This window comes from Nocardia sp. NPDC050717, assembly GCF_040654275.1.
Taxonomy (GTDB): Bacteria; Actinomycetota; Actinomycetes; order Mycobacteriales; family Mycobacteriaceae; genus Nocardia.
The window spans coordinates 1-113,866 of the sequence record NZ_JBFAHR010000006.1; the positions used below are offsets into that span (position 1 = coordinate 1).

Sequence of the window (113,866 nt, forward strand, 5' to 3'; positions counted from 1 at the left end):
TTCTGCCGCGTCATGCTCACCGACGGTGTCACCGCCCGCCAGGAACAGGGCCAGGGCGAAGGTGTCGAGGTCGTCGACGTCGCCCAGCTGATGCTCGACTCGATCACCCGCGTCGACGCCGCTGAACTGTCGGCGAACCTGCACGTGGTCCAGGAACCCAAGGCCGAACCCGAACCCGAACCCGAGCCGGAACCCGTTGCCGCCGAGGTGGTCGAAGACACCGCCCCGAAGGCCGCACCGACCGGTGGCGGCCTGGGCATGAAGGGCGCCGCGAAGGCGCCCGGTGGCGGCCTGGGGATGAAGGGCGCCGCCAAGGCGCCGGGGGCGAAGGCTCCTGCCGCGGAAGCCGCTCCGGCTGAGGCTGCTCCGGCCAAGGGTCTGGGGATGAAGGGTGGCGCGAAGGCGCCCGGTGGTGGACTCGGGATGAAGGGCGGCGCGAAAGCTCCGGGTGCGAAGGCGCCCGCGGCTGAGGCGACCGCTGCCGAAGCCCCCGCCACTGAGACCTCCGCTCCCCCGGTCAAGGGTCTGGGCATGAAGGGTGGCGCCAAGGCACCCGGAGGCGGACTCGGCATGAAGGGCGGCGCGAAGGCGCCCGGCGCGAAGGCTCCCGCCGCTCCCGCCGCTCCCGCCGCGGAAGCTCCGGCCGCCGAAGCCGCTCCGGCCACCGCCGAGTCCAAGCCGACGGTCGCCGCCAAGGGCCTGGCCATGAAGTCCGGCTTCAAGCGCCCCGGTGCCAAGGCCCCCGGCGCTCCGAAGGCCGCCGAGGCTCCGGCGGCGGAAGCGTCTCCGGCCGCGGAAGCCCCCGCCGCCGAAGCACCCGCCGAGCCGGTTTCGGCCCCCACCGAAACCAAGCCGACCGTCGCCGCCAAGGGCCTGGCCATGAAGTCCGGCTTCAAGCGCCCCGGCCCCAAGGCCCCCGGCACCGCGGCCGCCGCACCCGCCGAGGCCCCGGCTCCCGCTCCGGCCCCGGCCGAAGCACCGGCGCCGGAGTCGGCGACCCCGGCCGAACCCGCCGCCCCGGCGGAACCGGCCACCGAGGCCGAGTCCACCAACGGCAACGGCACCCCCGCCGTCGCCCCGCCGACCGCCAAGCCCGGCGGCCTCGGCTTCAAGTCCGGCGCGAAGGCCCCCGGCCGCAAGAACTGACAACTGAACACCACGAACGAGGCGCGGATCCCAGATCCGCGCCTCGTTCGCGTATACGGCCGACGCATCGTCGGCAGGCCATAGCGCTGATATCATTGATGCCAGATTTTTGATATATGGAGGTGGGCGATGTCCCGTACCCTGATCGACATCGATGACGACGCCCTCGCACTCGCGGCGGAAGAACTTGGCACGAAAACCAAGGTCGCGACGGTCAATGCCGCTCTGCGTGAAGTCGCGAACAGGCGGGCCGTCGCCAAGATGCTGCAGCAGTTCCGCGAAAGCAACACCGATCTGTCGCCCGAAGGGATGAAGGGGGCCTGGCGCTGAGGACGATGTTCATGCTGGCGGACAAGTCGGCGATCGAGTGGGTCCTGCGCGATCCGACCGCGGCCGCTGATTTCCACGCGGTGACCAGTGTCCCCGGAGCCCTTGTCGCCGCATGCCACCTGACCGCGCTCGAAATCGGCTACTCGGCGCGCTCACTCGCGGACTACACCGCGAAGATCGGGCACCAGAAGGCACTCGTCTGGTTGCCTGTCACCGAAGAGGCGATGGACAGGGCGCTCGCGGTGCAAGGCCTGCTCGCCGAGCGCGGAGCCCATAGGCTTCCGATCCCGGACCTGATCATCGCCGCGACAGCCGAAGTGCACGGCGCGACCGTCATGCACGTCGACAGCGACTACGAAACGATCGCGGAGGTCACCGGGCAACCACATCACCGGCTGCCGACCACATGAGGGGTGACCGTCAGCAGTCCTGGAACCAGGCTTTGACGTAGCCCGCCGACTGGTAGGCGTAGTCCCAGGCCCAGCGGGCCGGGGAGAGGTGGGGTTTCGGGTCGACGAAGAGGAGTTCGCCGGGCCAGCATCTGCCGAGGATGTAGCGGGATCGGGAGATGTGCGGGGTGAAGGTGACCACGATGACGCGGGACCAGCCGGCGCCGAGGCGGGCCAGCTCGCGACCCTCACCGAGGGTGGTGCGGGGGCTGGGGTCGAAGCAGATGACCTCGAAGCTGTAGCCGCCGTGGCAGATCCGGTTGACCAGCGGACTGCGCTCGTAGGGGTTCGAGAGCAGCACGCGCGGAGCGAGACCGGCCGCGGCCAGCCGCAATCCGAGTTGTTCGCGGCCGTCGTGGGCGCCGCCGAGGACGAGGATCGCGTCGGCGCGGACCGGCTCGTCGGTGCGTGGCCGCACATACACCGGCCACAGCGCCACCACCACGATCAGGGCCGTGAGCAGCAGCGCACCGAGGACGAGCAGGGACCGGCGCACGCACACCCGCCTCTCTGGCCGGATCGGTGCCGACCAACCTACGCCGCCCGCCGATGACCGGCGTGGCCCGGCCCCGGCGCGTCAGCCCCCTTTCCCCGCCACCGCCCCGACCTGCGCGAACGCTCGACGTCTCCCCCTGTACACCTGATGTTGCGCCCGCTCTTGCCTCGCTGACGCGGCGTAGCCACGCGCGCGCCTTACCAACGGAACCATGCGATGCACAGTCTTCGGAACGGGGTACCTGGGGGCCACGCACGCAGCGTGTATGGCCGAGCTGGGGCATGACGTGGTCGGGGTCGATGTCGATCCCGGCAAGGTGGCCAAACTGGCCGATGGGGTGGTGCCGTTCTACGAACCCGGCCTGGACGAGGTGCTGCAGCGCAACCTCGCCGCGGGCAGACTACGGTTCACCACCGACTACGAGGACGCCGCGGCCCACGCCGACATGCATTTCCTCGGCGTCGGCACCCCGCAGAAGAAGGGCGAGTACGGCGCCGACCTGAAATACGTGCACGCGGTGGTCGACACGCTGGCCCCGATGCTGGAGCGCCCGGCGATGATCATCGGCAAGTCGACGGTGCCGGTGGGCACCGCCGCGGCGCTGGGCGAGCGGGCCCGCGCGGCGGCGAAGGTCGACGTGGAGGTGGCCTGGAATCCGGAGTTCCTGCGCGAGGGCTTCGCCGTGCAGGACACCCTGCGCCCGGACCGCCTGGTCCTCGGCATCGACGCCGCGCGCGAGCGGGCCGGTTGGGTGGAGCAGCAGATCCGCGAGATCTACGCCGATCTGATCGCCGCCGAGATCCCGTTCCTGCTCACCGACCTGGCCACCGCCGAACTGGTGAAGGTCTCGGCCAACGCGTTTCTGGCGACGAAGATCTCGTTCATCAACGCCGTCTCCGAGGTGTGCGAGGCGACCGGCGCCGATGTGACGATGCTGGCCGACGCGCTCGGCTACGACGCCCGCATCGGCCGTCGATTCCTCAACGCCGGACTGGGTTTCGGCGGCGGCTGCCTGCCCAAGGACATCCGCGCGTTCATGGCCCGCTCCGGCGAGCTGGGCGCCGATCACGCGGTGGCGTTCCTGCGCGAGGTCGACAACATCAACATGCGCCGCCGCACCAAGGTGGTCGACATGGCCGCGCGCGCCTGCGGCGGCTCGCTGCTCGGCGCCAACGTGGCCGTCCTCGGCGCCGCGTTCAAGCCGGAATCCGATGACGTGCGCGATTCCCCGGCGCTGAACGTGGCGGGGATGATCCAGCTGCACGGCGCCGTCGTCACCGTGTACGACCCCAAGGCCGTGGAGAATTCGCGCCGGGTGTTCCCCACCCTGAACTACGCGACCTCGGTGGCCGAGGCCTGCGATCGCGCCGACGTGGTCCTCGTCCTCACCGAGTGGAACGAATTCACCGCGCTGACTCCGGCCGATCTCGACCCGGTGGTGCGGTCGCGCTCGATCATCGATGGCCGCAATTGTTTGGACAGCGCAAGCTGGCGCGGGGCCGGGTGGGTGTACGCCGGACTCGGCACCCCGTAGAGTGGCGATCCAAGCGGGGGCTGCCGGACATTTTGTTCCGAGTGTGCAGGCTCCGCATGTCGTGCAGTAGGGATCGGGATGGGTAGCTGATGAGTTCGGTACTGGGAGTATCGGTGGGGGCCGGGACGGTGCGTCTCGCGCGCCCGCTCCACAGTGGCCCGCACGGGTTCGTCCCGCCGTATTCCTTCGACCTGCAGACCATTTCGTTGCCGGAGCACCAGGCCGAGGAGTCGGCGGCCGACGCGATCGCCGTCGCGCTGGCCGCCGCGCCCGACATCACGGCCACCACCGTCACCTTCCGCAGCGACGCGCAGGCCAGGGCGATCCGGGCGGCGATGGCGCGCCGTCAGCTCACCAACTATCAACTGGTTCCCGAAGCCGTCGCCGCGGTGCACTTCGCGCACGCCACCACCGATATGCGCGAGGTCTCGGCGCTGGCCGTCTACGACCTCGGCAGTTCGGGACTCACGGTGAGCGTGGTGAACGCCCGCACCAGCGACGTCTATCAGTGCGAGCGCATCAGCGACATCAGCGGCGACTACCTCGATTCGCTGATCAGGGAACAGCAGATCGCCTCCGGCCGGATCGCGCACCCGGCCGACCCGGTGGGGCTCGCCGAGCTCGACGCGCTGTGCCGCGCCGCGAAGGAGCAGCTGTCCAGCAGCAACGCGGTGGCGCTGCCGAGTGAGCAGGGCCTGGTCCTGCTCACGCAGGAGAACTTCGAAGCGCTGATGATGCTGGCGATCGAGTCGTCGGCGCGGATGACGCGCGATGTCGTCATCCGCGCGCAGCATCCGGTGCAGGCGGTCCTGGTGATCGGCGGCGGCGCCCGGATTCCGCTGATCGCGCGCGTGCTGGAACGCACGATCGGCGTGCCGGTGCTGGTGCCGCCGGAGCCGGAGACGGCGCTGGCCCGTGGCGCCGCGCTGCTGGCCCGCCCGGCGCAGGTCCAGCAGGCGCCTGCCGCGCCCGCCGCGGTCCCGATGGGTGAGGCCGACGACGCCACCCCGGCCTGGTTGACGGCGCCCGCGCGCCGTCGTCCGCTGAGCGCCCTGACCAGCCGGTCCGGGAACAACCGTCGTGAACTGAACGGCGCCGTGCTGACGGTCAGCGCGCTGGTGGTGGTCTCCGCGATCGGCCTCGGCCTCGGCTACGGCCCCGAGGTCCTCGAGCGCGGCAATTCCAGCGACGGTTCGCAGGCGGTCCCCGAGTCGTCGGCGCCGCGGCCGACCCTGGCCGGCCCGTCCACGGCGGCGCCCCCGACCACCGACGCCATCCACGCCACGGTCGCGGCGCCCCCGGCCACCCAGCAGAACGCCGGGCCGACGACCGAGACGCCGGCGCCACCCGGCCCGAACACCTTCACCGTGGTGCCGGGCCTGCCCCCGATCGTGGTCCCGACGTTGCCGCCGGTGGTGTTGCCCGGCTTCCCGCCGCCGGGCGGCTAGCTCAGTTCCTGGCGTGCCTGGCCCGCCGCGGCGCCGCGTCGGGCTTGGCGGCGCCGAACGGCCGGGCCAGGAGCACCGCGATGGCGGTGGTGAGCGGCACCGAGAGGGCCAGCGCGATACCGCCGACGGCGGAACGGGCGATCTCGATGGCGACCGCGTCACCGGTGAGCACGTCGGTGATGGAGCGACCGGCGACGCTGAAGATCAGCAGCAGCGGCAGCGCGCCACCGGCGTAGGCGAGCACCAGCGTGTAGACGGTACTGGCGATGTGGTCGCGGCCGACGCGCATGGTGGCGGTGAAGATCTCACGCCGGGAGGCGCCCTCGTCGAGCGCGGCGAGCTCGAAGGCGGCCGAGGCCTGGGTGATGGTCACGTCGTTGAGCACGCCGAGCGAGCCGATGATGAATCCGGCCAGCAGCAGCCCGGTGATGCTGACGTGCTCGAGATAGGTGGCCACATTGGTGTTCTGTTCCTCCGACAGCCCCGTGAGATTGGTGACCTCGAGCGTCACCCAGGACAGGAACGCCGCGAGCAGCATCGAGGCCAGCGTGCCGAGCAGCGCCGAACTGGTCCGCAGGTTCACCCCGTGCGCGAGATAGAGGACCACGTAGAGGATCAGCGAGCCCGACACCAGCGCGACGGGGATCGCGGGCTTACCGTCGAGCAGCGCGGGCAACAGGAACATGACGACGACGGCGAACGCGAACAGCAACCCGAGCAGCGCCCTGAACCCGCGCCACCGCGCGACCACACAGATCACCACCACGAATGCGAGCACGATCAGCAGCAGCGGCAGCCCGCGCGAGTAGTCCTCGAACGCGTACATGGTGATGCCGCTGGGATCGGCGGCCCGCACGATCCGGATCTCGTCACCGGCGCGCAGGTCCGGCTGACCAGGCCCCGGCGCGATCTCGAACAGCGTCTTCGACCCCTTGTCCGGTCCCGACTCGATCTGGATGACGCTGCGCTGACAGGTGTATGCGGCGTTGCGTGGCGCCGCGGGCTGATCGGTGAAGACCCGGCCGAGCGAGCTGCTTCCGCACGGCCCGACGTCCTGCAGGACGACCGTGCCCGCCTCGGTCTGCACGGCGCCGCCGGTGGCGGTCTGCATCGGCAGGGGGATCTCGACCTGCTGCGCGCCGGGCCAGAGCAGCACCGTCGCGATCAGCACCACCGCCCCGATCACGCTGAGCAGCCCGACGACGACCTTCGCGGCGGTGGCCCCGATGGCAATCGGACCCGAATGGTCGTGGTGGTGGTGATGATGATCGCTCACGGCCAAAACCTTAAGCGATATCGTTTTCAAGAACGACTCGAGGCGATCACGCTCCCGAGGTACAGGCGGCGGAGAGCAGGGGGATGTCTCCGCCGCCTGGTGGCCGGCGCCCAGGGGGGTAGGCGCTCGTACCTAGGGCTCTCGGTTGTCCAGGGGGGGTAGACAACCGGGCCGGGCGCCGAAGCGCCGAGGACTACTGTACACAAAACTCGGACTTTTGCACTAGTACATCTTCAAAAAGTCCGAGATTCCAAACCTGGGGTCTGTTTCAACCCACTACTGACGGTAGCTGGCCAGGAAGTTTCCGAACCGCTCGATCGCCACCGCGAGATCCCGCGCCCACGGCAGGGTCACGATCCGCAGGTGATCGGTGTCGGGCCAGTTGAACCCGGTGCCCTGCACCATCAGGATCTTCTCCTGCAGCAGCAGGTCGAGCACCAGCTTCGCGTCGTCGTGGATCTCGTGCACGTTCGGATCCAGGCGCGGGAACGCGTACAGCGCGCCCCGCGGCTTCACGCACGAGACGCCGGGGATCATGTTGAGCCGCTCCCAGGCCACGTCCCGCTGCTCGAGCAGGCGCCCGCCGGGCAGGATCAGATCCTCGATGCTCTGATGTCCACCGAGCGCCACCTGGATGGCGTGCTGGGCGGGCACGTTCGGGCACAGCCGGGACGAGGCGAGCAGGTCGATCCCCTCGAGGAAACCCGCCGCGTGGTCCTTGGGACCGGTGATCGCGAGCCAGCCCGCGCGGTACCCCGCCACCCGGTACGCCTTGGACAGGCCGTTGAAGGTCAGGCACAGCAGGTCGGGCGCGAGCGAGGCCAGCGAGATGTGCTTGGCGTCGTCGTAGAGGATCTTGTCGTAGATCTCGTCGGCCAGCAGCAGCAGCCGATGCTTGCGCGCCAGGTCGACGATCTGCTGCAGCACCTCCGCCGAGTACACCGCACCCGTCGGATTGTTCGGGTTGATCACCAGCAGGGCTTTGGTCTTGTCGGTGATCTTGGCTTCGATGTCGGCGATGTCGGGCTGCCAGCCGTTCGCCTCGTCGCACAGGTAGTGCACGGGGGTGCCGCCGGCGAGGCTGGTCATGGCCGTCCACAGCGGGTAGTCGGGGGCCGGGATCAGCACCTCGTCGCCGTTGTCGAGCAGCGCCTGCATGGTGACGGTGATCAGCTCGGACACGCCGTTGCCGAGGTAGACGTCGTCCACGTCGAGCTCGGGGAAGCCCGGCACCAGCTCGTACCTGGTGACGATCGCGCGCCGCGCCGACAGGATGCCCTTGGACTCGGAGTACCCCTGCGCGTACGGCAGGGCGGCGATCATGTCGCGCATGATCACATCGGGGGCCTCGAAACCGAACGGGGCCGGGTTGCCGATGTTGAGCTTGAGGATGCGATGCCCCTCGGCCTCCAGCCGTGCCGCGTGTGCGTGTACCGGCCCACGGATCTCGTAGACCACGTTCTGCAGCTTCTTCGACTGCTCGAGAACGCGCGGAGGCACATGCGGCGACTGATTCGGACTCACCCGACCATGGTGCCATCCGACCGCAAACGAATTAGGGATGCCCTAGCTGGGACGGCTGCTGAGCGCGGCGGTCGCGACGCAGAACTCCTCGATGCGCTCGTCGAGACCGCGCGCCTCCACCGCGTCGCGATAGGTCGGCGCGGCGATACGGCGGCGCAGTCCGACGAGGCGTTCGCCGAGCTGGGCGATGCGCAGGTCCTCTGGCAGACCCAGGACGGGGCGCAGCGCGTCGGCGGCGCCGTCGATGCTGCCGTTGATGAGGTGCGCGGCGGCGTTGTCGACCCTGGCCAGCGATTCGGCGCCGTAGGAGCGCTGGCGGGCCGGGCCGCCGCTGTAGAGGGCGATGGCCCGCTCGGTGGCGGCCAGCGCCTGTTCGGCGCGGCCGAGCTGGATGCAGGTGGCGCCCGCGTAGTAGGCCGCCTTCGGTTCGGGGAAACCGAACACCCCGCCGATCTCGTCGTGCAGTTCGTCGCGCGCCTCACCGCTGACGGTCTCGGCGGCGCGCAGGCAGCGATCGGTCTCGGTGTCGCTGCCGAGCCGCGCCCACACCCGCGCCTCGATGTTCAGCAGGCGCACCCGGCCGATGCCCGCCCCGGCGAATTCCTGGCCGCTGCGCGCCAATTGGACCGCGTTGCGCGGCCGGTCCGACCAGTTCTCGATCAGCGCGTGCATGCCCCTGGTCCACGCGCGTAAGCCGTTGTGCCCGCTCAGTTCCGCGTAAGCCCATGCGGCTCTGATCTGTTCGCCCGCGGCGTCGAGATAGCCGAGGTCGGTGCTCGCGTTGGCCATCAGGCCCGACAGCGTTCCGGCCAGCAGGTACAGGTGACTGGTGTCACCCGGCTTCTGCTGCCCGTCGAGTAGTCGGTACACCCGCCGCCGCACTCGCAGCATCTCGACCATCATCGGCGCGGGCGCGGCGTGCACGTACTCGTTCGCGATCCGCCGGACATCCGCGTCGAGCTGGGCCAGCGTGGTCGCGCCGACGTTCGTGCCCTCCGCGGCGGCCGCGTGCTCGCTCGCCTCGTGCGCAGCCGCCATGATCAACTCCCTCTCCGACATCACCTCGGGCACAGCGCCTTTGCTCGCCCCGGCGTCGACGAAAGCGAGCAGGTCGACGTCACCTCCCGCGGGCGCGAGCAGCGTCGTGAAACGTGCGCGGACCACGTCGTCGGAACGCGCGAGCGACGTGTCGAGCGCTGCCTGATTCACCGGCCGCGGGCGCACACGCGCGCCGCCTGCCTCCCATTTGGACACCAGTCGTTCGTGCACGCCGAGATGAGCCGCGAACTCCCGGATGCTCATTCGTTTGGCATCACGAAGTGCTCTGGCTTCTCTTCCCGTCCACTCCCCGACCACGGCGTCACCTCATCCGACGGACAACTTCCTCCAGAGTACGAGGGACACAGTGAGACACACCACAATCTTGACCGAATCGGTTGCCTGAGGCAGTGAAAGGGCGGTGCGGGGCAGTGGCCGCGGACGTGCGAAAAGGGAGATCCTGGACAGGTGGAAGCCAGGACTGTCGATGACTGGGTGTCTTGCTACCAGCGCGAATTCGGGCTACCCGTTCGCGAGCGCGGTGGCTTCGTGATGCTGCCGATCACCGATCGGCTGTGTGTGGTGCATCTGCCGACCACGCGAGCCGAACTGGTGCTCGCGGCCCTACGGGAGCAGCACCGGGAGGGTCCGGTGCTGGCCAGGCAGATCCGCTGGAGTCTGCTCGCCGAACCCGATGCCAGACCGCCGGCCGAGGTGGCCACCGAACTGGCCGGACTCGATATCGATATCCCCGGCGTCGGCAGCGCGGTCATGCTGCCGACCAGCCTGGGCCGCTGGAGCAGGGAGGGTTGTCACTGGGTGCGTCCGCCCCTTGCCAGGGACGTGTTGCCGCCGCTGTCGCTGGTGCTGCACCTGGCGCTGTCGGTGACCCGTCAGCGGGTTTCGACGGCGTTGAGCGAGGCGGGCGGCAGCGGGAAGTTGAGGTACGACCGCGACGGCGTCGGCCCGCGCTGCCCCTGATATTTCGACCCGGCCGCGGCGCTGCCGTACGGGTGCTCGGCCGGGCTGCTCAGCCGGATCAGGCACAGCTGGCCGATCTTCATCCCCGGCCACAGCGTGATCGGCAGATTCGCGACGTTCGACAACTCCAGAGTGATGTGCCCGCTGAACCCCGGGTCGATGAACCCCGCGGTCGAATGCGTGAGCAGGCCCAACCGGCCCAGGCTCGACTTGCCCTCGAGGCGGCCGGCCAGGTCGTCGGGCAGCGAGCACACCTCGAGCGTCGAGCCGAGCACGAATTCGCCGGGGTGCAGCACGAACGGTTCACCCGGCTTGGGTTCGACGAGGCTGGTGAGCTCGTCCTGCTGCAGGGACGGGTCGATGTGGGTGTAGCGGCTGTTGTCGAACACCCGGAACAGCCCGTCGAGGCGTACGTCGATGCTCGACGGCTGCACCATCGACTCCAACATCGGTTCGACACCGAGACGCCCAGCGGCGATCTCGGCCCGGATATCGCGATCGGAGAGCAGCACGCGCCCAGTGTAAGCAGGGCGATGCCGCAGGTAGACCGGCCCCACCCCCGGGAGGGCGGGCGAGGGGGGCGATCGGTGGCGGGGATGCGACCGATCGCCTCCGGGCCTGCGCGTCACCGAGTCGGCCGCTCCGGCGGCGGCGCCGACCACGCCCGGGCGATCTACGGAGACGCCCGGCGCTCCCGGTGGACGACGCCGGCCTCGTCGGTTCCGCCCAGGACGGCCGTGTTCGCGACTACGGCGTCGGCTGCACGATGCCGCCCGGGCCGGTCGGCGGCGCGGGAACGGTCGGGTTCACGATGTCGCCCGGTCCGGGCGGCGGCGCGGGGGTGGTCGGGTTCACGATGTCGCTCGGGCCGGGCAGCGGCGCGTGGGTGGTGGACTCGACCGGTGGCGGCGTCGTCTGGTCGCCGTCCGGGCCCGCGCCGTGGTTCGGGTTGGTGCAGATGGTGCCCTCGCAGGGGACCCAGGTGCCGTCGCCGTTCGGGTTGGGCATCATGTTCGGGCCCGGCGCGGGTGAGGTCTGGTGCTGGTGGCCCTCGTCGCCGTGTCCCGGGTCGTGGTCGGCCACGCTGGTGGTCGGCTTCGCGGTGGTCGTGCTGGTGGTTCCGGTGTCGGACCCGGAGTCGTCGGAGCAGGCGGCCCCGAGCGCCGTCACCGTCGCGATCAGCGAAACGAACAGAATCCGCTTCATTCAGTCAGCCTTTCGTCGTCCCGGCCCGACGGCCCGCGGACACCGAGCCGAGATACCGAGCCGGAGAACCTGTTGCGCCGCGCGAACGCGGCAGGGCCGGGTCCACACGACAACGCTGACCAACCTGTGCGGAACCCGTCGACGAACTGTAGATCGCGCGGCCACCGCGCCGCCCGAATTCCCCGGAAGCGGGCGGGGATCCGCGCTCAGATCAGCAGCGAGGAGGGCGTCCGGCCGACGAGTTCCCGCGCGGTCCTGGTCAGATGCGCCTGATCGGCGAAATCCGCACCGGCTGCCGCGTCGGCGACCGACCCGTCGGGCAGCGCGATGACGGCCTGCCGCAGCCGATCCCATCGCCGTAGCCGTGCCAGCGGAACACCGAGCTGGGCCTGCACGAGGCTGCGCAACCGCGGCGCCGACAGCCCCACCGCACCGGCCAGTTCCGTCACCGACGCCGCGCTGTGCAGCCGAGCGAGCGCGGACGCGACCCGAGGGTCGAGCGCGGCACCCCCGCCGAGCAGCGCGACGGCCTCGGCCCGCAGCGCCGCCAGATCCGGCGCCGCCGCGAGGTCCGCGCCCATGCCGAGCGCGTCGAGCAACCGCCGCCTGCTCTGCGCCGAGAGCCCGACCGGGGCCGCCCGCCTGGCCAGCAGCGGCACATCGAGCGACACCCGGACCACCCCACCGACGACCCGGCACGCGTGCCACCACTGCGGCGGCACCACGACCGCGGGCCACGCCGTCCACCCGTCGGCCCCGCAGACCTCCACGGGCCGGTTTCCCAAGGGCAGCACGAGTTTCCACACCGGATGCCGATGCGCCCCGACCATCCCGTCATCGGTGCGGGCGAACAGCGCGGCCGCCTCGCCGCTGGCGAAAACCACCCGGCGATCGTTTCGTTCAAGCCGCCACAGCCGCTCCGGCGCCATGCTCACCTCATGCACGCTATCGCAGCGACCGCGCTCGGCGGCTTCCTCATCGCGATCGGCGTCTCACACTTCCTCGCCCCCGCGTATCACCGGTCGCTGGTGCCCGCCGCGCTGCCGCGCCCCGATCTGCTGGTGGTGGCGAGCGGCATCGTCGAGATCGCGATCGGCGCGGTCACGATAGTGCCGATGACCAGGACATTCGGCATGTGGATGGCCCTGGCACTGCTGTCGTCCTACCTCGTGCTGTGGCTCGCCCGGCTGTTCCGCACGGACGCCGGTCGTGCCGCGACCGCCGCGGCCGCCGGCGTCAACGCGGCCTACGTCACCTGGGCGGCCCTGCTCGTCTCCACCGGATCCTGATCCCGAAAGGCCTCACCATGCTCGCGCTGTACATCACCCTCACCGCCGTCACCGCCCTGCTGATGGCCGCCGGCTCCTGGATGGGCTACACCCACCACCCCATCCCGGTCGCGGCCGCCGCGAACGTGGGCGTCCCCCGCTCCTGGATGTTCCCCATCGCCACCTGCCTCGGCGCCGCCGCCCTCGGCCTGCTCGCCGGCTTCGCCCTCCCACCCGTCGGCGTAGCCGCCTCAGCGGGCCTGATCCTCTACTTCATCGGCGCCGTCATCGCCCACCTCCGCGTCGGCGACCACGCCCTCTCCCAGCCCCTGGCCTTCCTCGCCCTCTCCGCCGCCACCTTCACCGCGACAGTCCTCTACCGCTACGCCTGACCGCTCCGAGAAAGAATTGACCGGCTCACCGCCCGGTCTGATAGAGTCGCGAACGCGCTCGAAGAGCACACGCCGATGTAGTTCAATGGTAGAACTTCTGCTTCCCAAGCAGACAGCGCGGGTTCGATTCCCGTCATCGGCTCAACCACGAAACCCCCCAGGTCATCCGGGGGGTTTCGTTGTTTCAGTTGATCTTGTCAGAGTTACGAGCACGGCCTCCATGCCCGACAGGTGCCCCGGACCGTCATTCAGGCACTAGACCGGTAGATCGTCGGCGATACGGCGCCCGGCAGACCCCTCACCCCCACGCAGCGACAGGAACGAGGTCAGCAGGATCATCAGCCGATGCCTCCCCGGTACCTGCCCTGGCGAGCGCGAACAGCTGGGCTACCGATGGCACCGTTCGTTCCGGACTGGTCAATCGGTCGAAAAGAAGAGGGTGTCCGCGACAGACCAACTGGGACCTCGTTCCTGCTCGCTCAGCCAGGTCTCGTGCTCGAATTCCAGTTTCTCCACCAGGGTGGTGAGATCGTCGACGAAGTCTTGATCGATCTTGTCGATGACCGCCCGATAGGCCTCGGCGACAGCTTTCGCTCGTGACCGTGCCAGGTGGCCGACTTCGGGGTATCCCTCCAGCGACCCCGGTAACTACTGGATGAACCCTGGCGACGAGCTCACCTTCGACTTTGCAGATGCCGACTACTCGAGACCACAATCGGCAAGGACAACGGGTCCTTCCTTGTGTCCTGGCTGAACGAGGGTTTCGTGTCTGGCCGGTCCCCGGAACGCGCGATAGGCGGCGATTACAGGGCATTGAGTTCGGCTGTCTCACAGGCAAACCGTTCGCTTGACTCCGATCGCTGATCGATACTCTGTTCATGGGAAAGAAGACTGGCCATAGCTGCGACCGCGCCGCTCCGGCCGACCGATCCCTGCTATCAGCGGCGGCCAACGCTGCGCTTCTGCTCGAGGAGACGATGTCGGCCACCAATCACGCCGTCAGCATCGACCTCGACCCAGTCATTGCGTTGGACGGCGAGCTGTTCATTCGCCGTACGCCACCGCGGGATCGCATACTCCGCGTCGTCGCGGACCCGGTTCTCAACACTCTGGTGATAAAACCGGTCTCGCGATGGCCAGAGTACTTGCGTAGCGCCGTGCGTCGGATGCAACCCCCACAAGGTTTGTGTGCCCATGAGGGCGCGCTGCATGCGCTGGTAGACGATTACGCCCGCGACGTCGAGAACTTGCTCGGCACCATCCGATTCGCGGCGCAGGTGAAGATCCGGCCGGACGGGTACTACGCCAATATCTGGGATGATTTCGTGTTGGTCACTCGCACGCACGTGGCTCGCCTGTCCTTGAGTGCCGCCGATTGAGGACTGTCAACGGGGTGGCTCGATTGCCCGGGCAGCAACCGGCACCATGCACGGAATTCGGCATGAGCGGACGTGCGACCGCGGGCAACTCGCCTGAGGATGCTCACCAGGCGTGCCCCATACGTGCCCCAGGCCGCCATCTACGCACTGGACCGACCGTCGCGGTAGTCCTTTGCCATCTGCGATAGACCGTGAGCAATGCGGCGCTCGGCGTCGTCGGTAGCCCGTTGGTAGATCAGCGCAGCCCGCATGTCGTCGTGGCCCATTCGCGCCATCAGATTTTTGGTCGACATCCCCGATTTCGACGCCCGAGCCGTCAGACGAAAGGCATGGCGGATCCGGTCACTCGATGTCGTCGTACTCAGCGCATGGTTGTTCCAGTTCGGGGTGGGCGTGCCAGTACTCGCCCTTGTGTATTCCGAGCATCGCCCAGTGCCAGGCTTCATCGTGGAAGACAAGGCCGCGGCACGGAGTATCCGGCTCCTCGTAGTAGTAGAACTCCACGGCTTCGGCTTCGGCTTCGGCTGGAGTCTTCCCGCCGTACCTTTGCATCACCCACGCGAAGCGGCGTCGCTCGCCCTCCAGCGTCTCAACATACTTGTCTTCATCCCACCCGTCATGATCTCCCACCAACGCAGCATAGGTTCAGCGGTCATCGAATGGGCCGCGCGGTTAGGTCGGTGGGAAAATCGGTGGGTTGAGTCGGCTCCTCATGGCCCGATTGTCTGACCTCACTCGGCCGAGTCCGATTTCCCGCCTATTCGCCCGCTTCCCAAGCAGAACAGCGCGGGTTCTTTTCCCGTCATCGGCTCAACATCGAAAGCCCCCAGGTCATCCGGGGGCTTTCATCGTCAGTGGAGTTCGACTTCCCAATCCTGGAGGTCCGTTTCGCCGGGCGGGAGTTCGCCTGTGCAGTACTTGTAGAGCCACAGTGCGGCGCGGCGTTCGGCGTATTTCTCGTTGACGGGCTCGCCGCGGTCATCGAGCTCGAGGACGTTGGCGAAGATGGCGAAGCAGATCTCCATCTGTGAGGGCGAGTCCTTCAACTCGTCCCAGTAGTTGATCCCGTTCAGCATCGGATGACCGACCGATCCACGGGCCACCCAGCCGGCGAAACGGCGAATCGCCCCCGATGCGCCGTTGCTCAGCCGGTCCGACATCCTCGGAGGGTATCAACGCCATCGGTCGTACCGCTCAGGCGTCCAGCCGGATCCGGATGCCCACCATGCGCTCGGCGCCGCCGCGTAGTGCGCTGCCCGCCAGTCCGATTCGGGCGGCCAGGCCGTACTTTCGCTTCATCAGGTCGATGACGTTGCCGGTCGCGTCGGGCGGTAGCAGTTCGGCGAAGGCCGGGACGGCGGCTCCGCGTGGTCGGCCGCGCCAGTCGCTGGCGGAGATCGTCACGTTGCCGCTCTTGCGGATTCGCTTCACCTTTCCGGCGTCGGCCGCGCTGCACACAACCAACGCAGGGCCGTCTCGCATCACCCAGACCGGGGTGGGGACCGGGGTGCCGTCGCGGCGAAAAGTGGTGAGCAGCAGGTACTTACCGGCCGCCAAGTCGTCGAGTACCGCGTGGGGATGTTCCATGGCAATAAACTAACCAGTTAGTTAATTACGCGAGAAGCGCTGAATCTGATGCGCGCGGCCGGAAGGGATCCGATGGGGCGGTTCGTGTGGACTCTGCTCGCCGGTTTTGCGCTGGGTACCCCCGCGGTTCCCATCGGCCTGACGCTCGACCTGCCCCGCCCTTTCACGTTGTCAGCGGTGCTGCTGGGCGCGGGATGCTGCGTCGCCGTCGCGGTCTTTCTCATGGAACGCGCCCGGCTGCACTGGCAGTCCTGGCGGAACCGGCGGAATCTCGTTGCGGTACAGGCCGATCCGTGGGCCGATTCCGGCTCCACCAATGCGATCTCCGCGGGAGCGGCTGCGGCGGACTCACGGCTGTCCGGCGCGACAGGCCGGCGGGCACAGCGGATCTTCGCTCGATTCGGCGTGGCGGGCTTCGGAATACTCGGTCCCGCACTGCTCGGCACGTGGGGGTCAGCCCTGCTCGGTGGCGCCCTCGGCATCCCCCGGTGGCGGCTGATCCGCTGGTTGATGGCGGGGATCGCACTGTGGTCCACCGTGCTGCTGGTGGTGTCGGATGCGGCCTTAGATGTCTTCGGAATCGGATGACCCAGCGAGCCGACGCGACCCCGAAGCCGCAGTCCCGCCGAAACTACGATGGCCCCATGTCCCGCGCCGACGCCACCAAGGCACGCATTCTCCAAGCCGCCACCGAGGAGTTCGCCGCCTACGGTATCGCCGGAGCAAGGGTCGACCGGATCGCCAAGGCGGCGGCAGCCAACAAGAACCTCATCTACGTCTATTTCTGCAGCAAGGACCAACTGTTCGAAGCGGTGTTCGAAGCTCACGTCATCCACGGGCTCGAGTCGGTCCCGTTCACCCCCGACGATCTCCCGGAGTACGCGGGACGACTCTTCGACTACAGCTGCCGGCACCCCGAGGTCGTCCGCCTGGCCACCTGGCACCGGCTCGAGCGCGGCGATCAGCAGTCAGCCGTTCTCTCCTCCCCCCGCGAGGCCAAGGTGGAGGCGCTGGCCGCCGTGCAGAAGGCCGACAACATCGGCGCGGCCTTCTCCCCCACCGCCCTGCTGACCCTGGTCCTGAGCATCGCCCTCGCCTGGGACCCGAGTAGCGCCGCCGACATGCCCACCACCACCGAGAGCGTCGAGGACCGACGCCGAACCATCGTCGAAGCCGTGCGCCGGCTCCTCTGACCCGCACGGAGAGCCACCACCGCTCAGGTCCGGCGTCGTCACCCGATCGCTTGTCCGAGCGGGTGAATCCCATCGTTCGCCAAACGAAGGGCCGAGCTCTAGGGTCCATGCCATGACACGGGTGGGGAGATCGCGTTCTGCCGGGATGAAATTGCTGCTCGGGATCGCGGCGATCGCGTTCTTGGTCGGCGGGGCGGCGACTGTCGTCGGGATCGGGGGCCTGACTTCTGACCCTGACGCGGTTCCGACGTGCGACGGGAAGATCATGTCCCTCGGCGACCAGTGCGACATCACGCGCAATGGTTCGACGGTCGACTCCTATACCTATCAGGAGAAACTCGAGCGGCAGCGCGCGAACAAGGACAGTGCCGGGACCACGCTCACCATCGGGCTCACGGTGATCGGGGTGAGTCTGCTCGCCGGGGCGCTAATCGAAATCAGGTTCCGGCGCTCGGGTTGCCGGCGCGAACCACACGGGACAGGGACGATCCCGACGCCCTCAGCGCCGACGCCCACAGCCCCAACCGCCTCGGTACAAACGCCTTCCGCCCCAACGCCGTCCGCGCCTGACGCACCCACGCCAACAGGCGATTCCGGTGCGACCCGCAGCAAGCGCGCGGTCGTTGTCACCGCGATCCTCGCGTGGCTGTGCGTCGCCACGGCGGTGGTCGTCGGTGTGGTGGTCCTCCTCGATGACCGGTCCGACTCATCGGAGCCGTCGCCCTCGCAGGCGGCGGCCGCGTCTGCTTCAGCGACTCGCTCCCGTCATATCGAGGCCATGACGGCGGCGATGCCCGGGACTCTACGAGCAGCGATCCAGCGTTGTGAACCGGAGGATGTCAATCAGCACGACATTTACAGCATCGGCACCTGTTACCTGCCGAAGGGCAGCCCATTGGTCGCCGGCTTGTCCGCGCACGATGGGCTGGCAGGCATTTTCAAGGTCGCGAAGGTGAAGGCCACCGCCTATGCCGACAAGATGCGCTACGGGAGCACCACGTTCCTGGATGACAGCACCCGCTTCGCGGTGTTCCGTCCGAGCCCGAGCCCTTCCGACTCGTCCGGCCTCGGAAACCGAATGGAGTACCTCGACCGCCGGACCGGCTTGTGGCTGCAGGTGAGCGGTTTGGTCACCGTGCAGGACGCCGAGACATTCCTCGTACGCGCGGGGTTCTGACCGTTACTAGGGAATGACGATCGGGCAGGACATGGCGCCCACGGCGCAGGCGAAGGCCTCGATGAGGTCCTGGGCGGAACCGGTGCCGAGCGTGCTGCTCCCCGTGCCGGGGGTTTCCGCGGTGGCGGGGCCCGCGGCGAGGAGAAGTCCCGTGGCGACGGCGAGGGCGGCAACTCCGGCGCGGAGTGTCCTGGTCAGGTTGATCATGACCGAATCGTAGAGTTGCGCCGACGATTTCGGCTGCCCCGAATACCTGGGTCAACGAGCCCTCTGTGTCGGTCTGTTGCCATGGGGCCGAGCGCGACCGGTTTCTCGTTAGAATCGCCCATGGCTTCGACGCACCCCTTCTTCCAGCTGGGAGCCGACAGCCGGCGACTGGTTCACCTAGCCCTGTGCGAAGACGCCCTGCGCACCTGGAACACCTACGTCCAGGACGAGCCCGCCGCGCTGCGCTACCGCGACTCGGTCGTCGGAATGCGGCACACCGTCGACATCGAGCTCCCGGCCGACGCCCTGCGCGCGGCACGAGCCGGGGTGAATCTCGCGGATGTCGACCGCCGGTATCTCGAGCCCATCACCGCGCTGCAGGACGACGATCTGACCTTCCCCGATTCGGTCGAACTCGGCTACTACGCGATCTACAACTGTTTCCGCAAATACGTCAGCGGTGCCGACATCGAGGATTGGCTGATCGTCAACCAGGCCCTGTCGGTGCACCACGACAGCGAGGTGGCGGCCCGCCTGACGCGCGCGATCGACGAACTCGACCCGACCCCCTAGCGCGATCAGCCGGTGTGCAACGTGCGGAACTTGCTGGCGTGGAAGACAAGTGGATCGATGTCCTCTCGCGCCGCGATGCGGTGGACGCGAAGCAACACCACCAGGTGATCGCCGGCGGGAACATGCGTCTCGGGAACCCCTTCGATCCATGCCGTGGCGCCGTCGATGAACACGGCCTCACCGGTCCCTCGATGTAGGGCGGTCTCACGAAAACGGTCACCGTTGCGCGCCCCGAGCGCCTTGGCCGCGGCCTGCTGGTCGGTCCCGAGCAGGCTGAGCCCGAGGTGACCAGCGCCGGCCAGCTTCGGCCAGGTCGAGGACGAGTTCTGGACGCAGAACGAGACCAGCGGCGGGTCGAGGGAGACTGGCACGAAGGTGCTCACCGCCAGCCCGTGCGGCGTGCCGTCGATCTCGGCGCAAACCGCGACGACGCCGCTGGGGAAGTTGGCGAAGGCGCGGCGTAGGCCACCGCCGTCGGCGGGAAAGTCCAAGAGCTCATGCATGATTCGTCTCCACGACGTGGTTCGTCAGTGCTGCCACGACCGGCGCCCACCGTTGCGCGTACGCCTCGATGACACCGTCTTCGGCGAAACTTCGATCGGCGAGGTAGAGGCCCGGGAGCGCCGCGGTCCCGCCGATTTCCACCAGGACCGGTTTGAGCAGCAGATCCGGCGCCAGGGCGTGCGTCGGACCTGCCCCGAGCATCACCGGGACGGTGACGACACCGGCCAGGCCCGTGCCGCCGTCGAACTGCTCGAGGAACAGTTTGAGCAGCCCGGTGTAGGTGGCCTTGAAGGTCGGACTTGCGAAAACGACCAACTCCGAGGCGGATACGGTCTGCGCGGCCGCGGCCACTGCGGGATCTCCCCAGCCGAGCAGGCCGGGCCCGAGGGTGACGAGGTCGATCACCTCGGGCTCGGCGTCGGGTCGCAGCGCGCGGGCGACCCGCACGGCCGCGTCCAGGGTGCGCGAGGCCGGTTTCGGATTTCCGACCACAACGGTCACAGTCACTGCCAAGTCCTCACTCTCAGATCACGCCGTGCGACGGCGGCGCCTGGTCCCGCAGCACGGCCCGCCCGATGTGCTGGTACTTCCAGCGCACGGGATCGTGCAGGGTGTGCGTGCGCGCGTTGCGCCAGAAGTGGTCGAGCCGATGCGCGGCCGCGGCACTGCGCGTCCCACCGGTCTCGAAGATCGCCGCCGACACCTCGTTGGCCGCCCGATCCGCCAGGATCTTCGCCGTCGCGACGGCGATCGACGCCCGGCCCACCTCGCTACGGTCGGATCCGATGCCCACGGCCGAACCCGCGTGCACCACGACCGAATCCGATCCATCGGCTGTCAGCGCGCCGGCCACGCCATCGGATGGGTTCACGAGCCCTTTCCCCGCACCGGCCGAGACGGCGGACGCGGGTGCCCCAACCGAGCCCTCGGCATGACTGCCGCGCAGGACCTCCGGCTCCGAGCCGTTGCCCACTGCCGCTCCACCGTTCGATTTCCCCCGCACCACGGCGGGCACGCCGATAGTCGCGTCCACCGCTGCCCCCGCGACAACCAGCGCCGCCTCCGCGGCGCCCACCGACACGGCCAGCTCCCCGAACCGCTGCACGAGCAGCGGATCATCGACCGCCCGGGAAACCTCCGCCTCGAACCACGGCCTGCTGTGGGTCCGCGTGAACTCGGCCGCCGCGTCGAGCGCACCGCGCGCGATACCCGCGTCGATGGCGGCGTGCAGCAACTGCGCGAACGCGCCGTAGCCCGTGGGCGCGTTCACCGCGGCCGCCCGCGCGACCAGATTCTGTGAATCGACCTGGACCCCATCGAATTCAACCGTGCCACTACCGGTAGTGCGCTGACCCAAAGCATCCCAGTCGTCGATGATGCGGACACCGGAAGCCAGCGCCGGCACGAAGGCCACGTACTCCCCGGGCTCCAGACCGGACACCGCGAGTGGATCATCCAGTCTCGTCAGCACGGCGAGAATATCGGCGAACAGCGAGCCCGTGCAGTAGTACTTGGTCCCGTCGACGACGAATCTCCGTGGCCCGTCGACAACCTGATGCCGCACCGGCCGCAGCACCGTCGCGATGTCGGCGACGGTCGCCCCACCCCGCTCCGACTGCGCGTTGGCGATCCGCGCACCTGCCAGCACCCGCCCGAAGTACTCGTGCTGCTGCGCGGGAGTTCCCGCCAGCCGCAACAGGTTCAGGTACACGAAGTGGCTGTGCGGCACCTGCGCGATATTGGGGTCTCCGGTCGCCAGAATCCGGACCACCTCGGCCACGACACTCGGCGGCAGATCCGCCCCGCCGAACGCCGCGGGCACGGTGATCGCGAGCAGCCCACTGGCCGAGAGCTGATCGAGCTCCTCGTGCGGCAGCCGCCGTGCCCGATCGCGCTCTGCGGCGCCGGTGGCGAATTCGGCCGCCAGTTCGGCCGCGACCGCCAAAGCCTGTGCCGCCGTGGTGATCCGCTCGGCGGTCACCACCGTCATCAGCGTCCCGCCGCGACCGGAGTCGAGGCGGCCTCCAGCTCACGCACCAGCGGCAGCACCTTCGCGCCGAAGTACTCGATCTCCTCCTGGAAGTGCAGGAACCCGGCCAGGATCAGGTCGACACCGAGGGCGCGGTAGGCGACGATCCGCTCGGCGATCTGTTCGGGCGTGCCGATGAGCCCGGTGCGGAAACCGTCGTTGTACTGGACCAGATCCTCGAAGGTCGAGTCGGCCCACATCCCCTTGCGGTCGCTGGTGGAGGCGCCCGCCTGCTGCACCGCGTCGCGGAATCCTTGCACGGCAGGCTTGTTCGCCTTCTCGACGATCTCGCGCAGGGTGTCGCGGGCTTCCTTCTCGGTGTCGCGGGCGATGATGAACCCGTTGAGCCCGAACTTCACCTCGCGATCGTTGGCCCTGGCCACTTCGCGCAGGTCGTCGAGCTGCTCGGTGACGCCGTCGAAGTCCTTGCCGTTGGAGAAGTACCAGTCGGCGTAGCGGCCGCCGTTGCGGCGGGCGGCGGTGGAGTTACCGCCCTGGAACAGTTCGGGATTCGGCCGTTCGGGGGTGTTGAGCGGCTTGGGCTTGAGGGTGAAGTCGCGGATGCGGTAGAAGTCGCCGCCGTAGTTCACGGCGTCCTCGGTCCAGATCTTGCGGATCACCTCGAGGAATTCGGCGCTGCGCCGGTAGCGCTCGTCGTGCTCGAGCCACGGCTCACCGAGGGCCTGGAACTCGCCCGCGAACCAGCCCGACACCACATTGATCGCGAACCGGCCACCCGACAGATGGTCGGCGGTGGCGCCGAACTTCGCCAGCACCGCCGGATGCCACAGCCCCGGATGCACCGCCGCGATCACCTTGAGCCGCTCGGTCGCTCCGAGCAGCGCGAGGCTGAACGAGGTCGACTCGTGCTGGTACTCCGCGCCGTAGGACGCGGTGTAGCGCACCTGGGACAGCGCGTAGTCGAACCCATTGCGCTCCGCGGTCTGCGCGAGCTTGCGGTTGTACTCGAAATCCCAGCCGGTGCGCTGCTCGATCTCGCTGGTCACGAGCCCACCGCTGACATTGGGGACCCAGTACGCGAACGAGACCTGATCGGCGATTCTCTCCGTGGTCATGGTGGCTCCTCTCGGCGACGGTGTTCCCAGTGCAACACCGTCGCCGGAGCCCGACGAGAGTTTGAATCGGCGCGATCGATACGCGGGCGCGTCAGCTGCCCAGGCGCACGCAATCCGCGGCGATCTTGGACTGGGCCGCGCTCACCTTGGCGGCGTCGTCCTCGCCGAGCAGTTTCGCCGGATCACCGGACTGGGCGTTTGACACCATCACCCGCAATCCGTCCTGCGACATCCCCGAGTCGAGGAACACCTGCGCCGCGCAGTCGGCGAGCTGGGGGTTCGACAAACCCTTGTCCTGCAGTGACTTCGACAGTTCAGCCTGGGTAACCGCCGGCGCTTCGTCGCCACCGCACGCCGACAACATCGGCGCGGCGATCAGTGCCGCGGCGATCAGACAGATCCGCACTCGCTAGTCCTCTCGATCGCTGCGCATCGGCCGACGCACAGCCGTGCTGGATCATGCCGCACGAACCGTGCATGTGGCCAGACCGAACCACGCGTCCCGCGAACTGACTCGCGAGTAAGATACGGATATGGGAGACAACATCACGGTGCGCTTCGAGAGCGATCGCGCATATGTCACAGTGAATCGGCCGGGCAAACACAACGGGCTGAGCCTGGAAATGCTGCGCGATCTGGTCGCCGCGGCCCGGGAAGTGGCCGCGCACAAGGGCACCCGCGCTGTCATCCTGAGCGGAAACGGGCCGAGTTTCAGCAGCGGTCTCGACATCGCGGCCGCCACCCGCGACCCACTGGCTATCGTGCGCGAATTCCTGCCGCGACCGTGGCGCGGCACAAACACCTTCCAGGAAGCCTGCTGGGCCTGGCGCCGTCTCGACGTCCCCGTGATCGCCGCCGTCCACGGCCGCTGCTACGGCGGTGGACTCCAGCTCGCGCTGGCCGCCGACTTCCGTATCGCCGCGCCGACGGCGGAGTTCTCGGTGATGGAGGCCGCCCACGGCCTGATTCCGGACATGTCGGGCGCAGCGACATTGTCGCAGCTCATCGGCATCGACCAGGCCCTGCTGCTGACGATGACGGCCGACCCCGTCGACGCCGCGTACGCCGAGAAGATCGGCCTCGTCACGAGCGTCGCCGACGATCCGCTTACCGCCGCCGAGGCGCTGGCCGACCGCGTCACCGCCCGCGATCCGCGCGCGGTGGCCGCCGCCAAGCGCCTGTTCGACTCCTCCTGGCACCGCCGCTCCCGCGCCACCTTCGCCGCCGAGCGCGCCGCCCAGATTCCGTTGCTGCTGCGTAAGGCACTGGGCGGGCGCGGCTGACAGCCAACTCCGAGCATCGTGGTGTCGACTCACAAATCGAGGTACCCCATTTCGGATCGATAGCCTGTTAGCATCGCTGGGATTCGCTCACCAGCTGAAATGTGGTACGCGACACAGGCACCCCTGCGGCGCGAACCATTTCGGCGCGACCCGGAGGCTCCCACGACCGTGAAGAAGACCGGTTCCATCCTGCTGGCCGCCCTCGCCGGTGCCACGGCCATGCTGGTGAGCGGAGCGCTGCCCGCCGCGGCGAATCCCAACGCGATCAACCCGATCCCGGTGCTCAACGGCACCCACGGATTGCCCGCCCTGCACGGCCGCACGCAGGCCGTCTTCCAGGTGACGGGCATGGCCAGCCCGAACAACACGCAGAACTACAACGTCCTCGGCACCGACCTCGGCATCATGTGGGACAACGGCCGCGGCGAGATGCTGACGGCGTTCGGCGACACCGCGGGCATCGGCTTCCCCAACCTGCTGGCCGGCAGCACCTGGGCGTGGCGGTCCAACATCCTGGTCCGCAGCCACACCAAGGATCCCGCGGGCGGCATCTTCTTCGACAGCGTGGTGCGCGATGTGATCGGCCAGGCGCGCGATCTCATCCCGAGCCCGAAGATCCCGTTCCTGGAGATCAGCCGCATCCCGACGGCGGGCATCTCCGCCAACGGCGTGCAGTACATGTCGCTGATGTCGGTGAAGACCTGGGACGCGCCGGGCGAGTGGACCACCAGCTACTCGGGCCTGGCCGCGTCCGCCGACAACGGCGAGACCTGGGCCGATCTCGGCCACACCCGCCGCCCCGACGAGGGCGGCAACAGCAACTTCCAGATGAACGCCTTCCTGAAGGACGGCGGCTTCGTCTACGAGTACGGCACCCGCGCCGGCCGCGACAACGCCGCCTTCGTCGCCCGCGTGCCCGAGCACGAGATCGAGAACCTGGGCGCCTACGAGTACTGGGACGGCAGCGGCTGGAAGCTCAACGACGTGAACGCGGCGGCCCCGATCATGGGCGGCGTCGGCGAGCTGTCGGTGATGTACAACGAGTACCTCGGGCAGTTCATCTCGCTGACCACCGACCCGTTCAACTCGGTCGTCATGCGCCGCGCCTCCTCCCCTGAGGGCCCGTGGAGCGCGCCCGAGGTGCTGATCGACGCCCGTGAACTGCCGACCGCCTACGCGCCATCGATCTTCCCGTACCAGACCGGGCGTGATCTCTACTTCATGACCACGATCCACAGCCAGTACAACGTCGTCCTGATGCGCACCCGGCTGTAACCACGCCCCCATAGACTGCATCCCATGGATGCGGCGGAGTGGGATGCCCGATACGCGCAGAGCGAGTTGGTTTGGGGCGCACCGCCCAACAGCACGGTCGTCGAGTACGTGTACGGGCTCGATCGTCGGGTTCCGCTGGTCGCCGACGAGCCGGGCGGCACCCCGCCGCCGCTGCCGCGCGCACTCGACCTGGCCTGCGGCGAGGGCAGGCACGCACTGTGGCTGGCCACGCACGGCTGGCAGGTCGACGCCGTCGACTTCTCCCAGGTGGGCATCGACAAGGGCCGTACGGTCGCCGCGCGCCTCTCTCGCTCGGTCCGTTCCCGCGTCGACTGGCGCTGCGCCGACATCACCGACCTGCCCGCGGCAGGCATCACCGGCCCGTACGAACTGATCCTCATGGTGTTCGTGCACCTGCCCGCCGAGCAGCGCGGCGCCCTGCTGCGCGAACTCGCCGCCATGGTCTCCCCCGGCGGCATGCTGCTCGTGCTCGGCCACGACACCCGCAACATCACCGACGGCTACGGCGGTCCGCAGGATCCGGCCATCCTGTTCACGCCCGAGGACATCCGCGCCGAATTGGGCGAGGCGGGCGCGCATCTCACCGTCCGCGTGGCCGACATGGTGCTGCGCCCGACCGAGGGCGCGGACGCGATCGACGCGCTGGTCGTCGCCGAGCGGGCCGTGGCGGAGTCAGTCGAACCGAGCGCGTAGCTGCTCGGCGAAACCGCGCGCCGAGGCGAGGTCCTCGGCGTTCGGGCGGCCCTTGTTCAGCCCGCCGATCAGCGCGAGCGGGCCCATCGTGTCCAGGCCGCGGCAGGCGAAACCGCCGACCAGCTCGTAGCCCTTGCCGGTGAGCTGGTCGCCGAGATTGCGCAGGTAGGGCCGGAACGACGGCTCCGACATGCCGCTGGTCGCGAACACGAAGGCCTCGCGCCCCTGCCCCTCCGGCACCGCGTCGACGAAGGCGCGCAGCCGCTTGTCAAGCGCCATGAAGTACACGCCCGACCCGAAGCCGACGAGGTCGTATTCGGCGAGCTCGAACGGGCTGATCTCCCCCGGATCGACCACCTTCGCCCCGAGGACGTCACCGATCACGTCGGCGACCTTCCTGGTGTTGCCGTGCGAGCTGGACGTACACACGATGATCGCCTTCACGAAGGCCCCCTGCCTGTCTCGGTGTCCGTCGCAGCCTATCGCCAGCGGGTGAACCAGGGGGCAACAGTCGCGGCGATCACGTCGAAGCCCGTGCGGAACGAGTGCGCCTGCTTCGGGATGACCTTCACCTCGGCAGCGTCGGCGGCATCGGGCACGCCGAACGGGTCGCTGCCGCCGTTGATCACCACCACCTCGATGTCGCCCGGGGCCAGCAGCTCATCGCGCCTGCTCTTCTCCGGTTTCCCCGGCGGATGCAACGGGAACGACAGCGCGATCACCCCGCGCGCGCCGACTGCCACGGCCGTGCGACACGCCACCCTGGCTCCGTTGCTGCGACCCCCCTGGACGATCGGCAGGTCTCCGAAGCGCTCCCGCAGCGCCGCGACGATCTCGATCCAGGCCTCGTCCTGCTTGTCCGCCGACCCCGGCGCGCGCCGCCCGGCGACGCGATAGGGCTGCACGACACGGGCCACCGAACCGCCCGCCTCGACCGCCGAATCACGCACCACCAGAATGTCTTTCGCCTCGACACCACCACCGGCGCCGTGGGTGATCACCAGCAGGAAGGCCGGGTCGGCGGCCTCGTCGAGCTCGATCTCCGCGGGTCCCGCACTCGTCTCGATGCGCATACCCCACCGTAGCCCCGCGTGTTTTTCCGGTCACATTGCTCGCGACCCCCTTTGCCGAGTCGCTTACTCACCGGTAATATGGTCCATAAGTTACCCGCGAGTAGCATGCGGAAAACCGGAAAGGCTACCCGGTGGACGTCACGACGGGCGGGAACGGCGCACAACCGACCGCACCAGAACTCAACGGAGAGTGAGTACTCACATGGGCCACTACAAGGCAAACGTTCGCGACCTCGAGTTCAACCTCTTCGAGGTCCTCGGCATCGGCAGTGTCCTGGATTCCGGCGCCTTCGGCGACCTGGACGCCGACACGGTCAAGGAGATGCTGTCCGAGGTCCGCCGCCTGGCCGAGGGCCCGCTGGCCGAGTCGTTCGCCGACGCGGACCGCAACCCGCCCGTGTTCGACCCGAACACCCACACCGTCACCATCCCCGAGTCCTTCAAGAAGTCCTACAAGGCGCTCGAGGACGGCGAGTGGGTCAAGGTGCCGCTGCGCGAGGAGCTCGGTGGCCTCGGTGCCCCGTCCGTGGTCGGCTGGGCGCTGGCCGAGATGGTGCTCGGCGCCAACCCGCCGATCCAGATGTACGCCGCCGGCGCCGGCTTCGCCCAGGTGTTCTACAACAACGGCACCGACGAGCAGAAGAAGTGGGCGCAGAAGATCGCCGACCGCAACTGGGGCGCCACCATGGTGCTGACCGAGCCCGACGCGGGCTCCGACGTCGGCGCCGGCCGCACCAAGGCGATCAAGCAGGAGGACGGCTCCTGGCACATCGAGGGCGTGAAGCGCTTCATCACCTCGGGTGACTCCGACGACATGTTCGAGAACATCATGCACCTGGTGCTGGCCCGCCCCGAGGGCGCGGGACCGGGCACCAAGGGCCTGTCGCTGTTCTACGTGCCGAAGACCCACTTCGACTTCGAGACCGACACCCTGGGTGACCGCAACGGCGTGTTCGTCACCAACGTCGAGCACAAGATGGGCATCAAGGCCTCGGCCACCTGTGAGGTCACCTTCGGCGGCCACGGTGTGCCCGCCAAGGGCTGGCTGGTCGGCGAGGTGCACAACGGCATCGCGCAGATGTTCGACGTCATCGAGAACGCCCGCATGATGGTCGGCACCAAGGCCATCGCGACCCTGTCGACCGGTTACCTGAACGCGCTGGAGTACGCCAAGACCCGCGTCCAGGGCGCCGACCTGACCCAGATGACCGACAAGACCGCGCCGCGCGTCACCATCACCCACCACCCGGATGTGCGTCGCTCGCTGGCCATGCAGAAGGCCTACGCCGAGGGCCTGCGCGCGATCTACCTCTACACCGCCGCCCACCAGAACGAAGAGATCGCCGCCGCGGTCTCGGGTGCCGACAAGGACGTCGCGTTCCGCGTGAACGACCTGCTGCTCCCGATCGTCAAGGGTGTCGGCTCCGAGCGCGCCTACCAGTACCTGACCGATTCGCTGCAGACCTTCGGTGGCTCCGGCTTCCTGCAGGACTACCCGATCGAGCAGTACATCCGCGACGCGAAGATCGACTCGCTGTACGAAGGCACCACCGCCATCCAGGCGCAGGACTTCTTCTTCCGCAAGATCGCCCGCGATCGCGGTGTGGCCCTGGCCCACGTGGCAGGCCAGATCCAGAAGTTCATCGACGCCGACTCCGCCAACGAGCGCATCAAGGGTGAGCGCAAGCTGCTCGCCACCGCGCTCGAGGACGTCCAGACCATGGCCGCCACCCTGACCGGCCACCTGATGGGCGCCCAGGAGCAGCCGACCGAGCTGTACAAGGTCGGCCTGGGTTCGGTCCGCTTCCTGATGGCCGTCGGTGACCTGTTCATCGGCTGGCAGCTGCTGCAGCAGGCCGAGGTCGCCCTCGCGGCCCTGGACAACGGCGCCACCGGCTCCGACGTCGCCTTCTACACCGGCAAGGTCGCCTCGGCCCAGTTCTTCGCCCGCAACGTCCTGCCCGAGCTGACCGCCACCCGCGCGATCCTCGCCAACCTGGACAACGACATCATGGAACTGGACGAAGCCGCCTTCTGAGGCTTGATCGTCTGATCCACCCGAACGGCCCGGAGTTTCGACTCCGGGCCGTTCGTCGTTCGAATGCCACGTCGTCGCTGGTGACGATTCGGTTTCGCCCGTACGAACGGCTTCTGTATAGTCGCCATCACCTGTAGGGTGATGGAGGGGGAACGGGGTGCGGCTCGTGTTCGCGAAAGACTCACTTCGGTCCCTCTACGAAGACGAGAAGTTCCGGATCAACGGACTCGACCCGGAGGCCGTCAAAGCCTTCCGGAAGAAGGTGCAACTGCTGCAAGCAGCGACGAGTGAGGTTGAACTACGCAACTTCCGCTCGTTGAACCTGGAGAAACTGAAGGGCGATCGACAAGGCGACTACTCGATCCGACTGACACGGCAGTGGCGACTGATTCTCCGATTCACCACCGACGAGACCGGACGCACGGTACTGATCCTCGAACTGTGCGACTACCACTGATCCGCCGTGAGGGGAGGCCTGGAACATGAGTGAGAATGCTGGGCTGCCCGCGCAGGCGTTCCCCGCGGGCGAATACCTGCGTGATGAGATCGAGGCGCGCGGCTGGACCGTCACCGAGTTCGCCGAGATACTCGGGCGACCGCAGCAGGCGGTGTCCGAGATCCTCAACGGGCACAAGGAGATCACACCCGAAACAGCGATCGAGATCGCTGCCGCGACCGGTACCGAGGCCGCGACCTGGCTTCGCCTGCAGAGTACGTATCGGCTGTGGAAGCTGGCGCGAACGGATGCACCGGTGCGGGCGACGGCAGTCGCGAGACGTGCGAGGCTGTCCCAGCTCGTACCGATGCCCGAGCTGCGCAAACGTGGCATCATCCCGACCGGAGCCGATCTCGACGCCGAAGAATCGGCAGTATGCGATCTCTTGGAAATCGCAAACATCGCCGAACAGCCGATGCTCGAGTTCGCCGCACGCCGGTCCGTGGAGGACGCGCCGATCTCACCGCCACAACTCGCGTGGATCGCCTGCGTCCGACATGAGTCGAGGCGCAGATCCAGCGTGATTCGCGAAGTGGGTGATGTGGCGGCGCTCGCGACCGAGACCGTTCGCCGCTTGCGCGATCCCGGAGCACTGGCAACCCTGCCCGGACTGTTCTCGGACAACGGAATCCGACTGGTGTACGTCCAGGCGTTCAACTCGGGCAAGATCGACGGTGGTGCCTACATCGATGATGTCGGCGTGCCGGTGATCGGCCTGTCAGGCCGCATTCAGCGATTGGACAGCATCGTGTTCACCCTCCTGCACGAACTGGCACATCTACACCTCGGCCACTTGGACAATGGCATCACCCTCGACACCGACGTCTGCGCCGCGGCGGAGAACGAAACCGAGCGGTCCGCTGATCGCCAGGCCGTGCGGTGGGCACTGCCGGAACAGATCGGTCTCACCGCCCCGATATCGAAGCGAGCGGTGGTCGCGCGCGCGGAGGCCATGGGCGTACATCCGGCACTGATCGTCGGCCGTCTCCAGCATCAGCGAATTCTGCCGTGGACACACATGCGTGACCTCACCCCCAATGTCCGAGGGTTGCTCGCCGCCTGGTGAGACCTGCATTCATCGCGGGGTGATCGATCGGCCGCGTATTCTGAAGGTCAACCGTCAGTCGGGGTCGAGACACCTCGGGGGTAGGGATGGGTGAGAGTACCGCGCTCAGTGTGTATCTGCGTGAGCGGCGGATGGCGGCCGGGCTTGCGCGGTCCGAGCTCGCTGTGCGCGCGCAGATGGCGCCGTTGCTGATCGGGCAGATCGAATCGGGTGCGCTGATACCGAATCAGCCCATGCTGCAACGACTTTTCGATTCGCTGAACGTGCCGCTCTGGTATCGCAAGCACATCCTGGTACTCGGGCTGCCTGCGGTCGATAGCGGTTCGTCCGCGCCCACACCCTCGGCCGACGATCTCACCGACCTGGCCAGCCTCACCCACCCGGCGTGCTTCCAGCGCTTCCCCACCATGGACATCCTCGCCGCGAACTCCGACTACCAGCGCATGTTTCCCGGTCTCGGCGCCGGCGTGAACATGCTCGAATGGATGTTCCTGGACCCGGCGGCCAAGAAGGTCTTCCTCGATTGGACCACCGAGGCGCAGCTGCTGGTGCACGCCTTCCGCATGCTGTCGCCCCTGGCTCCGTCGAAGCGGGTCACCGAGATCACCGACTCCTGCGGGACATCACCGGACTGGGATCCGGTGTGGACCAGCGAAGTTCGCCCCCAGGATGTCGCGCGCCGGCATCTGCGGGTGCGCGAACGCAGCACCGGCATCGAGCGCCGCATGCTGCTGCGTATCTACGATCCGGCCTTCCCCACCCGCCCCTGGTGGCTGTACCGGCTCATCCCCTCCCGCTGAAACGGGCGCCCGCCGCGTTCACGGCGGGCGCCCGGCGACTCAGGCGGCGGCCGAACCGGTGGCCAGCATGCTCAGCAGGTAAGTCAGGGACTCGAACATTCTCTATCTCCTTGTTGGGGGCCCACAGTTCCTATCACGGAGGAATTACGGAACACACCATTCGGATTAACGTGCGGCAAACACGATGTGACGCCTCTTCGCCCTGGTAGCGCACACCGTTGAGTTCAGCTGATACGGAAGCGCTTCCGGTATTCGTTCGGCGTGGTGTCGAGGGTGCGCCGGAACGCGCGGGTCAGGGTGTCGACGGTATTGAAGCCGCACGCCACGGCGATCCGCTGCAAGGTCTCGTCACCGGCCTCCAGCCGATGCCGCGCGACCTCCACGCGCGCCGACTCGATATAGGCCGCGGGCGTCATCCCCAGCTCGGTGCGGAACACCCGGGTGAGCTGGCGTTCGCTGACATGGGCCCGCTCGGCCAGCTCGGTCACCGTGAGCGGATTGGCGATATTGCGCGTGATGTAGTGCCGCAGCTCGTCGATGCGCCGCGTGGTCGACACCGGTTCCAACGACACACTGAATTGGCTTTGGCCACTGGGTCTTTTGAGATACATCACCAACTGGCGCGCCACCCGCAACGCCAGTTCGTCACCGAAATCGTCCGCGACCAGCGCCAGGGTCAGATCGAGACAGGCGGTGAGACCCGCTCCGGTCCAGACGTTTTCGTCCCGGATGTAGATCGGATCGGCATCCACCTCGACCGCCGGGTGCTCGGCCGCGAGCTGCTTGGCCGTGGACCAGTGCGTGGTCGCCCGCTTGCCGTCGAGCAGTCCGGCGGCGGCGAGGATGTGCGCGCCGACGCAGACCGACGCCACCCTGCGCGCGCCCCGCGCGAGCACCGTCACCGCGTCGACCACCGCGGGATCGACCACCGCGCGCACCCGACGATAGCTATCGGTCGTCACCGATCCGGGGACGACCACCGTATCGATCCGCCGCCCCGCCAGCTCCTCGAAGGTCACATCCGGCAGCACCCGAACCCCCGCCGACGTGGTGATCGGCTCCACCGTTTCCGCGGCCAGCACCACCTGATAACCGGTCGGCTCGTCCATCTCCCGCTGCAACAGCGAGAAGACCTCGGGCGGTCCGGTCACGTCGAGCAGATCGACCTGGTCGAACAGCACGATCACCACGAGCCGATCCGTCATCCCACCTCCATGTCCGAATCTGCAGGTTACATGACATTGCCGACATCCCCGCCGGTCCATAGCGTGAATCCCATGACTTCGACGACCCTCCGCGAGCTCAACGGCTTCGACGAAACCCCCGCCACCCTGTCCGACTCCACCCTCATCCTGGTCGACTACCAGAACACCTACACCCGGGGCGTCATGGAGCTGACCGGCTGGTCCCCCGCCCTCGACGCCGCCGCCGAACTCCTCGGCAAGGCCAGGGCCGCGGGCGCGACGGTCATCCACGTCATCAACGACGGCGGGGAGGGCACCCCCTACGACATCCGCGCCGACATCGGCCAGATCCACCCCAAGGTGGCCCCCACCGCCGACGAGAAGATCGTCGTCAAAACCGTCCCCAACGCTTTCGTCGGCACCGACCTCGGCGACCTCGTCGACGCCGCGGGCAACGACAACGTCATCATCGCCGGCTTCATGACCCACATGTGCGTCACCTTCACCACCGAAGGCGCCTTCCTCCGCGGCAACAAACCCACCGTCGTCGCCGACGCCTGCGCCACTCGCCCCCTCGGCAACGTCCCCGCCGACCAACTCCACGCCGGCGCCTTGGCCACCCTCACCGACCTCTACGCAGTCGTCGTACCGACAACTTCTGACCTGAGCGCCTAACCTTCGGCAGATTCAAGTCCGGCGAGAATCTCGCGGACGGCTGCGGCTTCGGCGGGCAGCCGGTTCGCGAGGAGGTTCCAGAGGATGTTGTGGTCGACGGCATCGTAATTGTGCGCGACCAGGTTCCTTGTGGCCTTGACGCCGCGCCACGAAACCTCGGGGTGCGCGGCGATGAACTCCTCAGGCAGCCGGGCAACCGATTCACCCAACCGGTGCAGCACTGCCTCAGCTGCGAGCCTGGTGATCTCGTCGGAGTCGTAAGCGGACCTGCCGCCGCTGACGATTCTCGCCCCCATCTCGCTGAAGGCGAGAAAGTCTCGCAGACTTCTGGCTGTGCGTTCGCCGGTATCCCGGCCGCTCACAGCGGCTTGGCCTCGTCCCGAATCGGATGCGGCCCCTCGGGAAGACCACCTTCGGACACCAGATCGACATGGAGGCCGGTGAGCTCCTCCAAGTCGAGCATCAATTCGGCCATGTCGAGCAGATCCGCATCGGCGTCGAACCGCACGAGCAGGTCGATGTCACTGCCCGAGACATCGTCACCACGCGACACCGATCCGAAGACACGCACACGGTTCGCCTTGTGCCGCAAGGCCAGTGCGATGATCTGATCCCGGTGTTCGGCGATCACACGAGAGGGGCGTGGCTTGGCCGCGTCCCTCAGCCGGCTCAACATCGTCGGCGAAGGCCGCCGGGTCCCGCTCTCATAAGCGGCAATGTTGGACTGAGCGACACCGGATCGCTGCGCCAGCTCAGCCTGGGTCAGACCGGCGGCGCGGCGCAGGTCACGCACGGTTTCCATGCTCCGATGATATCGGATGATATATCGCTCGGCCAAGATCGGTTACGCATGCTCACGGTTCGACCAGGGCACCACCGACAACTTCGCCGATATCGAGCAGCGCTGATCCGTTCAGCATGCCGTCGTGGTCCCCCGGCAAACTCCAGTTCTCGACACCCGTCGTCTTCATCGGAAGGATCACACTCATCGCGTCGACCTCCGACGATCCGGCGGTGTCGAACGAGTCGATACGCCGAGCCAACCCGCTGACGGAGGCTTCACCGAAGAAGTCGGCGACTGTCAGCGGCATCTGCGTCCTTTCCCGGAGCAGGCTCACCACCTGCGTGGCCAGCAACGAGTTTCCGCCGAGGGTGAGGAAGTCGTCGTCGGCGCCGATCTCGTTCACGCCCAGCGCCTCTTCGAACACGGTCGCAGTACCGGTTCGAGTATGGCGGCACGATCGAGCTTGCCGACGGGGGTCAACGGAACCTCGTCGAGCACGACGATCGCCGCGGGCACCATGCAAGACGGCAAGCACAATTGGCCCGCTCGGTACGTGGTGAACGCAAGAAGAGCCCAACCTTCTTGGGAAGGTTGGGCTCTCTCGCTGACGCAGGTCAGGTGATTCGTACGTAGGTTCCCGCACCACCGGAAACCGTCGCCTGCCAGGTTCCCTGCACGCTGGTGAAGACCTCGAGCGTCACAGTGTCACCGGTGCTCACGGGCGCGGTCCCAGTCACTGTCATCGTGCCGCTGGTCCCTGCCACCACCGCGCTGGTGGCCACCACGGTGCCGGCGACGAGGAGCCTTGCCTGATAGTTGCCGGAGACCGTCCCACCGGCGAAGGCCACCGCGGCGGAGAGGTTGGCCGCGGCATCGCTCGACTGCGGACGCAATCCGTCTCCGGAGACCACCGAACCTGGGTAGTTCGCCGTGTCGGCGAGCCAACCAGGGACGGCTGCCCAGGTGTTCGTGGCGCCCATCGGACTGTTGCCGTTCTTGGTCATGCCCGACGGCAGGACAGCGCCGGCGCCCGCGAAGATGTGTGGCATGGTCTACTCCTCGCCGGTCGGATCGGAGGTTTCCCCCGGCCCGGGCTCGATCGGAGTCTCCGGCTCGGGATCCGACTGGGTCGGCGTCTCCGTAACAGGCTCGGGATCCGTCGGCGGTTCGACGATCGCTCCCGGATAGCCGGATGCCGGGCTCTTCCAGTAGGGGGTCCCATCGGGGCTTTCCGGCTCCGGCTGAGATTCAAGGGGCTCCCACACCAGGATGGGCCCGCCGATGATCATCGTCGGCATTACGCGGTCACCCCGGCGAGGCTCGCCTGCAGGCCACGGCCCGCCGGACTGTCCGCAGTGGTGATCTGCACGACCACCCGGTCGCCGGCTGCGAAACTCCATGAACCGGTGACGCTGGTGTCGACCGCGTGGTTCGCCGCAGGGACCGTGGCCGCGGTGCCCGGGACGGCAACGCCGTTCTTCCTCAGTTCGACGACGAGATTGCCGGTGCCCGCCGTCTCGCCGCGGTAGGTCACCTTCGACACGGTGATCGCACGCTCGATCCGAATACCCTCCGGGACAGTGTTTCCCGCTCCGACAGCGCGAACTCCCATGTGCGACTTGAAGGCGATGTCGTAGGCCTGACCTGCCGCCGTGGGTGTGCGCGCGTTCGTCAGCCGAGGGTCGGTGTCGGCGACCGCGTGGATCGCGGCGCGAACCGCACCGTCATCGGCGGCGGCCAGCAGGGTGCCGACCGTTGCACTGGTCCCGGTCAGCTGGCCGATCGGGTGGGTATGCGAAGTAGGTGTACGGGCGTTGGTCAGGCGCGGATCGTCACCGGCGACGGCGGTCGTCGCCGTGTCACCGATGATCGGGGGGAACGTCACGGGCTTGCCCGAGATGCCGCTCCACAATGTCGTGCCGGCCGGACCCCGCACGACGACGCCCTGACCGTTCGGTGTCCAACCGCCTACGGTCCGGTAGAGGTAGAGCAGGCCATCGGATTTGACGATGTACTGGCTGCCATCCGGCGGCGACGCCGGTAGCTGCGCATACGTTTCAGCCTGGCCGTCGATCTGAATCCCGTGGCCCGGCGGGCCGACGACAACAGCATTGCCCGCCGAGGCAGGCACCGGTGCCGCGAGTGTCAGATCGACCAGGCCGGTGGAGCCCAGGTCGGGGTTTTCCGGATCGGGTCCGGCGAGATACTTGGTCACGTGGAAGCTGAATGGATCCAGCGGGATTCGCTCGCCGTCGTAGGAGAGGTCGAACGAAACCCGCCAGGTCCACTCCGCCGGGTTCGTAGCCGGACCGGGCGCAACCAGACGCACACCGCGCTTGCCGCGCCACGTCAGATAACCGAACTCGTCGAGCTGGCATTCGTAGTGCTGCGGTAGCTGGACATACGTCGCGGGCGCCGGCTGCGCGTTGCGAACCAGGATCTTGGGTGCCTCGGCGATGAACGTGATGGTGCCGCTGAGCGGCGGGAACTCGGGCAAGTCACCGAGGTCGGGGCCGTCGATCACGTTGGCGAGGAATCGCCCGACGACCTTGCCGTACTCGAGCGGGGGCAGATCAGCCATGGCTCAATACCTTTCGAATGGTGGGTGGCGGGGCCGTATCAGGCCGGCAGCGCACGAACCTGCAGATGGGAGTAGTTGCCGTTCACCGTGTAGCTGCCGCTACCCGCCGCGCGAGACGCCACGACGTACAAGGTGACGGTCTGGTTGGCCGGAACGGTGCCGAAAGGCGCCCCAGGCTTGACGGGGTAGTCGAATCCCGGCGAGATCAGGACATGGGCCATCCGCGCCTCCCAATGTCCCCACCCCTGGGCAACCACCTCACCGTCGGGCGCGCCGATACGTACGGTCACGTCGCAGCGTGTCGGAGAACTGGAAGAAACCCCCACAGCGCCTTCGATCCACGGCCGCCAGGTCGTAGGCTGCGCCGGAATCGTGATCGCCGCCAGCACTTTCGGGTCTTCCTTCAGATTCTGCGCGGTCAGAAACTGATTGTTGCCGATCGTCCACGGGCCCCGCAGGCGCGGCGAAGGGATCGGCCGGAACTTCTCGGTGGCGGCGTCGAAACCGAGCACATACCCCTGGCCGAGCGGATTCTCCGCAGTGACCGAGACATCGGAGGCATCCGCGATTCGTCCCGCAGCGCCAGGGTCTCCCTGCTCACCCTGCTCGCCACGGGGAAAGGTGATCTCCAGCTGTTGATTCGGCGCCGAGCCGATAACCCTGGCCGAAGCGGTCGCGCCGGCAAGCCCGATGCCTGTCAGCATATTCACCGGACCCCGGCGCCCCGGGCGACGGAAGGCGTCGGCGAAGGCGATGAATTCGGTGCCGGTCCAGTAGTAGATCGCGTTCTCGGCCACCACACGCCAAGCCTTGCGCGCATCAGCGGTGGTCAACCCGAGGCCGGCCAATGCCGCAGCGTCGGCGATATCGCCCTGCCACGTCCACGGCCATGCCGCCGCGCCCTCAGGCCCAGCGACTCCGGCGGGGCCTTCGCGCAGTTCGATCAGGACCTCACGGTCGACGACCTCGACCGGATTCACCGTGTAGGGCAGCCCGACCGAGTCGGCCACCCCACGCATGGTGATCATGACATCCTGGTCGTACGCGGTGGTCACATCCTCGTTGTTCACAGCACCCCCACGGGTCGGGCCGTGCACACGATCTGCGCGTCGGCCATCTGGTAGTCGTAGTTCGCCGAGCCCGCGCCGCGGCGCACAACGACGAACAAGGTGACCGCCTGACCTGCCGGAATGACGCCCACCGTGCTACCAGGAGTGACGTTCCGGGCAGCCAGATGCGGTTGAAACCGCGCCCTCGTGTGGACGCCCGTGACGAAACCGCTACCGAGAGCAACGATCTGCCCCGATGCGGATCCGATCCGGACCTCGGCGTCGATCCGCGTGGTGAACTCGCTGGAGCCTTCGATCGGCCGAACGACGACACCACCGGTGATCATGGGTCGCCACGCGCAGTCCTGCGCGGGGACCTGCAACTGAGCCACCACGATCGAGGCGGCCGATACCCCCGACTGCGAAGGTGCGAACCCGGGACCGCCGTCCCATGCCCGGTCCCCGACGATGGTCCAGGGCCCACGCAGACCCGGATAGGGTTGCCCCGACCATTTGCCGGTCGTGGCGCTCCACACAGGAACGGCCTTGTCGGGGTGCGCGCCGTCGGCATAGTCCTCGGCCTGACGGATCGGGCCGGGCCCGCCGTCGGGCCCTTTCAGGCCTTTGACCCCGCGTGGCACGACGATATCCAGTACCAGATCGGGCGCCGCGCCGCTGACGGTCACTTGCAGGTCCGAACCAACCGGACCCGTGGTCACGCTTCCGATCGAAACGGAACACGACTCACCATCCGGGCCGAGGGCACCGAACGCCTCGGGGAAGGTGTCCAAACCCGTCCCGTTCCAGTACGCGAGCGCACCCGTCGACACGACCCGCCATGCCTTGCCGGCGTGGGCTCTGCCCAACTTCTCGACCAGCGCTGTCAGCGCCGCCTGGTCGGCGATATCGCCTTCCCAACGAAACGGCCTGGCCGGCTCACCTTCCGGGCCCTGTGGTCCGACGGCGCCGGTCGCCAGTTCGAGACTGCCGTCGCGCGGTGTTCCATGGAGCGCCTGGACGAGGCCGGGCGCACCGATCCCCTCGTCCAGCGCCCGGATCACCGTCGCGTCGAAATAGTTTCCTACCGAAGTCATTTCAACTCATTCCGTGGGCTCGGCGAAGGCGATGAGCGAGGCACGCGTCGGGCTGATTCCGATCTTGTCGGAACTGGGCCCGGTGCCGATCCGCTCGACCGAAACGACCAGGCTTCCTGGCTGACCGGCTGGTACGGTCGCAAAATCGGAGGTCGGCGAGAGCACCCGGGCAGTGGTGCCGTCCCGCAGGCACGGGAAAACCGGCACGTACATCCACGCTCCTGGGGACCCGACCGCGAAGGCCGTCCCGGTTGCGACGATCGGACCCTGTGAACTGCCGAGGCGAACCGTCAGTTCCGCAGCCTGGCTGGTCGTGTTCGAGTGCACATAGATATGCCCGTACACGTGCGGACGCCACCGGAACGGCTGGGCCGGAATGGTGAACGTGCCACCACCGACCCTGCTCGCCGCGACGATCTGTTCCTCGGCGAAATCTTCCTGGTACCAGCCCCACGGACCAGCCCCCAAGGGCGCCGGAACCGACCGAAAGCGCCGGGACGCGCGGTCATAGGCGAAAACACCGCCGTGGCTCGGACCGTTCGCTTCCTCGTAATCCTCTGCCTCGGTGATCGTCCCCGAATCACCAGGCGGGCCGACCGGCCCCCGCAAACCAGCGGGCACCGTGGCACGAATCTCCTGCTCCGCGGAAGTTCCGACGAGCTCCAGTGCGGGCTCTGTCAAGGCCGGTTCGTTTACTGTTTCCAGGACGGTGAGGACGTTGGCAGCCGCGGTGGGGCCGGCCGGTCCTACGGCATCGACCGAGTGCACCCAGCCCTTGCCGATCCACACATCCATCCCGTTGTCATCGAGGCGGTGCCACCATTTACCCCGGTCCTCGGGGCCGAGGCTTGACGGTCGCGCTGCGCTGTCCGCCAACACGCCCATTTTGCGAAACGACGTGCGCGGCCGTCCTGCTGATCCCGCCACACCCGCCGGGCCGCCGGGTAGCGGCAGCTCCGCCATCTCGGGCGCCAGCTCGACCTCCGCGGTCAGCAGCGGCAGCCCGTCGATATCCGGCTGCCGATAGGCACGCAGTCGCGCGGGAAAACTGATGTCTCCCATTGAATACTCCTTTAGTTTTCGGACTGCCTCAGAAGATGAGCAGGTCCAGGTCGGCGCCCACGTCCGTCGACAGGTCCTTGATCGCCGAAGCCACGCGGCCCAAGCGCTGCCACGCCTTCACCACCGAGTCCTCTTCGTCGGAACCGTCGCCGACGGTGATCTGCCAGGACGCCGGGGTCTCGCGGTCGTCCGTGAAGGTGAGTTCGGTGACGAAATCTGTGAAGACCTTCTCCCCCATGGCGAAGCCGATCTGGTCACCGACGCCGAAATCACGGCCGATCAGATAGGGAGCGTTGTCCTGAATCGTCACCTTGTGACTGGTGTAGCCACGGGTCAGGTGCAGGCCCTGCCGCGCGGCGACGAAACCGTCGAGGGTGAAGGCCTTGTCACTGCCGGTGATGTACAGCTCGCGGAAGGCATACGGCCCCGCCTTGCGGACACGCTCCATATCCCGGTAGACCATCCACGCCAGGAACACATCGTCGAGCTGGCCGCGGTACAGCCAGTCCATGCCGATCAAGGACAACAGCGCCTTGATCGCCATCTCGATGCCGGCATTGACCCAGCCCGGCGATCGACCGCCCACGATGATGTCGGTCGCGGTGGGCTTGTGCAGCGCCACCTCGGAGGCTCCGATCCCGGAGTACTCACCTTCGAAGTACCAGACCCACGGCAGATTTCGCATCGTGCCGAACTTGCCCGGTGTCCCGTAGACCGCTTCGTACTCCGTGGTCGAATCGAACTTCGGATACCGCATGGGAGTGGTGCCGTCGTCGGCGAATTCCTCGAACCAGGAGATGATCCCGTCCAGCAACGTACCGGTGGGCCCGGTGACTCCCGATTTGTCCACAGTCTCGAGGACGACGGTCGGTTTGTCGAGGTAGAACCACTCGGGCGCCGGCTGCTCGTCCTCGCCAGGGAGGAAGAACCGGGCCGTCAGCATGACGCCCGAATCCTCGAGCATCGGCTGGAACAGCTTGTCGGCCATGTCGAACCGCGCCGAAGCGGCGCTCCACCGGCTCGTGTCGGTACGGGGATCGACCGGGACGACAGCGATCGGGAAGGTCGTATTCCCCTGCAGCCGCATCAGGTTCATCGTGAGATAGGTCGTCACCAACGTCCGCACCGGGCCGAACAGGATGTGGTGGCGCGGGAACTGGGCCAAGACCGGTGCGAACGGGCTCGCCCAGCAGCAGATGGTGGAGATGTGGTTCCAGGCGTGAATCGCCTCGATGTCCACCGTCTCGACCCCGTTGTCGTCCCGGACGATCGAAGCCTTGGTGATGTAGCCGTCCCACCGGAAACCCCTGGTGTTCACAGTGATCGGCAGGGTCGCGTCGGCATGGCTGCCGAACAGGTGGTCGAAGTGCACCATGTCCCGCGGACAGATCATCTTCAACCCGCCGGCCGAGTTCCGTGGAAAGCTCACCTGCAACGACAGGTAGCTCCGCTCCTCCCCCACCTCCTGCATGTCCTTGTCCCAGTACCGGACCAGAACCTCTTGATCCCGAGCATCTTCCTGCTCGACCCGGAACATCTCATCCATCCGCCGCGATTCCGCATGCGGGTCCCAAACACCCATCCTCCACCACCTTTCTTCGATTTTGGGCATGAAAAAGGCCCAACCCGCTCCGGATTGGGCCCATGTTCCCTGCTCATATTGAAAACACAGATATGAGCGCTATCTATCGTACCTACGAAGAGAATCCCAGTCTCCGAAATTTGGGGTAGGCTCGAAGTTCGTACCCAGGTCGACGTCGAAGTACTCCGTAACCCTGTCGAGCTCCCCACCCCGAGGGGAAACTACTTCCGTCATGGACCCATCGCTGGTGTAGAGATAACTGGTAATAGCGTCAGAGTCTGCAGAGTCAACGTAGCCAGCAATAGAGTACTCATACATCACAACGTCGCCAAGAAAAAGTCGATCCTGCAACGAAAGGTAGAAGGTGTACTTCAAGCATACTCGACCGAACTCGTCCAAGAAGTAGGAACTCAGATTGCCCTGACCCCAATTGACTTGAATAACTTGCGCAAGACCAGAACTGCCATCGAATCCAACACTGTACGCCTGGCCGCTACCATTCAACGAACAGGCTCCATCGCGGGAAATTTCATCAATCGGAATTCCTAACCCGAAGTTCCAAGCTTTTCCATAACGCACTTCCCCGGACTCGTTGACCACCTTCCATCCCGCACTTACAGCACATTGCTGCTTTCGCGACGGAGTAGAATTTCCAATCGACCAGCCTCTGCCTTTACGTTTACCGGCACCGCTCTACCCTGGATTGGAACTTCCAGAATCATGGCCGGAATCAATCAGACAGCCTGCTGATTCGACCAGGTGTCGGGATCGATAAATGCGCACGGATCCCGAGTTGGCAGATCTACACTAATCTGACCGTCAGGCTCGAGCCCAGTACTGCCGTCGCCGAACTGAAATACAACCGACCGACATCTCCAATTCAGTCGGTAGCAAGTCGACATTCACTGTTCAGCTCCGCTCGCAAATGCGCACAACCTTAATATCCTCGCCACTATGACCCAGACCCCGGACCGCATGCACGACAGCTTCAGATTCCACCCTCGTCACCATCGACCTACATTTATCCGAGCCTGTCAAAATACTCAATGCCATGACAGGGGTAATATCGAGCAATTCTCGCAATTCCTTCATCGCCACAATGCGCACACCGGGAGAGGTAACAGCGATAGCTGCACCCCCGAATTTGTCAATAAGAGCATTGCGAAGCGAGTCCGGCCCCGGACCATCGCCGAAATCGTCACTTACGAGGCCGCACGAGGAGCACTGCCATTCGGAGAACCACTGGATTCTATTCGAATCACCATGTAACTGCTGCCCCTGCCATCCCACAACCGCCTGGTCGCAGCCGGGACACGACAACTTGAACTCAACAGCCTGCTCCATTACAACCATCCCCTGAGCTTGAGATACCGCTCGACGGTATCATAAAACAACTTTGAGGTTCCGCTGCCATCACGGGGGTGATGCTTCGTCAGCCCCCGCGCATACCAACGGTGATGCAGCTCTTCGTGGACAATAGTTGTTCTCAGGTCCAATCTCGAGGAGAACCTATCCTTGCCGATTTGAGTTCCTCCCGTTCGATGGGCCATCCCAGAGTATACAGTCGGGCTGTACACCGGGATATGCGTGAATCTAAAGTTCTCGAAATCCGGTGAGCTCAAGATTATTTCAAGCGCTCGTTGTCGGACTCTGGATGTCGATCCCGTGGCTCCTACTATCTGAGCGCGCGTGCCCCAAACGTTTCGAGAAGTATGGCCATGATGCTCCGCATCCAACGTCGACCGGGGCGCCACTCCTCCTGGACGCCCAGGCATCCTCGGAGCCTCCGATATCTCGCCGGTATCGGACTGGCGCGCGTGTTCCTTGGATTTCCCACTGGTCACCAATTTGCGAAGCGGCGCAAGTACGTTTCTACCGTATTTTGCGCCCGTCGATACAATTGCTTCCACAACCGTCGATCCCGCAATTCTGCTCCTGCTAACGAAGCCAGTCGCCGCGCGAATACCTGATCCAAATTCGATCGGCACGGATGCCGTGGAGGACCACCGCGGCCGAATTCCTACACTTCTAAATATGAACAGACTGGCTGCGGTGGCGGAACCAAATTCGAAAACCGAACCGACTGTGTCGTCTTTCCACTGCTTGAGCGGAATTCCGGTCAGGTCTTTGACCAGCTCATTTTCGCGGTTGGGTGGCTGATAGGTTGTGGATCCGCGAACGAAATCTGATCCGCGTAGCGCATCGTAGCCCGTCATGGCCGCATATTTGGGGAGCGCGAGGTAGAGCATGGCAGCGCCCTTGGCCAGGCCGACTACTGCCGTTCCCGCGTTTGCGAACCTGTTCGGGGTGTCGTAAGTGACGTGGAATGTTCCGTATTGGTCGACACGGATCGACGACATACCTCGGACGCCGTCCTGCATCATGTGAAATGGAGCGCCAACGGTATCGGAAACAACAGATGCAAGGCCGGTTAGTCCGCGCTTCGCCCCCTCCCACGCACGTACATCCCAAGGCTGCACGGGAGCGGGAATTTCGTTCTTCCAGGCTTCTTTCCCACTCGCATCGAAGTGAACGGTGGTCCTGCCCGATTGCACTGTCTGTGAACCATCGGGGAAGATCGTGTCCAGACGCGGCCGACCGTCTTTGTCGAGCGAGAAATCGGTGATCACACCGAGGTGGTTCATCCGGTACGTATGACCGTTCTTAACCCGGAACCACGACTGGTTTCCGTCCTTGTCGGGCTCTCCCTCCCAATGGTTGTCGAATTCATCGATCATCCACCCGGAGCGATTCGCGAACATCTGCCCGGTAAATTTGGACTGAAGTTCACCACTGGGACCGAAACTGGTAGACGACATCGTGGAATTGCCGAAATTGTCTACGTGGATGTTGTCGTAAAGGCCCTCCGAGTTCCGGACTCCGATGTCGACACCGACTACGCGGCCGGACGAGTCGAGCGACAGCGTTCGCGACTTCGACGCATCGGGTGAGGTCTCGAACGCGTGGGTGGGGATACCCGAGGTGGATGTGCCGGGCGCGAAGTGCTGGCCGTAGCCCAAGCCGTTCGGTCCACCCGACTCGAAGTAGGACGATCCGCCGCCGACGTCGTCCTGCCACCGGATGTAGTTCGCCGTGCCTTCGATCGAAACGATCCGCGCCGTCGACAGCACGTTTCCGGCAGCGTCCTTGACCACTGCGTCTACTGTGTTCTTGCCGTTGCCCTCTGGGATCGTGTACTCGACGACTTGCCCATTCGGGCGCACTTCCGTCCAGGTCTTTCCCACCTCCCGGCCGTCGGTCGACGGCATCGGCAGCGCGTCCTGGTTCGGACCTTTCGCGTCGAGCAGCGGATCATGCTCCTCGACGGGGACCGCAGGGGCCGGCGACCCCTGGGGTGGGGTCGCAACCGAAGGTGGCGTCTGGTTACCTGGTACTTCGGCGGGAGGCTGGTCGGTTGCGGGCGCCGACGGCTTTTGCTGTTCGCGCTCCTGCGCCTGCTGCCGCTTTTCCTGTTCAGCTGCCAGCTTGGACTGGTGGTCATTCGCAGGCGGCTGACTCGGCAGCGGTCCGTCTATGAAGTCGACCTTCATCGGCCCCGGACCATTGATCGGCTGAGCGGATTGAACATCGTCCGTCGCGCGCTCGGTCATATTGCGCACGCCGAGAAGGCGTGCGAATGTCCGAGCCGCTGAAGCAGCGGTCATACCGTTGACGTCGTGCACCCGAGGCGCCGAGGGGCCGGCAGCACCGGATACAGCACCCGCCGGCGTCAGCGAGTCCGACCATTGCCGATACCCAGAAGGGTTATACGTCCCCTGCCCCTTTGGTACCGCCATCGCGATACCTCCTTCGAATAGGAGAGAGCCCAACCCCCACAAAGGGGTTGGGCTCTCTCGCTCTAGCTGTTCAGTTGGCAGAGCCGGTCAGAGTGGCCGGGACGACCTCGGTGTCACGGCCCCGATGATGCTCGACTCGGTCGTACCTTCGTCCACGCGCACCACGATGTCGGTGCTCGCCCAGGGGTCAAGCGATGCCAACCAGCGACGACCTGCGAGCTGACCCCACACATTCACCACCACGGAACTGCCCTCTGTGTAGAGCCGAGCTGTCCGATGACGTGGATGCGTATCGATGCGCAGCGTCTGGCCCGCAGTCAGGCGCGGGGTCTGCACCATGCGCGGCTGGCCGGTGTCGCTGGGCATCGGGTCGAGGATCGACCAGCGTCCTGGGCCGTTCATGGTGTAGCGCGGCCATGCCGGCTGGTCGGCTGCGTTGCGTAGGCGCAGGACGCCTTCGCCGCTGCCGGCCGCGTTGGTCCAGACCTGCGTCTCGTCGAAGTGACGCGCGAGCGGATCCATGGCGGTCGCCGAAATCTTGTACATGGCGAAACCGTTGCGGGCCGGATCGATGTCGCCCGCGGGTTCGGGGGCGCCGTCGAGCTGGAACTGCTGGAACCGCCAGCCCTGATGCCGGGTGAAGTAGCCGACAGTGACCGGCTTGTCGGTGGACCAGCCACGGAACCACGCGTCGTGCACGGCGAGGAACTCACGGACCGGGTTGGATTCGCGCGCGCCGGTCGCTGTGGAGATGATGGCCAGGAAGTCCCATTCCTTCTTCCAACGGACAGACCGCGCGAAGGTGGCACCGTCCTGCCTGGCACCCTCGGTTGTCAGCAACTGGACCGGCGCGAACATGAAACCTGTTTGGGCCGAGAGCCTTACACCCTCACGACCTGCGTTGGGACCTGCCATGTGCCAGACGCGGCCGTTGATATCCCAGACCACGATCTTGGTGTCCTGGGTAGTGAGCAGTTGGTGGGTCATCGCCCGAGCCCTCCTCCGCGTTGCTGAGCAAACGATTGACGGCGCTGGACACGGGCGATCGACATCGCGACGCTCTTGGGATCCATACCGTTGAAGTTGAAGATGTCGCCGCGGGCGGTGTGCCCACCGACTCCTTCGGCCAGGTCGGTCAGGCCGAAGCCGGTGCCGACGAGTTCCTTGGCCGTGCTCGCCACCCATTCGATGGGCTTGGCCACGAGATCGACCGTCTTGCCCGCCCCGATGGAGCCGACCAGCGAGCCGAGAACACCGCCGACGGCCGCACCCGCCGGGCCGGCGATCGCGGTGCCGATCCCCGCGCCGATAAAGTTGCCGAGCTGACCAGCAGCGGTTTCCGCGACGCCCTTCGCGGCGCCGGTGATACCCTTGACCAACCCGCCGGAGGAAGCACCGGAGAGGAATCCCTGGATACCCGCGGTCAGGTTGTCGGCTTCGCTCATCTGGAATTGCTTTTGCTGCTCACCAGGAACGAGATACGAGCCCTCGGGATCGATACCCAGCTGAGCCAGCAGCGGACTGTCGACGCCGAGCGCGGAGGTGATCTGCGGGATGTTCAGCGCACCCGCCAGCGCACCGAGGTCGGCGCCGAAGTCGCTGACAGCCGGGTTGCCACTGAGGCCGAAGGATTCGGCCAGCTTGTTCGCCAACGAACTGCCGGCGACGGCACCTCGGTCGATACTGTCGGCACCGCTGTAGGTGGTCCAGTATTTCTCGTCGACGAGCGACTTGCCGCTGAGAGCCGGTGTGCGCGGGGTGGTAGCTGGACCGGTCTCGGTCGCGGTCGCGCCCCCTCCCGGATACCAGACCCAGGTGCCGCCGCCAGTGCCTTCATTGCCACCGCTCACGACAACGCTGCTGCCCCCACCCCCGGTAGTGGTGACGCCACCGCCGGTTGTGGTCCCACCACCCACACCGTCCCATGACGTGGCTCCGGCGGGTGCGGCGCCTCCGGGTGCGACGGCTCCGCCTGCGCCACCATCGGTGAACGTCGGCGCACCCGTCGGCCCGATTTCGGTCTTCAGCGACATGGCGGCCGTGAATCCGCCACCGAAACGCGAACCCAGCGCCTCGCCGAGTGACTCACCGATCACCGGTGCCATCGGCCCGGCAGGACCGAGAGCAGGGGCGATGGCGTTCCCCAACGCCAAACCGACGCGGCCGCCCGCCTCGGTGGCCGAGGACATGATCCCTGCGGTCAGAGCATCCGACAGCGCCATCAGCGGCGCGGCGGACCCGTTGGCGGAGGTAGTGGACGGATCGGCGAACGCCGGCGCCACATTCATCACGCCCTGCGGTTCTACCTGCAGCCGCGCAGACATCGCGGGGCCGTTCTCGGCGAACACCGAGCCTTGCTGTCCGAGATCGACTTTCACCGGATCGTTCGTCCGGCGGCTGTAGGCACCACCCGTACCGAAGATCGGCGCGAGTGCTCCGCCGAGTGCCGCACCGGCGGCGCCGGCGGCATCCAGCGCCGCGCCCGCGACGCCGCCGACCACATCGGCAGCCAAGCCAGTGCCGAGCAGCGTCCGCCAACGCTCCGGATCACCCGCCGCGGAGTCGCCGACCAGTCCGCCTGTGGCGAAACCGGGCAGCATGCCGGCCAGATAGCCCGGCGACGGCACCCAGCCCGCGTTGATCGCTTCCAACAACGGCAACGCGTTGGCCGTCGCGGCAGCGTTGACCACGAACTCGCCTCTGGACAACCGCGCCAGGATCGAGTCGCTGGTCCCGGTGCCGGGACCGTGCACGGTTCCACCGTGCGCGTAGGCCGCTACGTCGGAATCCACCACGGCGTGGTCGGCAGCGGGCTTCGCTGGGTTGAGCAGAGTTGTTCTCGAGGAGAACTTGACCAGCCGCGTCTTGCTGTCGGCGGCGTCGCCGTCGGGACGAAGCAGATCCATGGCTTGCCCGGCCACGCGTTCGGCGATCGCGCCTGGCTGTGTGCCGAGTACATCGGCGAGCACACTGTCGAGCAGGCCGAAGACGCCTGACCCGATCAGCGCGTTGGGTGGGATACGGCCATCCTCGCCGAGCGTGATCGGGTCCTCGTCCGCGAGGGTGATGGTCGCGGCACCGGAGCCGCGCTCCCGGATTGCTCCACTGGGCAACCTGACCCGCTTTCCCGGAGTCGGCTGGCCGCTCGTGGTCATCGCGAGAACGTCCGGCAAGGTCATCGCCGTTGGGCGTTTCTTCTTCACAATTGGTATCCACTTTCTGCGTTCGACCGCTCCGGGACCGCAGCCACCTAGCCGGACCAACCGAGGAAGTCGTTCATCTGATCGAGTTCCGTTGCAGTGCCGACTCTTTCGCGATCGGACCGCAGGCCCGGCCGAGCTATCGGCTCAGGTCGGTTACGCCCGCGGCGACCATCGTCGGTGCGCGCCCACATCAACCAGCGGAGGCTGTCGGCCACTTCGGCCAGGAGGTGCTCTGCGACCTGCCAGCGACTGGCTTCCGGGTACATGGCGCGATGCAGCGCCGAATCTGTCGGCAGGTGCTTCACGATCACCCGGAGCTCGGCCCAGCCGAGCTCCGCGGTGCCGAGCATCCGCCTGCGCAGACCCAGAGCGATCAGATCGAATTCGATTGCCTCGCCATGCTCTTCGAGGAGAGCATCGAGGCCTAGGATTCCCCCAGGCTCAGCCCCGAGTGCGCGCGCCATGCCTCGAGGAACGCATGGTAGGCGTCGGGCTCCATCTCGTCGAGCGCGTCGAGCGCGTCGACCGTGAGGCTCAGTTCGAGCAGGGTATACATCGCATCGACATCGCCGAGGCGCCGGATCCGGCGCACCAGGCCGGGCTTGAGGTAGGACAGCGACGGAAGCACGATGTCGGTGCCGTCGACCGTATAGGTGAAGTCGTCTTTCACGGGTGCGGGCTGGGCGTACTTGCCTGCGGTCGCGGGAGAAGTCATGGGTAGCAGACCCTTTCGATGTTGAGATGCGATAGGTACGAAATTGGGGCCCAGCGGCGGCGGGCGGGCCTGCGCATAGGTGTGTAACCCGCCGCCGTTGGGGGTCTAGTGAGGATCAGGCAGTCTTGATGCCGTCGTCGAGGTAGCGGTAGGCCTTGACGCCGGTGTCGTCCTTGAAGGCCTCGACATTGATGGTGAAACCGGCCAGTTCGTTCGACACGAACTTCTTCTCGGTGATCGAGGAGATCTTGGCGTTCGGCAGCACGATGCGCAGCTTCTTGTCCTCGGTCTTCATATCGAAGATCCACGAGCGACGCGGCAGCACCATGCCGGTTTCCTTGACATTGATCAGCTTGCCGGAGGTGGTGGTGGCCGCGGTGGCGGTCACGTTGTTCTCACCGAAGATCTCGCTGAGCACGTCCTGGTCCCACACCGCGTACAGGGTGAGGCCGAAGCGAACCGAGTGCTCGGTCTGCAGCTGGGCGATGATATCGGCGTTCCAGTCCTTGACGGTCTCCACCTTGCGCTCGCCGAGCGACTCGATGCCGTCCTCGGAAACGTAGCCCAGCGCCTTGAAGGCGGGAGCGATGGTGCCGGCCGCGGTGGTCGGCAGGGTGGTGTTGAGCGGGGCCACCAGGACACCGCCGGAAACGGCCAGGTTCGGGGTACCGGCGCCGATGTAGTTGCTGGAAGGCAGAGCCATTGTGTTTACTCCCTTGGGATTGTTGCGCAGGCCCTCGGGATTGGTACTTCAGTTGTTCGACTCCGTAGGGAGTCAGGCGAGGACGGTGCCTCGCACAATCAGGTCGGCGACCAGTGTGTACCGCGGAGCGGCGGTCGCCGGATCGGAGTCGTTCTCCATGCCGGCGTCCTCTACCTGGTCGCACCAGACGGTGCCCAGATAGCCGGGGGCGGCTGCACTCAGGATCGAACGCACAAGGGCGGCAAGGGTTGCCGCTCCGCCGGCGTCGTCGGTGCATTCGAGAACGACGCGAGGACGATCCAGGATCAGGTGGGCGCTTCGGCGCCCTCCCCGTTCCTCGACGTCGACTCGGGCTTTTCGGTCGTTTCTGGTCACTCGGACCAAGCGAGGCGGGCGAGGGTCGGGAATTATCGTGACCACAGTCGCGGAATCGGAAACCGCGGCAAGTTGCGCCGCTAGATAATTGACCAAAGTTTGTGCGATGTCAGGAAATTGTATCTGCTCATTCATCATTAAGCCTTTAGGAGAAATAGCGATTGCGAGGCGCAAACAATACGCGCTCGATTGGTTGGCAACCAATCGAGCGCGTATCCGGAACAGAGCTCACAACTGCAACCTGCGCGATGCATGGTTACACCCAGAAATCAGTTGTCTTCTCTACGCCCCTTCGAGGCCCATCTTCAATGGTAGGTACAACGATTCAGGAACTATCCTATAGCCCTTGTTGAGCGCCATGCATGAAATAGCGGTCAAAGGAAGCGAAGCCCAACCTTGCGGAACGGAGTCCCGCCCATTTTCGGATGTCCAATAGTAATGGTGTCGCACGAGCGCATCCTCAAGCTCGAAATTGAACTCTGCCTCCGTACCTGCGGCGAGCGTGTAGAACAACTTGATTGGCGGATACAGAACATAATGCAGGGAATCATCCGACGCAACTTCAACGCGTGCCGGATCGGAGAGATAGATCGAATCAGCCAACAATTGCACCCACCGCCTATCTTTACGGCGATAGCATTGAAGCGTTTCCATCCATTTGAAGAGAAATTCGTCCACTTCTACACCCGCAGTCACAAACACGTCACGAGGAGCCTCCGCCAGCAACCTCAGCCGCCTTGAGTCACCCAATACCACAGCAGTCCAGAAGGCTGCGAAAAAGTCGGAAACAGTCATGGAGGCGCGGCGGGGGCGACCAAGCTCAATTCGATCGACAAAACCAGCTACGCCGGTTCCTTTTCCGCCGTCCTCGAAACCGCGGCGCGACTGAACAAGGTGCATAAGCACCTCATACGCATCCAAAATCTCAACTGCCGCATTTTCGACATAATGCCAGTTGGGTGGAACGCACGCAAGTAAGTGATACAGGCGGGACAGTGCTAGATCAGGCAACAGTTTCGCTGCTCGTACATTACTCACCGATTCCGCGCGACACTCACGAACCTCTACATCAAGGACGGCGAGGCGATCAGCTAGGTACTCTTGGTTAACGACTGGGCGTTCAATAATCACGGCACCTCATTCTCTGATATCAAACCGGCGCATCTTGTACCCATCGTGAACACCACCAATGCCCGGCCTACCGTACACGACACCATACCAAACCCGCTCTTCTTTCAGCGCCTTGCGCAGTTCACCTGCCAGCCATGCTTCGCTCTTCCAAGTACTTCCGCGAGAATCCATCATTCTGAGAATGTCAAGAAAGTAGCCCAACGTACCTTGAGATACCTTCTCTCCTGTCGGGAGCGTCCGGCTCCCCAAACCAGTAGAGACCTGAGACTTGGCCTCGCCAACAATATAGAAATCCGAGCTCAGGTCATACCACAGCCGGTCAAATCTATCCTTTCCGTTACTTGGACCATGCAGTTCAATATGTTTTGCGTGCGGAAAGTTGATAGGCACTGCATGACGCCGTAGAACCTCGTCTCCATATCGTTCAGCGGTCTTCGTCATCCTATCTTGTGCTGCCACATATCCCGGGGCATCCTTTGATCCCGGGACCGCCCGAATCGACTCCATTCGGACCAAGGCGAACCCATTCAAGGTAGCCCTCTCAGACGGAGACAGGTCGCCCATTGGGTTATCGACGTCCTTGAGTCTACTGAATCGCATATCGACGTCCTCGTCGTCCCTGTATCGCGGGCGAGTCGGTTCGGGAACATCGCTGGCGGCAATCCACTTACCAGATGAATTCTGTTTGATCTGCGGCGGCACCAGCCCCGTATCGTCGCTTGCGTAAAGGCTCTTCCGATAGCCGAGCGAATTATAGAAATTGGCATGATACCCTGGATCAACATTAGCACGGCGGACCTGGAACTCATTGATTCGTTCGGGCGCCATCTGCCGAAGTTGTTCGATTGATACACCTAGATGCAGCTCCCATGGAGAGCCACCGCTGATAAGCGGTGACGAATCCATAGACTGACTGCGCCGCGAATCCGCCGCGTTCCGGGAATCAGTGAGGTCAGAATGCTCTAGCGGTTCAGTAGTTGGCTGGTCAGCAGTATGCCGGGCTCCGGCATTTGCGGCTTCCGCCGGCAGAAGAGGTGCCGCATTCGAGTTATGGCGCGTCGGTGTCGCAGGAGTAGCCGTGTTCGGTCCGGATCCCGATGCACGGGGGAGACCGCTGCCTGCCGATGCCCTCCCGGTATCTGAAGCGAAGCTCGCGGGACCCACCGTACGAGCTGCACCTGGGAAACTGATGCCGTTAGTTGCCGCGAGGGCTGGGTCACCAAGCGACAGGCCGCTTCTTCCGAACGCAGTAGTTGCGTTGTTGATCGCGGTGCTCACCGCGGCCGGGGGCGGTAGCTTTCCTGCGGCGTTGTTTAGCACCTTGGGGCCGAATAGCAGCATCGTGCCGAATAGCGCGCGGCCGATGGTTTCGCCTGGTTCCTTATCGAATTGGGTCCAGTCGGCCCCGATGGCGAATATCGACAGCTCGTTCCCCGTCCCGAGCACGTCGTTGCCTAAACGACTCCAACTGCCGCGCCCGATGGCGATTTCTCCGACATCGATGGCCGTAATCGCCAATCCAATGCCGATTCCGACTCCGCTTGTCGCTAGCCCCAGCCACGCCTCTTTCAGGCTGCCATTCTGCCCCAGGAGGCCTGCAATACCCCTTTTGGTGTCGTCATAAGCTAAACCGAATCCCGTTCTTATGTCATCGGCGAATTCAGTGAACTTCTGCCAGTTGCTCTTGATGTCGGGCTGCTTGGGACTCTGCTCTGGGGCGGGCCGCACGGTTGCCGGTTGCGACGATACGATCCTTCCGAGATCGTCTACTACCAGCCGTGAGCCATCATCGCCCTCTATCGATCTCGTACCGTCCGCATGCTGCGACAGCAAATATCCTGAAACACCTGGAGTCGACGAGTGAAAGCGCTCTGTTCGAGTGTTTGCGGCCGGGTCCCAAACTGTAAAGTGCTGGCCCTGCGATGTCGTCTCAATATTGGTGAGGATGCTCGTGCCGTCGGGCTTGGGTGCGATCTCCCATCGACGACCATATGCCGGGGATGGGGTATACCAGCCGTAACCGCGACTATCTACGTTGCCGATCTGGTTTGTAATGAGTGGACCATGTTCAGATTCGCCGGTGCGCCAAATAGAAACATTGCCATGATGATCGACATATTTGTTCCCGTAGAGGCCAGGTCCGCTACCAGGTATTTCGACCGACTGGAGGCTACCTACAACTACCCTATTCTCTACAAGGGGAAAGGTCGTCGCTAGATCTGGAAGGGTTCCGAAGATGCTGTCAGGGTTGCCGGCAGTAGAAGTACCGGCATTAAACACTTGCGTATACTGATTCGATGCCGAACTTTCCTGCTCCGCATAGAGGGAAGCACTGCCGACGACGTCAACCCATTGCTGCGCGCCTCCGTTCTCGCCGTACGCCACTCGGGATGTCCCGATAAGGACGCCATCGCGGCTTATTTCATGGTCGACGCTCTTGTTCCCATTGCCTACCGGGATCGTGTATGTGTGAGTGAATCCGTCGCGTATTTCGGTCCAGCGATCTCCTTCCTTCTTCCCGGAAATATCGGGACGGTCGAAGAGCGGACTGGTGCTTTTCGGATCCGACGGCTGTACGGGAGTCGGCGAGGATTCCGCAGGGACCTCGCCGGTCTGGGCGCCGGTCGGAGGCGGAGGAGTCGTCGACTGTTGCGGCTGCGTGACCGCGGGAGGCGGAGTGGTTTGGGCTGGAACCTCCGGCCGTGGTTTCGGCGGTGGCATACCACCGGCGTAGTTGTGCCCGCCGTAGTCGATTTTGGGCTCGTCGGCGATCGGATCCGCGACCTGCACCGGAGCACCGGGAGTGCCAACGGATGGGCCTTGGTCGTTGACGAAACCCGTCGCCGGCCTTGCGATGTCGACCGCTTGGTTGTTCAGGTCCCGTTGCGCGAGGACCCGGTTGTACGCTCGCGCGGCCGCGGCTGGGGTCAGGCCCTCGACGTTGATCACCCGGGGTTGATCAGACCGGGCGCTTGCTGATTTGACTCCGATCGGTGTCAGTGATGCACGCCAAGCCGCACCAGCATTCACCCAATCGGCGGCGACGCTCACCGTGAAGCCGCCGACGCATCGTCGATTCGGCGACGCAGCTCGGCCACCATCGCCGCATACGCCTCCGACTTGGTCTTCCCCTCGACCGCGATGCCCCGGGGATGCGTTGCATGCCAGGCACTTCCCTCGATCTGCTTCACCGAGATCTCGTCGAAGTCGTAGAACTCCTCGACGTCAGGAGTCGGCCAGTTGCCTTCGGCGTCGGGGGTGACGTGGGTGCCGGTGTCGAAGGCGCCGGGGACGCCGGCGGGAGTGGGGACCCACCTGATCTCCTCGAGTTCGGGGTGGACGCGCACGCCGCGCTTGACCAGGTATTCGGCGACACGGGTGGCTTGTTTGATCGAGGTGACCGTGGGTTCGGCAAGTTTGCGGCCGACCGCGCTCTTCCATTCCGGGAGGTGGATGACCGAGAGTTCTTCGGCCAGCAGGCGAACCTGCGGGTCGAGCTCATCGGTGTGGTCCGGCTCGGGGAGCTTGCCGGACAGGGTTTGCTGCAGGAGCGCCAAGAACTCGGGAGTGACCAGTTGACCGGATTCGGTTTGTACGTATTCGGTGGACGACGTAGCAGTGGTGCTGAAGTCGACCGAGCCGATGATTTCCTTGCCGGACATAGGTTGTGCCTCCCGAGCTTGGGCATGAGAAAAGCCCAGGCCGACGGGCCGGGCTTGGGGGATGGGATGGTGTTCAGTTAGAGGCCGAGCAGCGGCAGGACTACCGGGGCGAGCAGCAGTGCGAGCTCGAGCAGTTCGAGTACGACAGGGAGCATGGAAATCACCTCCTCCCATCGACGTGATGGGCTGGCGCGTCAGGCGCGGGGTGTTTCGAGAGCCTTCAGGCGGTCCAGAATGTCGGCCAGGGCATCGACGACGGTCTGGCCGTCGAGCTGTTCCCAGCCGCCGAACATGCCCACATCACGCTGTTGGCTACCGCACAGCTGTTCGCGGATGTCTTTGACGTCGCTGCCGATCGGGCCGCAGAAGGCGGTGATGAAGTCTTGGATCTGGGCTACTTCGGATGCGCTCATCGGAGCGTCCTCTCCGTCGATGAAGGCCTGTACGTCACGGCGGAATTCGTCCATGTCGATACCGGCGGGGTCGATTTTTCCTTCGTGCGAGTACTCGCGGTGGGCCACGCAGTCCTCGGCGGAGCGGCCGATGCGGGCCAGGATGGCCGCGCAGCCGCGCTTGTAGGCGTTGAGTTGTGCTGGGGTCCAGTCGGTTCCGTCGCCTCGGGAGACGGCTTCGATGCCGATCACGTGGTAGTTGGCGTTGTCGGTGGGCCAGCCGGGCCAGGAGCCGCGGCCCGCGTGCCAGCAGACACCCGCCGCTATCACGCGGTAGGTGCCGTCGCGTTCGAGGACGAGCTGGGCGAGCGGGCCGGGGAGGTCGGCGCGGCCGTCCTGGACGATGCGCCAGTCGTTCTTGCCGCCGCCGGCGGTGTGGTGGCAGAGGACTCCTCGGAGGTCACGGAAGTCGCCGTGGCCGCGGTCGCGCCAGCCCTCGTGTTCGATGACGTCCAGCCCGGCGTCGCGCAGCACATCGGCGAGCCACACCGGGTCTCCTGTCCAGGTCATGGACTTTCTCCTTGTCAGGGTGAAGGTTTGTGGTCCCGCCCTCGCCGATGAGGGGGAAGTGCCGAGGGCGGGACGTGCGCACCTGACGCAGCGACGGCATCTCGACCGCAGACCACCTACGGGAGACGGGCGCATCAGGGGCGCGGCATGCGGCGGGCTCGAATCCCGCACCGTATCGAGTGTTCTCCGGGGGCGTGCCGCATGCGGTTTCAGGACCGGAGCCTGGTGGCTCCGTCAGATTTCTTCTTGGAGGGTGACCGGGATCTTGTATTGCGCCACCGGTGGTTCCTGACCGGGGACGTGCAGTCGCAGGAAACCGAGCAGTTCGTCGATGTGCCGCTGCAGTGCGCGGATCAGGCGGATCGCGTCGCGGAATCGCAGCTTGTCGTCAGCGGCTTGCTCCTCGAGCGCGACCACACGTTCACGAAGTTTGGCGACTTCTCGGGCCTGCCACGCGGTCACCGCGCCGATCACCGTGGCGACGGCGACTCCTGTGGCCTGGACGAACTCAGGGCTCAACCACGACGCCACGTGCTTCACCCGCCGATCCGGTCAGCGGCGTCACCGCGGGCCTGATGATCGCTCCGGCGATCACCGGCGTGGCCAAACCGTAGAGGGTGAGCAGGGTTTCCACCCACGCTGTGTCGACTTCACGGCCGATGAGGTACGCGACCACACCGGTCACCGCGACGAGTACCGACCGGATCAGCGCGGGCTCCGGCACCTTGCTGATTCGCATGATGAGTTCCTTTCCAGAAGTTCGAGCGCGAGCGCGGCGATCAGATCCGACCCTCGGCGACATCGCGGTTCAGCGCCTGAGCCAGAGCGCGGGCATGTCCGTGGCGCACGTAGTCGGTGGTGTGCCTGCCGTCGAACAGATATCCGCGGGCATAGGCGACGGCACCTGACCACTGACGCCAATTCGCCGGGGACCACCAGCGCTGCAACTGGTTTCGGGTCGCAGTGTCGAGCATCCGCTGCGCCCAGCGGACAGCCGCATGCGGACTCGCGAAGCTGAAGAATGCACTCAGGTCGGCGATGGTCCGCAACGGATTGCCGGCGGGAAGCGCGGTGATGGGATCACCGGGAGCCGCTGCCCAATACGCCGGAACACCTTCGATCGGCCGTTCACCCACCACGCCGTAGCCGCCGGGGTCGACCTCGCCGAGGTACTGACCGGCGGGTCGCCGCGGATCCGCGATCAGGGCGCACGCGATCACCTCGCGGCCGGGATGTTCACCGCGTCCGATCTCCGCTGCCACGTCGCCCGCAACGGCCGCACCCTGCGAGTAGCCGGCTAGTACCACCGGATTGGGCGTTCTGTCGATCGCGGCGAGCAGTGCCCGTTTGCCTTCGGCGACGCTTTCGGCGTAGCTCACATAGGTGCCGTAGTCGGCGGGATAGGCGACCATCCGCGGGGTGAACATCGATCGGTTCAGCGCATCGATGAATGCGCCCGTGACGCCGTCACCACCCGGATTCCAGGTGCCGCCGACCACAAGGACATCGATGGTGCGGGCGTCCTGGCTCGGCCGACCTTTCGGAGACCACAGGGACATGTTGATACCTCTCTGGAAAGGGGAGGTCCCGCTCCGGACGACGCATGTGTCCGGAGCGGGACCGATTCGCCCCTGCGCTGCGACAACGCCTGCGACCACAGATCCACTGTGGGAGACGGGCGCGTCAGGGGCGGGCATGCGGCGGGCTCTGAACCCGCTGGATCACGCTTGTTGTCCGGGGGCCTGCCGCATGAGCTGGTTGGTCGGCGCTGACGCGCCTATGACAAAGCCCTCGATCCGAGTACGGAATCGAGGGCGCGGTGTGGTGGCCTGAACCGGCTATCGGTGATGTCGGCCAGGAGCCAGCTGGCGCAACATCTCCCCCGAACTCGCTGCCGGCCACAGACAGCGGTAGGGGTAAGGGGTGGTCATGCCGGGAAGCCACCCGAGGCGGTTGAGCAGGTGTACCGGGATCACGGCGAATTCGTCGTTCGCCAGATGTTGCAGGCGCCAGCCGAGGAGGAACTCGGTGACGCCGAGGATGGCCGCTACGTCGGCCAGGTTGTTGGCGATCTCCAGCGCGTCCCGCAAGCTGCCCACCGGGATCAGCCGATGCGCTACGACATCGTGGACCTGCATCTCGATACGGCCACGCCAGCGCTCGCCGTCCAGTGCGGCGGCCAGCTCCGGTGACTCGGCCATCTCGATGTGTGCGACCGAGTGCGCGATGACTTCGTTCCGCACATGACCGGACAGGTCCGCTTGGATCAACACAGCACGATCGGCGACCGACCAATAGGACACGAAGTCGTACACCACGGCCGAATCCACCCGGATCCCTTGGCTGAAAGCCACTTCCTGGGCATTGAACCCGTTGCGCTGCACCGCGATATCTTGTCGGTCGTACCTCGCGGACTCCGACTCACCTTCAACACCCATGGGAACCACAACTCTCACGTCTCGGCACCGATCTCGACCCAGCCGCACCGTCACCACCTGGACAGCGCGGGAATCAGGTCACCGAGCTGAGTGGCGGCCCGCCGTACGCGCCGGTCGCAACGACCGCCAGCGTTCGACAGCACCGGCGACGACTTGCAGGTCTTCTACGCAGATTTCGGAGAGGTCGATGTGCCCGGACCGGTCCCACCGCGACGCGATTGATTCGTCCCCACGCCGTACCGTCCCACCACTGTCGTGGACAGACCGTTCTTCTGTGGGCTTGCCCGAGTCGTCGGGCGTGAACGCATCGTATGCACCTGACACAAGAAGACCTCACCCAGCAGCCGAAATACAGGAGGCTCTCGGTTGAGAGCACGCGTCCCATTCTAACGTCGACGGGGACGTGGCCTCGATCAGGACCTGAGGGGGAGGCGTTCGGAAAGAGCGAGTTCTGTTGTCCCAATCTACTTTTGGGCATACGAATTCCCGCTGCGACTAGTTTGCCCCGTCGCTCACGGATTGTCAACTCCCCCTATGGATCTGCCTGAAATTGCAGGTAGAAGCACCTGCAACGTCCGCTGCCCCTGTGGGTTCACCACTGCAATCTGCTATGGCCTAAGCGTTTTGACGACGGTCGCGAGATCGGATCGAGATGTGCAGGCACTACGCCAGCGAGGCGCCGGCAACACCGTGCCGACGCCCCGCTGGGTCTATCTGTTCACTATGCATCTGTTGTTCGTCTGCGCGTCGGCAAGGCGAGGTGTGCGTCCAAAACCTCACCAACGACGTACAGTTCGGGCCAGTCGCGCGACCAAGGTCCGGGGACCGGTCGAATCAGCCCGGCCGCACGCAGCGTTCGCATGCGCCGCACCGTCAGACCGCGGTACTCATCGCCGAGTTGCTCGGCCAGCTTGCCGATCCCAGCGGCGTTGAGCCGGACGGCCCTTGCGCGCGCCACGAGATCCGCGTCGACGGCGTTCGCACCGACGGGCGGGCATACGACCGCCTCGGCGGCCGCCACTGCGGCCGCGATCTCGCCGGGAGCGGCCTCAACACCCTCCGTCATCGCCAAGGCAATGATGTTGCGCTGCAGCCACTCCGCCATGCCGGCGATACTCACGTCACCGCCGTACGCGATGGCGCGTTCTTCGCAGACCAACCGAATCCAGGACACCAGCACGGCTTGCAGATCGTCCTCCGCGCGCGCTGCCGCTGGGTTGAACGGGAGTCGCTGCTCCCGTGCCCCGTCGCGCGTGCGGTAGTCCACAGCACCGAATCGGGTCTGACGCGTCCGCGCATCCGCCAAATCCTCCGCCAGGTCGGGAATGTCGCCGAGTGTGCGCGCCAGCTCCCTGGCAACAGTCCGATCCAGGTACAGATGCGTGTCGTCCACCCATCTGTCCAGCGGGGTCACACCGCACGAATCCTCCCGCGCGCGGTTCGACGCCGTAACGGCATCGCCTGTGGCCATGTACTTTTCCCCTTCAGTCGAGAGCGGGCCCCACGGCCCAGGTCGCACCCCGGCGTTGCGCGGCCGGAGATGGATGCGCGCCTGGGCGGTGTCAGGAAGCGACTCCCGATGAGACCCACAATCCAACACTCGTTGTATGCAACGTTGTTGGAACGCGCCTGTCAAGCGGGGCGACAGATCCGCATACCCAGTTACCCATCGCAACAAACCAATTCGCTACATGCTGTTAGGATTGACAATCATCGACCTGGCGCTATTCGCAAGTTCGCAGCTCAGCGGTGCATGCACTTCATGCATCAGTGCAAACAATCTGCTACCCTGAGTGCATGGTGAGACAACGGAGCGCGGTGGTCCCGCCCGAGGTCAGCGCCACCCTGCGGCTTGCTCGCAAGGAGCGCGAGATGTCGATGGACCGCGCCGCCAAGGCAGCACGAATCAGCACCAGTCTGTGGACGCAGGTGGAGAACGGAACCCAGTACAAGCGGGGTCGCAAGGTGCCCGCCAGCACCACCGCCGAGACTCTGCAGGCGATGGCAGCGGCGGTGGGCCTCGATGCCGAGCCCTTGTTGCAGCAGGCCGGACTCGATCCGGTCGAGGCGGCGGAACCCGCGGCGCCGCCCGCGAATGGAATCGTCGACCTCTCCGGGCTGTCGGAGGGCGATCTGCGGATCGTCGCGGCCTACGTGAATGGAATTCGGGCTGCTCGGCGCAATTGATCCGCCACGAGCTGAAAACGACGAATGCCCCACCTGAAGAGGTGGGGCATTCGTCGTGTGTGGGTGAGATCACTCGGTCGGTTCGGTGTCCGGCTCTTCGGCACCGGCGGAGCCGGTGAGCAGGCCCTGCAGGACGGCGGCCAGGCCCTCGGCGGAGCCGGTCTCGACGGGCTCTTCCTCGTTGATGGCGTCGGCGTCGGTGGCGGGCTCTTCGGCGCCGGCGGAGCCGGTGGTCAGGGCTTCGAGGAGGGCGGCGAGGCCGGTGGCGGAGCCGGTGTCGGCTTCGGGGTCGGTCTCGTCGATGGCCTTCACCTTGGCCTTGTCGGTGGCCTCGGTGCCGGCGGAACCGGAGCTCAGGGATTCCAGCAGGGTGGCCGAGCCGGTGTCGGGGGTGGTCTCCTCAGCGGTTGCCACACCGGTACCGAACATTGCCAGACCCGCCGCGACGACGATGCCGAACCCGAGCGTGCGGAACTTCTTCATGAAACTGGAACCCCTCGATTGAAAGCATGAATGCCGACGTCATCGCCGGTCCACGAAGTTCTAACACGGTGCCGATCGATGGCCCCAGCCCGTGGTTTTCGGGGCACACACTGTAGGGATGCCACGATGTTGCTGTCGGCGAGGCCGGCAATCGGCTCGTAGCGAGGGTTTCAGATCGATTACTCGAGTAGCGGGAATTCATGCCGCAACCAATTCGATGGCGGAGAATTGTTTCCGCTGTGCAATCGATACAACGACCGACAAAACAATGCGAACAAGGAGTGTTTCGAAAATGGCGAGTAGCATCCCGACGGCTAACCTTCAGTAATACCCAGCTATCCCCCGGCTCATGCCATGATTGATCTCACTGTAACAAGTGACAGACCATGAACGATTGCGCCGCAACGCTGTTCACAAAATACTACGGGCCGCACACCCTTTCGGCTGTGCGGCCCGTCGAATTCCCCTGCGACCAGCGCAAAGTCCCGATGGCGATGCCCGGGGGGCGTCGGCTCGAACTCGCGCAGTTTTCGCGCCCGCTACGACGGGCAGTTGACCGTGTACTCCCACTGCGTGTCGTCCGGGCCGCTGACGCGGACGGTCACCGTCGTCGCGGTACCGCCGGGGAGGGAGACGGCGACGGAGCCGGTGCCCTGGTTGAGATTGTCGCCGACGTAGCCGGTGTCGAGCACTTGGCCGCCTTCGTAGAAGACCTGGATTCGGTCGGGGATATTCAGGGTTTCGTAGGACAGGACGAAGGAGGTGGGGCCCGCGACGCCGAGCTGATGCACGGTGGTGGTGACGCCGGCGCCGCCGGATTTCGTGGAACTGTTGCAGGGCTGCACGCTTTCCGAGGAACCGCCGGAGCTGCCGCCGAGTAGGCCGCTCCCGGTGTCGAGTAGGTCGCCGAGAATGCCACTGCCGGTGTCGATCACACCGCTGCCGGTCGAGGCGCTGCCGGTGTCGGCGCCGGCCACGCCGGGTACCACCAGCAGGGACCAGGCCGCTGTCGTCATCGCGATAGCAATCGTCTTCTTCACAACGCTTCCTCCACACCACTTCGAGCCAACGGTTCATCAGGTGAAATGCGCTGGGCGGCCGCACAATCGCCCGCCCGATCGGGGCTTCGAGATCCCCGGTTTGCCAGCCCCGCAGACTCGGCACAGCAGTTCTAACATGCGTTTGCGGGGACGGGAATGCGCGGAAGTCGGGGCAGCGGGCTGTTCAGATGCCGGTGGGTAGCCGGAATTTCCGGGGCGGCGTATTGACGTCGCGGCAATACCGGATCACCCGCCCAGATCGCATGAGGCAATTTCTTAGCTCGGAGAAGAAAGCACCGGTCAGTAGACCAATTGATGGCGAATCATGCTGAGCAGCAATCGAATAGCGAATCTGGTTTACGAAAATGAGTAATCTCACAGCGAATTCACGTAACAACTGATTCGCAAGAACCGATCGGGGACGGCGAAGAGAACGGGCCGCACATCCGGTGCGAATGTGCGGCCCGTTTGGGTCCCGGGAACTCAGCGCAAAGTCGCGGTGAGGTGGGGGTAGCCCTTTTTGGGGTGGAGCATGGAGAGGTCCCAGCCGGTGTCTACCTGGTCGGCGTAGATGTTGACCGAGGAGGGCAGGAAGACCGGCTTGCCGAATTTGACCGAGTACGTGGTCTTTTCGGGGACGCGACCTTCGATGGTGCTGAGGATGTTCGCGGCCGACCACATGCCGTGGGCGATGGTCTTCGGGAAACCCATCGCCTTGGCGCCGAGACCGGAGACGTGGATCGGGTTGCGGTCGCCGGACGCGGCGGCGTAGCGGTTGATCATCTTCTGATCGACGCGCTGCACGCGCAGCGGGGGCGGCGGCACTTCCTCCGCCGGCGGCTCGGACTTCGGACCGCCGGACAGCGACGTGCGCTGCTGGTGCAGCATGGTCGAGACCTGGCGCCACACGAGTTCGCGGCCGACGCGGATCTCGGTCACCGCGTCGATCAGCAGACCCTTCGGGTGTTCCCGGAGGTTCTCGATGTGGGCGGTGAAATCGAGCGGCTCGGCGACCGAGATCTCCCGCGTGCGCTCGATGACGTTGCCGAGGTGCACCGAACCCACCGCGGTGAACGGGAAGTCCCGCGCCACCAGCAGTTCCATCATCAGCGGGAACGACAGGATGAACGGGTACGTCAGCGGCAAGGTGTCGCTGAAACGCAGACCGGTCGCGTGGCAGTACGCGGCCAGGTGATCGGGGTCGACCTGGAAGCCGTCGAGGACGACGCGGCGGTCGGGCAGGGCCGGCTTGCGACCCGAGAGCGGGCCGGGCAGCGGGACGGCGCCCAGCGCCGCCTTCGCGTACAGCCCGCCGTTCTTCGGAACCTCGGTGAGGGTGATCGTCTGGGTCATCAGGCGCCGATCAGGCTCTGCCCGCAGACGCGAACCACGTTGCCGCTCACCGCGTTCGACGCCGGGCTGGCGAAGTAGGCGATGGTCTCGGCGACGTCGACGGTCTGGCCGCCCTGCAGCAGCGAGCTCATCAGGCGGCCCGCCTCGCGGGTGCCGAGCGGGATGGCGGCGGTCATCGCGGTCTCGATGAAGCCGGGGGCCACCGCGTTGATGGTGATGCCCTTCTCCGACAGCAGCGGGGCCTCGGCGTCGACCATGCCGATGACGCCGGCCTTGGAGGCGCCGTAGTTGGTCTGGCCGCGGTTGCCCGCGATGCCCGCGATGGAGGATACGTCGATCACGCGGCCGCCCTCCTTGAGCACGCCCTTGGCCACTAGGCCGGAGGTGATGCGGTGCGGGGCAGCGAGATTGACGTTGATGACGGAGTTCCAGCGGCCCTCGTCCATGTTGGCGAGCAGCTTGTCGCGGGTGATGCCCGCGTTGTGCACGACGATGTCGATGCCGCCGAAACGCTCGGTGGCGAACTCGGCGAGGCGCTCGGCCGCGTCGGGCGCGGTGACGTCGAGGGCAAGGGCGGTGGCGCCGACCTTGTTGGCGGTCTCGGACAGGGCCTCGCCCGCGGCGGGGATGTCGGCCACGATGACGGTGGCGCCGTCACGCGCGAAGACCTCGGCGATGGTGGCGCCGATGCCACGGGCGGCACCGGTGACGACGGCGACCTTGCCCGCGAGCGGCTTGTCCCAGCTGGCCGGGGCCACGGACTCGGCCTTGCCGACCCGGATGACCTGGCCGTCGACGAAGGCCGACTTGCCCGAGAGCAGGAAGCGCAGGGTGGACTCGAGGCCGGTCGCGGCGGCGCCGGCCTCGGGGTGCACGTAGACCAGCTGACCGGTGGCGCCGCGCAGCAGCTCCTTGGCGACCGAGCGGCTGAAGCCCTCGAGCGCGCGCTGGGCGATCTGCTCGTCGACCGAGCCGACCAGCTCCGGGGTGGAACCCAGGACCACGACACGCCCCGAAGGTGCGAGGTTGCGCATGGCGGGCTGGAAGAATTCGAACAGCTGCGAGAGCTTGTCGATGGAGTCGATGCCGGTGGCGTCGAACACCAGGGCGCCGTACTTGGTGCCCGAGTCGAGCGAGTCCGCGACGGTGTAGTCCGCCGAGAGCAGCGCGCGGACCGGCTCGGCCAGGCGACCCTTGCCGCCCAGCAGCACCGGGCCGGGGAGGGCGGGCTCGCCCGCCTTGTAGCGGCGCAGCTCGGCCGGCTGGGGCAGACCCAGCTTGCTCGCCAGGAACGCGCCGGGGGCGGAGTGGATGAAGGATCCGTAGAGGTTGGGTGCGCCCTTGCTCTTGGCTGCCACTGTTCCTACCTTCTCTGTGCTCGACGTGTATGTGACCGTGCTCGCCCAGTGTCCCCCGTGTGAGCTCACATTTGCGGGTACGGTGTCGACAACGAACTTACTCCAGAGTAAGTTGGATGACAACCGATCACCCGACGAGACCATGGAGAACTCGAGTGACAAGCAAAGCCCGCTCGGCGACGGCCAAGGCCAGCGCTGCCAAGACCGCGAAGACCCAGCGCCCGGTCGCGATCGTTGGCGGTAACCGTATTCCGTTCGCTCGCTCCGACAAGGCCTACGCGAAGGCGTCGAACCAGGACATGTTCACGGCCACCCTGGACGGGCTGGTCAGCCGGTTCGGCCTGCAGGGTGAGCGCCTCGGCATGGTCGTCGGCGGCGCCGTGCTCAAGCGCGTCGGCGAGCACAGCCTGATCCGCGAGAGCGTGCTCGGCTCCAAGCTCTCGCCCTACACCCCGGCCCACGACCTGCAGCTCGCCTGTGGCACCGGCCTGCAGTCGGTAGTCACCGTCGGTGACGCGATCGCGATGGGACGCATCGAGTCGGGCATCGGCGGCGGCGCCGACACCACCTCCGACGCGCCGATCGGCGTCAGCGAGGACATGCGCGAGTGGATGCTCACCGCCAACCGCGCCAAGACCAACAAGGACCGGCTCAAGCTGGTCGGCCAGCTGCGCCCCTCGATGCTGGGCATCGAGATCCCGCGCAACGCCGAGCCGCGCACCGGGCTGTCGATGGGTGAGCACGCCGCCATCACCGCCAAGGAGTTCGGCATCGCCCGCGAGGCGCAGGACGAGCTGGCCTACCTCTCGCACAAGAACATGGCCGCCGCCTACGACCGTGGCTTCTTCGACGACCTGATCACCCCGTTCCTCGGCCTGACCCGCGACGACAACCTGCGTCCCGGCTCGACCGTGGAGAAGCTGGCCACCCTCAAGCCGGTGTTCGGCACCAAGCTGGGCGACGCCACCATGACCGCGGGCAACTCCACGCCGCTCACCGACGGCGCGTCGGCGGTCCTGCTGTCCAGTGACGAGTGGGCCGCGCAGCGCAACCTGCCGGTGCTGGCGCACCTGGTGGACTCCGAGGTGGCCTCGGTGGACTACATCCACGGCCCCGACGGCCTGCTGATGGCGCCCACCTACGCGGTGCCGCGCCTGCTGGCCCGCAACGGCCTGACCCTGCAGGACTTCGACTACTACGAGATCCACGAGGCCTTCGCCTCCGTGGTGCTGTGCACGCTGGCCGCGTGGGAGTCCGACGCCTACTGCAAGGAGCGCCTCGGCATGGACGGCGCGCTTGGCTCGATCGACCGCAGCAAGCTCAACGTCAACGGCTCCTCGCTCGCCGCGGGCCACCCGTTCGCCGCCACCGGCGGTCGCATCGTGGCCTCGACCGCGAAGATGCTGGCGGAGAAGGGATCCGGTCGCGCGCTGATCTCCATCTGCGCCGCGGGCGGCCAGGGCGTGGTCGCGATCATCGAGCGCTAGTCACACCACAGTCGACTGGTTGTCTCCTCACCTCGGAGCCAACCGGTCGTCCGTGCGTGTCGCTCACCGCGTTTCGAAAGAACGCTCCAGCTCGGCCCGCCGCGCCTTCAGCTCGCGGATAGTCCGGTTCTTCGGCGATCCAGCGAACGGCAAACACTCGACATCGACCGAGCCAGCCGCCCGCAAGGCCACTCGCTGCGCCGAAGCTGCGGCTTTGGCCGACAACCCGATCTCGACAGCGAATTCACTCCAGTGCCTCGCCCGCAAGCCCTCGACCCGGCCGCAGATGGGAAGTGCCATCGAATCGTCCCCGTAGATCAGCGTGCAGGGGATGTCGTACATCGGTGCTACGCCCCAGCGCCCATCGCAGTCTCGTAGGACCCCCAGATTCTTACCGTGGAGGTCGCTGTTACCGGTCAACCAGGCAAACAGGAACTGCAGGTACAGGTTCCGAACGGCGACCATCGGCGCTCCGACCACTCCGGCCAACGCTTCGACAACCGCAACCGCGTCGACATCATACTTCGCCGAAGGCTCCAGTCCGAGCACTTGAGTGGCGTCTTCGAACGCTAGACGGTGCCACACGCCGCCCAAGCTGATACGGTCGAACCGACTGACGAGCAAGCCCTGGATACCTGAAGCATCGCGCACGAGAGCTGAGGCGGCAACGGGAATCTTCAGCATGCGTGCCGCCGCCAAGTGTGCTGATTCATTCTCGATCAGGTTCGGATAGCTGGCTTGCGGCAACTTGAGTAAGGACCTGCTGCCACAACCATTCCGCGTCGCGACGGATCGCTCGGCGCTGGCTTTACATTGCACACCCGGCAGAGCATGGCGATCCACACGTGCAGCCAGCAGCTTGAACTCGAGCTCGCCGATCGTTTCCTCATCTGCGAGTGCGGGCGCGGCGACAGGGTCAGCATCGGCAGGAAGAATCTGAACATCGCCAGGGGTATCGGCACCAACTGCGAGAAGAAGACTGAGGTCATCCTTGACGGCTGTCCGCAGCGATCGAGAGAGCTCCGCCAATCGTTCGCCCTCTGGTAGGAGACCCGCAAAGAATGCCGGCACCGCACCTGCACGAACGCCTCCGAGCTTGGAACCGACCGGCAATGTCCAAGCCACCCTGTCTCTTATCGGGTCCAAATACCGCTCTGCATAGCGGAATTCAATCTCACCGTCGATTCGCTCGAGACTTCCCACCAAGTTGCCGGCCTTGTAGACATCGGCACTCTGAACACCCGAACGCCACCCGCTCGAATACCTGGGTGGTTGGCGCACAGCGGACTCATCGCGTGGGATCGAGATGAGGCTGGCAGCCACCAGATTCCGCGCGATGAGACCACCGTGCGGTTCGTAGACGAAGATCGCTATCCCGTGTCGATTGGCGTACTCCACGGCGGGCTTGGAGTAGGCCGAGGCCGCGAAGAAGAGAAGCTGTTGCGTGAAGGAGCAGCCACGCGCCCCGAAGAGCTTCTGGAGCTCGTCTCGCGTAACGGCGGCCCCAGACCATTTCACCTGCGCAAGGGCGCCGTCAGCGCGCACGTCGATACCGCCGTCGGCACCGTAGGTTGTCACATCCGCATCGACGAAACCCATGCTTCGCATCTTCAGAGCAGCGTTACGCTCGGCATCCTGAAACGTGCGTATGTATTGCACAGCACCCCCTGTCGCACCTTCGCCCGGACCAGGCAAACATAGCTGACAGCTATTGTTCGACATGGCGGGCGGCGACACCCGGATTGCGGGTGCCGCCGCTGAGGTTGCTACGAGTTGCAGAAGGGGATGGGGTGGGGGCCTGCGGTGCCGCCGCAGAGGATGACCTTCAGGAGGCCGATGGGGGCGTCGAGGAGCGCGGAGCCGGTGCCCGCGGAGCCGGAGTCGGCGATGGCGGCCGTCGGGGTGGGGGCGGCGAGGGCCGGAGAGGCGCCTGCGGCGATGCCGGCGACAGCGGCGGTGGCAACCAGGATTCGGACCATACGATACATGACGAGCCTTTCGAAACCGAGAGTACTGTAACTCTTACATCGGGCGGCTCGGCACGGGCGTTACTCCACGAGTTTCAGCTGGACCGATACGAATCCCCGTGCACCGCAGACGGTTCGCGCGTGCCGATCAGGTCGGCACGCGCGACGACGTCAGCGACACATCGGGTTCGGGTGCGGTTCGGCGGCGCCCCAGGGGCCGCAGATGAGGAGCTTCACGATGCCGAGGGGGAAGTCGATGAGGGCGGAGCCGGTGCCCGCGGAGCCGGATTCAGCGATGACGGCCGGGGCGGCGGGAGCGGCGAGCGCGGGGGCGACGCCCGCGGTGGCGATACCGGCGACGGCGGCGGTGGCGACCAGGATTCGGATCATTCGACGGTGCATGACGTGCCTTTCGATAAACACTGGGTGGAGCTGATCACGAAATCGGGCGGTTCAACTCGTTCGTTACCAACACTTTCTGTGTATTGACTCGGTGAAATCCCTTGCGCTATAAGCGATCAGCTCGCGCCGATCGCCGCGGCGAAGAGCGGCCACGACTTGTGCAGGTCCTGCTCCCAGTACTTCCACGTGTGCGTGCCCGCGGGCCGGAATTCGGTGGTGGCGGGGATGTTCAGCTCCGCCAGGCGAGCGGCCAAACGCTGGGTGCACTGGTTGGCGGCCAGCTCGATGGCGCCGCCGAGCAGGATCTGGTCGGTCATGCCGATGACCTTGCCGGGGGTCGCACCGGCCGGAATCACTTCCGCTTCGCCGGGGAGGCCGGTGGCGCTGGAGAGATAGATCGTCTTGCCGCGCAGGCGTTCCGCGTTGAGGTAGGGGTCGTTGGCGCGCCAGGCCGGGTCGCCGGGGGCGCCCCACATGTTGGCCGGGTCGGCGCCCGCCCTGGCCAGGACGAGTTCGACGGCGGTGCGGCCCAGCGGGTCGTCGACCGAGGCGCAGCCGCTGTAGGCGCCGACGGCGCGATAGCGGTCGGGCGCGGCGATAGCCAGGTTCAGCACCGCGGTGGCCGACATCGACAGTCCGGCGATGGCATTGACGCCGGTGGTGTTCAGGGTCGCGTCGATGATCGGCGGGAGTTCCTCGGTGAGGAAGGTCTGCCACTTGTTGCGGCCGAGTTCGGGATCGTCGCGCAGCCAGTCGGTGTAGTAGGAGAACTTCCCCGCCGCCGGAGTGACGACGTTGACGTTCTTGTCGCCGAAGAACTGCACGATATCGGTCTGGTTGTACCAGTTCGCGACATCCTCGCCGCCGCCGGCGCCGTTGAGCAGGTACAGGGTCGGGCGCGGCTCGCTGGTGTCGTGCGGCGTGATGACCTGCAGCGGGATCACCCGATCCATCGCCGCCGAATAGACGTGCAGTATCTGCTGCCGCTGTCCCGGCCGCTCGATCCGGTCCAGCCGCGAGCCGTCGGCGCCCGCGGCGCCGATCGAGGTCGCCGAGAGCACCAGGGCCAATGCCGCCACCACGGCGGCTCGCAGAGTGAACACGAACATGCTTCCTTCACCGAGCTGGCAGCCGGACCGGCTGCGGCCGAACGAGTTTCATGGACCGGGTGCGCCGGGGCGGCAGCGCGAGACCGCCCCGGCGACCAGGTGCCGGGCGATCAGCTACCGATCAGATTGCCCAGCACGTCGGAGAGGATCTCGCTCAGCGAGCCGGTGGAGCTGAGCTGACCGTCGGAGGAGCCGAGGCCGTTGTCGCCGAGACTGCCGATCACGGTCTCGCCCGCGTTGGCGCCGCGCGCGGTGAAACAGGCGGTGAGCCCGGGCATTTCATTGCTGACGCCCACCGTGCCCGCGACCCCCACGCCGCCACTGGTGACCTGCTGGCCGACCTTGACGCTGTCGGGCACCGGGTAGGTGATGGTCAGGGTGACCGGGTTGCCGGAGTTGACGAACCAGCCGGTGCTGGTGACCTTCCAGCCGCCGGCGTTGGGCTCGGCGGTGACGTCCTCGGTGACCTGGCCGCCGATCGCGTGGTAGGCGGTGATGGTGGTCTTGGTCGGCGCGCCGAAGCCGACCGGCGGGAAGTCGGTGATGGTGTTGACGTAGGGGTTGCCGATGCCGGTGGTCCCGACGATCACCTTGTAGGTGACCGAGGTGCCGACACCGATCTGCTCCGCGCTGGCGATCTTGTCGTAGACGTGGGTGACGCCGACGGTGCTCGCATCCCTCTTCTGGGCGTGGCTGCTCACCGAGCAGCCGGTGTCGGCGGCGGCGACGCCGGAGCCGAGCCCGACACCGGCGACGACCAGTGCGGTGGTGGCGACGCCTGCGGCGATGCGCGAAGTCCGGAACATGATTTCCTCCAAAGCCCCGGCGAACTGCGGCCGGGATGAATCCTCATCGAGTGGTACACCCCCTCTGACCTGAAGGTATCCGTCGGACTGGACGGTTGTCCTGAAAAATACGAACGTTGTGGAACATTGACGTTTTACTATATTCGACGGGTCGCCCGGCGTAGCATCCGAGGGTTTCCGACCACCCCGATCCGGCCCGAAAGACGACGAACCGGCCTCCCTCGGGCGAGGAAAGGCCGGTCGCGAGCGTCAAGGGGGCTACTTCTGCGGCAGCTCGTTGTGGCCGCCGAACGCCTTGCGCATGGCCGAGAGCATCTTGTCGGCGTAGAGGGCCTCGCCACGCGAGGAGAAGCGCTGGAACAGCGCCGCCGAGAGCACCGGGACCGGGACCGCGGTGTCGATCGCGGCGTCGATGGTCCAGCGGCCCTCGCCGGAGTCGGAGACGCGGCCGCTGAAGCTGTCCAGGTTCGGGTCGGCGTAGAGGGCGCCCGCGGTGAGGTCGAGCAGCCAGGAGGCGACGACCGAGCCGCGCCGCCACACCTCCGTGATGTCCGGGATGTCCAGGTCGTACTGGTAGTACTCGGGGTTCTCCAGCGGGGTCTCCTCGGCGGAGTGCTCACCGCCGTCGTGCGCGGCGCCCATGTTCGCGTGCTGGAGGATGTTCAGGCCCTCGGCGTAGGCCGCCATCGCGCCGTACTCGATGCCGTTGTGCACCATCTTCACGAAGTGACCGGCGCCCGCGGGGCCACAGTGCAGCCAGCCCTGCTCGGCGGGGGTCGGCTCGCCGGTGCGGCCGGGGGTGCGCGGCGCCGCGTCGACGCCGGGGGCGATCGACTGGAACAGCGGCTCGAGGTACTTCACCTGCTCGGCCTCGCCGCCGATCATCAGGCAGAAGCCGCGCTTCAGGCCGAACACACCGCCGGAGGTGCCGATGTCGAGGTAGTGGATGCCCTTGGGCGCCAACGCCTTCGCGCGCTTGATGTCCTCGTGGTAGCGGCTGTTACCGCCGTCGATGATGATGTCGCCCGGCTCGAGCAGCTCCGACAGCTCGTCGATCGCGGCACCGGTCGCGCCGGCCGGGATCATCACCCAGACCACGCGCGGCGCGTCGAGCATGGCGACGAATTCCTTCAGGTCGGTGCTGCCCTTGAAGCTGTCGCCGAGCTCGGCCGACAGCTCGTCGATGTGGCCCTGATGGCGTTCGTGACCGACGGCGGTGTTCCCGTCCCGCACGATGCGGCGCACGATATTGGCGCCCATCCGGCCCAGGCCGATCATTCCCAGCTGCATCAGTTCTCCCTCGTTGTCCGGTGCCTGGTGTCGAGTCTCACGTCAGATTGTCCCGCGTCGCCGCGCGGGGGTGCGTGGCGGCGTCGCCTCGGCCGGAAAAACTTTCCCGAAACGGCCTGTAACGCCCTGGATCGAGGGCCGATAAACAGATCGGCTCCGTGTAGTTGCCAGACCCCCGACCCGGCAACTACGCGGAGCCTTCCTGCTGTCCATACGCTGTTGCCAGGCTGCCGAGGGCGACGAACACCATTACCCTTGGCCCGGGGCCCACAAACATCGGGCCGGGCGCACCTGATCCTCAGACGTCGCCACAGAACCCAACGGAAGGACCTCCGTGCCCAGCCAGTCGAACGCCGGCGGACCGGCAGACCGACACCAGGGCGAGGTCGGACTACGCAAGCTGCTCGAAGCAAATCGCACTTTCGATGCCGACACCACCGCCCTGCCCACCCAGCCGATCAGCACCGTGACCCGGGACCGCTGGTCGCCCGCGCCGAGCACCCCGCAGCCGCCGACGGGACCGGGCAACACCCAACTGGCCAAGCGGATCGGTATCGCCGTCGGCGCCGTGTTCGCTCTCGGTACGGCCGCCTACCTGGCCGATCTGGCGCTCAGCAGCGGCGAGGTGCCGCGCGGCGTCGTCGTCGCCGGAGTCGAGGTCGGCGGGATGGACAAGGCCGAGGCCGACAACCTGCTGCGCGAACAGCTCGGACCGAAGGCCGAGCGACCGCTGGCCGTGCGCATCGGCGACGTCCGCGACACCATGGTGCCCGCCGAGGCGGGCCTGCAGGTGGACTGGAACGGCACCTGGGCCGCCGTCGGCGACCAGCCGATGAACCCGGTCCGCCGCCTGATCTCGCTGTTCGGCACCCGCGAGGTGCCCGTCGTGAGCACCGTCGACGCCGCCGCGCTCGACCGCAAGGTGGCCGACTTCCAGGCGCACGACAACCCGACCGTCGAGGGCACGGTGCGCTTCGAGAACGGCACGCCCGTCGCGGTGCCGCCGGTGCCGGGCCGGGTGCTCGACACCGCCACCGCGCGCACCACGATCATCGACCGCTGGGCCGCGAGCAACGAGCTGGACCTGCCCGTGATCGCGGCGCCGGTCGCGGTGCGCACCGAAGCGGTGCAGGCCGCGCTGCGCGACATCGCCACCCCGGCCGTCGCCTCGCCCATCACCGTCACGGGCAAGGACGCCGAGGGCAAGGACGTCCAGGGCGTGCTCAGCCCGGAGCAGATCGCCGGCGTGCTCGGCTTCGTCCCGGACGGCAACGGCGGTCTCGCGCCCAAGATCGACGACGCCGCCGCCGTCGCCGCCCTCGCGCCGCAGCTCGCGGCCTCCGAGGTGGAGCCCAAGGACGCGACCTTCACCGTCGGCGCGGGCAAGCCCACCGTGGTGCCCGCCGTGGTCGGCAACAAGATCGACTGGCCGAAGACGCTGGAGAAGCTGCCCGCACTGCTGACCCAGCCGGGCAACCGGACCGCCGAGGCGGTGTACCAGCGGGTCGAGCCGAAGCTCACCACCGAGGCCGCCAACGGTCTCGGCATCAACGAGATGATCGGCGAATTCACCACCGGCGGCTTCAGCGGACCCTCCGGGGTGAACATCCGCACCGTCGCCGCGAAGGTGAACGGCGCCGTGGTGAAACCGGGAGACACGTTCTCGCTCAACGAGTTCACCGGCCCGCGCACCGCCGCCGAGGGCTACGTGGAGTCGGGCATCATCGACAAGGGCAGGCCGAGCACCGCGGTCGGCGGCGGCATCAGCCAGTTCGCCACCACGCTGTACAACGCCGCCTACTTCGCCGGGATGGAGGACGCGGGCCACACCGAGCACAGCTACTACATCTCGCGGTACCCGGCGGCGCGCGAAGCCACCGTCTTCGACGGCGCGATCGACCTGGCCTTCCGCAACACCGCCGCGACCGGCGTCTACATCCAGACGGTCGCGACCGGCTCGGACATCACCGTCCGGCTGTGGGGCACCAAGACCGTCGACGTGGAGTCGATCACCGGCGAGAAGTCGAAGCCGACCGAGCCGCAGGAGATCACCCTGCCCAAGGGCAAGGACTGCATCGCCTCCGAGGGCGCGCCCGGCTTCACCATCTCCGACACCAGGGTGATCACCGATCGCAAGACCGGTGCGCAGGTGTCGCGGCACACCAGGACCGTGAAGTACGACCCGATCCCGATCGTGAAGTGCGAGTGAGGGTTTCCTAGCAGTTGCAGTCGCAGCCGCAGTCCCCGCAGCAGCCGTCCTCGCCGCAGCAGCTGCAGCAGTCGCAACAATCGCCGCAACCGCTGCAGTCGCAGCCGTACCGCTCGGCCCAGGAAGGCTTGCGTTCGCCGGAGCACGGATTGGTGTGCTCGGCACAGCAGGCAACACCGGTGCAGTAGACGCCGAGGATCAGCCCGCCCGCCTTCAGCGGCCCGGGCCGGTTCGGGCGTCGCGGCGGGGCCGTGAGCCGGATGGGCGAATCCCGGTGCGCGAGCTCACCCGCGGAATGCTGCCGCGCGGCAGGCGAAGTGCGGCAGGCGTGGCCGACGGCGATGCCGAGGCCGCGCCCCAGCTGCCGCAGCAGCCCCGCGAGTGGATCGAGCAGAGCCCAGCGCACCGTGGGTAGCTGATCCAGCTCAGCCTCGGCGGCGGCCGCGCGGATGCGGGATTCGCTCTCGCGCAACAGATCGTAGGCGCGGGGCATATCGGTACCGGTGGCCTCGAGCGGATTGAAGCGGCCACGCAGCCGGTCGCGTTGGCGGTCTTCGATGGCGTCGGCGAGGTGCGCGATGCGGCCGACGTGGCGGCCGATCTCCTCCAGCGCCGCAACGTTTTCCGGTCGGCCCGCGAGGACGGCGGTGTGGCCGAAAAGGGTGGCGGCGCAGAGTTGGGTGGGGGCGGTGAGCTCGTCGAGTGTGATCGGCCGGGTGCCTGAGCCATCGGCATGCCCGCGCACGCTAGTGGCCGTGCGATCGGCCGGCAGCGCCCCCGTCGGCGCGGTGGTCGACATGCGCCCGGCCGCTGGTGCGCCCAACGCCGGGGGCGCGGCCCCCGGCGCGACGGCCGATGGTAGGCCCACCGGCGCGGGAGCCGGCATACGCTCGGCCCCCGGCGCGACCCCCGCGAGCGCCTCGAGCGCGGTCTGACTGTCGATGGCGGTGATCAGCGGGCCGATGTCGAGGCCGATGAGGTCCGCTTGTGCCCGCGCTGCCGCCGACCATGTGCCGGAGACCCGGCGCATCGGCGGGCGGGCGAGGCGGCCCGCGTCACCGTCGTCGACGTGATCGCGAATCTTGGCGGCGCCCAACAGCAGTGACGCGGTGGCGGCCAGCTGGACCCCTGGTGCGTTCGCCGCGACCACGGACGCGCGACGCATGCCGCGCAGCGCGCAGGGACCGGCGGTGCGGCGCTCGCCGGGCGCCTCGGCCTGCGCCTCGGTGAGCACGCTCAGCACGATGGCGTCGGTGTTGGTCGCCGCCCTGGCCAGCTGGCCGGAGCCGTCGCGCAGACCGAGGCACAGCCCGCACATGTGCGCCTGCCACTGCCGCGGATCGATGCCGTACTTCGCCGCGCCGTGCGCACACGGCTTCAACACACCGAACAACTTCCCACCCCATCTGCCGTGAAATGTCTAACCGTGCACCCTGGCAGGTCGGCGACGAGGCGGCAACCGGTGGCGTGCTATTCGGGCTTCTTGCGCCCGGCCAGACCGCGCCAGGCCAGATCGTCGAGCAGGTCGACCGCCTCGGCCACCTCGATCCGGCCGCCAGCGACCCGGTCGGCGATCGCCTCGCCCGCCCCGATCACCGCGGCCGCGACGACCTCGAAATTGGTGCCGGGATCGGCGTGCTTGGCGCTGGATTCCAGCAGTTTCGCGGTGAGCTCGATGACGCGCTCGCGGGCGTTGTCGATTTCGGAGGCGAAAGCTTGCTGGCCGATTGCCTGCCGGTACAGCACCTGCCAGGACTGACGATTGCGGTCGACGAAGTCGAGGAATCCCTCCAGTGCGGTGCGGACCTGCTCGTGCGGGGTGAGTTGCGGATTGCCCGCGGGCGCGACGGCCTCGATGAAGCGCAGGCCCTCGCGCTGGATGCAGGCACGGAACAGCTCATCCTTGGAGCCGTAGTACAGGTAGAGCATGGGCTTGGAGATCTTGGCCTCGGCCGCGATCGCGTCCATCGACGTATCGTGGAAGCCCTTGCGCGCGAACACCTCGACGGCGGCATCGAGCATCTGCTGCTCGCGAACCGCCCGGGGAAGTCGCTTCGTCCCGCCCGCCATCCACTCTCCTACCGCAGGGTGAACACCTATCTTACTCCAAGGTAAGTTCACCCGTGCCCATTTGCCGCACAGTCGCCGGACGGGCTCAGCAGCCCAGCGGCACACCCTTGTAGCGCGCCATCCGCAACACCGAGGCGTCGACCCGGTCGGCGGGCAGTTTGCCACCAGCCACCGACTGTTCCAAACGTTCGAGCACCTGCGGCACCGCGTCGGTGCTGATCCACAGGGCATTGTCGGCCCCGGCGACGAGCGCGGCCTCCACCGCCTCCTCGATCGACATGCGCGCGGTGATCGCCGCCATGCCGCCGAGATCGTCGGTGAAGATCGGGCCGTTGTACGGGGCGGCGCCGTAGCCGGTGCCCTCGCGCAGCAGCGACATCACCGCGGGGCTGATGCTGGCAGGCACGTCGGGCTCGGTCAGGCCGGGCACGTCCAGGTGGCCGACCATCACCGCGGCGCCGGAGCCGACCAGGTTCCGGAACGGGACCAGGTCCTTGTCCTGCAGCTCCGAGAGCGGCGGCGTGCGGACCGCGCCCGTGTGCGAGTCACCCGATCCCGAGCCGTGGCCGGGGAAATGCTTGATGACCGACCCGAGGCCCACCTCGTTGGACGCGCGGATGTAGGCGGCGGCGTACTCGGTGACGACCTGCGGGTCGTCGCTGTAGGAGCGGTCGCCGATGACGCTGTCGTCGGGCTGGCTGCTCACGTCGGTGTCCGGCGCGAAATCGACGGTGATGCCGAGGTCCTTCAGCGCCTTCGACCTGGTCAACGTGTTCTGGTAGTGCTGCTCCGGCGTCTGGGTCTCGGCGACCACGCGGGCCGACGGCGCGGCGCCGATGACATTCTTCGCCCGCGAGACGCGGCCGCCCTCCTCGTCGATGGTCACCATCAGCGGCGCCTTGGCCTGCGCCTTGACCGCGTCGAGTGCGGACTTGTCCAGCAGGCTCGGGTCGGTCCAGCTGCCGACGAAGATGCCGCCGACCTGCTCGGTGCTCACCACGTTCGACGCGTCGGCCGCGCCGGTGATGCCGACGGTCAACAGCTGCGCGAGCTTCTCGCGCTGCGTGAACTTGGCGAGATAGTCCGTACCGCACGGGCTTTGGGCCGGGGTGGCGGTCGCGGGCGAACCCTGCTCGCCCGCGGACGAGGTGGGGGCGCCGGTGCTGCTCGCCGCGGGGGTCGTCTCGGTGGACGAACCTCCCGAGCAGGCGGTGGCGACGGCTGCCAGGACTGCGAACACGACCACAGGCGATTTCCGCATGGGCTCCACGGTAGCCCCGTCGCGATCCGAACCGCCGAACCGGTTACCGATTGGCGGGACCCCCGCGGGGGTAACCTGTGCACAAAGACGCTGTACCAGCGCAGGAGGTCGTCATGGCTTGCGATCGGATGCTCATCGCCTACGACGGTTCCGAACACGCCAAGCGCGCCATCGAGTACGCGGGCCGCTTCCTCACCGCCGAGCGCGCGATCCTGCTCACCGCATGGGAGCCGATGGTCCGGCAGGCCGCCCGCATCTCCGGGCTGGCCGGGGTGATGCAACCGGACTGGGTGCCCGACGAGGAGATCGAGGACATCGCCTACACCGATGCCCGCAAGATCAACGCCGAGGGCGTGCACCTGGCCAAGCTCGCCGGGATCACGGCCGAGGCGCGGACCGTCGAGTGCACGACCACCATCTGGAACGCGATCGTCGACTGCGCCGACGAACTCGACGTCGACATCATCGTCGCCGGAACTCGCGGCGCCACCGGGCTGCGCGCGCTGCTGCACAGCAGCGTCGCCGAGGCGGTGCTCAAGCACGGGCACCGGCCGGTGTTCCTGGTGCCGCCCGAACACTGAGAGCTGGGTCGCTGTCGCGTCGTCACAGCCGGCCGCGGCGCTATGGTCGGAACATGGACCGCATCGGCCGATGGACTTCGACGTCCGGCCTGCCCCGCGCCGGGATGGGGACCCCGAGGTGGCGGACCGGACGCGTGGCACGGACCGCGAACCAGCTGCGAATCGGCGGCCGGAGGCGAACAGGGCGACGGGCGGTCGGGGTCCGATGAACAACTTCCTGCTGGCTCGCCCCGACTCGGTCCTGCGCACCGCGGGTGAGCGCGCGCGGTTCCCCGATCCCGGACAGGCGGTGACCGCGCTGCGCAAGTGGCGCACGGGGGCGGGGCCGAACATGGTGGTCGGCGCCCTCCCGTTCGACCCGGCCGAGCCCGCCGCGCTCTGGCAGCCGGATACCGCCGTGCACACCGCAGGCCCGTGGCGGCCCGCGGCGCTGCCGCCGCTCCCCGCCGTCCGGGTGACCGGACAGGTGCCGAGTCCGGCCGACCATCTGGCACGGGTGGAGAAGCTGGTCGCGCGGCTCGCCGAGCCCGGTGCCGAGCTGGGCAAGGTGGTCGCCGCGCGCACCGTGCTGGCCGAGGCCGACGGCCCGCTCGACCCGGAGGTCGTGGCCGCGCATCTGCTGGCCCGGTATCCGAACGCCAACGTCTACGCCGTCGACCTCACCGCGGCGGGCAGGCCCGGCGAGACACTGTTCGGCGCGACGCCCGAAGTGCTGGTGACCAGGCACGGTGATCGGGTGCGACTGCTGCCGCTGGCGGGCACGCTGCCCCGACACGCCGATCCGCGCGCCGACGCCGAGCAGTCGAGGGCGCTGCTGGCGAGCGGCAAGAATCACGACGAGCACCGGTACGTCACCGACTGGATCCGGCAGCGGCTGACCCCGGTATGCGCCGAGCTCGACATCCCCGCCGAACCCGAGCTGCTGAGCACCGAACAGGTCTGGCACCTGGCCACCCCCGTGCGCGGCGTGCTGCGCGATCCGGCGACGACCGCGCTCGACCTCGCCCTGCTGCTGCACCCGACGCCCGCTGTCAACGGCACCCCGTTCGCCGCCTCGCTCGCCGCCATCGCCGCCGACGAACCGCGGCGCGGGTTCTACGGCGGAGCCGTCGGCTGGTGCGCCGACGACGGTGACGGCGAATGGGTGGTCGCCATCCGCGGCGCCGAACTCGCCGCCGATCGCCGCACGCTGCGGGCGAGCGCGGGCGGGGGCATCGTCGCCGCCTCGGACCCGGCGACCGAACTGGCCGAGACGACCGCCAAGTTCCGCACTCTGCTCGGCGCGCTGGGATGCCGACTGCCCGAAGACTGACCTGCGGGCCCGGACCTGCTAGGTTGGCCCGAGTACCACCCCCACGTCGAGCCGAATTGGAGTGCGCGATGAAGTTTGCTGTTCCGGCTGTTGCCAGCGCGGTCGGCGGCGCCCTGCTGAGCGCTATCGCCGTCTTCGCGATCACGGCGGCGGTACAGCAGAACACCGCACCCTCGATCGACCGCAGCGGTGACAAGGATTCCTCGCTGCTCAACGCTCCTGAATACGGCAGCCGCTGAGCCGAAGGGCCGCGCGGCTCCACTGGGTTGGCGCTGGTTCGTCGGCTCGGTCGTCACCGCTTTCGTTCTCACGTTCGCCCAGGCCCCCGGCCTGACGGTCGCGGACACCAAGTACGACCTCGCGGAGAATCCGCTCGGCTTCCTCGCGCGCGCGTCACACCTGTGGAGCAGCCAGGCCCCGATGGGCCAGGTGCAGAACCAGGCCTACGGCTACTTCTTCCCGCACGGCGCTTTCTTCGCCGCCGGTGACCTCCTGCACGTCCCCGCCTGGGTGACCCAGCGCGTCTGGTGGGCGCTGCTGTTGCTCGCCGGGTTCTGGGGCATCGTCAAACTGTGCGAGACGCTGGGGATCGGCTCTCGCGGATCGCGGGTGGTCGCGGGCATCGCGTTCGCGTTGTCGCCCCGGGTGCTCACCACGCTCGGTTCGATCTCCTCCGAGACGCTGCCGATGATGCTGGCGCCGTGGGTGCTGCTCGCGCCCGCCGCGCTCGGTGTCGCCCTGCGCGCAGGCACCGAGTCGGGCCGGCGCGGCGGCGCGCATTCCCCGGCAGGCAGCGCGCTCGCGCTGGCGCTGATGGGGTCGGTGAACGCCGTCGCTACTGTCGCCGCGTTCCTGCCCGCCGCGCTGTGGTGGGCCTCGTACCGGCCGAATCGGCGATGGTGGCGGTTCACGGCGGCCTGGATTCCGCTGCTGGTGCTCGCCACCTTCTGGTGGGTGGTGCCGCTGCTGTTGCTCGGCAAGGTGAGTCCGCCGTTCCTGGACTACATCGAGTCGTCCGGGGTGACGACACAGTGGGCCTCGCTGGCCGAGGTGCTGCGCGGCACCGATTCCTGGACGCCGTTCGTCTCGCCCGAGCGCATCGCGGGCGCCGTCCTGGTGACCCAGCCCGCGGCCGTCCTGGCGACCGGGCTGCTCGCCGCGGCGGGCATGGCCGGACTGGCGAAATCGTCCATGCCGTATCGCGGCCGCTTCACGCTGATCCTGTGTGTCGGGCTGGCCGGGATCTGCGCCGGTTACGTCGGCACGCTCGGCGGGCCCTTCGCCGACACGGTGCGGGTGTTCCTCGATTCCGCGGGCGCTCCGCTGCGCAACGTGCACAAGCTCGAACCGCTGATCCGGTTGCCGCTGGTACTCGGCCTCGCCCACCTGCTCGGCCGGGTGGCGCTGCCCGCCTCGGTGCCGATGCGGGAGTGGCGCAACAGCTTCGCCCATCCCGAACGCGACCGGCTCGTCGCCGTGGCCGCGCTGATCCTGGCCGCGCTCACCCTGGCCACCTCGCTGGCCTGGACCGGCCGACTCGCGCCGCGCGGCGCCTACGACCGGGTGCCCGCGTACTGGACCGACACGGCCGACTGGCTCGCCGACAACGCCGCCGACACCCGCGCGCTCGTGGTGCCCGGCGCGCCGTTCGGCAGCCAGATCTGGGGACTCACCCGCGACGAACCACTCCAGGCGCTGGCCGAAACACCGTGGGCGGTGCGCGATTCGGTACCGCTGAATCCGCCGGGCACCATCCGCGCGATGGATTCGGTGCAGCGGCTCATCGCCGACGGCAGGCCATCGACCGGCCTCGCCGCCACCCTCGCCGACCAGGGCATCGGGGTTCTGGTGCTGCGCAACGACCTCGACCCCGAGACCTCGCGCTCCACCCGGCCGATGCTGGCGCACCGGGCGATCGAGGGCTCGCCGGGGCTGACCAAGGTGGCCGAGTTCGGCGACCTGATCGGGCCGCGCGCGGCCGACGAGGGGCTGGTCGTCGACAACGATCTGCAACCGTCGTATCCGGCCATCGAGATCTATCGGGTCGAGGTGCCCGCACCCGGGACGCCGACGCGGGTGCGCTCCGGCACCGGCGCCCCGCCCGGATTCCCCGGCGCCTACACCGTTCCCCTCGCCACTGTTCCCGTCGTCCACGGTGGCCCCGAGGTGCTGGAGCGGGTGCGTCGCGACGCCGGAAACCCCACGGCGCCCGTCCTTCTCACCGCCGACGCCGCGCGCGCCGGGCTGCCCACCGAGCCGGTCCTCGTCACCGACACGCCGATGGACCGCGAGTCCGACTTCGGCCGGGTCGACAACCACAACTCCGCCGTGCGCGCCGCCGACGACGCGCGCCGCACCCACAACCTGGTGCCCGACTACCCGGTCGAGGGCACCCCGCTGGTGCGCGGCGAGTGGTCGGGGGCGAAGGTCACCGCGTCGAGTTCGGCCGCCGACGCGACCCAGATCGGCGGCGCGGCGCCCGGCAGTTCCACCGCCGCCGCCGTCGACGGCGATCCGAGCACCGCGTGGATCAGCAACGGCGCCGAACCCGCACTCGGCCAATGGATCCGGCTCGACCTGGACGAGCCGATCAACTCCGGCTCCCTCCGGTTCACCACCACGGCCGCCGCACTGGGCGACCCCGTGAAATGGGTGGAGGTGCGGACCTCGCGCGGCACGGTGTCGGCGCGGATCACCGAACCCGGCGCGCCCGTGAATGTCGCACTGCCCGCGGGTAAGACGGACTGGGTGATGATCACCGCCGCGCGCACCGAAACCGGAACCAGCGGCGGGCAGTTCGGGATCAGCGAACTCACCCTGGACGACTACACCGTGCGCGACGCGCCGACCAGGGTCGACATCCGGCACCGCGTGGTCCTGCCCGACCTCCCGGCCGGTACCACGGTCACCGGGTGGGACCTCGGGCAGGAATTCCCCGGTCGCAGTGCCTGTTTCGACGGCCCGATCCGCGTGCACTGCAGCAAGGGGCTCGGGCTGCCCGCCGAGGAGCCCGGCGTCTTCAACCGGACCCTCGCCGTCTCCGAGCCGCTCACCGCCGCGCCCGACCTGACCGTCCGCACCAGGCCTGGCCCGGCATTGGAGGCGCTGCTCACCGACCACGCCCGTCCCGTCGCGCGCGGCAAGGCCGATGTCGCCGACCTGCGCGGTGCCGCGTTCGCCGCCACCGACGGCGATCCGAAGACCACCTGGACCGCGCCGGAGGCGACCGTCCGCGGGCTCGCCGGCGCCAAACCGACACTGGTGCTGGAACTTCCGGAACCCACCGAGGTGACCGGACTCGATCTCACCACCGCGCTCGGTGGGCTCCCCGCCACCGCCACCTCCGTCGCGGTGAATCTGGGCAACGGACCGCAGGTGCGCGAACTGCCCGAGCGCGAGCACGGTGAACCGGCGCGGATCTCGGTGTACCCCACCGTCACCGATCGCATCGAGATCAGCATCCAGACCTGGAACGAGGTGCTCGACCGCACCGCGCTCGGCTTCGTGCTCACCCAGCCCGCCGGGCTCGCCGAGGTGGAAGTGCTCGGGCCCGGGTACCCGGCGCCCGCGCCGGGCGACCGGCTGGTCACCATCGGCTGCGAGGCGGGGCCGGTGCTCGCGGTCGGCGGACGCACCGTGCACACCACGATCACCGCCACCGCCGACGAACTCCGCTCCGGCGCACCGGTTTCCGCTCGCCCCTGCGCCGAGGACGCGGCCGACATCGAGCTGCTGCCCGGGCATCCCGACCTCACCGTCGCGCCCACCGAGCTGTTCACGGTCGACCGGCTGCGGCTGATCCGCACCGATCCGATCGCGCCCGTGCCGTCGACCACCGACCCCGGTACGCGGCTGCTCGTGCTGCCGCTCAGCACGAATGTCGGCTGGCAGGCGCACACCGCCGACGGGCGGGAACTGGCGCCGGTCGTCGTCGACGGGTGGCAGCAGGGGTGGCTTCTCCCGCCCGACGCGAAGGGTGCGGTCACCGTGTCGTTCCCCGCCGATCGCTGGTACCGGCTGGCCATCTTCGGCGGGCTGCTCCTGCTGATCCCGCTTGTCCTGCTGGCGATTCCGCGGCGTGGCAAGGAGCGCGACCTGGGGCCGACGCCGGTCACCTGGGGTGTTCGATGGGCTGGCGCGGTCGGGCTCACCGGAGTCGTCGCGGTCGTGTCCGGGCCGATCGGGGCGGCACTCACGCTGATCACCCTTGGCTGCGCGCATTTCCGGCCGGTCGTCACCGCGCGGGTGTTGCCGTGGGTGGCGGGGCTCGGGACGCTGATCTCGGCGGCGGCGCTGTCGACCGGGCCGTGGCGGTCCGGGGTGCCCTATATGGGCGGGTCGCTGTGGGCGCAGGCGCCCGCTGTCATCGCAGTGGTGGCAGTCGGGATCGCGGCGCTGCCCCGTCGTCGCTGAGTCGGCGTCGCGGCACTGTCGCCGAGTCGGCGTCGCCGGGCTGCCACGTCGTCGCTGGGCTGCCGCGCCGGGGCTGAGTCTGCGTCGCTGGGCTGCCGCGGCGGAGTCGGCGTCGCTGCACGCTGTCGCTGATCGGCGCTGCGCACCTGCCAAGGCAGGTCTCTTACTGGGCGGGGCGTGCGAAGCCCGGTAGATCGTCTGCTCACTCCCCGCCGCGTCGGCCGACGACGGGCAGCCGTGCACGCACCGGTGTCCCTACGGTGTGGTGGCCGCCAGCTCCTCGGCGCGACGGGACCGGCGAGCGGCGGCGGCCCTGTCCCAGCGACGGGCCAGGCGCCGCGCCGGGTCCTCGATCAGCGCGAAGCTCGCGGCGGCCAGCGGCATGGTCAGGCCGACTGTGAGCACGAGGACGTAGACGAAGTGGCCGCTGAACGGGAGCAGGCTGAACACCGGGAAGACCATGGTGAGCACGACCAGGTGCCACAGGAAGACGCCGTAGGACCAGCGGCCGATGGTCAGCGCGGTCGCCGATTCCAGCCAGCGGTGCGGCGGGGCGTCGGCGGGACGCAGGACCAGCGGGGCGAGCAGGCCGAACCCGATGATCATGCCGAGCAGCATCTTCACCGCGTACTGCCACGGCTGGGCGCGTTCGAGGCCGCCGGGACCGCCGAACTCGGTGGCCGAGATCAGGAACGCGAGCGCGGCCAGCGCCCACATCAGCGGCTGGGACGAGCACAGCCGCACCCACCCGGCGCCGGGCCGGATCTGATAGATCAGTTCGGCGAGCACCATGCCCGCCGCGAACCACGGCAGGTAGCCGGGCAGCCAGTTGTCGGCGTGGATCGCGTCCGGGGTCGGCACCGGCCACAGGTTCCAGGTCAGGCTCACCGCGATCAGCGCGCCGAGGGCGGGCACCCGCCAGCGCGCCGCCCGGCCACGCAGCCGCACGACCAGCCAGGCCAGCAGCGGCAGCACCAGGTAGAAGGCCACCTCCACCGACAGGCTCCACATCTGGGTGAGGCCGTCGGTGAGCGTCAGCGGCACGAAGACCTGCAGCAACAGCAGGTTCGACACCCACACCCGCAGGTTCGCGTGCTGGGCCGCGCTGGGCAGCAGCACCAGCACGAACACCACGACCACCCAGTACGCGGGCATGATCCGCATCAGGCGATGCAGCAGATAGCGGGCGGTCGACGGCGCCGACCCGAGCCCACGCGCCACCGCGGCGTGCGGGCGCCACAGCAGGAAACCCGACAGGGCGAAGAACACCGCGACGGCCATGTCGAAGCGTTCCAGGATCGGGCCGAGCACCGGGATCCGGCCGGTGCCGGTCTGGAAGGCGACGTGGGTCACGACGACACCGAGCGCCGCCATGCCACGCATCCCCTCCAGGGCCGGAATGAAGGTGCGCGGTGGCGTAACAGGGGCGGTCACGGTCGTCATCGGGGTCCAGTCTGCCCTGTCGGCGATTTACGGGGCTCAGCACGGCACTCGGCGCGGTCGGGCTGTTAGTGTCGGGGCTCACGAGGGCCTAGGGTGCAATACCAGACCACCGGAGGATCCGTGTTCGAACGACGAGGAGAGTTTGCATGGCACTGAGTGCCGGTACCAGAAGGACGGTCGCCTGCGTGCTCGTGGGTCTGGGCGCGGCATTACTCGTCGCCGCGCTGATGATCCCCACCTACACGGTGAGCAAAGTCGCCAAGACGCCGCTCGACCTCGAGATCACCACCATCGCGCAGAATCAGCCGGGCGAAGACAGCCTCGTGCTCGATTCCAAGTCGCTGACCACCGGTGATGGTCCCGCCGTCGTGAACAAGGACGTGCCGCTGATCTCCCAGCGCTTCGTCACCGTCGAGGAGCCCTCCGACGCCGATCAGATGACGCTGCAGGCGGGCCAGACGCTGCGCCGCACCGACGTGCAGGGCGACACCGGCCTGCTCACCGCCGCCATCGACCGCGTCACCATCGACCGCAAGACCGGCATGCCGGTCGACACCGACCCCAACGGGTCGATCGCGGTCACCGTGAACAAAGACGGCAGCGTCATGGAGCCGGTGCAGCACACCGGCATCGGCTACCGCTTCCCGATCGGCACCGAGAAGAAGACCTACCCGTACTTCGACATCAACGTGCGGAAGTCCTTCGACGCCAACTTCATCGAAGAGACCGAGATCAACAACACGAAGGTCTACCACTTCCAGATGACCGCGCCGGTCACCAGCACCTGGGACGTCGTGCAGTCGCCGACCAACCGGCTGACCCTGCCCGCCGCGAAGTGGGGCGTCACCGACGTGCCCGCCGACCAGCCCGTCACCATGACCCGCTTCTACACCAACGTGCGTGACCTGTGGGTCGAGCCGCAGACCGGCACCGTCGTCAAGGGTGGCGAGTCGATCCACCTGTTCTACGGTCGCGCGGCCGACAAGCCCGAGGTGACGGCGCTCAAGTCGCACATCGTGTTCGACGAGGCCACCGTGGAATCGCAGATCGCGATCGCCAAGGAGAACACCGACAAGCTGTCGCTGTTCGGCCGCGTGGTGCCGATCGTGCTCGGCGTGCTCGGCGTGATCGCGCTGCTGGCCGGCCTGTTCCTCGGTCTGCGCGGCGGCAGCGCGCCCGCGCACGCCAGCCCGCGCGGTGGTCGTCCGACGCCCGCGCCCGCCACCGACGAGGGCAGCTCGCGTTACGCCGGCGACGACGCGCCGACCACGCAGTTCACCCGCGGCGACTACGACGCACCGACCGAGCAGATCGACGTGAACAAGCGTCCCTGACGACGGAGACAACGAGAACGGCCCCGGTCATCGACCGGGGCCGTTCTCATTGTCCAGCACATTTCTTTGACCGATCGGTCGCAATAGTGCTTGGTATCCTCGAAAAATGCCGCGCACCAAAGAATTCGATCCCGAGGTGGTGCTCGACCGCGCTCTCGATCTGTTCTGGCAGCGCGGCTACGAGACCACCTCGCTCGCCGATCTCACCGAGCACCTCGGGATAGCCAGGGGCTGCATCTACGCGACCTACGGCAACAAGCACGATCTGTTCATGAAGGCGCTGCAACGACATCTGGAGATCGTCGACGCGCGGATCACCGTGGCGCTGTCCAGGCCGGGTCCTGCCCTGCCCGCGGTCACCGCGCTGATCGACGAGTTCGTGCGGGATTCGTGCACGCCGGACCGGTTTCTCGGCTGCCTGGTGACCACCGCGGCGGTCGAGTTGGCCGCCCGCGACGCCGATGTCGCCCGGCTGGTCGAATCCAGCTGGGCCAGAACAGAATCCGCGTTCGCCTCGGCGCTCGCCCGCGCGGTGGCGCAGGGCGAACTCCGACCCGATGCCGACCCGCGCGCGATGGCACGGTTCCTGCTGGTGTTCTTCCAGGGCGTGTGGGTGCTCGAGCGCGCGCCCGATTCCGCGGCGCGGCTCCGTGATGCGGCGCGGGTGGCCAAGTCCGTCCTAGCCTGAATCAATTACAAGAACGATCGGTCAGATATCGCGGGGTCGGCGGCCGGTGTGGCGCGCCCGGCGGTCCGCAACACCACGAGCGCGACGAGCACGGTGGTCACGGCGGCCACCGAGACCGCGGTGGTGATGAGAGTGCCGATCGAATCGGCGAGCGTGAGCATCAGGACCACTTCCACCGCCAGGCCGAGCCAGGTCAGGGCGGCCAGCGCGGTGCGCTCGACCGCGATCGCGGACAGCAACGCGCCCTGGAGAACGGCGAGAATCGCGCCGTGCAGGGCGAACACCCACAGCATGCCCTGGATGGGGGCGTAGTCCCGGCCCGCGAACAGCGGCGCGAGCGGGGCGGCCACCGCGGCGCCCAGCACCGCGACGATGCCGATCAGCGACAGCACCGACAGCGCGTCGCGGATCGCCCGTCCCGAATGCGCGGCCTGCGCCATCCGCGGATACAGCACCACACCAACGGCTTGGGGGAGCCAGAACGCGATCTTGGTCGCGACGGTGCCGAGGGAGTACTGGCTCGCCTCGGTGTCGTCGAGAACGATGCGGACGACGATCAGGTCCGCCGAGGACAGCGCCATCAGCGCGGCCTGGACCTGGACCGCGCGGAGCACGGGCAGCACACCGATCCGGTACTTCGGTTCCCCTGCCGAATTCGCGCGCTGCGAGACCAGGTCGGTTGGGGAGTTGTCCGGTGCCGGAGACGGCAGGCGCGCACCACGTCGGCTTACACCCGCGCCGGAGGTTGGCGAGGTGCTCGAGTTCGTGGCCGGATCACCGCCGCGCCGCCACGGGGCCATGGCTGGATCGGCTCCATGCCCCCTCGAGTCCGCGGCCGTTTCGCTCCCGCGGCCCGTCGAGTCCGCCCCCGCGCTGGGCCCGGAGGAGCGATCGAGCGGCGGACCGGCCGCGCTAGTCGTGCGGGCGATGCGCCCGGCGACGAATGCGGCGCAGACGATGCCCGCGGCGGCGGCCCAGAGCGCTCCGGCCGCGCCGCCGCCGAGAACCAGGGCGATCAGAGCGGGGGCGACGCGGGCCGTCCCCGCGAGCGCCAGGACGGCGGCCAGCGCGCGGAAGTGGTTGCCGCCCTGCAGGATTCCCTGCTCGCCGGAGAGCACCACCAGCGCGGGCGCGGCGCCGAGGGCAGCGGCCGCGGCCCACACGCCCACGTGCAGCACCCCGGCGACGACCGGGACGAGCACCACCGCGACGGCGGCGACCAGCGCGGCGCACCGCCACTGCATCGCGCGGACCGCGCGGATGTCCGCGCCGTGCACCACCTCGCGCGCCACCACGTTCTGCATGGCCAGCGCGGGCACCGCGCACAGCAGCTGCACGGCGAGCAGGCTCGCGAACTCGCTGAATCCGGCGACGCCGAGCCAGCGGCTGGCGAGCAGTTGCAGCAGATACCCGGCGACGTTGGCGGTCATCGCGCCGGCCGTCACCCAGGTCAGGTCAGCAACGACAGGGGGGCGACGGACCGAGGACACGCCTCATCGTCGCACCTCGGGTCCGCGCGCATCAGCACAACCCCGAAAATGTGAGTCCAACCGGACTCACCTTGGTGCCCACGGGCACCACCCCGCCCGCGCGCACCGGAACGTAAGGTGCAGTGACGTGACGAGAAGTGGGCGGGCGAGGGCCTGGGTGGCCGGGTACTGCGCAGTGCTCGCGCTGATCATCGTCGGCCCGCTGGCCGGTTCGGGATACCTGCTGCTCCGCGACGCCGTGAGCACGCCCCGCCCCTATCTCACCGACTCCGCGCTCGGCCTCGGCGCCGCCGCACCCCGCGCCGTCCCCCAGGACGCGCTCCTCGCGACCCTGTCGCCCCTGATCGACGGTGGCCTCCTCGTCAAGGCCATCCTGATCACCGCCCTCTGGGCCGCGGGCTACGGCGCCGCCGTCCTCGCCCGCGAACTCCTCGCCGCCCCCACCCCCGCCCAGCTGGTCGCCGCCACCCTCGCCCTCTGGAACCCCTTCGTCGCCGAACGCCTCCTCCAGGGCCACTGGAGCCTGCTCGCCGGCTACGCCGCCCTCCCCTGGACCGCCGTCGCCGCCTCCCACATCCGCCGGTCCATGAGCGGAACGGGCACTCTGTCGCCAGGCGGTTATGCCGGCACCACTCCCCTTGCTCACCACACCGCGGTCTCAGTGGAGATGAGCGGGGGTGACGTGAGCGACGCGCCCAAGGCGGGCAGTAGCACGACGGATAGCGGCGGCGCGACTGGCAGCGCCGGTGCGACGGACAGCGGCGGCGCGACGGACAGCGGCGGTGTGGGGCGCGGGGCCGGAGGGGCGCGGGCCGTTGCGGGGCGATTCCGTGGGGCGGGTGGCGCGTGGGCGGCGCTCGTGGCGGGGTTCGCTGCGGCCGGGTTGACGCCGACCGGGTCGTTGCTGGCCGCGGTGGTGGGGTTGGCGCTGGTCGGGCGGCGGGGGTTCCTGCCCGCCGTCGGGCTGTGGATCGTGACGTGTGCGCCCTGGCTCACCGCCACGGCGCTGGGGTCCGGGGCGGAGCCGTCGGATCCGGCGGGGGTGTCGGCGTTCGCGGCGCGGGCGGAACCGTGGCTCGGGACGCTGGGCAGCCTGGCCGGACTCGGTGGGATCTGGAACAGCGAAGCCGTCCCCACCACGCGCACGACGCCGCTGGCCTTCGTCGGCACCGCACTCCTGCTCGCGATCGTGGCGCTGGGAGTGCGCGCGGTGTGGGCGCTCGGGCGCGACGGCCGTGCCCTGCTGATCATCGCGGCCGCGGCGATTCTGCTACCGGCCCTCGGCGCGACCGGCCCCGGACTCGCGCTCGGCGAATGGCTCGTGGTCCACGTTCCCGGCGCCGGGCTGCTGCGCGACACCCAGAAGTACGTCGCCCTCGCGATGCCCGCCTACGCCCTGTGCACGGCGGCCGCCTGCGCGACCGTCCGCACCTGGGCCCGCCGCTTCTCGACCGAACCCGAAGTCCGCGGCGACACGGGAACATCCGCTGTCGCGGCACTTTTCATCGCTCTGCTGATCCTTCCGCTGGCCGACCTGGCCTGGGGGGTCGGCGGCGCGATGCGGCCGGTGCACTACCCGGGCGGGTGGGAGAAGGTCGCCGAGCGCATCGATGCCCCCGGCGACGTCGCCGTCCTCCCCACGGGAATGTTCCGCGTATTCCCTTACAGCGGAACAGCACCCGTTCTCGACCCCGCTCCCCGCATCCTCCCCAACGACGTCCTCCAGACCGGCGAACTCCTCGTCCGCGGCCACGCCGTCACCGGCGAAGGCAACCGCGCCCGGACTGTCGAGGAAGCCCTGATCCAGGGCGCCCCCGCCGGCACCCTCGCCGACCTGGGCGTCGGCTGGATCCTCGTCGAACGCACCACCCCCGGCCCCTGCGGCGATTCCGAAAAAACCCTCTCCACAACAGAACTCGTCTACGAAGACCACAACCTGGCCCTCTACCGAATCCCCGCCCCCACCCTCCGCGACACCGCCACCCCCACCCAACGCCGAATCTCCACCACCGCCCACCTCCTGTGGGCATGCACCCTCATCGGCAGCCTCACCGCCGCCACCCTCACCCAACGGAGTGGCACCCGGCGCGGCACCCACAAATCGCCGAGCGCTTAGAACACCGGCCCGAGCGGTCAACGATGCATTTTCGCTATGGCCAGCTCACAGCACGCAGCGGAAACTTCGCACGCGAGGCGCCGAGATCTGGAGGAAACTGATGTCTGTGGATCTGTCGTTCTTCCGCTCCGAGACTTCGCAGCGCATCCGCGCCGAGGCGCGCGAGCAGGGGTTGGAGCAGGGACTGGCAGAAGGCCGGGACCTGGGGGTGGCGGACAGCATCCTGCGGATACTGAACAGGCGCGGCCTCACCGTGCCGGTGGCTGCCGAGGCCAGGATCATCGCCTGCCATGACAGGGATCAGCTGACGACCTGGCTGGATCGGGCGATCACGGTGGGGACTGTCGAGGAGTTGTTCGCCGGCTGAGGTCAGGCGCGGGTGGTGGTCTGGGTGACCAGGCCGGTGACGAAGCGGCCGGTCGCGGCTGCCGCCAGGACCTCGTGGACGCCGGAACCTGTTTGTTCCCAGGAGAATTCGTGGGCGCGGGCGCGGGCCTTCTCGCCCATCATCTGGCGGGTCTCCGGGTCGGCGAGCAGGTCGCCCGCGGCGGCGGCCAGGGCGGGGGCGTCGTCGACGAGCAGGCCGGTGACGCCGTCGACGATGGAGTCGGTGAGGCCGCGGGAGCTGCGGTAGCCGATGGTGGGGACGCCGTGCTGGGCGGCTTCGATGACAGCCAGGCCCCAGCCTTCCTTGCGCGAGGGCATCACGTGCACCCACGCGGTGGACAGGATCTCGTGCTTGCGGCGCTCGTCGACATGACCGTGGAAGGTCACCGCGTCGGCGATGCCGAGTTCGTCGGCGCAGGCACGCAGGTTGGGCGCCCACCAGCCGTCACCGATGACGTCGAGGTGCACGTCGGGGAAGCGGGTGCGCAGGGCGGCGACGGCGGTCAGCGCGTCCTCGATCTGCTTGTGCGGAACCAGCCGCGACAGTACGGCGAGGCGCGGATGGGTGGCGCGGGTGTCGTCGCCACCGGGGACGACACCGGCGGGGACCGGCTCGGCGCCGTTGCGGACGACGGCGATGCGCTCGCGATCCACCCCGAGCACAGCCAGCTCCTCGGCGGAGGGCAGCGACACGGTGAGGTACTGGTTGTCGCGGTGCACCCGCGGCGACAGGCGTGACTCGATCCACCAGCCGACCCGCCCGACCAGCTTGCCCGCCACCGGCCACTGCTCGCGGTGCCCGTGGTGCACCAGCACCACCGACGGCACGCCCGTGGCCGCGGCGAAGAAGGGAATGCCGTTCTGGGTGTCGATCACGACGTCGGGCCGTACCCCGCGCAGCGGTCCGAAACCGAGCCGACCTGCGACGATGGCGGCGAGGGCGCGGGGGTACACGGTGAAGCGCCCGCCCGCGCGGCTGATATCGATCCCGTCGATCCGTTCCCGCCGCGGCGCACCCGGGTACCCGGCGGTCCGCAGGGTGACCTTGATGCCGCGCGCGGCCAGCTGGGCGCCGACCTGCTCCAGGTACCGCTCGCTGCCGCCGCCCTGCGGGTGCCCCGTGTCACGCCAGCACAGCAGGAGGACTTCACGCACGGTCGGGCTCGCAATCGGTTCGGTCGAGGGACAAAGGTCGGGCACCACACTAGCGGGTGTGGTCTGCGCTACACAGCGCACTGCCCATAAACTCCTCGCCGTGCCGACCGCATCCCCGCCGACAACAGAGCGGCCCGTCCAGCGTCGCGACCAGCCCGGGTTCGCGCGCCGCGCCACCCTGCGCCGCTCACTGCGCCTGCTCACCAGCTTCCGGTTCGAGCAGTCCGACCCGGCCAGGTTCTACGGCGGCATCGCCACCGACAGCGCCGACCTGATCGGCGACTTCTACGCCGACATCACCGGCACCGACCTCACCGGCACGATGGTCCTCGACGTCGGCGGCGGCCCCGGGTATTTCGCCGACGAGTTCGCGAAGGCGGGCGCGCGCTACGTCTCGGTCGAGCCCGATCCGTCGGAGATGCACGCGGCGGGGCTGCGAGTGTCCGGTTCGGTGCGCGGGTCGGGGATGGCACTGCCGTTCCGCGACAACGCTTTCGACGTCTGCTTCTCCTCGAACGTGGCCGAGCACGTGCCGCACCCGTGGGTGATGGCGGAGGAGATGGTGCGGGTGACCAAGCCCGGCGGCCTCATCGTGTTCTCGTACACGGTGTGGCACGGGCCGTTCGGCGGGCACGAGACCGGCCTGTGGCACTACCTCGGTGGCGAGTACGCCGCGCGCCGGTATCGCCGCAAGCACGGTCACGAACCGAAGAACAGGTTCGGCCGCTCGCTGTTCGCCGTGACCGCGGCCGACGGGCTGCGCTGGGCGGCAACGACATCAGCCGAAGTACGGACGGTCTTCCCCCGCTATCACCCGCGGTGGGCCTGGTGGCTTGTTCGAGTTCCGGTGATCCGCGAGCTACTGGTGAGCAACCTGGTGGTCGTCGCCACCAAGGGCTGATCAGGCCAGCCAGCTCAATCGACGCGACCTGCGGACGGGCGCGGGTAGTGCGCTGGCCCACGGCGATTCCTGAATCGCCAAACCGACGGTCTCCAAGGTGGTCAGCCCGACCTGATCGGCTAACGCCCCGACCATGGCGACCGCCTCAGCGGCCTGGATGGCGGCAGTTGCCTGCTCGATCGTCAGCGTGCGGCCCGGCAGGAATGACACAACCCATCCCCCGCTGCCCACACTCTTCGCTTGATGGTCGGTCTGGTCGCTGGTCATCAACGATCGGCCGATCACTTGCACAGCCATGAGTCGATCTCCCCAATTCGCTGTAAAGGTCCGATGAATCGAGCGAGCTGATCAGTAGCTAAAGCATCCCCTTTTCAACAACAGAACGCAATAGTGCGTTTACCCGGGAAGCGAACCGACAGGTTGGAATTCGTCCTGTTCACAGTCCCTGTGGGACAATGAATTAGAACGTGTTGCAGACAACAGGGCGACAAAACTGTAACGTGTTCTTATGCACTACGACAGTCTGTTCATCGGCGGGAAGTGGACCACCCCTGCCGGTAGTGACCGCATTTCCGTGGTCTCGCCCGCGACCGAGGAGACCGTCGGCAGCGTGCCAGCGGTAACCAAGGCCGATGTGGACGCCGCGGTCGCCGCAGCCCGCGACGCCTTCGACAGCGGGCCGTGGCCATCGACGCCCCCACTGGAACGAGCCGAGGTGCTCAGCAAGGCCGCTCGCCTGATCGAGCAGCGCTCCCCCGAATTGCTCGCCGCACTCACCGCGGAGATGGGCGCACCTTCGTTAGCCGCCTTGACACTCAACCAGATTCCGGCCGTCGCCGCCCTCGACGCATGGGCAGCCTTGGCTGAGACGTTCCCGTGGAACGAGACTCGGACCGGTTTGTTCGGAACATCCCGTGTCTCACGGGAACCGCGCGGTGTCGTCGCCGCGATCACCGCGTGGAACGTGCCGCTGTTCCTCGCTGCCAACAAGCTCGGCCCCGCCCTGCTGGCCGGCTGCACGGTGGTGCTCAAGCCGTCGCCGCTCACCCCGCTCACCGCCAACCTGCTCGCCGACATCTTCACCGAGGCCGGTCTGCCCGACGGCGTGCTCTCGGTGCTGCCCGCCGACGCCGCCGAGAGCGAGTACCTCGCCGGGCACCCCGGTGTGGACAAGGTGACCTTCACCGGCAGCACGGCGGTCGGCCGCAAGCTGGCCGCGATCGCGGGCGAGCAGCTCAAGACCGTTTCGCTGGAGCTGGGCGGCAAGTCGGCCGCCATCGTCCTGCCCGACGTCGACATCGAGGCCGCCATCCCGGTCCTCGCGTTCTCCGGCCTGATGAACAGCGGTCAGGGCTGTGTCGCGCAGACCCGCATCCTGGCCCCGCGCAGCCGCTACGACGAGATCCTCGACGCACTGGTCGCCCATGTGAAGACCATGCAGACCGGTGACCCGACCGATCCCGCCACCCAGCTCGGCCCGCTGATCAGCGAGAAGCAGCGCGAACGCGTGGAGGGCTATATCGCCAAGGGCAAGGAAGAAGGCGCGCGGCTGGTCCTCGGCGGCGGTCGCCCCGAGGGCGTGGAGCGCGGCTGGTTCGTGGAGCCGACGATCTTCGCCGATGTGGACAACTCCAGCACCATCGCGCAGGAGGAGATCTTCGGCCCCGTCCTGTCCGTGATCCCCTACGAGACCGAGGACGAGGCGATCGCCATCGCCAACGACTCGGACTACGGCCTGGCCGGCTCGGTGTGGACGACCGATATCGAACACGGCACGGAGATCGCCGCGAAGGTGCGCACGGGCACCTACGCGATCAACTGGTACGCCTTCGATCCCACCGCGCCGTTCGGTGGGTACAAGAACTCGGGCATCGGCCGTGAGAACGGGCCGGAGGGTCTCGACGCGTTCTGCGAGCAGAAGTCCGTGCTGATGCCGATGGGCTGGACGCCCGACTAGTCTTCCGGCATCTGGACCCGGAGCACCGGCTGTCCGGCAACCTGGCCCCGGGGTGGCAGGTCGACCACGTCGACTCGCCATCCCGGCGGCAGGGCGCGCTGCAAGCGGCCCGCCACCCGTTGCATCGGCGTGCTCGAGTAGGCGTCGGACTCGTATCGGGTCACCAGATCGGTCATGCGTCAACCACCTCTCAGCGTCGATCTCATCGCCGGCCGCGGCAGTGCGGCCGGGGTGTCGAAGGGGAGTTAGCTCGGATGGTGCGACGTACAGGGGAGCCTGCCCAGGAATATAGGTGACGGCGCCTCTTCCCAGCCAGCGACTCTCTGACATGGATAGATATACCCCGTTTCGGGCCGGGGAAATCGTCCGCGCGCGAAGCTGACAGGAAACCCCGAGTTCGCTTGGTGCGCTTCACAGCTGCTCACGCCCCGTAATTGCGGTGCTGCGCAGGCTTACTGCCGGAGCGAGCGCCGGTACGCCGAGGGTGTGAGTCCCGTCACGGCGCGCAGATGATCGCGCAGTGCCGTCACACTGCCGAATCCCGCACGCTGCGCGACCGTCTCGACCGCCAGATCCGTGCGTTCGAGCAGTTCGCGAGCCCGGCCGAGACGTTGCGCGTCCAGCCACGCGCGCGGTGTCGTGCCGACCTCGGCCTTGAAGCGGCGGATGAAGGTCCGCTCACTCATCAGCGCGTACGCCGCGAGCGCGGGAACATCGTGGGCGGCTTCGGGATTCGAGATCGCCCAGGTGAGCGTCGCCGCGAGCCCGCCGTGCGGGTCGGCGCCACCCATCGGGCGCGGGATGTATTGCGCCTGACCGCCCTCGCGATGCGGGGGGACCACGTTCCAGCGGGCCAGGTCGGCGGCCGCGGCGGCGCCGAGCTCGCGACGCGCGATGTGCAGGCACAGATCCAGCCCCGCGGACAGGCCCGCCGAGGTGAGGATGTCGCCGTCGTCGATGTACAGGGCGGCCGGGTCGAGCTTCACGGCCGGATAGAGCGCGGCGAACTGATCGCAGTAGCCCCAGTGGGTGGTGGCCGGGCGGTCGTCGAGCAGACCCGCCTGAGCCAGGACGAACGCGCCGATGCAGATCGAGGCGATGGTGGCGCCGCGCTCGGCGGCCGCGCGCAGGGCGTCGAGCGCGGGCTCCGGCGTGGGCAGGGTCGGCAGGCCGATGCCGGGGACGACGATCAGGTCGGCCTCGGCCAGGAGCTCGAGGCCGTGTTCGACGCGCAGGTCGAAGCCGTTCGGCGTCCACACCGGGCCGGGCCGGACGCCGCAGGTGCGCATCTGGAACCCCGCCGGCTCGCCGGTGACCCCGGGACCGTGCCGGAACGCCTGGACCGCGCAGGCCAGGTCGAAGGTCATCACCCCGTCCAGGGCGAGCGCGGCGACCTCGATCATGCCTCCAGTTTGGCATGAATCCGCGCATCACTGGCATTCGTGCCACTTCACTGCGGCCGTTCCCCTCGCGAGACTCGAAGGGACAGCGAACTTCGGCGCCCGAGGAGACCGACCATGCCCATCACGACACCCACCCTCGACTGGGACTGGGCCACCCGCTCCGGCGGCAACCTCACCGCCGCCGAGCGCCGCGCGCTCACCGTCGGCCTGGTGCGCGTGGTGCCCGCGCTGGTGCCGGGACGGATCCGTCAGGCGCTCGGCCGCCGCGGCGCGGGCCGGCTCGATCTCGACGCGGTGCGCCTGCCGGACACCCCGCTGGCCAGAGCCGCCGAAGTCGAAGCGCGCGAGCACCTTTCGGACACACTCCTGGCGCATTCGTTCCGTACCTACTTCTTCGCGCGCGCACTGGCCGAGCTGGACGGGGTCGACTACGACGACGAGATCGGCTACGTCGCCAGTCTGCTGCACGACCTGAAGCTCGAAAAGCCCACGCCCGGGAGGTGTTTCGCCGTGGCAGGGGGCGAGTCCGCGCACGGTTTCGCGGTGCGGCACCGCGCGCCCGCCGCACGGGCCGAGGCCATCGGCGCCGCGATCGCCGCCCACCTCAATCCCGATGCCGCCGAAAACCTGGGTGATCCAGGCGGTTTCGTCTCCGCGGGCGCCTCGGTGGACGTGCTCGGGCGGCGGTTGGCCGACCTGGCACCCGACTGGGTCGACGACCTGCTCGTCCGCCACCCCCGCCAGGACTTCAAGCGTCAGCTGGTCGCCCGCTTCACCGCGGAGGCGGCCGCGGTCCCCGACGGCCGGATCCACTGGCTCAACGGCACGGGATTCCTGCAGCTGATCAAGCTCGCGCCGTTCGCCGAATAGACGAAACCGCCCGTACCGACATCGGTACGGGCGGTTCGCTGTTCAGGGGGCGAATCAGCCCAGGCGCTCCTTGAGGGCCTCGAACTCGTCGCGCACGCCGGAGGGCAGCTTGTCGCCGACGAACTCGAACCACTCCTCGATCGACGGGATCTCCTTGCGCCACTCGTCGACGTTCACCGCGAGGGCCTCGTCGACATCGGCGACGACCACGTCGAGGCCTTCCAGGTCGAGGTCGGCGGCCGAGGGCACGTTGCCCACCGGGGTGGCCTCGGCGCCCGAGCGACCCTCGATGCGGCCGACGATCCACTCCAGCACGCGGGAGTTCTCACCGAAGCCGGGCCACAGGAAGCGGCCGTCCTCGCCACGACGGAACCAGTTGACGTAGAAGATCTTCGGCAGCTTGTTCGCGTCGGCGTTCTTGCCGAGGGTGATCCAGTGGTTGAGGTAGTCGCCCACGTGGTAGCCGAGGAACGGCAGCATCGCCATCGGGTCGCGGCGGACGGTGCCCACCTTGCCCTCGGCGGCGGCGGTCTGCTCGGAGCCCATGGTGGCGCCCATGAACACGCCGTGCTCCCAGCCGAAGGACTCGGTGACCAGCGGGACGGTGGTCTTGCGGCGACCGCCGAACAGGATCGCCGAGATCGGCACACCCTGCGGGTCGTCCCACTCCGGCGCCAGGATCGGGCACTGCGACATCGGGGTGCAGTAGCGCGAGTTCGGGTGCGCGGCCAGGGTCTCGGTCTCGCGACGGACCCAGTCGTTGCCCTTCCAGTCGATCAGGTGCTCGGGCTCGCCTTCCAGGCCCTCCCACCACACGTCGTTGTCGTCGGTCAGCGCGACGTTGGTGTAGACGGTGTTGCCCGCGTCGATGGTGGCCATCGCGTTGGGGTTGGAGCTGTGGTTGGTGCCCGGCGCGACGCCGAAGAAGCCGAACTCCGGGTTCACCGCGTACAGGCGGCCGTCCTTGCCGAAACGCATCCAGGCGATGTCGTCGCCGAGGGTCTCCGCGCGCCAGCCCGGGATGGTCGGCTGGATCATCGCGAGGTTGGTCTTACCGCAGGCGCTCGGGAACGCGGCGGCGACGTAGTAGTTCTTGCCCTCGGGCGAGATCAGCTTGAGGATCAGCATGTGCTCGGCCAGCCAGCCCTCGTCGTGCGCCATCGCCGAGGCGATGCGCAGCGAGTAGCACTTCTTGCCGAGCAGGGCGTTGCCACCGTAGCCGGAACCGTAGGACCAGATCTCGCGGTCCTCGGGGAAGTGGGTGATGTACTTGGTGTCGCTGCACGGCCACGGCACGTCGGCCTGGCCCTCGGCCAGCGGCGCGCCGACGGAGTGCAGCGCCTTCACGAACGGCTTGTCGCTGCCGAGCTTGTCCAGCGCGGCCTGGCCCATGCGGGTCATCACGCGCATCGAGACGACCACGTACTCGGAGTCGGTGATCTCCACGCCCAGCTTGGGGTCCTCGGCGCCGAGCGGGCCCATGCAGAACGGCACCACGTACATGGTGCGGCCCTTCATCGAGCCGCGGTACAGCTCGGTCATGGTGGCGCGCATCTCGGCGGGGTCGACCCAATTGTTGGTCGGGCCCGCGTCGGCCTCGGTCTTGGAGCAGATGTAGGTGCGCGACTCGACGCGGGCGACGTCGGAGGGGTCCGACAGCGCCAGGAACGAGTTCGGCTTCTTCTTCTCGTCGAGCTTCTTGAAGGTGCCCGCCTCGACCAGCTGGGTGGTCAGGCGATCCCATTCCGCATCGGAGCCGTCGGCCCAGACCACGCGATCCGGCTGAGTGAGCTCTGCGACTTCCTGTACCCAGGCGAGCAGTTCACTGTGCTCGGTCGGCGCGGTGCCGTCGGATCCACGAAGACCAGGAATGGTCGCTGAGGTCATGAAAACTCTCCTGAGATGGGCGGTTCTTCGATGCGAGGTCCATCGATCGCCACCGGGCGGGAAGGCGTCCGCAGCGAACCAACCACCGCACAACCCCAAATGGACGGCGTACAGCGCCGTCCACGGACGGAGGCCGCGCATCGACTGGCACGGAGCGGACGCCCAGGTTCCTGGTTAAAGGTTAACGCGATATGACGATCGATACGGAATCGGGTTCCCTGATACTTACCCACAGGTCGATCAAACAATCGTGGCCGCGCCGCGATCGAGGACGGCGAGGTCGCGCTCGCACGCGGCCAGCTGCGCCGGGCGCTCGGCGGCGAGCCGCCGGGCGAGCGCGTCGAGTTCGGCCACGCGGCGGTCGACGGCCACCGCCCGCGCCGTCGATTCGCGGACGACGTGCTCGGCCAATTCTGCCTCCACATCCACCAGAACCGCCGCGACACGCTGCTCGAGCTGGGCCTTTATATTCACCAGTGCTTCGGCGACCCATTGCGCCATGTGGTTGCGCTCGGCGAGCTGGCCGCGGGCACGCACCACCCAGTAGGCCGCGCCTGCCCCGAGCAGCAGCGTCACGGGGACTGTCGCGACGTCCAGCGCGGGCACCAGCGACAGCGGCGCGACAACCAGACGACCGAGACCGACGCCAGCCGACGCGCCGACCGCGATCATGAGGTGATCTTCGACACCACGGTGTCGGGGGTCGGGATCGGGGCCGAGTCGGGGCGCCGGATCGTGCCTGCGTGCGGCGGGCGCGGCGGTGCCGATCCGGCGGGCCGTCTCGAGTATCCGGTCGTCGATCGAGAGGTCGACCGCGGTGGCCAGTTCCGCCGTCGCGTGCTGCAGGCGGCGCGGGTACTCGCGCAGTGCGGCGCGGTCGCAGCGGTCGAGTTCGGCGCGCGAGCGGGTGTGCAGGGCCCGCACCATCGCGCCGACCTCGGTGGTCAGGTCGACGCGCGCCAGCTGCACCTGGCTGCGCACCGAGGCCAGCCCGGTCTGGCGGCCACCGTCGCGTTCGGCGAGCTGGGCGACCCGTTCCTCCCTGATCCTGGCCGATTCCGTGCCGGAGCGCAGTGCCGTGATCTGTTCGGTGATGCGGGCCCTGGTGTCGGCGATCGCCCTGGTCAGCACGGCGGCGCTGCGCTGCGGGCTGTCGGCGGGGAGCTGGGCGGTCGCCGCGGCGAGGGTGGCGTGCAGGCCTGCGAGCCCGGAACGGTCGAGCAGGGCGGAGTCGTCGGCGGCGCGGGCCGCGGCGGCCAGCCGGGCCGAGACCGCGACGATGTCGAGGTCGCACCCGCGCTCGGCCAGCAGGGCCAGGCTGCGCTCGCGGATCGCCTGCCAGTCGGCATAGGCGTGGAAGCCGTTCATGGCGAGCACGACCGGCCGGTCCGCGGCGCGCAGGCGGTCGATGAGGGCGAGCATGTCGGCGCCGAGCACGCTGCCCGCGTCGAAGAGGACCAGCGCGGCGGCCGGATCCGGCGCCGTGGGGTCGACCAGGTCGATGCGCGGTTCGAAACGGGCCAGCTCGGTGCGCAGCAGCGTGGTGTTGGCGTCGTCGACGGCATACAGCGCGACACCGGACCCGGTGCCGGGACCGACCTGCCCCACCGCCCGCAACAGGGCGACACCCTGCGGGTTCCACCGCTCGATCACGGCGAGGAGTTCCGCGTCGACCGCCTGCTCGTCGGAGCCGGGCGGGGCGGCCGGTCTGTCAGAGTCCGGCACTGCTCATCCGTTCCCAGGCTCGGATGTAGCCGTTGTGGACGCGCAGGGCCGCGCGACGGGCGGCCGGGGGCATGTCGCTGGAGACGACGGCGCGCCAGCGGGTGGCGCGGGCGAGGGCCTCGTCGGCGTCGGCGGGCGCCGGGGAGGGGTAGCCGGCCGCGAGATGCGAGACCTGGGGGCAGGCGAGTCCGGCGCAGAGTCCGGCCCACAGCGCGTCGTCGCCGGTGAGGTAGTGCTCGATCAGCTCGCGGGCGCGGCCACCGTCACCGGGGACCGCCCTGGCGGCGAGGCGGATCAGCTCGTCGAGCAGTTCGCCACCGCGCACGGCTTCCACCTGCTCGTAGCGGCGATGCACCAGCCGGTGCAGCGGGTCGACACCGCTGGCCGAGTGCAGGATCTGGATGAGTGCGGCCGAACTCAACTCGGCGTCGGCGCGCAAAGCGGTGAGCGCGCAGTCGACGCCGTAGAGGTCCCAGTTGGCGAGCAGCCGTCGGCGCGCGTCCTGGTCGGAGCCGCTGCCGAGGAACAGGTCGGCGGCCAGCACCGAGGGCACATCCGGGCCGACGGCGAGCCTGCGCAGGTCGGTGCGGTCGGCGGGGTCCACCGCGCCCGCCCTGGTCCTGGCGGCCAGCGAGGCGACCACCGGCACGACCGGCAGGCCCAGTTCGCGCGCGTACCGGTCGGCAGCGGCCACCGCCTCGCCCCAGCGCGCGCCCACCGCGTCGGCCTTGTTCAACACGACGACGCCGCGCCCGGGCGGCAACGTGGCGAGCACCCGTTGATCGGCCGCCTGCGGCGCACCGGCCAGCACATAGATGACGAGGTCACCGTCGAGCACCGGATCCGGCTCCCCCGGCTGATCGACCGGTGCCGTCTCCTCCGCCGACAGCAGGGCCAGCGCGCGCAGCACTGTGCTGCGCCCGCTCGATGCCCGCCCGGCGACCTGGATCCGCAACGGGCGCCTGCGCCGGGCGACCGCGGCGGCGAGCCGGTCGGCGATCGCCGGATCACCACCCCGACCGGCCGCGAGAGTCGAGATCAGCTGATCGAGCTGGTCGGATGCCCGTGTCTGCCCGGATTCGGTGGCTGTCGACATGCTGCACACCCCCTTTTCGGTGGGCATTCTGTCAGATCGGCGGCGCGGCGGCCGTCGCGAACCGTCTGCCGACCTGCGGCAACACCGCCGCAACACGACGGGGCCCGCGCCCGCGCCGCCCGACCCGACGCACGCGGCTGCGACGTAGCTCGGCGCATGCTGGACAATGGGCGCTGTGAACGACGCCGCCAACCAACCAGTCGAGTCGGTGCCGGGGCAGCCGTCCCACCCGAAGCTGTCCGAGATCCCGCACGAGGCGGGCCGTCGCTCGACCACCGGATCGCGCCTCTACCCCCGCGTCACGAGCTTCCGCTCGCGGCGCGGCGCGCTGACGCCGAATCAGCAGGTCTCCTGGGAGCGCACCTGGCCGGTGATCGGCCGCGATGTCGCCAACGAGGCGCTCGACGCCGATGCCTGGTTCGGCCGCAGCGCGCCGCTGGTCATCGAGATCGGCTGCGGCACCGGCACCGCGACGGCCGCCATGGCGCAGGCCGAACCGCACCTGAACCTGATCGGCATCGAGGTCTACCAACCGGGGTTGGCCCAGCTCGTGCAGCAGATCGAGCGCGAGGAGATCGGCAACATCCGGCTGCTGCGCGGCGACGCGGTCGACGTACTCGAGAACATGGTTGCCCCGGAGTCGCTGACCGGCGTCCGCGTGTTCTTCCCCGACCCGTGGCCCAAGGCCCGCCACCACAAGCGCAGGCTGCTGCAGGCGCCGACCTTCGCGCTGATCGCCAGCAGGCTGAAGCCCGGCGGCGTGTTGCACGTCGCCACCGACCACGCCGACTACGCCGAGCACATTCTCGAAGTAGGCTCGGCGGAACCACTGTTGACCGGCCTGAACGACACCACCGGTGGCGACAGTGCGGCCAACCGGATCACCGCGCCGATCGGTTTCGAACGGCCCGTCACCAAGTTCGAGGGCAAAGGCCTGCGTGCCGGTAGCGCCATCAACGAGTTCATATGGGGGAAGATCGACAGATGAGCGTGAGTGAGATCGCCACCGAGATGCCGGATATCGCCCAGGGAGCAGCCGGCAGCGAGGCGCTGGGCAGTTCCGGCTCCGACGTCCGGCGCGTCCTGCTCGTCTGGGACGCCCCGAACCTCGACATGGGACTCGGCGCCATCCTCGGTGGACGTCCCACCGCCGCTTATCGCCCCCGTTTCGACGCGCTCGGCCGCTGGCTGCTCGCGCGCACGGCCGAGCTCTCGGTCGGCGCGAAGGGCCGCGTCGAACCCGAGGCCACCGTGTTCACCAATATCGCGCCCGGCACCGCCGATGTGGTCCGGCCGTGGGTGGAGGCCTTACGCAATGTGGGTTTCGCCGTCTTCGCCAAACCGAAGATCGACGAGGACTCCGATGTCGACGCCGACATGCTCGCCCACATCGCGCTGCGCGAGCGCACCGGCGGACTCGCGGGCATCATGGTCGCCTCCGCCGACGGTCAAGCGTTCCGTGAACCGCTGGAAGCGATCGCCGCCAAGGGAATCCCAGCTCAGGTTCTGGGATTCCGTGAGCACGCGAGTTGGGCTGTCACTTCCGATACTCTCGAGTTCGTCGATCTCGAGGACATCCCGGGTGTGTTCCGGGAACCGCTACCGCGGGTGAGCCTCGATTCGCTGCCCGACGAGGGTGCCTGGCTGCAGCCGTTCCGGCCGCTGTCGGCACTGCTCACGTCTCGCCCTGGTCAAGGAGTCGCTTAAGTGTTCACCCGCTGGGGCGATCTGGTCTATCGGTTCCGATTCGCCGTCATCGGTGTCGTCGGTGCTGCCATGCTGGCGCTGGGTGCCTACGGCACCGGACTCGGCGACCGCCTGACGCAGAGCGGCTGGTTCGACCCCGGCTCGGAGTCGGTGCGGGGTGCGGAGATCGCCGACGTCGCCTTCGGCCGCGACCACACTGCCGACGTCATCGTCATGTACAACGCCCCCGAGGGCAAGACGATCGATGACCCGGAGTTTCAGCAGAAGATCGTCAGCAACCTGACCTCGGCGGTCAACGACCACCCCGACCAGATCGACAAGATCAACGGCACCTATTGGAAGGTGGGCGACGCGCCCGCCGTGCCATCGGCTTTCGGGTCGAAGGACAAGAAGCACGCGTTCGCCTCGATCGCCATCGTCGGCGACAACGACACGACGATCATGGCGAATTACCGTGTCGTGGCGGATGTCTTCTACATTCCCGGCGTCGACGTCGAGGTCTCGGGCCTGCAGCCGCTCGGGGTCACGCTCAACGACACCATCGCGCACGACACCAAGCGGATGGAAGTGCTGGCCCTGCCCGCGGTGGCCGTCCTGCTCTTCTTCATCTTCGGTGGCATCATCGCGGCCGGGCTGCCGCTGATCATCGGCGGTCTGACGATCATCGGCGCCAACGGCATCGTCATGACGTTGACCAACTTCACCGACGTCAACTCCTTCGTCACCGGCGTCGTCTCGATGATCGGCCTCGGCCTCGCGATCGACTACGGATTGTTCATAGTCAGCCGCTTCCGTGAGGAGATGGCCGAGGGTTACGACACCCCGGCCGCCATCCGGAGAACAGTGGTGACGTCGGGACGGACGGTCGTCTTCTCCGCGACGATGATCATCGCCAGCCTCGGCGGCGTGCTGCTGTTCCCGCAGGGCTTCCTGCGCTCGGTCGCCTACGGCACCATCGCGACGGTCTCCCTCGCCGCGCTGACCGCGGTGACGATCCTGCCCGCCATGCTGGCGGTGCTCGGCCCGCGCGTCGACATGCTCGGCCTCAAGCGGTTCCGCAAGAACAAGACCGCTGAGGAGATCGAGAACGGTTTCTGGGGCAGGCTCACCCGCTGGGTGATGCGGCATCCGCTCAAGATCGCGATCCCGGTGACCGTCGGCCTGTTGCTGCTGATCATCCCGGTCAAGAATCTGGCCTTCGGCGGTATCAACGAGAAGTACCTGCCGCCGGACAACGCGACAAGGGCCGCGCTCGAGCACTTCTACGAGGTCTTCCCGCAGAAGAAGACCGACCCGGTCCAGCTCGTCTTCGTCGTCGAGTCGGGCGACAAGGCCGACACCGACGCCATCGGTCAGGTCTGGAAGCAGGCGAACCAGGCGCCCGGGCTGGTCGAGCCGTTCGCCGTGCCGTCGAATCCGCCGGACGATCGCACCGTCTACCGCACCTCGGCGACCCTGGTCGATCCCACCGGCAACGCCGAACCGACCATCGACTACCTGCGGGCGATCGACGTTCCCGACGGCGTGACGATGTACGTCACCGGTCAGCCCACACTCATGGCCGACAGTATCGACACGCTGCTCGAACTGATGCCGTGGATGATCCTGATCGTCCTGTTCTCCACCTTCGTGCTGATGTTCCTGACCTTCGGCTCACTGGTGCTGCCGATCAAGGCCGCGTTGATGAGCGCGCTCGGCCTCGGCTCGACGCTGGGCATCCTGACCTGGATCTTCATCGACGGCAACGGTTCCGGGATCCTGAACTTCACGCCGCAGCCGATCAGCGCGCCGGTGCTGATGTTGATCATCGCGATCATCTACGGCTTGTCGACCGACTACGAGGTCTTCCTGCTCTCCCGCATGGTGGAGGCGCGCGCCCAGGGCGCGTCGACGACCGAGGCCGTGCGGATCGGCACCGCGCAGACCGGCCGGATCATCACCGCCGCCGCCCTGATCCTGCTCGTGGTGACCGGCGCGTTCGCGTTCTCCGACATGGTGATGATGCAGTACATCGCCTACGGCATGATCGCGGCGCTGTTCATCGACGCCACCGTGCTGCGCATGCTGCTGGTGCCCGCGATCATGAAGCTGCTCGGCGACGACTGCTGGTGGGCGCCCAAGTGGATGAAGCGGATTCAGGAGAAGATCGGTCTCGGCGAGCCCATCCTCGACGACGAGCGTCCGCAGAAGGGCTCCGTGGTCGACCTGGTGAAGACCACCCCGATCACCGATCCGCCGACGATGCAGCTGGCCTCGGTGCCCGACAGCAAGCTGGCCAAGACCCCGCGCCGCCCGCGCACCGTCGCCGAGATCGAGGCCGAGGCGCCGACGGCGCACCTGGACAAGATCACCGAGCACACCGACCCCGCGGAGCCCGCGCGGCCGCGGCCGCCGATGTCGCCGGATCCGACGCGGCCGCGCGCCCCGATGCTCTCGGGCGGGCCGACCCGCAAGCCGGAGACGCCCAAACCCGATCAGGGCCAGGTGAATCCGCCCAGCAGCGGCGACCCCACCCAGATCCTGCCGATCATCAAGCCCGAGGTCGCCCCGCCCGAAACCGGTCGCGGCCAAGCGGATTCGCCCGACCACGGCACCGGCCCGCAGTCCCCGCGCGGCGAGTTCGGTTCGCGCCCCGGCGATTCCGGCCGCAATACGACGGCGGGCGACGATTCCGGTCCGGGCATCTCGAGCTTCAACGCGTTCGGTGACCCGGTCGCCGGCGCACCGGAATCCGGCCAGAACCTCGGAGCCCCGGGCGGCGGCTTCGGCCCGCAGGGCGGACCCACGAGCGGTGCCCATGCCGTGGCGCCCGGCGAACCCCGCCTGAATCTGCCGGATGACACGTCTGACGCCCGCTTCGGCGCGCGCGGCGGCTCCGCCCCTGGTTCGCCTTTCGGCGCGTCGGGCGATTCGCAGAGTGGCGCGCGCTTCGGTGGTACGGACGGCGGCGCGTCGAACGCCGACTCGCCTCGGCTCGGCATGCGGGGTGAAGACCAGGGTCGCGGGTCGTTCGGATCGCCTTCGGATACCGGGAGTGCCAATGGCGCTTCGGGTTCCGCGCTCAGCGAGAGCGGAGTCATCGGGGGCGGGTTCGTCGACGGCGGTACGCCGGGTGTGATCGGTGGCGAGCTGCCGAGCCGTGGTCCTCGCGAAGCGACGCCGCCGCGTGGTGCGGAACGGGTCCAGCCGCCCGCTGGTTTCACGCCGCCCTCGGTTGACCGGCCGTCCGTGCCGCGGGTGTCGACACCCGACGAGGCACCCGGTTTCGGTGCGCCCGGCGAAGATTCGGTGCGGCCGATCGTCAGCCAGTCGCGGCCGAGCGTGAGCCCGCCGCCGGGCATCGTGCCCCCGCCCGCGCCGAGCATCGTGAATCCGCCGCCGGGGCTCGTTCCGCCCGTGCCGAGGATCGCCAACCCCCAGCCGCCGAGCATCGTCTCGCCGACGCCGCGGCCGGTCGAGCCGCCCGCCGGTGGCACTTTCGGTGGTTTCACGCCGATCGGTCGCGAGGCCGCGCAGGAGACGGAAGGATCCGCGCCCGAACAGGATTCGCGTTCCTTCCCGCCGCCGGGTCAAGCAGCACCGGGTACTCACCGTGCACCCGCGGGCAACGAGCCCGAGGCCGACCAGCCCGCCGCACGGGGGGTCTTCGGCACACCGGTCCCGGTGGAGCCCCAGTCTCCCCCGCCCTCGTGGCGCGAAGCCGACGCCCACACGGCCGCGAACGAATTCCGCGCCCCTGATTCCGGTGCAGCCCATGGCGGATTCGGTGCGGGGAACGACCCGGCCAACCCGCCGGGGGTCGGCCCGCTCAGCAGCCGCGAGAGCAGCACAGCCAACCCGCCGCTGCCCCGCCGCGGCGCCGAGCCGAACTTCGAAGGCGTGCAGCCGGATGCGGCGAGCCGTGCCGACGGCATCGCCAGCCCAGTGACGCCAGATCGCGGCAACAGCGCCTCCAACCCCGCGACGCCGGGCCATAGCAGCAGCGGCACGGCACCCGCCGATCCCGGCTACGGCACTGCGGAACAGAGCGCACCCGGCCGCGAAGACCTTGCGGCGCCTGACGGTGGCAGCACCACCGGCGCGCCCAGCGATCGCGGATTCGGTACAGCAGAACCGAGCGCGCCCGGGCACGGAATCCTCGCCGCTCCCGGTCCTGGCACCGGGGCGGCATCGAGCGAACGACGATTCGGTGCTGCGGACCCGCGCGCGACGGGCCGCGAAGGCAGTGTGGCCGATCCAGGTCGGGGCGACAACGCGACTGGTTCGGCTCTGCCCAGGCGTCGATACGCCGACGATCAGGGTGCGGCGGGTTCGGAAGACAGCGCGACACCGCCGCGCGGTGGGTTCGAGGCGGCTGAGTCGGTGCCGGGCCGGGAGAACGGGACGGCCGGGTCGCTGCGTGGTTCCGTGGATGCGCCGGGCGGGTTCCAGGTGCCGCAGGTCGACAATGCGGCGCGTTTCGCTCCGGGTGAGGCTGCGGCGGAGCAGGATTCGATGCGCGGTGGGGTTCGGCCGCAGGTCGCGCCGCCGGGGTTCACGGCGGTGCCGACCGGGGACACCGAGCCGGCACGCTCCGGCGACGAAGACGAGCGGCGCGGCGCAGATGACTCCCGGGGCGCCCCGGTGGAGCCGGCCGGTCAGTGGCAGGCTCCCGCCGGATTCACCGCGGTGCCGACACCGAGCACGGAGCAGGAACGTTCCGGCGACGACACGGCGGAAGCCGATGCGCCGCAGAACAACCGGAACGAGATCGAGAACTGGATGGCACAGTTGCGGTCCTCGCGGCGTGGCAGCACGACCCCCGATGAGGGCCGTCACCAGGCAGGCGACGGACGCACAGTGAGCGTGAACGAGCTGCTGCGCCGCCGCGAGGGCGACGCCGACTGAGTGCCCCGACCAGCTGACACGACGGAACCCACGGCGAGCACCATGCCGTGGGTTCCGTCGTCTCGCTTCCGCGATGGCTTTCGCCCCCGCGACTGTCGCGGCCGGTCAGGCCGCGCTACGTCTTGGGTACGTCGGAGTCGGCGAAGGCCCGGGCATAGCGCGTTCCGGTGAGCAGCAACAGGATTCCGACCACCAGGAAGGCCGCGACCCGCACCAGTCCGGACAGTGTCGCCAGGTCGAACAGGAACAGTTTGGCCAGTGCGGCGGCGGCCACCAGCAGGCCGGAGGCCAGGCAGACTTTCGCCACCGAGGGCGAGCGGGTGATCCTGCGCAGCCCGTAGAACAGGGATGCGGTCGCGGCGGCCATCCAGACGATCGTCGCGAGGCTGTGCCCGACGACGAAACCGTCCCCGCCGCCGAGGGACACACCGAGCGAAACCGCCGCGACCAGTACGAAATAGAGTCCGCCGATGCTCACCGCGATCCACACACCGGTGACGAGCACCTCCTCACGCCACCCCGGGAGCCGCGGGACCGTCCAGACGACCATGGCCGCGATGCCGAGCCCGAGCAGTGCGGACACCGCGGTCGCGAGATCGAGTCGCTGTTCGGCGAGCCGTTGCAGGGCAAGGGTTTCCGGGCTCGCTGTCGCGAAGAGGATCAGGCCGCTGAGCACCGCGAAGGCGAGGCCGATGCTCGCGGCGACGCGGGTGTGGGTGGTGGCGGCGACGGCGAGGAAGGCAAGGGCGACGGCGAACAGCGCGGTCGGCAGGAGATCCGGCGCGGCTCCGGTGGCCATGGCGCAGGTCTGGAGCAGGGCGACGGCGCCGGTGAGTGCCGAGACCAGAGCGGTGTGGCCGGGAATCCGCAGGCCGTTCGCGAGCGCGGGGATCAGGGTGGCCGCCGCGAGACCGAGCAGGACGGCCGCCAGCCCGCCCGTGACGGCCGACGCGGGCACGCGGTCGAACAGGACGGAGACGGCGAGCACGGGCAGCGCGGTGACGGCCATGGTGATGCTCGCGGTGATATCGGCGGGACGCCGTCGGGTCACGAGCACGGCGCCGACCACACCGATTGCCGCACAGGCGATCACGGCGGCGGTGAGCCCACCGCGGCGCACCACCTCACTGGTCGATGTCGCGCCGGCGAGGCCGTTCAGCGCCGCCATGCAGAGCGAGGCGAACACGATCGGCAGGGTCCGTACCACGTGCAGGACCGGCCAGTTCCTGCGCATCTGCACAGGCACGCCGACCGCCTGCAGCACCAGCAGGAAGCCGAGCAGCATCAGCTCGACCGTCAATGCGGGCGACAGCAGCGCGGCACCGAGCACGACACCCACCGCCAGGGGTTGCGACTGCCACCGCATCGCCACGCCGAGTCCGAACAGCGCCACAGCCAGCGCGGCCACCAGACCGACCCCGGCCGGCACCCAGTGGTAATACCCGGTCACCGCGACGACGTCGAGATACCCACCGGCGATCCCGGTGGCCACCAACGCGATCCCACCGACCCGACCACCCGGTCGCCTGAACACCCGCAACCCGGCACCGACCAGCCCGGCCGAAAACACGCCACCGGCAACAACTCTCGCCACCGGCCCGAAGAACCCCGCCTGCGCCGCCAACACCAGCAGCATCAACACACCAACAAGCGTCACCCCGACCCCCGCCACCGCAAGCGCCCGCGAGATCACCCCTTCCCGCTGCCACCACGGCGTCCGCGGCGGCCGCGCGGCCCAGCCCCCGCCCTGCCCAACGCCGCCGCGCGCATACCCGGGCCCTCCCTGCCACCCCGGCCCCGGCCGCGCACCCTGCACCATCGGCGGCCCCGCGTACGGCCGCGACTGCGCCTGCGCCGCAACACCTTGCGGAGGAACCGCAGACCCCGGCCATCCACCTCGCCCCCACCCGACATTCCCCGGAACCCCACCCGGACCGACAGGCACGTCGTGCCCCCACGCCCCAGGATGCCCCGAACCGGCCGCCGATCCCGTCACGCCAGCGGCGCCACCACCAGCGCCCACACCGCTGCCAGCCCCGGCAACGCCAGCAGCCCCAGCAACAGGCCCAGCAGCGCCCACACCGCCAGCAGCGCCAGCAGCGCCAGCAGCGCCAGCAGCGCCAGCAGCTACGCGACCGGACCACGGATTATTGCCTGATGCAACAGGATCCGTTCCTGGAGCGACTTGCCTGGCACCGCTTCGAGTGCCCTGTGTTTCCTCTCGGTGCGCCGTAGAATCATCGCCGGCACCCGGCACGGGAGTCGTCTCTGCCGTCGGGTCAGCGGCCTGCACGCTTTCCGATTCCGTAGCGCCCACTCCAGCACCCGTGTCCGAGGCCGGACCGCCGATCCGGCCGACAACTCCGCTGAACGCCTCGGGGTGCGCCGCACGAGGTGCCGAGACTTCAGGGCTCTCTGTCGTGTCGGGCCGCGGACCCGCTCCACGCGAATCCACGATGCGCGAGTTCTCCACAGCCGTGTCGTCCCCAACACCGAGTGTTCGGTGGCGCTCACCGGCGCCACCGTCCTTGGCGGGAGGAGATGCGGGCGACGCGCCGGACTCCCCCGCAACGCGCCCGTGCCTCGAGCTCGCGGTGCGTCGTGTGGCAGTGTCGGGACCAGACGGCGATCCGGGTGGGGCTGACTGTCCACAGACATCCCCAGCAGCCTGTGCGTCATGCTCCGCGGTGGCCGAGAAACCACTCTCCAACTGCGCACGCAGCACGTCCAGGTCCACCCCGAGGCGGCCCATCTGGGCGCCGAGGGTGGTGAACTCGCCGGAGAGGCGGGCGACCAGGGTGGGATCGATGGTGGTACTCATGTCCTCATGGTCGGCGAACGGCCAGCTCAGGGCATGAGTAGAAACACCCGGTGGGGCGTGGGGGTCCTACCCGAAAACGGTCAGGCGCCGAGGAAGCGGCGCCACTGCACCATCAGCGGGTACTTCGCGGTGACCGAGCCGAAGCGGACGCGGCCGTGCACCACCAGGTGCAGCGGGCCGATGGGCGGGCCGGTGCGCACCTTGTTGTTCACGCTGGAGCCGACGAGGTCGAGGCCGTTGAGGTCGACGGTGGCCGCGGCGGGCACGATCAGCGTGATGCCGGTGCAGTAGTCGTCGACCTTGATCTCGACGACCTGCGTCTGCATGACCGCCTCGGTGAAATCGAGGGTCACCCCCGACATGAGGTTGTTGAGGTGCAGCACCGGCGGCACCTGCCACGGCCCGCGCCGATGCACGCCGGAGAGGCGGCTGCGGATCAGACCGGGGGTGGAGCCGCCGGGCGGTACCGGGCGCGGCCTCGGCATCGCGGCGGGTTGCGGCGCGCCGGCGACGCGCATGCCGGGCAGGTCGACGAGCACCGCGTTGAGTTCGCCGCGGGTCTTCGCGGCGAGCGCGGTGTCCATACGTTCGGTGAACTCGCCGAGCGAGAGCATGCCGAGCCCGACGGCGCGTTGCAGCAGTTGGCCGACGTGTTCACGTTCGGCGTCGGAAACGCGCAGGTCGCGGTCGCCGACCGGCCCGAAGGCCGTGGCGCCGGGTGCGGAGAGAGATTCGGGACCGCCCATGTGATCGAGGGTAGCCAGCGGATCAGGGTCGGCACATCAGGGCAAACCCCCAATTCGGTTCACTCGAGGCCCTGCTCGATGGCGTATCTGGTGAGTTCGACCCGGTTGGCGAGCTGCAGTTTGCGCAGGGTGGCCTGCACATGGTTCTCCACCGTGCGATGCGACAGGCTCAGCCGCGAGGCGATCTGCTTGGCCGAGAGCCCCTTGGCCACCATGCGCAGCACCTCGGTTTCCCGCTCGGTGAGCGACGGACGATGCGGCTGGTCGGCGGCCACCGGCGCGGTCGCCATCCGCCGGTACTCGCCGAGGACCAGCCCGGCCAGGCCCGGCGTGAACACCGGCTGACCGGCGGCGGTGGCGCGCACGGCGTCGATCAGTTCGGCCGCCGACGCGCTCTTCACCAGGTAACCGCTGGCCCCGGCCTTGATCGCGTCGAGCACGTCGTCGCGTTCGGCCGAGGCCGAGAGCACGAGCACCCGGCTGTGCGGGGAGACGCGCAGCACCTCGGCGGTGGCGGTGGCGCCGTTGCCGTCGGTGAGCTGCATGTCCATCAGGACGACGTCGGGCTGGACGGCGGCGGCGCGCCGGGTGGCGGTGCCGACCCCGTCGGCGGTGGCGGGCACCGCGAAGCCCGCCTCGGTGAGGTCGCGGGAGACGCCCTCACGCCACATCGGGTGGTCGTCGACCACCATCACCGTGATCGCGTCGTCGGTCATCGCCGCTCCTTCGCTCAGCGCGCCGGCCGGCGCGGAATCCGGAATTCCCATTCGGTGCCGAGGTCGTCGCCCTCGCTCAGCAGTTCGACCGTGCCACCGAGGTCGGTGATCCGGCCGACGATGGAGCGCGAAACTCCCATCCGCCCTTCGGCTTCCGCCGCCGCCAGTCGGCCCGCGGGGATGCCGACGCCGTCGTCGCGCACGCTCACCACCAGCATGTCACCGGTGTCCTCCAGCAGCACATAGGCTTTCGCGTCCGGCCCCGCGTGCAGGTCGACGTTCGACAGTGCCGTGGCGACGGCGGCGGCGATCTCGTGCGCGGCGGAACGGCCGACGAGCACCGGGTCGCCCGGCGTCGCCACCGTCACCGTCGGTCTGGCCTGCGCGGTGAGCAGCGGACGCAGATCCACCTCCGCCTCGCCGGCGTCGGGCAGTTCGGCCTGCTCGGAGAGCAGCACCCGCAACGCCACTTCCTGTTCTCCGGCGCGCTGGGCCAGTTCGGTCGCGGGACCGCCGATCTCGGAGCCGCGCCGCTTGATGAAGGCCAGCACCTGCAGCACCCCGTCGTGTACCTCGCGCGCGAGCCGCTCCCGCTCCTGCGCGGCCGCGGTGATCCGCAGCGCCCGCTCGACCTGCACCTGGGCGCGGCGCGCG

At 67.9% G+C, this 113,866-nt stretch carries 109 protein-coding genes, 1 tRNA gene and 1 pseudogene (1 of these 111 cut by a window edge); 40 read left to right on the plus strand and 71 right to left on the minus strand.

The features are described 5' to 3' along the window. The 3 genes and pseudogenes from AB0H56_RS14175 to AB0H56_RS14185 all read left to right on the plus strand — a co-directional run. Positions 1–1,146: pseudogene (locus tag AB0H56_RS14175) on the plus strand (Fe-S oxidoreductase); the annotation flags it as partial. 129 nt (positions 1,147–1,275) lie between these two features. Next, a complete protein-coding gene (locus AB0H56_RS14180) occupies positions 1,276–1,476 on the plus strand; it encodes a type II toxin-antitoxin system VapB family antitoxin (protein WP_233001227.1) in 201 nt (66 codons plus the stop codon). 11 nt (positions 1,477–1,487) lie between these two features. Next, positions 1,488–1,886, plus strand: a complete 399-nt coding sequence (locus AB0H56_RS14185; RefSeq protein ID WP_357162107.1) for a PIN domain nuclease — start codon at positions 1,488–1,490, stop codon at positions 1,884–1,886. A 10-nt stretch (positions 1,887–1,896) separates the two neighbouring features. Here the strand turns inward: AB0H56_RS14185 and AB0H56_RS14190 are convergent, their stop codons facing one another. Then, on the minus strand, positions 1,897–2,421 hold the full coding sequence (locus AB0H56_RS14190; RefSeq protein ID WP_357162110.1) for a YdcF family protein: 525 nt from the start codon (positions 2,419–2,421) through the stop codon (positions 1,897–1,899). A gap of 211 nt (positions 2,422–2,632) precedes the next feature. Here AB0H56_RS14190 and AB0H56_RS14195 point away from each other — a divergent pair, with 211 nt between their 5' ends. Then, the gene (locus AB0H56_RS14195) at positions 2,633–3,955 is read left to right on the plus strand and encodes a UDP-glucose/GDP-mannose dehydrogenase family protein (protein ID WP_357162113.1); all 1,323 of its coding nucleotides are present in this window, start codon (positions 2,633–2,635) and stop codon (positions 3,953–3,955) included. 89 nt (positions 3,956–4,044) lie between these two features. Continuing rightward, complete coding sequence (locus AB0H56_RS14200; protein ID WP_357162116.1) at positions 4,045–5,403, plus strand: Hsp70 family protein; 1,359 nt, start codon at positions 4,045–4,047, stop codon at positions 5,401–5,403. Position 5,404: 1 nt separating this feature from the next. Here AB0H56_RS14200 and AB0H56_RS14205 read toward each other — a convergent pair whose 3' ends face one another. The 3 genes from AB0H56_RS14205 to AB0H56_RS14215 all read right to left on the minus strand — a co-directional run bounded on the left by AB0H56_RS14205 (position 5,405) and on the right by AB0H56_RS14215 (position 9,505). Beyond that, positions 5,405–6,679, minus strand: coding sequence for a YibE/F family protein (locus tag AB0H56_RS14205; protein ID WP_357162119.1), 1,275 nt, complete (start codon positions 6,677–6,679; stop codon positions 5,405–5,407). 276 nt (positions 6,680–6,955) lie between these two features. Beyond that, positions 6,956–8,203, minus strand: a complete 1,248-nt coding sequence (locus AB0H56_RS14210; protein ID WP_110037667.1) for a pyridoxal phosphate-dependent aminotransferase — start codon at positions 8,201–8,203, stop codon at positions 6,956–6,958. 42 nt (positions 8,204–8,245) lie between these two features. Beyond that, on the minus strand, positions 8,246–9,505 hold the full coding sequence (locus AB0H56_RS14215) for an XRE family transcriptional regulator (protein ID WP_357162122.1): 1,260 nt from the start codon (positions 9,503–9,505) through the stop codon (positions 8,246–8,248). 204 nt (positions 9,506–9,709) lie between these two features. On the opposite strand from AB0H56_RS14215, the gene AB0H56_RS14220 reads away from it, so the two are divergent. Further along, positions 9,710–10,222, plus strand: a complete 513-nt coding sequence (locus AB0H56_RS14220) for a hypothetical protein (RefSeq protein WP_357162125.1) — start codon at positions 9,710–9,712, stop codon at positions 10,220–10,222. Here the strand turns inward: AB0H56_RS14220 and dcd are convergent. The 3 genes from dcd to AB0H56_RS14235 all read right to left on the minus strand — a co-directional run bounded on the left by dcd (position 10,135) and on the right by AB0H56_RS14235 (position 12,312). Beyond that, complete coding sequence (gene dcd / locus AB0H56_RS14225) at positions 10,135–10,734, minus strand: dCTP deaminase (protein WP_280338743.1); 600 nt, start codon at positions 10,732–10,734, stop codon at positions 10,135–10,137. The two genes, AB0H56_RS14220 and dcd, sit on opposite strands and share 88 nt — an antisense overlap. Before the next feature lie 235 nt (positions 10,735–10,969). After that, entirely contained in the window at positions 10,970–11,428 is a 459-nt protein-coding gene (locus AB0H56_RS14230) for a hypothetical protein (protein WP_357162129.1), read from the minus strand. 206 nt (positions 11,429–11,634) lie between these two features. After that, positions 11,635–12,312 carry a helix-turn-helix domain-containing protein gene (locus tag AB0H56_RS14235; RefSeq protein ID WP_357162131.1) on the minus strand — a complete coding sequence of 226 codons (678 nt, stop codon included), beginning with the start codon at positions 12,310–12,312 and terminating at the stop codon, positions 11,635–11,637. Between the two features lie 54 nt (positions 12,313–12,366). Between AB0H56_RS14235 and AB0H56_RS14240 the strand changes: the two genes are divergently transcribed. The 5 genes from AB0H56_RS14240 (at position 12,367) to AB0H56_RS14260 (ending at position 14,467) form a co-directional block, all read left to right on the plus strand. Continuing rightward, a complete protein-coding gene (locus AB0H56_RS14240; protein ID WP_357162134.1) occupies positions 12,367–12,717 on the plus strand; it encodes a hypothetical protein in 351 nt (116 codons plus the stop codon). A gap of 17 nt (positions 12,718–12,734) precedes the next feature. Next, positions 12,735–13,088: a DoxX family protein gene (locus tag AB0H56_RS14245; RefSeq protein ID WP_357162137.1), complete on the plus strand. Its 354-nt coding sequence runs from the start codon at positions 12,735–12,737 to the stop codon at positions 13,086–13,088. Between the two features lie 71 nt (positions 13,089–13,159). Next, positions 13,160–13,230: transfer RNA gene (locus AB0H56_RS14250), tRNA-Gly, on the plus strand. 251 nt (positions 13,231–13,481) lie between these two features. Beyond that, on the plus strand, positions 13,482–13,688 hold the full coding sequence (locus AB0H56_RS14255; RefSeq protein WP_357162140.1) for a hypothetical protein: 207 nt from the start codon (positions 13,482–13,484) through the stop codon (positions 13,686–13,688). Positions 13,689–13,966: 278 nt separating this feature from the next. Further along, entirely contained in the window at positions 13,967–14,467 is a 501-nt protein-coding gene (locus AB0H56_RS14260; protein WP_357162143.1) for a hypothetical protein, read from the plus strand. A gap of 342 nt (positions 14,468–14,809) precedes the next feature. On the opposite strand, the gene AB0H56_RS14265 is transcribed toward AB0H56_RS14260, so the two are convergent. The 3 genes from AB0H56_RS14265 to AB0H56_RS14275 form a co-directional block, all read right to left on the minus strand. Next, the gene (locus AB0H56_RS14265) at positions 14,810–15,097 is read right to left on the minus strand and encodes a hypothetical protein (RefSeq protein WP_357162146.1); all 288 of its coding nucleotides are present in this window, start codon (positions 15,095–15,097) and stop codon (positions 14,810–14,812) included. A 221-nt stretch (positions 15,098–15,318) separates the two neighbouring features. Further along, entirely contained in the window at positions 15,319–15,627 is a 309-nt protein-coding gene (locus AB0H56_RS14270) for a hypothetical protein (RefSeq protein ID WP_357162149.1), read from the minus strand. Positions 15,628–15,661: 34 nt separating this feature from the next. Continuing rightward, a complete protein-coding gene (locus AB0H56_RS14275; protein WP_357162152.1) occupies positions 15,662–16,054 on the minus strand; it encodes a PPOX class F420-dependent oxidoreductase in 393 nt (130 codons plus the stop codon). A gap of 72 nt (positions 16,055–16,126) precedes the next feature. Between AB0H56_RS14275 and AB0H56_RS14280 the strand changes: the two genes are divergently transcribed. From AB0H56_RS14280 to AB0H56_RS14290, 3 genes are all read left to right on the plus strand, one after another. Then, positions 16,127–16,642, plus strand: a complete 516-nt coding sequence (locus AB0H56_RS14280; RefSeq protein WP_357162155.1) for a hypothetical protein — start codon at positions 16,127–16,129, stop codon at positions 16,640–16,642. A 56-nt stretch (positions 16,643–16,698) separates the two neighbouring features. Further along, a complete protein-coding gene (locus tag AB0H56_RS14285; protein ID WP_357162158.1) occupies positions 16,699–17,247 on the plus strand; it encodes a TetR family transcriptional regulator in 549 nt (182 codons plus the stop codon). Between the two features lie 145 nt (positions 17,248–17,392). Then, positions 17,393–18,424, plus strand: coding sequence for a hypothetical protein (locus tag AB0H56_RS14290; RefSeq protein WP_357162161.1), 1,032 nt, complete (start codon positions 17,393–17,395; stop codon positions 18,422–18,424). A 6-nt stretch (positions 18,425–18,430) separates the two neighbouring features. On the opposite strand, the gene AB0H56_RS14295 is transcribed toward AB0H56_RS14290, so the two are convergent. Continuing rightward, positions 18,431–18,631 carry a hypothetical protein gene (locus AB0H56_RS14295; protein WP_357162164.1) on the minus strand — a complete coding sequence of 67 codons (201 nt, stop codon included), beginning with the start codon at positions 18,629–18,631 and terminating at the stop codon, positions 18,431–18,433. 120 nt (positions 18,632–18,751) lie between these two features. On the opposite strand from AB0H56_RS14295, the gene AB0H56_RS14300 reads away from it, so the two are divergent. Continuing rightward, a complete protein-coding gene (locus AB0H56_RS14300; protein ID WP_357162167.1) occupies positions 18,752–19,204 on the plus strand; it encodes a hypothetical protein in 453 nt (150 codons plus the stop codon). A gap of 5 nt (positions 19,205–19,209) precedes the next feature. On the opposite strand, the gene AB0H56_RS14305 is transcribed toward AB0H56_RS14300, so the two are convergent. The 5 genes from AB0H56_RS14305 to AB0H56_RS14325 all read right to left on the minus strand — a co-directional run bounded on the left by AB0H56_RS14305 (position 19,210) and on the right by AB0H56_RS14325 (position 23,219). Further along, complete coding sequence (locus tag AB0H56_RS14305) at positions 19,210–19,707, minus strand: flavin reductase family protein (protein ID WP_357162170.1); 498 nt, start codon at positions 19,705–19,707, stop codon at positions 19,210–19,212. Further along, the gene (locus AB0H56_RS14310; protein ID WP_357162173.1) at positions 19,700–20,215 is read right to left on the minus strand and encodes an NAD(P)H-dependent oxidoreductase; all 516 of its coding nucleotides are present in this window, start codon (positions 20,213–20,215) and stop codon (positions 19,700–19,702) included. Before AB0H56_RS14310 ends, AB0H56_RS14305 begins: the two co-directional genes overlap by 8 nt. A gap of 16 nt (positions 20,216–20,231) precedes the next feature. Continuing rightward, a complete protein-coding gene (locus AB0H56_RS14315) occupies positions 20,232–21,698 on the minus strand; it encodes an acyl-CoA dehydrogenase family protein (protein WP_357162176.1) in 1,467 nt (488 codons plus the stop codon). After that, on the minus strand, positions 21,698–22,813 hold the full coding sequence (gene sfnG, locus AB0H56_RS14320) for a dimethylsulfone monooxygenase SfnG (protein ID WP_357162179.1): 1,116 nt from the start codon (positions 22,811–22,813) through the stop codon (positions 21,698–21,700). The genes AB0H56_RS14315 and sfnG overlap by 1 nt, the downstream gene beginning before the upstream one ends. Before the next feature lie 91 nt (positions 22,814–22,904). Beyond that, complete coding sequence (locus tag AB0H56_RS14325; protein WP_357162182.1) at positions 22,905–23,219, minus strand: hypothetical protein; 315 nt, start codon at positions 23,217–23,219, stop codon at positions 22,905–22,907. A gap of 127 nt (positions 23,220–23,346) precedes the next feature. On the opposite strand from AB0H56_RS14325, the gene AB0H56_RS14330 reads away from it, so the two are divergent. The 3 genes from AB0H56_RS14330 to AB0H56_RS14340 all read left to right on the plus strand — a co-directional run bounded on the left by AB0H56_RS14330 (position 23,347) and on the right by AB0H56_RS14340 (position 26,085). Then, entirely contained in the window at positions 23,347–24,096 is a 750-nt protein-coding gene (locus AB0H56_RS14330) for a crotonase/enoyl-CoA hydratase family protein (RefSeq protein WP_357162185.1), read from the plus strand. A gap of 168 nt (positions 24,097–24,264) precedes the next feature. Beyond that, on the plus strand, positions 24,265–25,371 hold the full coding sequence (locus AB0H56_RS14335) for a DUF4185 domain-containing protein (protein ID WP_357162188.1): 1,107 nt from the start codon (positions 24,265–24,267) through the stop codon (positions 25,369–25,371). A gap of 24 nt (positions 25,372–25,395) precedes the next feature. Continuing rightward, positions 25,396–26,085: a class I SAM-dependent methyltransferase gene (locus AB0H56_RS14340; RefSeq protein WP_357162191.1), complete on the plus strand. Its 690-nt coding sequence runs from the start codon at positions 25,396–25,398 to the stop codon at positions 26,083–26,085. On the opposite strand, the gene AB0H56_RS14345 is transcribed toward AB0H56_RS14340, so the two are convergent. Both AB0H56_RS14345 and AB0H56_RS14350 read right to left on the minus strand, forming a co-directional pair. After that, on the minus strand, positions 26,065–26,529 hold the full coding sequence (locus tag AB0H56_RS14345) for a flavodoxin family protein (RefSeq protein WP_357162194.1): 465 nt from the start codon (positions 26,527–26,529) through the stop codon (positions 26,065–26,067). The two genes, AB0H56_RS14340 and AB0H56_RS14345, sit on opposite strands and share 21 nt — an antisense overlap. Positions 26,530–26,564: 35 nt before the next feature. Then, positions 26,565–27,158: an alpha/beta family hydrolase gene (locus tag AB0H56_RS14350; protein WP_357162197.1), complete on the minus strand. Its 594-nt coding sequence runs from the start codon at positions 27,156–27,158 to the stop codon at positions 26,565–26,567. Positions 27,159–27,360: 202 nt separating this feature from the next. Between AB0H56_RS14350 and AB0H56_RS14355 the strand changes: the two genes are divergently transcribed. The 4 genes from AB0H56_RS14355 (at position 27,361) to AB0H56_RS14370 (ending at position 31,558) form a co-directional block, all read left to right on the plus strand. Continuing rightward, a complete protein-coding gene (locus AB0H56_RS14355) occupies positions 27,361–29,196 on the plus strand; it encodes an acyl-CoA dehydrogenase (protein ID WP_280299313.1) in 1,836 nt (611 codons plus the stop codon). Between the two features lie 157 nt (positions 29,197–29,353). Further along, the gene (locus AB0H56_RS14360) at positions 29,354–29,653 is read left to right on the plus strand and encodes a type II toxin-antitoxin system RelE/ParE family toxin (RefSeq protein ID WP_357162200.1); all 300 of its coding nucleotides are present in this window, start codon (positions 29,354–29,356) and stop codon (positions 29,651–29,653) included. A 25-nt stretch (positions 29,654–29,678) separates the two neighbouring features. Beyond that, positions 29,679–30,758: a HigA family addiction module antitoxin gene (locus AB0H56_RS14365; RefSeq protein WP_357162203.1), complete on the plus strand. Its 1,080-nt coding sequence runs from the start codon at positions 29,679–29,681 to the stop codon at positions 30,756–30,758. An 86-nt stretch (positions 30,759–30,844) separates the two neighbouring features. Continuing rightward, positions 30,845–31,558: a helix-turn-helix domain-containing protein gene (locus tag AB0H56_RS14370; protein WP_357162206.1), complete on the plus strand. Its 714-nt coding sequence runs from the start codon at positions 30,845–30,847 to the stop codon at positions 31,556–31,558. Positions 31,559–31,782: 224 nt separating this feature from the next. On the opposite strand, the gene AB0H56_RS14375 is transcribed toward AB0H56_RS14370, so the two are convergent. Further along, complete coding sequence (locus AB0H56_RS14375; RefSeq protein ID WP_357162209.1) at positions 31,783–32,748, minus strand: helix-turn-helix domain-containing protein; 966 nt, start codon at positions 32,746–32,748, stop codon at positions 31,783–31,785. Between the two features lie 87 nt (positions 32,749–32,835). Between AB0H56_RS14375 and AB0H56_RS14380 the strand changes: the two genes are divergently transcribed. Further along, positions 32,836–33,417, plus strand: a complete 582-nt coding sequence (locus AB0H56_RS14380; RefSeq protein ID WP_357162211.1) for a cysteine hydrolase family protein — start codon at positions 32,836–32,838, stop codon at positions 33,415–33,417. On the opposite strand, the gene AB0H56_RS14385 is transcribed toward AB0H56_RS14380, so the two are convergent. The 26 genes from AB0H56_RS14385 to AB0H56_RS14510 form a co-directional block, all read right to left on the minus strand. Beyond that, positions 33,414–33,779: a HepT-like ribonuclease domain-containing protein gene (locus AB0H56_RS14385; RefSeq protein WP_357162214.1), complete on the minus strand. Its 366-nt coding sequence runs from the start codon at positions 33,777–33,779 to the stop codon at positions 33,414–33,416. The two genes, AB0H56_RS14380 and AB0H56_RS14385, sit on opposite strands and share 4 nt — an antisense overlap. Continuing rightward, positions 33,776–34,219, minus strand: coding sequence for a helix-turn-helix domain-containing protein (locus AB0H56_RS14390; RefSeq protein WP_357162217.1), 444 nt, complete (start codon positions 34,217–34,219; stop codon positions 33,776–33,778). The genes AB0H56_RS14385 and AB0H56_RS14390 overlap by 4 nt, the downstream gene beginning before the upstream one ends. Positions 34,220–34,271: 52 nt before the next feature. After that, positions 34,272–34,736 carry a phosphopantetheine-binding protein gene (locus tag AB0H56_RS14395; protein WP_357162219.1) on the minus strand — a complete coding sequence of 155 codons (465 nt, stop codon included), beginning with the start codon at positions 34,734–34,736 and terminating at the stop codon, positions 34,272–34,274. Positions 34,737–34,815: 79 nt separating this feature from the next. Then, the gene (locus AB0H56_RS14400; RefSeq protein WP_357162222.1) at positions 34,816–35,250 is read right to left on the minus strand and encodes a hypothetical protein; all 435 of its coding nucleotides are present in this window, start codon (positions 35,248–35,250) and stop codon (positions 34,816–34,818) included. Positions 35,251–35,253: 3 nt separating this feature from the next. Then, positions 35,254–35,499, minus strand: a complete 246-nt coding sequence (locus AB0H56_RS14405; RefSeq protein WP_357162225.1) for a hypothetical protein — start codon at positions 35,497–35,499, stop codon at positions 35,254–35,256. Beyond that, positions 35,499–36,725 carry a hypothetical protein gene (locus AB0H56_RS14410; RefSeq protein ID WP_357162228.1) on the minus strand — a complete coding sequence of 409 codons (1,227 nt, stop codon included), beginning with the start codon at positions 36,723–36,725 and terminating at the stop codon, positions 35,499–35,501. The genes AB0H56_RS14405 and AB0H56_RS14410 overlap by 1 nt, the downstream gene beginning before the upstream one ends. 95 nt (positions 36,726–36,820) lie before the next feature. Beyond that, on the minus strand, positions 36,821–37,852 hold the full coding sequence (locus AB0H56_RS14415; protein ID WP_357162231.1) for a hypothetical protein: 1,032 nt from the start codon (positions 37,850–37,852) through the stop codon (positions 36,821–36,823). Continuing rightward, a complete protein-coding gene (locus tag AB0H56_RS14420) occupies positions 37,849–38,925 on the minus strand; it encodes a hypothetical protein (RefSeq protein ID WP_357162234.1) in 1,077 nt (358 codons plus the stop codon). The genes AB0H56_RS14415 and AB0H56_RS14420 overlap by 4 nt, the downstream gene beginning before the upstream one ends. 6 nt (positions 38,926–38,931) lie before the next feature. Further along, complete coding sequence (locus tag AB0H56_RS14425; RefSeq protein ID WP_357162237.1) at positions 38,932–39,987, minus strand: hypothetical protein; 1,056 nt, start codon at positions 39,985–39,987, stop codon at positions 38,932–38,934. A 28-nt stretch (positions 39,988–40,015) separates the two neighbouring features. Then, positions 40,016–41,569 (minus strand): phage tail protein, encoded by a 1,554-nt coding sequence (locus AB0H56_RS14430; RefSeq protein WP_233001321.1) that lies wholly within the window; start codon positions 41,567–41,569, stop codon positions 40,016–40,018. A gap of 1,343 nt (positions 41,570–42,912) precedes the next feature. Further along, positions 42,913–45,252, minus strand: a complete 2,340-nt coding sequence (locus AB0H56_RS14435; protein WP_357162241.1) for a hypothetical protein — start codon at positions 45,250–45,252, stop codon at positions 42,913–42,915. A 201-nt stretch (positions 45,253–45,453) separates the two neighbouring features. After that, positions 45,454–46,353 (minus strand): phage tail protein, encoded by a 900-nt coding sequence (locus AB0H56_RS14440; RefSeq protein WP_357162244.1) that lies wholly within the window; start codon positions 46,351–46,353, stop codon positions 45,454–45,456. Further along, positions 46,350–48,569 (minus strand): hypothetical protein, encoded by a 2,220-nt coding sequence (locus AB0H56_RS14445; protein WP_357162247.1) that lies wholly within the window; start codon positions 48,567–48,569, stop codon positions 46,350–46,352. The genes AB0H56_RS14440 and AB0H56_RS14445 overlap by 4 nt, the downstream gene beginning before the upstream one ends. A gap of 47 nt (positions 48,570–48,616) precedes the next feature. Beyond that, positions 48,617–49,033, minus strand: coding sequence for a DUF5361 domain-containing protein (locus AB0H56_RS14450; protein WP_232995711.1), 417 nt, complete (start codon positions 49,031–49,033; stop codon positions 48,617–48,619). After that, on the minus strand, positions 48,994–49,284 hold the full coding sequence (locus tag AB0H56_RS14455; protein WP_357162250.1) for a hypothetical protein: 291 nt from the start codon (positions 49,282–49,284) through the stop codon (positions 48,994–48,996). The genes AB0H56_RS14450 and AB0H56_RS14455 overlap by 40 nt, the downstream gene beginning before the upstream one ends. Positions 49,285–49,399: 115 nt before the next feature. After that, positions 49,400–49,987 carry a hypothetical protein gene (locus AB0H56_RS14460; protein WP_357162253.1) on the minus strand — a complete coding sequence of 196 codons (588 nt, stop codon included), beginning with the start codon at positions 49,985–49,987 and terminating at the stop codon, positions 49,400–49,402. 72 nt (positions 49,988–50,059) lie between these two features. After that, a complete protein-coding gene (locus tag AB0H56_RS14465) occupies positions 50,060–50,362 on the minus strand; it encodes a hypothetical protein (protein WP_357162256.1) in 303 nt (100 codons plus the stop codon). Positions 50,363–50,644: 282 nt separating this feature from the next. After that, a complete protein-coding gene (locus tag AB0H56_RS14470) occupies positions 50,645–51,493 on the minus strand; it encodes an immunity 49 family protein (RefSeq protein WP_357162259.1) in 849 nt (282 codons plus the stop codon). Positions 51,494–51,499: 6 nt separating this feature from the next. After that, entirely contained in the window at positions 51,500–54,442 is a 2,943-nt protein-coding gene (locus tag AB0H56_RS14475) for a hypothetical protein (RefSeq protein ID WP_357162262.1), read from the minus strand. A gap of 98 nt (positions 54,443–54,540) precedes the next feature. After that, a complete protein-coding gene (locus AB0H56_RS14480) occupies positions 54,541–55,155 on the minus strand; it encodes a hypothetical protein (RefSeq protein ID WP_357162265.1) in 615 nt (204 codons plus the stop codon). 194 nt (positions 55,156–55,349) lie between these two features. Continuing rightward, on the minus strand, positions 55,350–56,117 hold the full coding sequence (locus tag AB0H56_RS14485) for an N-acetylmuramoyl-L-alanine amidase (protein ID WP_357162268.1): 768 nt from the start codon (positions 56,115–56,117) through the stop codon (positions 55,350–55,352). A 234-nt stretch (positions 56,118–56,351) separates the two neighbouring features. Beyond that, positions 56,352–56,657 carry a hypothetical protein gene (locus tag AB0H56_RS14490; RefSeq protein ID WP_357162271.1) on the minus strand — a complete coding sequence of 102 codons (306 nt, stop codon included), beginning with the start codon at positions 56,655–56,657 and terminating at the stop codon, positions 56,352–56,354. After that, on the minus strand, positions 56,626–56,856 hold the full coding sequence (locus AB0H56_RS14495) for a hypothetical protein (RefSeq protein ID WP_357162274.1): 231 nt from the start codon (positions 56,854–56,856) through the stop codon (positions 56,626–56,628). The genes AB0H56_RS14490 and AB0H56_RS14495 overlap by 32 nt, the downstream gene beginning before the upstream one ends. Before the next feature lie 40 nt (positions 56,857–56,896). Beyond that, on the minus strand, positions 56,897–57,616 hold the full coding sequence (locus AB0H56_RS14500) for an alpha/beta fold hydrolase (protein WP_357162277.1): 720 nt from the start codon (positions 57,614–57,616) through the stop codon (positions 56,897–56,899). A 339-nt stretch (positions 57,617–57,955) separates the two neighbouring features. Then, the gene (locus AB0H56_RS14505; RefSeq protein WP_357162280.1) at positions 57,956–58,501 is read right to left on the minus strand and encodes a hypothetical protein; all 546 of its coding nucleotides are present in this window, start codon (positions 58,499–58,501) and stop codon (positions 57,956–57,958) included. Positions 58,502–59,276: 775 nt separating this feature from the next. Next, positions 59,277–59,969: a hypothetical protein gene (locus AB0H56_RS14510; protein ID WP_357162283.1), complete on the minus strand. Its 693-nt coding sequence runs from the start codon at positions 59,967–59,969 to the stop codon at positions 59,277–59,279. A 383-nt stretch (positions 59,970–60,352) separates the two neighbouring features. Between AB0H56_RS14510 and AB0H56_RS14515 the strand changes: the two genes are divergently transcribed. Continuing rightward, on the plus strand, positions 60,353–60,742 hold the full coding sequence (locus tag AB0H56_RS14515) for a helix-turn-helix transcriptional regulator (protein ID WP_357162286.1): 390 nt from the start codon (positions 60,353–60,355) through the stop codon (positions 60,740–60,742). A gap of 69 nt (positions 60,743–60,811) precedes the next feature. Here AB0H56_RS14515 and AB0H56_RS14520 read toward each other — a convergent pair whose 3' ends face one another. The 4 genes from AB0H56_RS14520 to AB0H56_RS14535 all read right to left on the minus strand — a co-directional run bounded on the left by AB0H56_RS14520 (position 60,812) and on the right by AB0H56_RS14535 (position 64,976). Next, on the minus strand, positions 60,812–61,225 hold the full coding sequence (locus AB0H56_RS14520; RefSeq protein WP_357162289.1) for a hypothetical protein: 414 nt from the start codon (positions 61,223–61,225) through the stop codon (positions 60,812–60,814). 539 nt (positions 61,226–61,764) lie between these two features. Continuing rightward, complete coding sequence (locus tag AB0H56_RS14525) at positions 61,765–62,253, minus strand: hypothetical protein (RefSeq protein ID WP_357162892.1); 489 nt, start codon at positions 62,251–62,253, stop codon at positions 61,765–61,767. A 495-nt stretch (positions 62,254–62,748) separates the two neighbouring features. Beyond that, positions 62,749–63,618, minus strand: a complete 870-nt coding sequence (locus AB0H56_RS14530) for a MaoC/PaaZ C-terminal domain-containing protein (protein ID WP_357162292.1) — start codon at positions 63,616–63,618, stop codon at positions 62,749–62,751. Beyond that, on the minus strand, positions 63,618–64,976 hold the full coding sequence (locus tag AB0H56_RS14535; protein WP_280340859.1) for a 3-oxoacyl-ACP reductase: 1,359 nt from the start codon (positions 64,974–64,976) through the stop codon (positions 63,618–63,620). The genes AB0H56_RS14530 and AB0H56_RS14535 overlap by 1 nt, the downstream gene beginning before the upstream one ends. Before the next feature lie 155 nt (positions 64,977–65,131). Here AB0H56_RS14535 and AB0H56_RS14540 point away from each other — a divergent pair, with 155 nt between their 5' ends. Beyond that, complete coding sequence (locus AB0H56_RS14540; protein ID WP_357162295.1) at positions 65,132–66,463, plus strand: acetyl-CoA C-acetyltransferase; 1,332 nt, start codon at positions 65,132–65,134, stop codon at positions 66,461–66,463. A gap of 63 nt (positions 66,464–66,526) precedes the next feature. Here the strand turns inward: AB0H56_RS14540 and AB0H56_RS14545 are convergent, their stop codons facing one another. The 6 genes from AB0H56_RS14545 to gnd form a co-directional block, all read right to left on the minus strand. After that, positions 66,527–68,185, minus strand: coding sequence for a HipA domain-containing protein (locus AB0H56_RS14545; RefSeq protein ID WP_357162298.1), 1,659 nt, complete (start codon positions 68,183–68,185; stop codon positions 66,527–66,529). A gap of 44 nt (positions 68,186–68,229) precedes the next feature. Next, positions 68,230–68,451, minus strand: a complete 222-nt coding sequence (locus AB0H56_RS14550) for a hypothetical protein (protein ID WP_357162301.1) — start codon at positions 68,449–68,451, stop codon at positions 68,230–68,232. Between the two features lie 150 nt (positions 68,452–68,601). Continuing rightward, the gene (locus AB0H56_RS14555) at positions 68,602–68,820 is read right to left on the minus strand and encodes a hypothetical protein (protein WP_357162304.1); all 219 of its coding nucleotides are present in this window, start codon (positions 68,818–68,820) and stop codon (positions 68,602–68,604) included. Positions 68,821–68,948: 128 nt separating this feature from the next. After that, a complete protein-coding gene (locus tag AB0H56_RS14560; protein ID WP_357162307.1) occupies positions 68,949–69,941 on the minus strand; it encodes an alpha/beta hydrolase family protein in 993 nt (330 codons plus the stop codon). Positions 69,942–70,051: 110 nt separating this feature from the next. Continuing rightward, positions 70,052–70,747: a hypothetical protein gene (locus tag AB0H56_RS14565; RefSeq protein WP_357162310.1), complete on the minus strand. Its 696-nt coding sequence runs from the start codon at positions 70,745–70,747 to the stop codon at positions 70,052–70,054. 258 nt (positions 70,748–71,005) lie between these two features. Continuing rightward, on the minus strand, positions 71,006–72,037 hold the full coding sequence (gnd, locus tag AB0H56_RS14570) for a phosphogluconate dehydrogenase (NAD(+)-dependent, decarboxylating) (protein ID WP_357162313.1): 1,032 nt from the start codon (positions 72,035–72,037) through the stop codon (positions 71,006–71,008). 334 nt (positions 72,038–72,371) lie between these two features. On the opposite strand from gnd, the gene AB0H56_RS14575 reads away from it, so the two are divergent. Further along, positions 72,372–74,246 carry a VanW family protein gene (locus tag AB0H56_RS14575; RefSeq protein WP_357162316.1) on the plus strand — a complete coding sequence of 625 codons (1,875 nt, stop codon included), beginning with the start codon at positions 72,372–72,374 and terminating at the stop codon, positions 74,244–74,246. Positions 74,247–74,253: 7 nt separating this feature from the next. Here AB0H56_RS14575 and AB0H56_RS14580 read toward each other — a convergent pair whose 3' ends face one another. The 3 genes from AB0H56_RS14580 to AB0H56_RS14590 all read right to left on the minus strand — a co-directional run bounded on the left by AB0H56_RS14580 (position 74,254) and on the right by AB0H56_RS14590 (position 77,577). Continuing rightward, the gene (locus AB0H56_RS14580; RefSeq protein WP_357162895.1) at positions 74,254–75,630 is read right to left on the minus strand and encodes a DUF5685 family protein; all 1,377 of its coding nucleotides are present in this window, start codon (positions 75,628–75,630) and stop codon (positions 74,254–74,256) included. Positions 75,631–75,716: 86 nt separating this feature from the next. After that, positions 75,717–76,316, minus strand: coding sequence for a TetR/AcrR family transcriptional regulator (locus AB0H56_RS14585; RefSeq protein WP_022566692.1), 600 nt, complete (start codon positions 76,314–76,316; stop codon positions 75,717–75,719). A gap of 85 nt (positions 76,317–76,401) precedes the next feature. After that, a complete protein-coding gene (locus AB0H56_RS14590; protein WP_357162319.1) occupies positions 76,402–77,577 on the minus strand; it encodes a glycoside hydrolase family 3 N-terminal domain-containing protein in 1,176 nt (391 codons plus the stop codon). A gap of 113 nt (positions 77,578–77,690) precedes the next feature. Between AB0H56_RS14590 and AB0H56_RS14595 the strand changes: the two genes are divergently transcribed. The 4 genes from AB0H56_RS14595 to AB0H56_RS14610 all read left to right on the plus strand — a co-directional run bounded on the left by AB0H56_RS14595 (position 77,691) and on the right by AB0H56_RS14610 (position 83,883). Then, on the plus strand, positions 77,691–78,158 hold the full coding sequence (locus tag AB0H56_RS14595; protein WP_110037728.1) for a universal stress protein: 468 nt from the start codon (positions 77,691–77,693) through the stop codon (positions 78,156–78,158). 205 nt (positions 78,159–78,363) lie between these two features. After that, entirely contained in the window at positions 78,364–79,470 is a 1,107-nt protein-coding gene (locus tag AB0H56_RS14600; protein ID WP_357162322.1) for a chorismate-binding protein, read from the plus strand. A 68-nt stretch (positions 79,471–79,538) separates the two neighbouring features. Continuing rightward, positions 79,539–79,709 carry a DUF2613 domain-containing protein gene (locus AB0H56_RS14605; protein WP_022566695.1) on the plus strand — a complete coding sequence of 57 codons (171 nt, stop codon included), beginning with the start codon at positions 79,539–79,541 and terminating at the stop codon, positions 79,707–79,709. Continuing rightward, the gene (locus AB0H56_RS14610) at positions 79,669–83,883 is read left to right on the plus strand and encodes an alpha-(1->3)-arabinofuranosyltransferase (RefSeq protein WP_357162898.1); all 4,215 of its coding nucleotides are present in this window, start codon (positions 79,669–79,671) and stop codon (positions 83,881–83,883) included. Before AB0H56_RS14605 ends, AB0H56_RS14610 begins: the two co-directional genes overlap by 41 nt. Before the next feature lie 255 nt (positions 83,884–84,138). On the opposite strand, the gene AB0H56_RS14615 is transcribed toward AB0H56_RS14610, so the two are convergent. Next, entirely contained in the window at positions 84,139–85,326 is a 1,188-nt protein-coding gene (locus tag AB0H56_RS14615) for an acyltransferase (RefSeq protein ID WP_357162325.1), read from the minus strand. A gap of 146 nt (positions 85,327–85,472) precedes the next feature. Here AB0H56_RS14615 and AB0H56_RS14620 point away from each other — a divergent pair, with 146 nt between their 5' ends. After that, the gene (locus tag AB0H56_RS14620) at positions 85,473–86,660 is read left to right on the plus strand and encodes a DUF3068 domain-containing protein (protein WP_357162328.1); all 1,188 of its coding nucleotides are present in this window, start codon (positions 85,473–85,475) and stop codon (positions 86,658–86,660) included. A 106-nt stretch (positions 86,661–86,766) separates the two neighbouring features. After that, positions 86,767–87,348: a TetR/AcrR family transcriptional regulator gene (locus AB0H56_RS14625; protein WP_232995735.1), complete on the plus strand. Its 582-nt coding sequence runs from the start codon at positions 86,767–86,769 to the stop codon at positions 87,346–87,348. 5 nt (positions 87,349–87,353) lie between these two features. On the opposite strand, the gene AB0H56_RS14630 is transcribed toward AB0H56_RS14625, so the two are convergent. Beyond that, positions 87,354–88,778, minus strand: coding sequence for a polysaccharide biosynthesis protein (locus AB0H56_RS14630; RefSeq protein ID WP_357162331.1), 1,425 nt, complete (start codon positions 88,776–88,778; stop codon positions 87,354–87,356). A 187-nt stretch (positions 88,779–88,965) separates the two neighbouring features. Here AB0H56_RS14630 and AB0H56_RS14635 point away from each other — a divergent pair, with 187 nt between their 5' ends. Both AB0H56_RS14635 and AB0H56_RS14640 read left to right on the plus strand, forming a co-directional pair. Continuing rightward, complete coding sequence (locus tag AB0H56_RS14635) at positions 88,966–90,954, plus strand: hypothetical protein (protein WP_357162334.1); 1,989 nt, start codon at positions 88,966–88,968, stop codon at positions 90,952–90,954. A 100-nt stretch (positions 90,955–91,054) separates the two neighbouring features. Further along, entirely contained in the window at positions 91,055–91,321 is a 267-nt protein-coding gene (locus tag AB0H56_RS14640; protein WP_357162337.1) for a hypothetical protein, read from the plus strand. 2 nt (positions 91,322–91,323) lie between these two features. Here the strand turns inward: AB0H56_RS14640 and AB0H56_RS14645 are convergent, their stop codons facing one another. Continuing rightward, a complete protein-coding gene (locus AB0H56_RS14645) occupies positions 91,324–92,496 on the minus strand; it encodes a glycosyltransferase family 4 protein (RefSeq protein WP_357162340.1) in 1,173 nt (390 codons plus the stop codon). Positions 92,497–92,596: 100 nt separating this feature from the next. On the opposite strand from AB0H56_RS14645, the gene AB0H56_RS14650 reads away from it, so the two are divergent. Then, on the plus strand, positions 92,597–93,397 hold the full coding sequence (locus AB0H56_RS14650; protein ID WP_357162343.1) for a class I SAM-dependent methyltransferase: 801 nt from the start codon (positions 92,597–92,599) through the stop codon (positions 93,395–93,397). Here AB0H56_RS14650 and AB0H56_RS14655 read toward each other — a convergent pair whose 3' ends face one another. Next, positions 93,398–93,694 (minus strand): hypothetical protein, encoded by a 297-nt coding sequence (locus tag AB0H56_RS14655; protein WP_022566699.1) that lies wholly within the window; start codon positions 93,692–93,694, stop codon positions 93,398–93,400. A gap of 211 nt (positions 93,695–93,905) precedes the next feature. On the opposite strand from AB0H56_RS14655, the gene AB0H56_RS14660 reads away from it, so the two are divergent. Beyond that, on the plus strand, positions 93,906–95,354 hold the full coding sequence (locus AB0H56_RS14660) for an aldehyde dehydrogenase (RefSeq protein ID WP_357162346.1): 1,449 nt from the start codon (positions 93,906–93,908) through the stop codon (positions 95,352–95,354). Here the strand turns inward: AB0H56_RS14660 and AB0H56_RS14665 are convergent. After that, positions 95,351–95,530: a hypothetical protein gene (locus AB0H56_RS14665; protein WP_357162349.1), complete on the minus strand. Its 180-nt coding sequence runs from the start codon at positions 95,528–95,530 to the stop codon at positions 95,351–95,353. The genes AB0H56_RS14660 and AB0H56_RS14665 overlap by 4 nt on opposite strands. 276 nt (positions 95,531–95,806) lie before the next feature. Next, on the minus strand, positions 95,807–96,757 hold the full coding sequence (locus AB0H56_RS14670) for a helix-turn-helix domain-containing protein (RefSeq protein WP_357162352.1): 951 nt from the start codon (positions 96,755–96,757) through the stop codon (positions 95,807–95,809). A gap of 114 nt (positions 96,758–96,871) precedes the next feature. Between AB0H56_RS14670 and AB0H56_RS14675 the strand changes: the two genes are divergently transcribed. Next, positions 96,872–97,627 carry a phosphohydrolase gene (locus AB0H56_RS14675; RefSeq protein WP_357162355.1) on the plus strand — a complete coding sequence of 252 codons (756 nt, stop codon included), beginning with the start codon at positions 96,872–96,874 and terminating at the stop codon, positions 97,625–97,627. Between the two features lie 54 nt (positions 97,628–97,681). Here the strand turns inward: AB0H56_RS14675 and AB0H56_RS14680 are convergent, their stop codons facing one another. The 3 genes from AB0H56_RS14680 to AB0H56_RS14690 all read right to left on the minus strand — a co-directional run bounded on the left by AB0H56_RS14680 (position 97,682) and on the right by AB0H56_RS14690 (position 102,335). After that, the gene (locus tag AB0H56_RS14680; RefSeq protein ID WP_110037741.1) at positions 97,682–99,514 is read right to left on the minus strand and encodes a phosphoenolpyruvate carboxykinase (GTP); all 1,833 of its coding nucleotides are present in this window, start codon (positions 99,512–99,514) and stop codon (positions 97,682–97,684) included. 240 nt (positions 99,515–99,754) lie between these two features. Then, positions 99,755–101,239, minus strand: coding sequence for a hypothetical protein (locus tag AB0H56_RS14685; RefSeq protein ID WP_357162358.1), 1,485 nt, complete (start codon positions 101,237–101,239; stop codon positions 99,755–99,757). Then, positions 101,226–102,335 (minus strand): hypothetical protein, encoded by a 1,110-nt coding sequence (locus tag AB0H56_RS14690; protein WP_357162360.1) that lies wholly within the window; start codon positions 102,333–102,335, stop codon positions 101,226–101,228. The genes AB0H56_RS14685 and AB0H56_RS14690 overlap by 14 nt, the downstream gene beginning before the upstream one ends. A gap of 166 nt (positions 102,336–102,501) precedes the next feature. On the opposite strand from AB0H56_RS14690, the gene trmB reads away from it, so the two are divergent. Genes trmB through AB0H56_RS14705 form a run of 3 tightly spaced genes read left to right on the plus strand, consistent with a single transcriptional unit; the run spans position 102,502 to position 108,929 of the window. After that, a complete protein-coding gene (gene trmB, locus AB0H56_RS14695) occupies positions 102,502–103,323 on the plus strand; it encodes a tRNA (guanosine(46)-N7)-methyltransferase TrmB (protein WP_357162363.1) in 822 nt (273 codons plus the stop codon). Next, entirely contained in the window at positions 103,320–104,042 is a 723-nt protein-coding gene (locus tag AB0H56_RS14700) for an NYN domain-containing protein (protein ID WP_186817440.1), read from the plus strand. Before trmB ends, AB0H56_RS14700 begins: the two co-directional genes overlap by 4 nt. Continuing rightward, positions 104,043–108,929 (plus strand): MMPL family transporter, encoded by a 4,887-nt coding sequence (locus AB0H56_RS14705; protein WP_357162367.1) that lies wholly within the window; start codon positions 104,043–104,045, stop codon positions 108,927–108,929. 115 nt (positions 108,930–109,044) lie between these two features. Here AB0H56_RS14705 and AB0H56_RS14710 read toward each other — a convergent pair whose 3' ends face one another. The 4 genes from AB0H56_RS14710 to AB0H56_RS14725 form a co-directional block, all read right to left on the minus strand. After that, complete coding sequence (locus AB0H56_RS14710; protein ID WP_357162370.1) at positions 109,045–110,748, minus strand: DUF2339 domain-containing protein; 1,704 nt, start codon at positions 110,746–110,748, stop codon at positions 109,045–109,047. A 1,082-nt stretch (positions 110,749–111,830) separates the two neighbouring features. Beyond that, entirely contained in the window at positions 111,831–112,496 is a 666-nt protein-coding gene (locus AB0H56_RS14715; RefSeq protein WP_357162373.1) for a DUF1707 domain-containing protein, read from the minus strand. A gap of 59 nt (positions 112,497–112,555) precedes the next feature. Beyond that, entirely contained in the window at positions 112,556–113,212 is a 657-nt protein-coding gene (locus AB0H56_RS14720) for a response regulator transcription factor (RefSeq protein WP_357162376.1), read from the minus strand. Positions 113,213–113,226: 14 nt separating this feature from the next. Beyond that, positions 113,227–113,866, minus strand: partial view of a DUF5931 domain-containing protein gene (locus AB0H56_RS14725; RefSeq protein WP_357162379.1) — the 3' portion only. 539 nt of this gene lie beyond the right edge of the window; only the last 640 of its 1,179 coding nucleotides appear in the window; the start codon falls outside the window, past its right edge — the gene reads right to left on this strand; its stop codon occupies positions 113,227–113,229.

Bases quoted from the DNA above. Each gene is read 5' to 3' on its own strand.
- AB0H56_RS14305 (WP_357162170.1), bottom strand. From the start codon at position 19,707: ATGCATGAGCTCTTGGACTTTCCCGCCGACGGCGGTGGCCTACGCCGC.
- AB0H56_RS14215 (WP_357162122.1), bottom strand. From the start codon at position 9,505: ATGAGCATCCGGGAGTTCGCGGCTCATCTCGGCGTGCACGAACGACTG.
- AB0H56_RS14480 (WP_357162265.1), bottom strand. From the start codon at position 55,155: ATGTCCGGCAAGGAAATCATCGGCTCGGTCGACTTCAGCACCACTGCT.
- AB0H56_RS14700 (WP_186817440.1), top strand. From the start codon at position 103,320: ATGAGCGTGAGTGAGATCGCCACCGAGATGCCGGATATCGCCCAGGGA.
- AB0H56_RS14715 (WP_357162373.1), bottom strand. From the start codon at position 112,496: ATGGGCGGTCCCGAATCTCTCTCCGCACCCGGCGCCACGGCCTTCGGG.
- AB0H56_RS14680 (WP_110037741.1), bottom strand. From the start codon at position 99,514: ATGACCTCAGCGACCATTCCTGGTCTTCGTGGATCCGACGGCACCGCG.
- AB0H56_RS14425 (WP_357162237.1), bottom strand. From the start codon at position 39,987: ATGGGAGACATCAGTTTTCCCGCGCGACTGCGTGCCTATCGGCAGCCG.
- AB0H56_RS14530 (WP_357162292.1), bottom strand. From the start codon at position 63,618: ATGACCCAGACGATCACCCTCACCGAGGTTCCGAAGAACGGCGGGCTG.
- AB0H56_RS14450 (WP_232995711.1), bottom strand. From the start codon at position 49,033: ATGGCGCGCGCACTCGGGGCTGAGCCTGGGGGAATCCTAGGCCTCGAT.
- AB0H56_RS14290 (WP_357162161.1), top strand. From the start codon at position 17,393: ATGAAATTGCTGCTCGGGATCGCGGCGATCGCGTTCTTGGTCGGCGGG.
- AB0H56_RS14430 (WP_233001321.1), bottom strand. From the start codon at position 41,569: ATGGGTGTTTGGGACCCGCATGCGGAATCGCGGCGGATGGATGAGATG.
- AB0H56_RS14240 (WP_357162134.1), top strand. From the start codon at position 12,367: ATGCACGCTATCGCAGCGACCGCGCTCGGCGGCTTCCTCATCGCGATC.
- AB0H56_RS14380 (WP_357162211.1), top strand. From the start codon at position 32,836: ATGACTTCGACGACCCTCCGCGAGCTCAACGGCTTCGACGAAACCCCC.
- AB0H56_RS14280 (WP_357162155.1), top strand. From the start codon at position 16,127: ATGGGGCGGTTCGTGTGGACTCTGCTCGCCGGTTTTGCGCTGGGTACC.
- AB0H56_RS14590 (WP_357162319.1), bottom strand. From the start codon at position 77,577: ATGCGGAAATCGCCTGTGGTCGTGTTCGCAGTCCTGGCAGCCGTCGCC.
- AB0H56_RS14405 (WP_357162225.1), bottom strand. From the start codon at position 35,499: ATGCCGACGATGATCATCGGCGGGCCCATCCTGGTGTGGGAGCCCCTT.
- AB0H56_RS14295 (WP_357162164.1), bottom strand. From the start codon at position 18,631: ATGATCAACCTGACCAGGACACTCCGCGCCGGAGTTGCCGCCCTCGCC.
- AB0H56_RS14585 (WP_022566692.1), bottom strand. From the start codon at position 76,316: ATGGCGGGCGGGACGAAGCGACTTCCCCGGGCGGTTCGCGAGCAGCAG.
- AB0H56_RS14255 (WP_357162140.1), top strand. From the start codon at position 13,482: ATGGCACCGTTCGTTCCGGACTGGTCAATCGGTCGAAAAGAAGAGGGT.
- AB0H56_RS14315 (WP_357162176.1), bottom strand. From the start codon at position 21,698: ATGACGGTGGTGACCGCCGAGCGGATCACCACGGCGGCACAGGCTTTG.
- AB0H56_RS14665 (WP_357162349.1), bottom strand. From the start codon at position 95,530: ATGACCGATCTGGTGACCCGATACGAGTCCGACGCCTACTCGAGCACG.
- trmB (WP_357162363.1), top strand. From the start codon at position 102,502: ATGGGCGCTGTGAACGACGCCGCCAACCAACCAGTCGAGTCGGTGCCG.
- AB0H56_RS14675 (WP_357162355.1), top strand. From the start codon at position 96,872: ATGCCCATCACGACACCCACCCTCGACTGGGACTGGGCCACCCGCTCC.
- AB0H56_RS14230 (WP_357162129.1), bottom strand. From the start codon at position 11,428: ATGAAGCGGATTCTGTTCGTTTCGCTGATCGCGACGGTGACGGCGCTC.
- AB0H56_RS14550 (WP_357162301.1), bottom strand. From the start codon at position 68,451: ATGTATCGTATGGTCCGAATCCTGGTTGCCACCGCCGCTGTCGCCGGC.
- AB0H56_RS14260 (WP_357162143.1), top strand. From the start codon at position 13,967: ATGGGAAAGAAGACTGGCCATAGCTGCGACCGCGCCGCTCCGGCCGAC.
- AB0H56_RS14285 (WP_357162158.1), top strand. From the start codon at position 16,699: ATGTCCCGCGCCGACGCCACCAAGGCACGCATTCTCCAAGCCGCCACC.
- AB0H56_RS14625 (WP_232995735.1), top strand. From the start codon at position 86,767: ATGCCGCGCACCAAAGAATTCGATCCCGAGGTGGTGCTCGACCGCGCT.
- AB0H56_RS14330 (WP_357162185.1), top strand. From the start codon at position 23,347: ATGGGAGACAACATCACGGTGCGCTTCGAGAGCGATCGCGCATATGTC.
- AB0H56_RS14620 (WP_357162328.1), top strand. From the start codon at position 85,473: ATGGCACTGAGTGCCGGTACCAGAAGGACGGTCGCCTGCGTGCTCGTG.
- AB0H56_RS14485 (WP_357162268.1), bottom strand. From the start codon at position 56,117: ATGACCTGGACAGGAGACCCGGTGTGGCTCGCCGATGTGCTGCGCGAC.
- AB0H56_RS14200 (WP_357162116.1), top strand. From the start codon at position 4,045: ATGAGTTCGGTACTGGGAGTATCGGTGGGGGCCGGGACGGTGCGTCTC.
- AB0H56_RS14600 (WP_357162322.1), top strand. From the start codon at position 78,364: ATGAACAACTTCCTGCTGGCTCGCCCCGACTCGGTCCTGCGCACCGCG.
- AB0H56_RS14370 (WP_357162206.1), top strand. From the start codon at position 30,845: ATGGGTGAGAGTACCGCGCTCAGTGTGTATCTGCGTGAGCGGCGGATG.
- AB0H56_RS14655 (WP_022566699.1), bottom strand. From the start codon at position 93,694: ATGGCTGTGCAAGTGATCGGCCGATCGTTGATGACCAGCGACCAGACC.
- AB0H56_RS14195 (WP_357162113.1), top strand. From the start codon at position 2,633: ATGCGATGCACAGTCTTCGGAACGGGGTACCTGGGGGCCACGCACGCA.
- AB0H56_RS14545 (WP_357162298.1), bottom strand. From the start codon at position 68,185: ATGTCGAACAATAGCTGTCAGCTATGTTTGCCTGGTCCGGGCGAAGGT.
- AB0H56_RS14640 (WP_357162337.1), top strand. From the start codon at position 91,055: ATGTCTGTGGATCTGTCGTTCTTCCGCTCCGAGACTTCGCAGCGCATC.
- AB0H56_RS14515 (WP_357162286.1), top strand. From the start codon at position 60,353: ATGGTGAGACAACGGAGCGCGGTGGTCCCGCCCGAGGTCAGCGCCACC.
- AB0H56_RS14390 (WP_357162217.1), bottom strand. From the start codon at position 34,219: ATGGAAACCGTGCGTGACCTGCGCCGCGCCGCCGGTCTGACCCAGGCT.
- sfnG (WP_357162179.1), bottom strand. From the start codon at position 22,813: ATGACCACGGAGAGAATCGCCGATCAGGTCTCGTTCGCGTACTGGGTC.
- AB0H56_RS14420 (WP_357162234.1), bottom strand. From the start codon at position 38,925: ATGACTTCGGTAGGAAACTATTTCGACGCGACGGTGATCCGGGCGCTG.
- AB0H56_RS14355 (WP_280299313.1), top strand. From the start codon at position 27,361: ATGGGCCACTACAAGGCAAACGTTCGCGACCTCGAGTTCAACCTCTTC.
- AB0H56_RS14520 (WP_357162289.1), bottom strand. From the start codon at position 61,225: ATGAAGAAGTTCCGCACGCTCGGGTTCGGCATCGTCGTCGCGGCGGGT.
- AB0H56_RS14300 (WP_357162167.1), top strand. From the start codon at position 18,752: ATGGCTTCGACGCACCCCTTCTTCCAGCTGGGAGCCGACAGCCGGCGA.
- AB0H56_RS14660 (WP_357162346.1), top strand. From the start codon at position 93,906: ATGCACTACGACAGTCTGTTCATCGGCGGGAAGTGGACCACCCCTGCC.
- AB0H56_RS14565 (WP_357162310.1), bottom strand. From the start codon at position 70,747: ATGTTCCGGACTTCGCGCATCGCCGCAGGCGTCGCCACCACCGCACTG.
- AB0H56_RS14630 (WP_357162331.1), bottom strand. From the start codon at position 88,778: ATGACCGCCAACGTCGCCGGGTATCTGCTGCAACTGCTCGCCAGCCGC.
- AB0H56_RS14270 (WP_357162149.1), bottom strand. From the start codon at position 15,627: ATGTCGGACCGGCTGAGCAACGGCGCATCGGGGGCGATTCGCCGTTTC.
- AB0H56_RS14185 (WP_357162107.1), top strand. From the start codon at position 1,488: ATGCTGGCGGACAAGTCGGCGATCGAGTGGGTCCTGCGCGATCCGACC.
- AB0H56_RS14720 (WP_357162376.1), bottom strand. From the start codon at position 113,212: ATGACCGACGACGCGATCACGGTGATGGTGGTCGACGACCACCCGATG.
- AB0H56_RS14710 (WP_357162370.1), bottom strand. From the start codon at position 110,748: ATGGTGCAGGGTGCGCGGCCGGGGCCGGGGTGGCAGGGAGGGCCCGGG.
- AB0H56_RS14615 (WP_357162325.1), bottom strand. From the start codon at position 85,326: ATGACGACCGTGACCGCCCCTGTTACGCCACCGCGCACCTTCATTCCG.
- AB0H56_RS14365 (WP_357162203.1), top strand. From the start codon at position 29,679: ATGAGTGAGAATGCTGGGCTGCCCGCGCAGGCGTTCCCCGCGGGCGAA.
- AB0H56_RS14605 (WP_022566695.1), top strand. From the start codon at position 79,539: ATGAAGTTTGCTGTTCCGGCTGTTGCCAGCGCGGTCGGCGGCGCCCTG.
- AB0H56_RS14690 (WP_357162360.1), bottom strand. From the start codon at position 102,335: ATGTCGACAGCCACCGAATCCGGGCAGACACGGGCATCCGACCAGCTC.
- AB0H56_RS14340 (WP_357162191.1), top strand. From the start codon at position 25,396: ATGGATGCGGCGGAGTGGGATGCCCGATACGCGCAGAGCGAGTTGGTT.
- AB0H56_RS14350 (WP_357162197.1), bottom strand. From the start codon at position 27,158: ATGCGCATCGAGACGAGTGCGGGACCCGCGGAGATCGAGCTCGACGAG.
- AB0H56_RS14245 (WP_357162137.1), top strand. From the start codon at position 12,735: ATGCTCGCGCTGTACATCACCCTCACCGCCGTCACCGCCCTGCTGATG.
- AB0H56_RS14670 (WP_357162352.1), bottom strand. From the start codon at position 96,757: ATGATCGAGGTCGCCGCGCTCGCCCTGGACGGGGTGATGACCTTCGAC.
- AB0H56_RS14595 (WP_110037728.1), top strand. From the start codon at position 77,691: ATGGCTTGCGATCGGATGCTCATCGCCTACGACGGTTCCGAACACGCC.
- gnd (WP_357162313.1), bottom strand. From the start codon at position 72,037: ATGCAGCTGGGAATGATCGGCCTGGGCCGGATGGGCGCCAATATCGTG.
- AB0H56_RS14180 (WP_233001227.1), top strand. From the start codon at position 1,276: ATGTCCCGTACCCTGATCGACATCGATGACGACGCCCTCGCACTCGCG.
- AB0H56_RS14495 (WP_357162274.1), bottom strand. From the start codon at position 56,856: ATGCGAATCAGCAAGGTGCCGGAGCCCGCGCTGATCCGGTCGGTACTC.
- AB0H56_RS14275 (WP_357162152.1), bottom strand. From the start codon at position 16,054: ATGGAACATCCCCACGCGGTACTCGACGACTTGGCGGCCGGTAAGTAC.
- AB0H56_RS14555 (WP_357162304.1), bottom strand. From the start codon at position 68,820: ATGATCCGAATCCTGGTCGCCACCGCCGCCGTCGCCGGTATCGCCACC.
- AB0H56_RS14560 (WP_357162307.1), bottom strand. From the start codon at position 69,941: ATGTTCGTGTTCACTCTGCGAGCCGCCGTGGTGGCGGCATTGGCCCTG.
- AB0H56_RS14440 (WP_357162244.1), bottom strand. From the start codon at position 46,353: ATGACCCACCAACTGCTCACTACCCAGGACACCAAGATCGTGGTCTGG.
- AB0H56_RS14460 (WP_357162253.1), bottom strand. From the start codon at position 49,987: ATGGCTCTGCCTTCCAGCAACTACATCGGCGCCGGTACCCCGAACCTG.
- AB0H56_RS14400 (WP_357162222.1), bottom strand. From the start codon at position 35,250: ATGCCACACATCTTCGCGGGCGCCGGCGCTGTCCTGCCGTCGGGCATG.
- AB0H56_RS14455 (WP_357162250.1), bottom strand. From the start codon at position 49,284: ATGACTTCTCCCGCGACCGCAGGCAAGTACGCCCAGCCCGCACCCGTG.